General features: G+C 58.0%; 92 protein-coding genes, 1 pseudogene and 1 riboswitch (2 of these 94 cut by a window edge). Of the genes and pseudogenes, 27 read left to right on the top strand and 66 right to left on the bottom strand.

The window, feature by feature from the left end:
* The 7 genes from H1B31_RS04280 to H1B31_RS04250 form a co-directional block, all read left to right on the top strand.
* Positions 1-756, top strand: the 3' portion of a protein-coding gene (locus H1B31_RS04280; protein WP_185981026.1) for an asparaginase. It extends 174 nt beyond the left edge of the window; 756 of the gene's 930 nt are visible here — the last part of the coding sequence; the start codon falls outside the window, past its left edge; the stop codon is at positions 754-756.
* An 11-nt stretch (positions 757-767) separates the two neighbouring features.
* A complete protein-coding gene (tsaA, locus tag H1B31_RS04275) occupies positions 768-1172 on the top strand; it encodes a tRNA (N6-threonylcarbamoyladenosine(37)-N6)-methyltransferase TrmO (RefSeq protein WP_185981025.1) in 405 nt (134 codons plus the stop codon).
* Positions 1173-1510: 338 nt separating this feature from the next.
* Complete coding sequence (locus H1B31_RS04270) at positions 1511-2443, top strand: NAD(P)/FAD-dependent oxidoreductase (RefSeq protein WP_185981024.1); 933 nt, start codon at positions 1511-1513, stop codon at positions 2441-2443.
* Positions 2444-2623: 180 nt separating this feature from the next.
* Positions 2624-2854 (top strand): glutaredoxin family protein, encoded by a 231-nt coding sequence (locus H1B31_RS04265; RefSeq protein ID WP_009440967.1) that lies wholly within the window; start codon positions 2624-2626, stop codon positions 2852-2854.
* A 12-nt stretch (positions 2855-2866) separates the two neighbouring features.
* On the top strand, positions 2867-3103 hold the full coding sequence (locus H1B31_RS04260; RefSeq protein WP_185981023.1) for a glutaredoxin domain-containing protein: 237 nt from the start codon (positions 2867-2869) through the stop codon (positions 3101-3103).
* 147 nt (positions 3104-3250) lie between these two features.
* Positions 3251-4642: a GntP family permease gene (locus tag H1B31_RS04255; RefSeq protein ID WP_185981022.1), complete on the top strand. Its 1392-nt coding sequence runs from the start codon at positions 3251-3253 to the stop codon at positions 4640-4642.
* A 251-nt stretch (positions 4643-4893) separates the two neighbouring features.
* Positions 4894-5463 carry a lipid-binding SYLF domain-containing protein gene (locus H1B31_RS04250; RefSeq protein ID WP_185981021.1) on the top strand — a complete coding sequence of 190 codons (570 nt, stop codon included), beginning with the start codon at positions 4894-4896 and terminating at the stop codon, positions 5461-5463.
* 42 nt (positions 5464-5505) lie between these two features.
* Here H1B31_RS04250 and H1B31_RS04245 read toward each other — a convergent pair whose 3' ends face one another.
* A complete protein-coding gene (locus tag H1B31_RS04245; RefSeq protein WP_185981020.1) occupies positions 5506-6765 on the bottom strand; it encodes a diaminopimelate decarboxylase family protein in 1260 nt (419 codons plus the stop codon).
* 154 nt (positions 6766-6919) lie between these two features.
* Between H1B31_RS04245 and H1B31_RS04240 the strand changes: the two genes are divergently transcribed.
* The 6 genes from H1B31_RS04240 to H1B31_RS04215 all read left to right on the top strand — a co-directional run bounded on the left by H1B31_RS04240 (position 6920) and on the right by H1B31_RS04215 (position 12281).
* Complete coding sequence (locus H1B31_RS04240) at positions 6920-8092, top strand: ABC transporter substrate-binding protein (RefSeq protein WP_185981019.1); 1173 nt, start codon at positions 6920-6922, stop codon at positions 8090-8092.
* 71 nt (positions 8093-8163) lie between these two features.
* Complete coding sequence (locus tag H1B31_RS04235; RefSeq protein ID WP_185981018.1) at positions 8164-9048, top strand: branched-chain amino acid ABC transporter permease; 885 nt, start codon at positions 8164-8166, stop codon at positions 9046-9048.
* A gap of 12 nt (positions 9049-9060) precedes the next feature.
* Positions 9061-10011 carry a branched-chain amino acid ABC transporter permease gene (locus tag H1B31_RS04230; RefSeq protein ID WP_185981017.1) on the top strand — a complete coding sequence of 317 codons (951 nt, stop codon included), beginning with the start codon at positions 9061-9063 and terminating at the stop codon, positions 10009-10011.
* Positions 10011-10781 carry an ABC transporter ATP-binding protein gene (locus H1B31_RS04225; protein WP_185981016.1) on the top strand — a complete coding sequence of 257 codons (771 nt, stop codon included), beginning with the start codon at positions 10011-10013 and terminating at the stop codon, positions 10779-10781. Before H1B31_RS04230 ends, H1B31_RS04225 begins: the two co-directional genes overlap by 1 nt.
* Before the next feature lies 1 nt (position 10782).
* The gene (locus H1B31_RS04220) at positions 10783-11520 is read left to right on the top strand and encodes an ABC transporter ATP-binding protein (protein ID WP_185981015.1); all 738 of its coding nucleotides are present in this window, start codon (positions 10783-10785) and stop codon (positions 11518-11520) included.
* A 116-nt stretch (positions 11521-11636) separates the two neighbouring features.
* Positions 11637-12281, top strand: a complete 645-nt coding sequence (locus H1B31_RS04215) for a CBS domain-containing protein (protein ID WP_009440956.1) — start codon at positions 11637-11639, stop codon at positions 12279-12281.
* Between the two features lie 69 nt (positions 12282-12350).
* On the opposite strand, the gene H1B31_RS04210 is transcribed toward H1B31_RS04215, so the two are convergent.
* Positions 12351-13391 (bottom strand): FAD:protein FMN transferase, encoded by a 1041-nt coding sequence (locus tag H1B31_RS04210; protein ID WP_185981014.1) that lies wholly within the window; start codon positions 13389-13391, stop codon positions 12351-12353.
* Positions 13392-13423: 32 nt separating this feature from the next.
* On the opposite strand from H1B31_RS04210, the gene H1B31_RS04205 reads away from it, so the two are divergent.
* From H1B31_RS04205 to H1B31_RS04180, 6 genes are all read left to right on the top strand, one after another.
* Entirely contained in the window at positions 13424-13810 is a 387-nt protein-coding gene (locus H1B31_RS04205) for a GtrA family protein (protein ID WP_185981013.1), read from the top strand.
* A 184-nt stretch (positions 13811-13994) separates the two neighbouring features.
* The gene (locus H1B31_RS04200; protein ID WP_185981012.1) at positions 13995-15842 is read left to right on the top strand and encodes an FAD-binding protein; all 1848 of its coding nucleotides are present in this window, start codon (positions 13995-13997) and stop codon (positions 15840-15842) included.
* 1 nt (position 15843) lies between these two features.
* Positions 15844-16800 carry a succinate dehydrogenase/fumarate reductase iron-sulfur subunit gene (locus tag H1B31_RS04195; protein WP_185981011.1) on the top strand — a complete coding sequence of 319 codons (957 nt, stop codon included), beginning with the start codon at positions 15844-15846 and terminating at the stop codon, positions 16798-16800.
* A 3-nt stretch (positions 16801-16803) separates the two neighbouring features.
* A complete protein-coding gene (locus tag H1B31_RS04190; protein WP_185981010.1) occupies positions 16804-17673 on the top strand; it encodes a CoB--CoM heterodisulfide reductase iron-sulfur subunit B family protein in 870 nt (289 codons plus the stop codon).
* A 333-nt stretch (positions 17674-18006) separates the two neighbouring features.
* Complete coding sequence (locus H1B31_RS04185) at positions 18007-18774, top strand: DeoR/GlpR family DNA-binding transcription regulator (protein ID WP_037366422.1); 768 nt, start codon at positions 18007-18009, stop codon at positions 18772-18774.
* A gap of 81 nt (positions 18775-18855) precedes the next feature.
* Positions 18856-19743: a radical SAM protein gene (locus H1B31_RS04180; RefSeq protein WP_185981009.1), complete on the top strand. Its 888-nt coding sequence runs from the start codon at positions 18856-18858 to the stop codon at positions 19741-19743.
* A gap of 203 nt (positions 19744-19946) precedes the next feature.
* On the opposite strand, the gene H1B31_RS04175 is transcribed toward H1B31_RS04180, so the two are convergent.
* From H1B31_RS04175 to H1B31_RS04025, 31 genes are all read right to left on the bottom strand, one after another.
* Positions 19947-22637 carry a cation-translocating P-type ATPase gene (locus H1B31_RS04175; RefSeq protein ID WP_185981008.1) on the bottom strand — a complete coding sequence of 897 codons (2691 nt, stop codon included), beginning with the start codon at positions 22635-22637 and terminating at the stop codon, positions 19947-19949.
* A gap of 28 nt (positions 22638-22665) precedes the next feature.
* A complete protein-coding gene (locus H1B31_RS04170; protein WP_185981007.1) occupies positions 22666-23955 on the bottom strand; it encodes a PepSY-associated TM helix domain-containing protein in 1290 nt (429 codons plus the stop codon).
* A 116-nt stretch (positions 23956-24071) separates the two neighbouring features.
* On the bottom strand, positions 24072-24617 hold the full coding sequence (gene hpf / locus H1B31_RS04165; protein WP_185981006.1) for a ribosome hibernation-promoting factor, HPF/YfiA family: 546 nt from the start codon (positions 24615-24617) through the stop codon (positions 24072-24074).
* 197 nt (positions 24618-24814) lie between these two features.
* Positions 24815-25015, bottom strand: a complete 201-nt coding sequence (locus H1B31_RS04160) for a cold shock domain-containing protein (protein WP_009656948.1) — start codon at positions 25013-25015, stop codon at positions 24815-24817.
* Between the two features lie 273 nt (positions 25016-25288).
* On the bottom strand, positions 25289-28036 hold the full coding sequence (locus H1B31_RS04155; protein ID WP_185981005.1) for a glycosyltransferase: 2748 nt from the start codon (positions 28034-28036) through the stop codon (positions 25289-25291).
* A gap of 17 nt (positions 28037-28053) precedes the next feature.
* A complete protein-coding gene (locus H1B31_RS04150) occupies positions 28054-29694 on the bottom strand; it encodes a glycosyltransferase family 2 protein (protein WP_185981004.1) in 1641 nt (546 codons plus the stop codon).
* 44 nt (positions 29695-29738) lie between these two features.
* Entirely contained in the window at positions 29739-30617 is an 879-nt protein-coding gene (locus tag H1B31_RS04145) for a tetratricopeptide repeat protein (RefSeq protein WP_185981003.1), read from the bottom strand.
* Positions 30604-32070, bottom strand: a complete 1467-nt coding sequence (locus H1B31_RS04140) for an O-linked N-acetylglucosamine transferase, SPINDLY family protein (RefSeq protein ID WP_185981225.1) — start codon at positions 32068-32070, stop codon at positions 30604-30606. The genes H1B31_RS04145 and H1B31_RS04140 overlap by 14 nt, the downstream gene beginning before the upstream one ends.
* On the bottom strand, positions 32054-34774 hold the full coding sequence (locus H1B31_RS04135) for an O-linked N-acetylglucosamine transferase, SPINDLY family protein (protein WP_185981002.1): 2721 nt from the start codon (positions 34772-34774) through the stop codon (positions 32054-32056). Before H1B31_RS04135 ends, H1B31_RS04140 begins: the two co-directional genes overlap by 17 nt.
* Positions 34771-38010 carry an O-linked N-acetylglucosamine transferase, SPINDLY family protein gene (locus H1B31_RS04130; protein WP_185981001.1) on the bottom strand — a complete coding sequence of 1080 codons (3240 nt, stop codon included), beginning with the start codon at positions 38008-38010 and terminating at the stop codon, positions 34771-34773. Before H1B31_RS04130 ends, H1B31_RS04135 begins: the two co-directional genes overlap by 4 nt.
* Entirely contained in the window at positions 38007-39485 is a 1479-nt protein-coding gene (locus tag H1B31_RS04125; RefSeq protein ID WP_185981000.1) for a tetratricopeptide repeat-containing glycosyltransferase family 2 protein, read from the bottom strand. Before H1B31_RS04125 ends, H1B31_RS04130 begins: the two co-directional genes overlap by 4 nt.
* Complete coding sequence (locus tag H1B31_RS04120; RefSeq protein ID WP_185980999.1) at positions 39482-43414, bottom strand: glycosyltransferase; 3933 nt, start codon at positions 43412-43414, stop codon at positions 39482-39484. Before H1B31_RS04120 ends, H1B31_RS04125 begins: the two co-directional genes overlap by 4 nt.
* Before the next feature lie 125 nt (positions 43415-43539).
* A complete protein-coding gene (locus H1B31_RS04115) occupies positions 43540-44868 on the bottom strand; it encodes a flagellin N-terminal helical domain-containing protein (protein WP_185980998.1) in 1329 nt (442 codons plus the stop codon).
* A gap of 266 nt (positions 44869-45134) precedes the next feature.
* Positions 45135-45479 carry a flagellar protein FliT gene (locus H1B31_RS04110; protein ID WP_185980997.1) on the bottom strand — a complete coding sequence of 115 codons (345 nt, stop codon included), beginning with the start codon at positions 45477-45479 and terminating at the stop codon, positions 45135-45137.
* Positions 45469-45885, bottom strand: coding sequence for a flagellar export chaperone FliS (gene fliS, locus H1B31_RS04105; protein WP_185980996.1), 417 nt, complete (start codon positions 45883-45885; stop codon positions 45469-45471). The genes H1B31_RS04110 and fliS overlap by 11 nt, the downstream gene beginning before the upstream one ends.
* Before the next feature lie 18 nt (positions 45886-45903).
* Positions 45904-47541, bottom strand: a complete 1638-nt coding sequence (gene fliD / locus H1B31_RS04100; protein WP_185980995.1) for a flagellar filament capping protein FliD — start codon at positions 47539-47541, stop codon at positions 45904-45906.
* A gap of 21 nt (positions 47542-47562) precedes the next feature.
* The gene (locus H1B31_RS04095) at positions 47563-47991 is read right to left on the bottom strand and encodes a flagellar protein FlaG (protein WP_185980994.1); all 429 of its coding nucleotides are present in this window, start codon (positions 47989-47991) and stop codon (positions 47563-47565) included.
* 71 nt (positions 47992-48062) lie between these two features.
* A complete protein-coding gene (gene csrA, locus H1B31_RS04090; RefSeq protein ID WP_185980993.1) occupies positions 48063-48284 on the bottom strand; it encodes a carbon storage regulator CsrA in 222 nt (73 codons plus the stop codon).
* The gene (fliW, locus tag H1B31_RS04085) at positions 48284-48730 is read right to left on the bottom strand and encodes a flagellar assembly protein FliW (RefSeq protein WP_009440930.1); all 447 of its coding nucleotides are present in this window, start codon (positions 48728-48730) and stop codon (positions 48284-48286) included. Before fliW ends, csrA begins: the two co-directional genes overlap by 1 nt.
* Positions 48731-48742: 12 nt before the next feature.
* Positions 48743-49327 (bottom strand): DUF6470 family protein, encoded by a 585-nt coding sequence (locus H1B31_RS04080; protein WP_185980992.1) that lies wholly within the window; start codon positions 49325-49327, stop codon positions 48743-48745.
* A 64-nt stretch (positions 49328-49391) separates the two neighbouring features.
* Positions 49392-50741 carry a flagellin N-terminal helical domain-containing protein gene (locus H1B31_RS04075; protein ID WP_185980991.1) on the bottom strand — a complete coding sequence of 450 codons (1350 nt, stop codon included), beginning with the start codon at positions 50739-50741 and terminating at the stop codon, positions 49392-49394.
* A 10-nt stretch (positions 50742-50751) separates the two neighbouring features.
* On the bottom strand, positions 50752-52488 hold the full coding sequence (gene flgK / locus H1B31_RS04070; RefSeq protein WP_185980990.1) for a flagellar hook-associated protein FlgK: 1737 nt from the start codon (positions 52486-52488) through the stop codon (positions 50752-50754).
* A gap of 39 nt (positions 52489-52527) precedes the next feature.
* On the bottom strand, positions 52528-53019 hold the full coding sequence (locus tag H1B31_RS04065) for a hypothetical protein (RefSeq protein WP_009440926.1): 492 nt from the start codon (positions 53017-53019) through the stop codon (positions 52528-52530).
* A gap of 6 nt (positions 53020-53025) precedes the next feature.
* Positions 53026-53514 (bottom strand): flagellar protein FlgN, encoded by a 489-nt coding sequence (locus tag H1B31_RS04060; RefSeq protein WP_185980989.1) that lies wholly within the window; start codon positions 53512-53514, stop codon positions 53026-53028.
* A 14-nt stretch (positions 53515-53528) separates the two neighbouring features.
* Positions 53529-53798 (bottom strand): flagellar biosynthesis anti-sigma factor FlgM, encoded by a 270-nt coding sequence (locus H1B31_RS04055; RefSeq protein WP_009440924.1) that lies wholly within the window; start codon positions 53796-53798, stop codon positions 53529-53531.
* Positions 53799-53925: 127 nt separating this feature from the next.
* Positions 53926-54345, bottom strand: a complete 420-nt coding sequence (locus tag H1B31_RS04050; protein ID WP_009440923.1) for a flagellar protein — start codon at positions 54343-54345, stop codon at positions 53926-53928.
* A gap of 134 nt (positions 54346-54479) precedes the next feature.
* A complete protein-coding gene (locus H1B31_RS04045; RefSeq protein WP_185980988.1) occupies positions 54480-56594 on the bottom strand; it encodes a heavy metal translocating P-type ATPase in 2115 nt (704 codons plus the stop codon).
* Positions 56591-57349, bottom strand: coding sequence for an HMA2 domain-containing protein (locus H1B31_RS04040; protein WP_185980987.1), 759 nt, complete (start codon positions 57347-57349; stop codon positions 56591-56593). The genes H1B31_RS04045 and H1B31_RS04040 overlap by 4 nt, the downstream gene beginning before the upstream one ends.
* The gene (locus H1B31_RS04035) at positions 57346-57657 is read right to left on the bottom strand and encodes an HMA2 domain-containing protein (RefSeq protein ID WP_185980986.1); all 312 of its coding nucleotides are present in this window, start codon (positions 57655-57657) and stop codon (positions 57346-57348) included. The genes H1B31_RS04040 and H1B31_RS04035 overlap by 4 nt, the downstream gene beginning before the upstream one ends.
* A 79-nt stretch (positions 57658-57736) precedes the next feature.
* Complete coding sequence (locus tag H1B31_RS04030; protein WP_006304978.1) at positions 57737-57937, bottom strand: hypothetical protein; 201 nt, start codon at positions 57935-57937, stop codon at positions 57737-57739.
* Positions 57938-58021: 84 nt separating this feature from the next.
* The gene (locus tag H1B31_RS04025; RefSeq protein ID WP_157049425.1) at positions 58022-58180 is read right to left on the bottom strand and encodes a hypothetical protein; all 159 of its coding nucleotides are present in this window, start codon (positions 58178-58180) and stop codon (positions 58022-58024) included.
* An 81-nt stretch (positions 58181-58261) separates the two neighbouring features.
* On the opposite strand from H1B31_RS04025, the gene H1B31_RS04020 reads away from it, so the two are divergent.
* Positions 58262-59380 carry a YibE/F family protein gene (locus H1B31_RS04020; protein ID WP_185980985.1) on the top strand — a complete coding sequence of 373 codons (1119 nt, stop codon included), beginning with the start codon at positions 58262-58264 and terminating at the stop codon, positions 59378-59380.
* A gap of 145 nt (positions 59381-59525) precedes the next feature.
* On the opposite strand, the pseudogene H1B31_RS11585 reads toward H1B31_RS04020, so the two are convergent.
* The 14 genes and pseudogenes from H1B31_RS11585 to H1B31_RS03950 all read right to left on the bottom strand — a co-directional run bounded on the left by H1B31_RS11585 (position 59526) and on the right by H1B31_RS03950 (position 76939).
* A pseudogene (locus H1B31_RS11585) lies at positions 59526-60708 on the bottom strand (transposase).
* 111 nt (positions 60709-60819) lie between these two features.
* Complete coding sequence (gene rfbH, locus H1B31_RS04010) at positions 60820-62148, bottom strand: lipopolysaccharide biosynthesis protein RfbH (RefSeq protein ID WP_185980984.1); 1329 nt, start codon at positions 62146-62148, stop codon at positions 60820-60822.
* Positions 62149-62183: 35 nt separating this feature from the next.
* Positions 62184-63239, bottom strand: coding sequence for a CDP-glucose 4,6-dehydratase (gene rfbG, locus H1B31_RS04005; protein WP_185981224.1), 1056 nt, complete (start codon positions 63237-63239; stop codon positions 62184-62186).
* Positions 63240-63279: 40 nt separating this feature from the next.
* Positions 63280-64131 carry a MurR/RpiR family transcriptional regulator gene (locus tag H1B31_RS04000; protein ID WP_185980983.1) on the bottom strand — a complete coding sequence of 284 codons (852 nt, stop codon included), beginning with the start codon at positions 64129-64131 and terminating at the stop codon, positions 63280-63282.
* A gap of 100 nt (positions 64132-64231) precedes the next feature.
* Positions 64232-65125 (bottom strand): dihydrodipicolinate synthase family protein, encoded by an 894-nt coding sequence (locus tag H1B31_RS03995; protein ID WP_185980982.1) that lies wholly within the window; start codon positions 65123-65125, stop codon positions 64232-64234.
* 20 nt (positions 65126-65145) lie between these two features.
* Positions 65146-67128: a YjhG/YagF family D-xylonate dehydratase gene (locus H1B31_RS03990; RefSeq protein WP_185980981.1), complete on the bottom strand. Its 1983-nt coding sequence runs from the start codon at positions 67126-67128 to the stop codon at positions 65146-65148.
* 84 nt (positions 67129-67212) lie between these two features.
* Positions 67213-68310, bottom strand: a complete 1098-nt coding sequence (locus H1B31_RS03985) for a zinc-dependent dehydrogenase (RefSeq protein WP_185980980.1) — start codon at positions 68308-68310, stop codon at positions 67213-67215.
* A 15-nt stretch (positions 68311-68325) separates the two neighbouring features.
* Entirely contained in the window at positions 68326-69390 is a 1065-nt protein-coding gene (locus H1B31_RS03980; protein ID WP_066846068.1) for a 2-hydroxyacid dehydrogenase, read from the bottom strand.
* Between the two features lie 11 nt (positions 69391-69401).
* Positions 69402-69758: a PTS glucitol/sorbitol transporter subunit IIA gene (locus H1B31_RS03975; protein ID WP_185980979.1), complete on the bottom strand. Its 357-nt coding sequence runs from the start codon at positions 69756-69758 to the stop codon at positions 69402-69404.
* An 18-nt stretch (positions 69759-69776) separates the two neighbouring features.
* Positions 69777-71291, bottom strand: coding sequence for an FGGY-family carbohydrate kinase (locus H1B31_RS03970; RefSeq protein ID WP_185980978.1), 1515 nt, complete (start codon positions 71289-71291; stop codon positions 69777-69779).
* A gap of 27 nt (positions 71292-71318) precedes the next feature.
* Entirely contained in the window at positions 71319-72638 is a 1320-nt protein-coding gene (locus tag H1B31_RS03965) for a gluconate:H+ symporter (RefSeq protein ID WP_009440899.1), read from the bottom strand.
* Positions 72639-72858: 220 nt separating this feature from the next.
* Positions 72859-74283: an NADP-dependent phosphogluconate dehydrogenase gene (gene gndA / locus H1B31_RS03960; protein WP_185980977.1), complete on the bottom strand. Its 1425-nt coding sequence runs from the start codon at positions 74281-74283 to the stop codon at positions 72859-72861.
* A gap of 15 nt (positions 74284-74298) precedes the next feature.
* Positions 74299-75846: a gluconokinase gene (locus tag H1B31_RS03955; protein ID WP_185980976.1), complete on the bottom strand. Its 1548-nt coding sequence runs from the start codon at positions 75844-75846 to the stop codon at positions 74299-74301.
* A gap of 157 nt (positions 75847-76003) precedes the next feature.
* Positions 76004-76939 (bottom strand): YitT family protein, encoded by a 936-nt coding sequence (locus H1B31_RS03950; protein WP_226372148.1) that lies wholly within the window; start codon positions 76937-76939, stop codon positions 76004-76006.
* 161 nt (positions 76940-77100) lie between these two features.
* Here H1B31_RS03950 and pfkB point away from each other — a divergent pair, with 161 nt between their 5' ends.
* Positions 77101-78009, top strand: a complete 909-nt coding sequence (gene pfkB / locus H1B31_RS03945) for a 1-phosphofructokinase (RefSeq protein WP_185980975.1) — start codon at positions 77101-77103, stop codon at positions 78007-78009.
* A gap of 279 nt (positions 78010-78288) precedes the next feature.
* Positions 78289-80190, top strand: a complete 1902-nt coding sequence (locus H1B31_RS03940; RefSeq protein ID WP_185980974.1) for a PTS fructose transporter subunit IIABC — start codon at positions 78289-78291, stop codon at positions 80188-80190.
* Between the two features lie 110 nt (positions 80191-80300).
* On the opposite strand, the gene pfkA is transcribed toward H1B31_RS03940, so the two are convergent.
* From pfkA to rsmI, 13 genes are all read right to left on the bottom strand, one after another.
* On the bottom strand, positions 80301-81266 hold the full coding sequence (gene pfkA / locus H1B31_RS03935) for a 6-phosphofructokinase (protein WP_037346322.1): 966 nt from the start codon (positions 81264-81266) through the stop codon (positions 80301-80303).
* Positions 81267-81382: 116 nt separating this feature from the next.
* Positions 81383-82327 (bottom strand): Dyp-type peroxidase, encoded by a 945-nt coding sequence (locus tag H1B31_RS03930; RefSeq protein ID WP_009440891.1) that lies wholly within the window; start codon positions 82325-82327, stop codon positions 81383-81385.
* A 99-nt stretch (positions 82328-82426) separates the two neighbouring features.
* Positions 82427-83629, bottom strand: coding sequence for a type IV pili methyl-accepting chemotaxis transducer N-terminal domain-containing protein (locus H1B31_RS03925; RefSeq protein WP_185980973.1), 1203 nt, complete (start codon positions 83627-83629; stop codon positions 82427-82429).
* 130 nt (positions 83630-83759) lie between these two features.
* A complete protein-coding gene (locus tag H1B31_RS03920) occupies positions 83760-85424 on the bottom strand; it encodes a methyl-accepting chemotaxis protein (protein ID WP_037346319.1) in 1665 nt (554 codons plus the stop codon).
* Positions 85425-85635: 211 nt separating this feature from the next.
* Complete coding sequence (locus H1B31_RS03915; RefSeq protein WP_185980972.1) at positions 85636-86193, bottom strand: peptide-methionine (S)-S-oxide reductase; 558 nt, start codon at positions 86191-86193, stop codon at positions 85636-85638.
* A gap of 12 nt (positions 86194-86205) precedes the next feature.
* On the bottom strand, positions 86206-87384 hold the full coding sequence (gene meaB, locus H1B31_RS03910; protein ID WP_185980971.1) for a methylmalonyl Co-A mutase-associated GTPase MeaB: 1179 nt from the start codon (positions 87382-87384) through the stop codon (positions 86206-86208).
* A gap of 65 nt (positions 87385-87449) precedes the next feature.
* The gene (scpA, locus tag H1B31_RS03905; RefSeq protein WP_185980970.1) at positions 87450-89648 is read right to left on the bottom strand and encodes a methylmalonyl-CoA mutase; all 2199 of its coding nucleotides are present in this window, start codon (positions 89646-89648) and stop codon (positions 87450-87452) included.
* The gene (locus H1B31_RS03900) at positions 89648-91834 is read right to left on the bottom strand and encodes a methylmalonyl-CoA mutase family protein (RefSeq protein ID WP_185980969.1); all 2187 of its coding nucleotides are present in this window, start codon (positions 91832-91834) and stop codon (positions 89648-89650) included. Before H1B31_RS03900 ends, scpA begins: the two co-directional genes overlap by 1 nt.
* A gap of 652 nt (positions 91835-92486) precedes the next feature.
* A riboswitch (cobalamin riboswitch) is annotated at positions 92487-92702 on the bottom strand.
* 107 nt (positions 92703-92809) lie between these two features.
* Positions 92810-93619 (bottom strand): G5 and 3D domain-containing protein, encoded by an 810-nt coding sequence (locus tag H1B31_RS03895; RefSeq protein ID WP_185980968.1) that lies wholly within the window; start codon positions 93617-93619, stop codon positions 92810-92812.
* 189 nt (positions 93620-93808) lie between these two features.
* On the bottom strand, positions 93809-94591 hold the full coding sequence (locus H1B31_RS03890; RefSeq protein WP_185980967.1) for a TatD family hydrolase: 783 nt from the start codon (positions 94589-94591) through the stop codon (positions 93809-93811).
* Positions 94588-96129 (bottom strand): methionine--tRNA ligase, encoded by a 1542-nt coding sequence (gene metG, locus H1B31_RS03885; RefSeq protein WP_185980966.1) that lies wholly within the window; start codon positions 96127-96129, stop codon positions 94588-94590. The genes H1B31_RS03890 and metG overlap by 4 nt, the downstream gene beginning before the upstream one ends.
* 89 nt (positions 96130-96218) lie before the next feature.
* Positions 96219-97643, bottom strand: a complete 1425-nt coding sequence (locus H1B31_RS03880; protein WP_185980965.1) for an ATP-binding protein — start codon at positions 97641-97643, stop codon at positions 96219-96221.
* A 79-nt stretch (positions 97644-97722) separates the two neighbouring features.
* Positions 97723-98574, bottom strand: coding sequence for a 16S rRNA (cytidine(1402)-2'-O)-methyltransferase (rsmI, locus tag H1B31_RS03875; protein ID WP_185980964.1), 852 nt, complete (start codon positions 98572-98574; stop codon positions 97723-97725).
* 177 nt (positions 98575-98751) lie between these two features.
* Here rsmI and H1B31_RS03870 point away from each other — a divergent pair, with 177 nt between their 5' ends.
* The 4 genes from H1B31_RS03870 to sstT all read left to right on the top strand — a co-directional run bounded on the left by H1B31_RS03870 (position 98752) and on the right by sstT (position 103247).
* A complete protein-coding gene (locus H1B31_RS03870) occupies positions 98752-99438 on the top strand; it encodes a response regulator transcription factor (protein ID WP_037346312.1) in 687 nt (228 codons plus the stop codon).
* Positions 99422-100861 (top strand): sensor histidine kinase, encoded by a 1440-nt coding sequence (locus H1B31_RS03865; RefSeq protein ID WP_009440875.1) that lies wholly within the window; start codon positions 99422-99424, stop codon positions 100859-100861. The genes H1B31_RS03870 and H1B31_RS03865 overlap by 17 nt, the downstream gene beginning before the upstream one ends.
* 126 nt (positions 100862-100987) lie before the next feature.
* Positions 100988-101842, top strand: a complete 855-nt coding sequence (gene rfbD, locus H1B31_RS03860; RefSeq protein ID WP_009440873.1) for a dTDP-4-dehydrorhamnose reductase — start codon at positions 100988-100990, stop codon at positions 101840-101842.
* A 157-nt stretch (positions 101843-101999) separates the two neighbouring features.
* On the top strand, positions 102000-103247 hold the full coding sequence (gene sstT, locus H1B31_RS03855) for a serine/threonine transporter SstT (protein ID WP_037346309.1): 1248 nt from the start codon (positions 102000-102002) through the stop codon (positions 103245-103247).
* Between the two features lie 235 nt (positions 103248-103482).
* On the opposite strand, the gene H1B31_RS03850 is transcribed toward sstT, so the two are convergent.
* From H1B31_RS03850 to H1B31_RS03825, 6 genes are all read right to left on the bottom strand, one after another.
* Positions 103483-104037, bottom strand: coding sequence for a biotin transporter BioY (locus H1B31_RS03850; RefSeq protein WP_185980963.1), 555 nt, complete (start codon positions 104035-104037; stop codon positions 103483-103485).
* Between the two features lie 413 nt (positions 104038-104450).
* Positions 104451-108452, bottom strand: coding sequence for a DNA-directed RNA polymerase subunit beta' (gene rpoC / locus H1B31_RS03845; protein WP_185981222.1), 4002 nt, complete (start codon positions 108450-108452; stop codon positions 104451-104453).
* Between the two features lie 50 nt (positions 108453-108502).
* Positions 108503-112252, bottom strand: a complete 3750-nt coding sequence (gene rpoB / locus H1B31_RS03840; protein WP_185980962.1) for a DNA-directed RNA polymerase subunit beta — start codon at positions 112250-112252, stop codon at positions 108503-108505.
* Positions 112253-112490: 238 nt separating this feature from the next.
* Positions 112491-113507 (bottom strand): YecA family protein, encoded by a 1017-nt coding sequence (locus H1B31_RS11410; protein ID WP_185980961.1) that lies wholly within the window; start codon positions 113505-113507, stop codon positions 112491-112493.
* Between the two features lie 102 nt (positions 113508-113609).
* The gene (locus H1B31_RS03830; protein WP_185980960.1) at positions 113610-114455 is read right to left on the bottom strand and encodes an Rpn family recombination-promoting nuclease/putative transposase; all 846 of its coding nucleotides are present in this window, start codon (positions 114453-114455) and stop codon (positions 113610-113612) included.
* 194 nt (positions 114456-114649) lie between these two features.
* On the bottom strand, positions 114650-115033 hold the full coding sequence (locus tag H1B31_RS03825; RefSeq protein ID WP_185980959.1) for a hypothetical protein: 384 nt from the start codon (positions 115031-115033) through the stop codon (positions 114650-114652).
* Positions 115034-115183: 150 nt separating this feature from the next.
* On the opposite strand from H1B31_RS03825, the gene H1B31_RS03820 reads away from it, so the two are divergent.
* On the top strand, positions 115184-115343 hold the 5' portion of the coding sequence (locus H1B31_RS03820) for a hypothetical protein (protein ID WP_185980958.1). 602 nt of this gene lie beyond the right edge of the window; 160 of the gene's 762 nt are visible here — the first part of the coding sequence; the start codon lies at positions 115184-115186; the stop codon falls past the right edge of the window.

Raw genomic sequence — 115343 nt, 5'->3', positions numbered from 1 at the left:
TGGCAGATCATTGCGCGCAGGATCGCGGAGTGCCGCACGACATATGACGGCTTCATTGTCACCCACGGAACAGATACGATGGCATATACCGCCGCCGCACTCTACTATATGCTCGAGGGGATAGACCGCCCCGTCATGCTCACGGGCTCACAGCGCCCGCTCGGACTTGCAGGTTCGGATGCAGAGAGCAATCTCCGTCTCGCATACGAGGCAGCGTGTAGCGGCTTTGCGGGTGTTGCCGTCGCCTTTGGCGGGCGGCTCATCCACGGCAACGCGGCGAAGAAGATGTACTCCCTCGCAGACGACGCATTCCGCAGCATCGGACGCCCTGAGATCGACCTCGCCGCGCCATCTGCACCAACAGCCCTCTTCCACCTGCGCGATGCACTCGATGAACGCGTCGCTGTCATCCGTCTCTACCCTGGCATGAAGCCCGTCACAATTGATGCACACATCGCGTCGGGCTATCGCGGCATCATCCTCGAGGGCTACGGGCTCGGCAGTGTCCCGGGCGACGATGCGGAGGAGAGCTTCCTCCCCTCGCTTGACCGCGCAAAGACGCGCGCCTGCACCATCGCCCTCACGACCCAGTGCATTTACGACGGCGCCGACATCACACACTATGAGGTAGGTGTCCGCGCAGCAGAGCTCGGCGCACTCTCGGGCGGCACACTCCCCATTGAGGCGCTCTACGCCCGCCTCATGATTCTCCTCGCAGAGACACCCGAGGGAGAGACTGTGAAAGCGCTCTGCTAGAAAGGAACATCATGCAGCTGCAAGAAATCGGCATCGTCCGGAACGCATACAAGAACCTCACGGATATCCCGCGTCAGGGGCACATGAGCGAGGAGGTCTCCGAGATCGAGATTCACCCCGACTTTGCGGACGGACTCCTAAAGATCGAACAGAACAAGCACCTCATCGTCCTCTACTGGGCGCATCTCGCGAAGCGCGACATCCTAAAGACCATCCCGCCCGCCGCGAAGGAGCTGCACGGTGTCTTTGCCAGCCGCTCTCCCGGCCGTCCAAATCCGCTCTCGCTCTGCATCGTCGAGCTGATCGAGTGCAACGGCAGCGTCCTCCGCGTGAAGGGACTCGACGCCCTCGACGGCAGCAGTGTGGTCGACATCAAGCCATATACGCAGATGGATGCGATTACTGAGATATCGTAATTTCCGCTGAAAATTTTTCTCATAGACCTATTGATTTTCTTTCTCATGTGTGCTATATTCTATACAGGCTTTCGTTAGGGAACGTCCTCGGACGTTTCCAAAGCTCTCCTAAAATATAATACACAGCAAAGATAGTCCACAGTGGAGTGTGGGCTATTTTTGTGCGCTCTTGTCTGTCACGAAGCAACTAATAAAGAATAATTTCTTTTTGGTAGATACTATCCAAGTATTGACAGCTGTGTTATAATAAATCAAAAGGTCAATATAACTGCAAAAAGTTCAGGCAGATGTATATACGCCCGTTCCCTCTATAGCGGGCAGTCAAAGGAGATGAATCCATGGCAAAGGAACGTATTCAAAAGGATGTCGTCATCATCGGCGCAGGCATGGCGGGGCTAACCGCCGCGCTCTACGCAGGTCGCATGAACCTGCGCACACTTGTGCTTGAGAACTCGCTCGTCGGCGGGCAGATCGCGACAGCGGCGGACATTGAGAACTATCCGGGCTTCGAGCGCGTGAGCGGGATGGAGTTGATCGGCACGCTCGAAAAACAGGCGACGAATTTCGGCGCGGAGATTGACGAGTTCGACCGCATCGAGCGCGTTGACCTCAAGAGCACGCCGAAGATCGTGGAGACGGAGACGTATATCTATGAGACGCCCGTTATCATCATCGCCTCGGGTATGAACCGCCGCAAGCTGCCGCTGCCGCAGGAGCCGCACTATTTCAATCGCGGCGTGCACTACTGCGAGCTGTGCGACGGACACACGTATCAGAACAAGGTGATCTCGGTGATGGGCGGCGGCAACGCGGCAGTGGATGCGGCGAACTTCCTCACGAAGTACGCTTCGCATCTCTATCTCATTCACCGCTCGCAGCTGCGCGCAGACAAGTCCTCGCAGGATGCGCTCTATCGGAATCCAAAGGTGACGGTGATGCTCGAGACGGAGATCACGCATCTAAACGGCGAGGATCGGCTTACGTCGGTTGACCTCCTACACAAAGATACGGGCAAGACCGAGACGCTACCTGTGGACAGCATCTTCGTCAACATCGGTGTTCTCCCGAATACCGATCTCTTTGTAGGGCAGCTGAAGCTTACGGAAACGGGCTACATCGCGGCGGATGAGAACTGCCGCACGGAGATCCCGGGGGTCTTTGTCGCGGGCGACATTCGCGTCAAGGAGATCCACCAGCTGACAACCGCCGCCGCCGACGGTACGACTGCTGCGCTCCATGCGGAGAAGTATCTCGCAAGTTTGAAGAAGTGATGAGGGGCGCCCCTTCCACCATGCTGCGCATGGTTCCCTCCCCCGCTGTGGCAGGGGAGGCTTTCGAAAACGGCATATTAGCTTCCCCCGTCGCTACGGGGAAGTGGCGAACGCAGTGAGCCGATAGGGGCGTCCAGAAGTAACGAACTATTCGATACAAACGATAAGGAGGGCATTTCCATGATTCAGGTTTTTTCATTCGACGCGTGCCCGTGGTGCACGAAGGCAAAGAAGTATCTCGACAAGAAGGGCGTCGCGTACACCGTCCGCGATATCGAGAAGGAGCCTGCCGCCTACGATGATCTCATCAAGCTCACGGGCGAGGGCGCATGCCCCGTCATCCTCGCGGATAGCGGCGAGTATGTGCGCGGCTTCGATCAGCCCGCCATCGACCGCCTCATCGGCGCGTGAGGAGGGATGGCTATGGTAAAGGTCTACTCCATCACGGTCTGCCCGTGGTGCGTCAAGGTGAAGAAATACCTCAAATACCGCGGCATCCCCTACGAGGAATTCAACATCGAGAAGGATGAGGCGGCGCGCGAGGAGTGTCGCCGCCTCTCGGGCGACACGATTGTCCCCGTCACAACGGCGGACGGCAAAGACTTCGCCCTCAGCTACGACCGCGAGAAGCTGGACAAGATTCTCGGGATTACGGCATAAATTCATATGAGCGGACGCATTTACTGTGTCCGTTTTTTATGTTTCTGCTTGCCAAAATTTTTGAATGGGATTAAAATAGCAGTGCAGGGACGTTTCATTTGAATGGGCACAGCGAATCATTGTGCCCCAATGCAAGGAGGTTTTGATATGACCGGATTACCGCTTATCCTCGCCTTTTGGGTCGCGATTGTCATTATGATCGTCATGATCTCAAAGCTGCGCATTCATCCGTTCATCTCGATCATGTTGGTCTCGCTCGCACTCGGACTCGTCGCGGGCATCCCCCTCGTGGATCATAGGCTCGCGGACGGCACGGTGCAGCACGGTCTTGCAACTGTTGTCGGGCAAGGGTTCTCGGGGACATTTACAAGCATCGGTATCGTTATCATCCTCGGTGCGATGATCGGCATGGTGCTGGAAAAGACGGGCGGCGCGCTGAAACTCGCGGACATGATGATCCGCCTCGTCGGCAAGGACAACCCCGTCATCGCCGTTCAGCTCATGGGCTGGGTGGTGTCGATCCCCGTCTTCTGCGACTCGGGCTTCGTCATTCTCGACCCGATCCGCAAGGCGCTTGTGCGCCGCACGGCGGTCTCTGCAGTCTCGATGACCTTTGCCCTGAGCTCCGGTCTCTTCATCTCGCATGTCTTCATCCCGCCGACACCGGGGCCGATCGCGGCGGCGAGCACGCTCGGCATTGGCGACTACCTGCTGCAGGTCATCGGGCTGGGTCTTCTCTGCTCCATTTTCCCGCTGATTGCAGGCTATTTCTTCGCACGCTGGATCGGCACACGCGTGCAGTCCAAGGACGAGGTCGATCCTGAGGAGGTCGCAAAGGTCTACAACGATCTCATTGCCTCCTATGGCAAGCTGCCCTCGGCGTTCAGCACACTCGCTCCGATCATGGTTCCAATCTCGCTGATGGCGCTGTCCTCCGTGGTCGCAATGCTGGGACTGACGGGATTTGTCCCCGAGCTCATCCGCTTCCTCGGCACGCCGATCATCGCACTCGCTGCCGGCATGGCGCTCGCAACGCTGCAGCTCTTCTCCGTGGGACGCTCGGAGGAGTTCTATGCGATCTGCAACAACAGCCTCATGACGGTCGGCCCGATCCTCTTTATCACGGCGGCGGGCGGCGTGCTTGGCAAGGTGATTGCAGTCTCGGATATGGTCAAGTACATCTCGGCGCACGCGGACGTGTTCGGCGGCATGGGCATTTTCTTCCCGTTCCTGCTCGCTGCGGTGCTCAAGACAGCACAGGGCTCGTCCACGGTCGCAATGATTACCACGGCGGGCATCATTGCACCGCTGCTCACCGTGCTCGGCTTTGATACGCCGATTCAGGCGACGCTCGTCTGTATGGCGATCGGTGCGGGCGCAATGACGGTCTCGCACGCAAACGACTCCTACTTCTGGGTCGTCTCCGAGTTCAGCGGACTGACCCCCGATCAGGGCTACCGCGTCCAGACGATGGGTACGCTCGTCCTCGGACTCGCTGCCATGCTCGAGATCACGCTGCTGAGTTTCGTGCTGCGCTGATATTTACAAAAGTATTTACAAAAGCAAAAGGAGCATTGCCTCATGCAATGCTCCTTTACTATGCAGATTTTATATGGATCTCCTGCTGTCCGCAACGTATTCCAATCTATCTTTTTCTTGCCAGTGACAGCAAAAGACCGTAGAATAAAATATAGGAAGCACTGATGAATTCTGTCGCGCCAATCTGACGCCTTCATTTTATCAGGGTTTTCTATCGTTCATTTCTATTACCATACGGCAAGGAGGTCACCATGAAATTCCCAACACGGCTTATCATCCTCACACTCACACTGCTCCTCGCATTTTCAGTCACGGTACTCGCCAAAAGTGCAAATCAGCAGCGCACCGAAATCCAAGGGCTCCACACGCAAGCACTCACGAACCTCTATGAGCTCTCTCCCGATGCGCGCGATGTCATCAACAATGCCTATGGATACGCAACAATCAGTGCTACGGGCTCGCAGGTGGGGCTGCTCGGCGGCGCACACGGACGAGGTCTTGCCAAGAACAACCGCACCGGTGAACAGCTCTACATGAAGATGGAGGCGTATCAGGTCGGCATCGGGCTTGGCGTGAAGGAATACGATCTCATCTTTGTCTTTGGCACAAAACACGCATGGGATTCCTTTATCTCAGGCAAGTTCAAAGTCGGCGGCGCAGCGGAAGCCTCCGCAACGGACGGCTATTCGGGTGGTGCGATTGAGGGCGCGGACATCGTCGCAAAGGACACATGGGTCTATCAGGTCACGACGAAGGGTCTCGCCGTTGGAGCGATGCTCAAGGGGCTCAGCATCTATCCAAACCGAAAACTCAATTCATAATGCCCACGAAAAAGAGGATTGCAGCGGCGCAATCCTCTTTTTCTATTGCATCAGCGATCCATCGTATTTCAATGTCGCAAAGTAATCATCAATCGTCTGGGCGCGGCGGATGAGCTCAATACTGCCGTCTGTGCGGCGGAGGAGTTCGGCGCACCAGAGTTTGCCGTTGTAGTTGAAGCCCATCGCGCTGCCGTGTGCGCCCGTGTCGTGGATGATGACGATGTCGCCGACTGCAATCTCGGGCAGAGTACGGTCGATGGCGAATTTGTCATTGTTCTCGCAGAGCGAGCCTGTGATGTCATAGATGTGGTCGGCGGGCGCGTGCTCCTTGCCGAGTACGGTGATGTGATGATACGCGCCATAAAGTGCGGGACGCATGAGGTTCGCCATGCAGGAGTCGAGTCCAACGTAATGCTTGTACGTGTCCTTCTTGTGAAGAACGGTGGAGACGAGCCAGCCCGCGTCGCCCGTAATGGCGCGCCCGCTCTCCGTGCGGATGCCGACATCATCCAGTCCTGCGGGGCGCATGATCTCGTTATAGAGGCGCTCCACGCCCGCGCCGACAGCGGCGTAGTCAACGGGGCTCTCCTCGGGGCGGTACGGGATGCCAAACCCACCGCCGAGGTTGATGAACTCGACATGAATGCCGATGTTCGCCTTGAGTTCTGCCGCCAGCTCGAACATGATGCGCGCGGTGAGGAGAAACGCCTCGGTGCGCAGCTCGGACGAGATCACCATCGTGTGCAGTCCAAAGCGCTTCACGCCCATCTCGCGTGCACGCTGATAGCCCTCAAAGAGCTGCGGACGCGTAAGGCCATACTTTGCTTCCATTGGCTTCCCGATGATATCGTTGCCCTCGATAAGGTCGCCGGGGTTGTAGCGGAACGAGAGCACCTCGGGCAGCCCCGCGTGCTCCGCCATATAGTCGAGATGGGTGATGTCGTCGAGGTTGATGACGGCACCGAGCTCGATTGCCTTTTGAAACTCGTCGTAGGGTGTGTCGTTCGAGGTGAGCATGATCTCCTCTCCCGTAACACCCGCCGCCTCGGAGATGATGAGCTCGGCGATGCTGCTGCAATCCGTGCCCGCCCCCTCCTCGTGGAGGAGCTGCACAATGCGCGGATTCGGCAGCGCCTTCACGGCGAAGTGTTCGCGGAAGCTCGGCGCCCATGCGAATGCATCGCGCAGGCGGCGGAAGTTCGCACGGATCTTCGCCTCGTCGTAGATGTGGAACGGTGTCGGGTATCGCTCAATCAGCCGCAGGGTCTCCTCCTGCGTGAGCGAAAATGTCTTTTCGTTCATATTGTCCTCCCTCTGGTAAGTTTCCCCATTATAGCAACGAAAAAACACGTCTGTCAATCAGACTTCATATTGTATACCTTGACGAAATGCGCGCGCTCCCCTATAATGAGTGCTATCTTTTTCTATATGGGGAACTGATTAAGGGGGTATATTCATGATATTTGGCAGAAAGGCTCTGAGTCTCGCAGCCGCGCTCGTCGGCACCGCACTCCTCGGCTCCGCGCTTGCGGGCTGCGGCGGCGATGCGGCGAAGTCGGATGAGATCCGCATCGGCGCAAACTTCGAGATGACGGGCAACACGGCGAACTACGGTACGTCGACGCTGGAGGGTCTGAAGCTCGCGATCAAGGAAGCGAACGACGCAGGCGGTATCAACGGCAAGAAGATCGTCCTCGTCGAGGCAGACAACAAGTCCGAGGCGGCGGAGTCGATCAACGCAGCGACAAAGCTGATCTCCGACGACCATGTCCGCGCAATCGTCGGACCCGCGACGACGGGCAACGTCATTGCGGAGTCGCAGGTGGCAACGGACAACAAGGTTCCCGTCATTGCACCGGATGCGACGGCAGTCGATGTCACGGTAGAGAACGGCATCGTGAAGCCGTGGATCTTCCGCAGCTGTTTCATCGATCCGCAGCAGGGCGATGTCATGGCAAAGTTCGCACTGGACACGCTCAAGGCAAAGACGGCGGTCATCTACATCGACAACTCGACCGACTACTCCAAGAGCCTCGCTGCCGTGTTCGAGAAGGTCTTTACGGCGGGCGGCGGTCAGGTACTCATGACCGAGGGCTTCCTCGCAAAGGATCAGGACTTCAAGGCGACGCTCACGCGTCTGCGCGCGGCAAATGCGGATGTCATCTTCGTCCCCGCCTACTATGAAGAGGTCGGCAAGATCGTCAAGCAGGCACGCGAGATCGGCATCACCGCGCCCATCATCGGCACGGACGGCTGGGACGATCCGAAGGTCGCCGAGCTGGCGGGCGCAGCGGCACTGAACAACACGTACTTCAGCACGCACTACTCCGACAAGGACGAGTCCGTACGCCCCTTCATCGAGGCGTTCCAGAAGGAATACAACCATGCGCCGAACGTCTTCGCGGCACTCGGCTACGATGCGGGCAAGCTGCTCGTGGATGCGCTCAAGCGCGCGGGTTCGGATGATCCCGAGGCACTCCGCAAGGCGATCGAGGAGACGAAGAATCTCGTCGTCGGCACGGGTACGATCACGATGGATGCGCAGCACAACCCGATCAAGCAGGCGGTCATTCTCGAGAACAAGGACGGCGACCGCGTTGTCGTCGCAAAGATTATGCCGAGTATGTAATCCATTCGGCTAAGAGTGCACAAAGAGCCGCAAACTGCGGCTCTTTTTTATCACATGGAGGTGGTTATTCTATGGAGTTTATGCACCAGATACTCCAACAGCTGATCAACGGCATCTCACTCGGCAGCATCTACGCGCTGATCGCGCTCGGCTACACGATGATCTACGGCATCATCAAGCTCATCAACTTTGCGCACGGCGACATTTACATGGTCGGCGCGTACCTCGGCTTCTACGCCATCACGCTCGGCATCCCCGTTGTGCCTGCGATTCTCATTGCGATGGCGGTCACGTCACTGCTCGGCGTTCTCGTCGAGCGGTTCGCCTACCGTCCGCTGCGCCACGCGCCGCGCATCTCCGTGCTCATCACGGCAATCGGCGTGTCGTTCCTCCTCGAATACGTCATGATGGCGGTCGTCTCCCCCACGCCGCGCACCTTCCCCGCAACGATCAGCGACGTATCCTTTGACGTAGCGGGGCTCATCATCAGCGGGCAGCAGCTCCTCATCATGGGCGTGACCTTTGTGCTTATGCTCATCCTCACCTACATTGTCCGCTCGACCAAAATCGGCAAGGCGATGCGCGCCGCATCGTACGACACGGAGGCGGCGCAGCTCATGGGCATCAACGCGAACCGCATCATCTCGGTCACGTTCGCCATCGGCTCGGCACTTGCGGCGGTCGCAGGCGTGCTCATCGGCATCTACTACAACTCCATCGATCCGCTGATGGGACTGATGCCCGGCATCAAGGCATTCGTCGCGGCGGTGTTCGGCGGCATCGGTATCCTGCCCGGCGCGGTGGTCGGCGGGCTCGTCCTCGGCATCGTCGAGGCATTTATCTCAGGGTTCGGCTTCTCGATGTTCCGCGATGCGGCCGCATTCGCCATCCTGATTCTCGTGCTGCTCCTCAAGCCCGCAGGAATTTTCGGGAAAAATGTCAAGGAAAAGGTCTAAGGAGGTGCGCAGATGAATTTATTGCAGAAAAATGATCTCAAAATGCTCGTCTTCGCCCTCGTCATCTACGGCATTATCATGGGGCTGACGAGTGCAGGGATGCTGAGCGCGTTCTGGCAGCTCAACCTCATCTTTGCGGGGATCAACATCATCCTTGCGGCAAGTCTCAACCTCATCAACGGGTATACGGGACAGTTCTCGCTCGGACACGCCGGATTTATGGCGGTCGGCGCGTACGTCGGCGTCGTGCTCACGACGAATTTTCAGATGGCATTCCCCGTCGCCATTCTCGCGGGCGGTGTCACGGCAGGACTCCTCGGTGCACTCATCGGTCTGCCGACACTGCGCCTGCGCGGCGACTACCTCGCCATCGCAACGCTCGGTCTCGGCGAGATCGTCCGCATCGTCATCATCAACGTCCCCTATGTCGGCGGCGCGGCGGGCTTCAAGGGCATCCCCCACCACACGGATTTTACCTGGGTCTTCTGCCTGATGCTCGTCACCCTCTTTATCATCAAGAATTTCGTAAACTCGCGCCACGGCCGTGCTTGCCTCGCGATTCGTGAGAACGAGATTGCAGCGGAGTCGATGGGCGTGAACACGACGCGCTACAAAGTGCTCGCATTTACCATTGGCGCGTTCTTCGCGGGTGTTGCAGGCGTGCTCTTCGGACACAATATGTACATCCTCAGCCCCGCCTCGTTCACGTTTATGCAGTCGTTCAACATCCTCATCATGGTCGTCATGGGCGGCCTCGGCTCGATGACCGGCTCCATCGCGGGCGCACTCGTCGTGACATTCCTCTCGGCGGCACTCGCGAGCTTCCCGAATGCGCGCATGATTATCTACGCACTCGCGCTCATCCTGCTCATGTTCTACCGCCCGCAGGGGCTCTTCGGCTATGTCGAGGTGACGGCGATGCAGCCGCTCCGCCGCTTCTTTAAGAAGGGAGGCGAGGCATAATGGCAAAGGAACTCTTAACAGCGACCGATGTCTCGATGGTCTTTGGCGGACTGAAGGCAATTGTCGACTTTAACGTCCACATCAAAACGGGCGAACTGCTCGGACTCATCGGGCCGAACGGCGCGGGCAAGACGACAGCGTTCAACCTCTTTACGGGGGTCTATCAGCCGACCACGGGCGAAATTCTGTTCAAGGACAAGAGCATCGTCGGGCTGAAGCCGAACCAGATCACGGAGCGCGGCATTGCGCGTACGTTCCAGAACATCCGCCTGTTCGGCGAGCTCTCCGTGCTCGACAATGTCAAGATCGCCTACCACTGCCACATGAACTATGGTCTCCTCGAATCGGTGCTCCGTCTCGGACGATACTGGGAAGAGGAGCGGAAACTGGAGGAGGAGGCGTACCGTCTGCTCAAGATCTTCCACCTCGCAGACGCAGCGCAGGAAAAGGCGAAGAACCTCCCCTACGGTGCACAGCGGCGGCTTGAGATTGCGCGTGCGCTCGCCGCGCAGCCAAGCCTTTTGCTCCTCGACGAACCGGCGGCGGGCATGAACCCGCAGGAGACCCTTGAACTCATGGACATGATCCGCTGGGTTAAGAAGGACTTCGGCATCACGATTCTCCTCATCGAGCACGACATGTCGCTCGTCATGGGCATCTGCGAGCGCATCTACGTCCTCGAGTACGGCGCAATCATCGCGAACGGCACCCCCGAGGAGATTCGCTCGAACCCCGAGGTCATCCGTGCATATCTCGGAGCGGAGGAGTAAGATGGCAAACGAAACGAATATGAAAAACACCCCCATGCTCCGCATCTCGGATCTGGAGGTCTACTACGGCGCAATTCACGCGCTGAAGGGGCTGTCGCTTGAGGTTCATGCGGGCGAGATTGTCACCCTCATCGGCGCGAACGGCGCGGGAAAGTCCACGACGCTCCGTACCATCTCGGGGCTGATCGCCCCACGCGGCGGCAGCATCGAATTTGAAGGCAAAAATATCGCAGGAACGGGCGCACATGAGATTGTTCGTGCGGGGATTTCCCAAGTGCCCGAGGGACGGCGCATCTTCGCCGAGATGAGCGTGCTCGAGAACCTTGAGCTCGGCGCATTCACGCGCAGCGACAAGGACGGCATCGCCGCCGACATGGAGATGGTCTTTACGCGCTTCCCGCGCCTGAAAGAGCGCATCGCCCAGCAGGCGGGCACACTCTCAGGCGGCGAGCAGCAGATGCTTGCGATGGGGCGCGCGCTCATGAGCCGTCCGCGTCTCCTGCTCCTCGACGAGCCGTCGATGGGGCTTGCACCGCTCCTCATCAAAGAGATCTTCTCGATCATCGTCGACATCAACAAGACAGGCACGACCATTCTGCTCGTCGAGCAGAATGCGAACATGGCACTCTCGATTGCCAACCGCGCCTACGTCCTCGAGACTGGCCGCATCACCCTCGCGGGCGATGCAAAGGAGCTTGCGGAGAGTGAGGATGTTAGGAAGGCATACCTCGGAGGATGATACAAGCCTCCCCCATATACAACACATACTTTCCCCATAAAAGCAGGAAAAATCAACGCAAAACGCGAATATCATAGAATATATCGCGCGTTACCATTGGCAAGGAGGAAGCATTTATGTTTGTTGCCAACTGTATGACCAAGAACCCTGTCACCATCGGTCCCGATGCAGGCATAGATGAAGCATCGAAGCTCATGGACAAGGGGCATTTTCGCCGGCTGCCCGTCGTGGAGCACGGCAAGCTCGTCGGCTTTTTCACGAATCGCGATCTCCTGCGTGCCTCGCCCTCGTCGGCGACCACGCTCGATCGCTTCGAAGTGCGCACCCTGCTCTCAAAGATCAAGGTCGCCGATGTCATGCAGAAGAACGTCATCACCGTCACGGACACGATGACGATTGAGGAGGCCGCGCTCATCATGGCGCGCGAGAAAATCGGCGGCGTCCCCGTCCTCTCCGAGGTCGGCAAGCTCGTCGGCATCATCTCCTCGACGGACATCTTCCGCGCCTTTATCGCCGTCATGGGACTGGACAGCGGCAAGACGCGCCTCACGATCGATGTCGCCGACCGTACAGGCGTCCTACGCGACATCTCGACCGTTCTTGCCGACCTCGACATCAGCATCGACAGCATGGTCACGCTCCCGCAGCCAAGCGGTACCTATCAGATCATCATCCGCGCCGACATCGACGACGTGGATACGGTCAAGGATCGCCTCTGGTCAAAGGGATTCAAAGTCAGCCACGTCATCCAGATCGGCTGAACACACCTTTCCTTCATCCATACAAAAACTCTGCCGCAGCCAAAGCGGCAGAGTTTTTGTATGCGTTTTTCACTCCCCAATGAGTCTCCCATCCGTCCCGATGAGAATGACGAGAGCAGACGGAACGTCCGCAAGCAGCTTCCGCCCCTCCTCTGCACCGAGCACAAAGACCGCCGTCGACAGCATATCCGAGAGCAGCCCCATATGCCCCTGCCATGCGGGTAAATCATCTGCGCTCATCGGCAGTGTCACCACCACCGAAGCAAGCCCTGTGTCCGCAGGATAGCCTGTGCGCGGGTCGATCAGGTGATGATACCGCCGCCCCTCATAGAGAAAGAAACGCTCATCATCCCCCGATGCCGAGAGGACTTCATCGGAAAGAGGAAGAACGGCGAGCGCATCCCCCGCTCTCTCGCCGCGCGGATTGCGGATCCCGATCTGCCACGGCTCTCCCGCCTCATTCACCCCCATGCCGAGAATCGAACTCGTACCGAGATCGGCGAGCGCGTTTTTGATGTCTGCGTTTTGCCATGTGCTGCGGATGCCGTCGAGTGCCAGCCCCTTGATGAGTGCGCCACGGTCAATCTTCATCCCTGTGCGAAGGAGACGCGCTTGATATCTTTTTTTCCCGTTTTCTTCCACCGTATTCAGTTCCAGGAACTCATACCCGACACACGCATGCGCCTCAGCAACCTCCTCGGGAGACGGCGGCAGTTTCTCCGTGCGTGCCCGCTCCCAAAGTTCCGTCAACGCACCCGCTGTCACATCGAACGCGCCATTCGAGCGGTGTGCGAGCTCCTGCGCGAGAGTCAGCGTCTCATAGAGTGCGGGCGATATCTCCCGCCATTCGCCCGTCCCCGCCGCAGCCTCAAGGTCGGCAATCGCCGCCCCGTCCGCGTCGCGTTCCACCTGTGTGAGTGCGGCGAACCCATCGCGCAGCCCTGCCTGCGACGTGATCTCATCCGCACGCACCGTCAGCCGTGCCACAGTCCCCATCACAATCTTTGTGTCTTCTGCCGTCACATTCCCTCCGCAGCCACCAAGAAGGAGAGAGCCGCAGAAAATGACGATGGCAGGATTTTTACATAACGCGAAGAATCTTTGTATCATATGTATTCCTTTCGATTTATGTGAGGTGCTCTATGCCGCGTTCCAGACTCTACGAAATCGCCCGCTTCGTCCTCGTCGGCGGCGCGTGCTTCCTCCTCGACTACGGACTGCTCTACATCCTCACCGAGTACGGCGGACTCCACTACCTCCTCTCGGCAGGCATCTCCTTCACCGTCTCCGTCTTCGTCAACTACTGGCTCTGCCTCGTCTGTGTCTTTCGCGGGGCAAACGCGCAGACACGGCGCGCGAAGATGCTTTTTTTCGGCTCAAGCATCGCGGGACTCGGGCTCAACCAGCTGCTCATGTGGGTACTCGTCGACATCGCTGGCATTTACTACATGATTGCCAAGCTCATCGCCGCCGGCATCGTCATGGTGTGGAACTACATCCTCAAACGCCGCGCCGTCCTCGGCAGATGAATCCATTCTAACAACTTCACACATGGACTTCAAGTCTCCCATAGCGAATGGGAGGTTTTTTCAAGTGCAGTTTTCTCCCCATACAATGCAGGATTTTCCACCCATAACAGAGAAATAGCATCGTGATAGATTTTATCAATCGTTGAGATAAATTCTACGTATCATCGAAGGGGAGACGAAAGCTATGGCAATGGAAATCTCACGCCGCACCTTTATCAAGGGTACAGCGGCAGCGGGCGTTGTGCTCATGTCCGGCGCCTACCTCGGCTGCGGGAACCAAAACATTCCCGCGCAGGTCAGGCGCGGCGACGTGACCTACGATGTGCTCATCATCGGCAGCGGGGGAGCCGGTATGCGCGCGGCGCTTGCAGCGGCAAAGGACAAGAATCTGAAGGTCGCCGTCATGTCGAAGCTCATGCCCACACGTTCGGCATCGACAATGGCACAGGGCGGCATGAACGGTGTCACAGGAGTCACGGACGACAAGGACAGCGTCGAGTCGCACACGTTTGACACGATCAAAGGCGGGGACTACCTCTGCGATCAGGATGCCGTCGAATACTTTGCGGAGAACGCAGGTAAGACCATCTATGAGATGGACTACATCGGCTATCCCTACAACCGCCAAAAGGACGGACATTTCCATCAGCGCAAGATGGGCGGATCCTCCCACGCACGCGCATCCTACTTCGAGGATCGTGCGGGGCACGCGATGGTGCACGCGCTCTTCGAGCAGTGCCTTGCGCATGACGTAGACTTCATCTCCGAGTGCCAGATGCTCGAGATCGCAATGACCGATGCGAGCAAGCTTGCGGGCGTCGTTGCAATGGATATGCGTTCGGGCGACCTCATCGGAATCCCCGCAAAGACTGTACTCATCGCAACGGGAGGCTACGGTCGTGCCTACTGGGTGCGTACCTCCAACCCGTACAGTTCGACGGGCGACGGCATCGTCGCAGGCATGAACGCAGGCATCCCGTTCAAGGATCCCGAGATGGTGCAGTTCCACCCGACGGGACTCTCCGTCAACGGCGTGCTCCTCTCCGAGTCCAGCCGCTCCGAGGGGGCGCTTCTCGTCAACAAGAACGGCGAGCGCTTTATGGCGCGCTATGCCCCCGAGAAAATGGAACTTGCAACACGCGACATTGTGGCGCGTGCAATCGCAACCGAGATTGAGGAGGGGCGCGGTATCGGCGAGGGGCTGACCGCAGGTGTCTACCTCGACTTCACAAAGATTCCCGCCGAGCGCATCCGCGAACGTCTCGGACAGGTCGCCGATCTCTCTCTCCGCTTCGCAGGCGTCGATATCACAAAGGCACCTGTCCTCATCAGCCCAACCTGCCACTACTCGATGGGCGGGCTTGAGATGGCGGACTTCCATACGGGCGCGACGCGTGTGCCTGGCATCTTCACGGCGGGTGAGGCGAGCTGCGTCTCCGTGCACGGCGCGAACCGTCTCGGCGCAAACAGCCTATCCGAGGTGCTCGTCTTCGGCAAGACCGCCGGAGAGGGGGCTGCCGCCTATGCAAAGGAGCACCGCTACGAAGGCAGTCAGGATGCTCTTACGGCGAGCTGCACGAAGTGGAAGGATACGTTCGACAAGGTGACATCGCGCCCACATATGGGCAACCGCACCGTTCCTGAGATCCGCGACGCGATGGTCGATACCATGTGGTTCAAGGCGGGCGTTTTCCGCAACGGCACACAACTGGAGGAGGCTGCAAAGGAGCTGCGTGCCCTTGAGGAGGACTACAGGAACTGCTACGTCGGCGACAGCTCCCATGTCTACAACACGGCATTCGCACAGTACGTCGAGCTCGGCAATCTGCTCCAGATCTCCCATGCCATCGTACATGGCGCGATGGCACGCAAGGAGAGCCGCGGTGGTCACTCACGCCGTGACTTCCCGAAGCGCGACGATGTGAATTTTCTCAAGCACACGCTGATCTTCAAGAAGCCGGACGGCAGCTATGCGGCAGAGTATCAGGATGTTGTCATCACGAAGTACCCGCCGAAGGAAAGGAAGTATTGACATGGACGTGCAGCTCAAAATCCATCGCTTCGTCGAGGGGAAAAAGTGGGTGGACACCTACAATGTCCCCGTCACCACGGGACTGACCGTCCTCAATGCGCTGACCTATATCAAGGAGAAGCTCGATCCGACACTCTCCTTCACGAGCGCCTGCCGCTCGAGTATCTGCGGCGCGTGTGCCGTCCGCGTGAACGGCAACGCCGAACTCTCCTGTGAGGTGCTCGTTGAGAATCTCCTCGCACGTTATCAGACAGAGGAGCTAACCATCGAACCGCTCGGCAACTTCACCGTCATCCGCGATCTCGTCGTCGACTGGGATCCGAAGTACGCACGCATCAAGAAGGTAAAGCCCTCACTGCACCCGAAGGACGATTTCACATCCGAGACCGGCTGCCTGCAGTCGCCGGAGGACTTCAACAAGTACAAGAAATATGCGGGCTGCATCCTCTGCGGCTCCTGTGTCTCTGAGTGCAACAAAAACACGCTGAATACAGATGACTTCCTCGATCCGTTCGCCTTTGTCAAGGCAGAAAAACTCGTCGCCGACTCGCGCTCAAAGAGTCCTGCCGAGCATTTGAAGGCGGTCATCGATGCCGGACTCTGGCGCTGCTTCAACTGTCAGGAGTGCACGGCAAAGTGTCCGAAGGGACTCGATCCTGCGGGTGCGATTGAAAAGCTCAAGGAAGAGACGTTCAAGCATCATCTCGACGACAACGTCGGCGCACGTCATGCGAAGGCGATCTATGACGACATCTCCGAGTCCGGGACACTTGATGAGTCGAAGCTCAACATCAAATCCGAAGGCTATATCATGTCCGCAATGCGTCTGCCGATGGCACTGCGCCTCATGAATACGGGCAAGATGGACCCGCTCGCAAGCCATCCGGTCAACCCCGAGATCAAGACCATCGCGGCGATTGTAAAGGCTGCAGAAAAAGCTGACAAGGAGGAGGCATAAGGCATGAAGTACGCATTATTTCCCGGCTGTGTCCTCGATGGAGCAGCAGCCGAAGCATATACCTCGCTCAAGAAAGTCTGTGAAAGGCTGGGCATTGAAATCGAGGAGATTCCGAACTGGACGTGCTGCGGCGCCTCGCACGCACAGGGCGTGAACGATCTCGCCGCGCTCGCCGTCAACGCACGCAACATCTCCATCGCCGAGCACATGGGGCTGCCCATCCTGACCGTCTGCAACACCTGCACGCTCCAGCTGCGCACAGCGAAGCACCGCCTCGATCAAGATGCGGCGCTCAAGGAGAAGGTCAATGCCATTCTCAAGGAGGCGGGACATCCATACGAGTATCAGGGAGCGAGTGAGATCACTCATTTCCTCTGGGTGCTCGACGAACATCCGGAAGTCTTGGACGGCAAGGTCACGAATGCGCTGAAGGGCACACAGGTTGCCTGCTACTACGGCTGCCACATCCTGCGCCCCGCCCCCGTCATGAATTACGAGAGCGGCGACTATCCCGAATCGTTCGAGCGCCTCGTACGCCGCCTCGGAGCAGAGCCGGTCTGGTTCGACGCGGGGCGCAAATGCTGCGGCTTCCACGCCCAGTTCACAGCAGAGCGCGATGTGCTGACCGTTACGGGGCAGATTGCTGCGAGCGCGGACCGCGCCGGAGCAAACCTCATCGCGACCCCCTGCCCGCTCTGCCAGATGCAGCTCGACATGTACGGTCCCGAGGGACGCGAGGCGGTGCACTCGCAGACCGAGATGCCCGTCCTCCACCTGCAGCAGCTCGTCGGACTCGCGCTCGGTATGACAAAGGACGATGTTGGATTTAACCGTCACGTTTCCGCGCGTGAAAAATTGAAAATCGGCGGCTGAGCCGCTTTTTAGGGAACTGCCCGCAGAAGCCCCCAACGCATATGGGTCGGGTACTGCCACAAACGGCATATGATCCGACGCATAATACGGGAGAATGCGGGCAGTTTCTCATTTTATTTACCTATAATTGCAATTTAACGAAAGCATATAGAGGAAATTGTCTATTATAATAGAATATATGCAATGAATTCACTCTTATAAATTTGCTTCAATAGATAAAATAGTCTTGCTATTTTCGTAATTTTGCGTTACACTGAAAAAAAGAATGGACGGCTCATTGACAGCAGATATGTGAGCGCTGCCAAATTCATCTGCGTAAAGGGAGTGAATATCATGTTTCTGGAGGAGCGCCAAGAGCTCATCGTCCGCATGGTGGAGCGTGACGGTAAGGTAAAGGTCAAAGAGCTCAGCGCCAAATTCAAGGTCACCGAGGATTGCATCCGCAAGGATCTGGGATCACTCGAGCGGCAGGGGCGGCTGAAACGCACCTATGGCGGCGCCGTGAAACTGACGCAGAGTGTGCACATGATCGAGGTCAGCCGTCATCGTCACATGGATGTCGAAGCGAAGCGCCGTATTGCGCAGGCAGCCGTATCCCTCATTCAGGAGAAGGATATGGTCTTCCTCGATGTCTCCACGAGCAATCTCGCGATTGCAGAGCTCCTGATGAAGAGCGACCGTGATTTGACGGTTGTGACGAACATGGTCGACGTGCTCGGCGTGCTCGCACGCAACCCGCGCATCGAGTTGATCTTTGCGGGCGGGCAGATCAATCGCGGGCGCGATGGATTCTGGGGCGGCATGACGCAGGACTTCATCGGCAGGCTCAAGCCCGACATCGCCTTTGTGGGCGCGGTCGGCGTGGATGTCAAGGGCAACAGTGTCTCCACCTACGACATCGACGACGGGCTGAACAAGGCGCGCATCATCGCGCGCAGCAAGCGTGCCTATGTTCTCGCAGAGGCACGCAAGCTCTCGACGGACGGCAACTATGACTATGCGCCGCTCAATGCGCTTGCAGGGCTCGTGACGGATACGGAGCCGCCCTCGGACATTCGCGCGGCGGCGGCAGAGCTCGGTGTGGACATCGTGCTGCCGTAAAGTTTATAGTATCGTAACAAAAACCGGGACGGTCTTGCCGTTCCGGTTTTCTTGTGCGAAAATATGGAAAGGAGGAATGGTATGGAGAATCTGCTCGATCATTGTACGCTCTGCCCGCGCCGCTGCGGGGTGAATCGGAATGCAGGTGCGCGCGGCTTCTGCAGCGCGGGGGCGACTGTGTGCGTGGCGCGCACGATGCTGCACCGTTGGGAGGAGCCGTGTCTTGTGGGCGCGCATGGCGCGGGCGCGGTATTCTTCGCCCACTGCACGCTGCGCTGTGTCTACTGCCAAAATCATGAAATCAGCCATGATGGCAAAGGCACGGAGATGGACGAGGAAGAGCTTGCCACGTGCTTTCTCGCACTCGAGCGTAAGGGGGCGGCAACGCTCGATCTCGTGACGCCGACGCACTACACGCCGCAGATTCTCTCTGCGCTCACGCTCGCACGGGCACGTGGGCTGAATCTCCCCGTCGTCTGGAATACGAGCGGCTATGAGACGGTGGAGAATATTGCGCGCCTTGCGGGTGCGGTGGACATCTACCTCCCCGATCTGAAGTACGATACGGAGGAGAGCGGACGGCTCTACTCCGCTGCACCGAACTATACCGCAGCGGCGTGGTGTGCCCTTGCGGCAATGGTCGCACAGGTCGGCGCTGTGCGCTTTGGCCGCGACGGCCAGCTGCTGTGCGGCGTGCTTGTGCGTCACCTCGTGCTGCCCGGGCACCGCCGCGAGAGCATCGCGCTCGTCAAGCGGCTGTGGGCGGAGTTCGGCGATGCAATTCAGCTGAGCCTCATGCGGCAGTATACGCCGCTCTATCGCGCGGCTGAGTTCCCGCCGCTCCACCGCCGCCTCACGACGTTCGAGTATGAGTCCATAGTGGATGCGGCGCGCGAGATTGGCATGACGAGGGTCTATGTGCAGGGGGCGGAGGCAGTGGGAGAAGAGTATGTGCCGGAGTTTACATAAAAGATTTGCATTGATTGATACAGCGGAGCAAGTCCCACGCAAACGCTTAGTTACGCAAGCGGTCGGACACTTATCCACCTAAATACCTGCGGACTTCTTAAACGCGCTTCGCTTGAACGAAAGAAATCCGCAGGGGGCAGAACGTGTCCTTTGCTCCGCTTGCTCCACTAGGGTTTGCTTAGGGACACCGCTCCGCTTCCTTCTCACGCCTTTTCTCCGCTTGCGTCTCCTTCCCATACCCTCATGATCCCCCTCCACACCGCTTTCCTCATCAGATCGACAGGAATCATGGTGGCGGCGAGGAGTGTGACAAGCGCCCAGCCGCCCGCATGGATGGGCGTCGTGCTGAACATGCCGCCGATCCATGCGCCGACGGCGTGCGGGATGTAGGGCGCGTTGATGATTGCCGCCATGATGAGCACAATGCCTGCCCAGACCTTGAGGAACCCGACGTTTTCCGACAGATCCCGAAAGATCCCGAAGCCCGTGGAGCGCACGTTGAAGCCGTTCATGAGCGCGGCGATAACGAAGAGGAGGAAGTATGCCGTATAGTGCTCCGCCTTTCCGTCGAAGACGGCAGCGATGCCCGCATCCGTGAGGAAGAAGAAGCTCAGGACGACGAGCCACGCACCCATGCAGACGATCTGCACGGTCATTGCGGGGCTGATGAGCCCCGCGTCGCGGCGGCGCGGCTTCTCGTGCATATAGCTCTCGTGTGCGGGCTCGTTGCCGAGCATGATTGCGCCGAGGCTGTCCATGACAAGGTTGATAAAGAGGAGATGCGTCACGCGCAGCGGCTCAATGATGCCAAAGAAGGGCGCAACGGCGCTGACGACAACCGCCGCAATGTTAATGACGAGCTGGAAGCGGCAGAATTTCAGGATGTTGTTGTAGATTGTACGCCCGTAGAGGATCGCGTCCTTGATCGAGCGGAAATTGTCGTCGAGGATGACGATGTCCCCCGCGTCGCGCGCCGCCTCCGTGCCGCTGCCCATCGCAAAGCCAACATCCGCGCGCCTGAGCGCGGGCGAGTCATTGACCCCGTCCCCCGTCATGCCGACAACGAGGTTCATCTGCTGCGAGAGGCGCACAATGCGCGACTTGTCCGTCGGCAGTGCGCGCGCAATGACACGCAGCTGCGGCAGGACGCGCTGCACCTCCTCGTCACTCATCAGGGCGAGGTCGCTGCTCGTCAGGACGAGATCGCCATCCGCGCGCAGGAGCCCCGCGTCGCGTGCAATCGCGACGGCGGTCTCGCGGCGGTCGCCTGTCACCATGACAACCTGCACGCCCGCCGCCTGTACCTCCGTGATTGCCTCGCGCGCCTCGGGGCGCACATCGTCTCGAATTGCAGCAAGCCCGATGAGCACGACATCGTTGTTGATTTCGTTTTTGCGGAAGGGCTGCGTCGAGTATCCGAACGCCAGCACGCGCATCGCACGCGCGGCATAGGCGTTTATTTTTTCGTTCAGCTGCGCCGCATCAAACGGAACGACTGCCCCGTCCGCCGTGAGCGCGTATTTCGCCCGCGCGAGGAGCGCCTCGGGCGCGCCCTTGTAGACGACTGTGCCGCGCGCAGGCAGCTCTGCATGACTGAATTTGTTCGTCGAGTTGAACGTCTGCCTCTGACCGACGCGATATCCGTCATTTGCCTGCAAGGCACGGTAGGTCTCTGCCCCGAGGAAGCGCATGACTGCCTGATCGGTCGGATTGCCGCCGACAACCGCGCCACTCTCGTCATACATGGCGGCGGAGTTCATGCCAATCGCGAGTTTCAGCTTTTCATGGAGCACTGCATGCGCCTCGATATCCGTGATCACACATCCACCGGCAGTGAAAAACTCCACCACCTCGAGCTGTCCGCCCGTGATCGTGCCCGTCTTGTCGCTGAAGAGGATGTTCAGCGAACCCGCCGTCTCGATGCCGACTGCACGGCGCACGAGGACGCCGCGCGCGAGCATGCGGCTTGTGTTCTGCATGAGCACGAGTGAGATCATGAGCGGCAGCCCCTCGGGCACGGCACAGACGATGATGAGGATCGCGAGCGAGACGGCCTGAATCAGATCCACGAGGATCTGACTCCAGCCAAGCATGACATACGCCTCCAGCCCACCCGCACGCAGGGCAAAGAACATCATGTAGAGCGAGATGATGACGAGCCCCGAGACGTAGCCGAACGCCGAGATCTGGTCGGCGAGCTTCGAGAGTTTCACCTGCAGGGGCGAGTCCGGCTCACGCGCCTGCATCTCCGCCGCCATCTGCCCCATCATCGTGCCCGTGCCGACGCGGCAGACCTCCATCACGCCCTCGCCGTCAAAGACGACGCTGCCGCGAAAGAGGGTCGATGTATCGACGAAGCTGTCGCCTGTAATCTCCTCGGGAAAACGATAGTCCGTGTCTGCGGGCAGTTTCGGACACTCCTCCGTCTCCCCGTTCAGCGCGGTATTGTTGACGCGGAGTTCCCCCGCAATCAGCATGCCGTCTGCAGGAATCTTGTTGCCGCCCTGCAATATCACGTGGTCGCCGACAACAATGTCGTCCACGGGCATGACGACAAGCCCGTCGTCGCGGCAGACCTTTGCCGTATCCTTTGCCGTTCGCGCGCGCAGGGCGCGGTACTCTGTATCGCTCGCGACATTCGTCCGCGCGGTCACCGTCGCCACAATGATGACGGTCACAATCGTGCCGACCGGTTCGTAGATCTCCGCGTGCCCCGCGAAATACATCGCAATCATGAGCGCGACCATGACGAGCAGGATGCGGATCATCGGATCGCGGAACGTCTCCATGAACGCCTGTCCGAACGTCATCCACTGCGGCTCGGGGATGACATTCGCCCCGTGCGCGCGGCGCGACGCCTCCGCCTCAGCCGACGTAAGTCCCGTGAATTTCAAGACCGCTCCCCTTCCCTATACCACAGCATCATCTGCGCATGGCGTGTACAAAGTAGTAGACGAGATAGGCGCTGAGTGCAAGCGCCAGCCCCTCCCCGACACCGCCGTACATCGGCGCAATCATGACGATCAGCGTCAGCACAGCAACGCGCGCGGGCTCCTCCCACGCCGCATTTGTCCGCCTCTGTGCGGCATCGGCGGCGGCAGAGACCACGTTGCGCCAGCGCGTCAGCCAGAGCACGATCCCCGTGACAATCATCGCCGCCGTCATGAAGATGAGCAGCGCCCAGAATATTTTTTCCCCGAGCAGCTCATGATTGTGGATGTGCATATTCAAAAAGAACGGCGCCATCGTCAGCCATGCGGGCACGGGGACAAAGAGCGGCGCGCCATCCCCCGCTGCCGGCAGGTACGCCTGTTCACCCAACGCAAAGTCCGTTGCGCGCACAGTCGGCGCTGCAATCTGGAAGATATAGTAGGCGCTGTCCGCCGTGGGCAGCCGCATGGAGATGACATCCTTCTGCGGGAACTCCGCCGCAATCCGCGCATACGCCTCCTCCTCCGAGATCTGCGGCGCATTCGTCTGCGCGGCAAAATGCTCCGCCGCAAGCGCGTGCGCCGTGCGGTGATAGTCGCGGATGCCCACGGAATAGAGCACGATGAAGATGCCGCTCACGCACATGAGAACCGCCCACGTGCCTGCAAAGATCGAGGCGATCTTGTGCCAGTCCGACCAGAAGAGGCGGCTGCTCCTGCGTCTGCGGATACCGAAGGCAAGGTTTTTCATCATCGGCAGATAGAGGTAGATGCCCGTCACAATAGAAAGAACGGAGAGCACGCACATCGCGGCGAGGAAGTCGCGGCCGCCCTCCTCCATCCCCATGCGGACGTGCAGGACGTGCATTGTGTGCATGAACTCCTGCACCGCCTCTGAGCGGTAGACGCGATCCTTGCGGTCAAAGAGCGCCCCCGTCCGCACATCGTACATGATCTGCTCACCCCCCATGCGCATATGCGCACGCGATGCCTTTCCGCCGCGATCCTTGACGAGGAAGTAGAGCATCCCGTCCGAGGCATCCGGCGTAACCGCGAGAATCTCTTTCGTGGGAAACGCCTGTGTAAGGGCATCCGTCCCCTCCGGCAGTGCCGCCCAGATCTCGGAGAGCGGGAGCGCACCGCCGCGTGCGGGCAGATTCACCGTATTCCACGCGTTGATCTCCCCGCGAAAGAGCAGCGGCAACCCCGTCAATGTCAGCAGCAAAAGAAAAAGTGCGCAGACGAGGCTCACCCACTGATGAATAACGTATATTTTCCGCATAAAAAGTCCCCATTTCAAGAAATACGTTTCTTATCATATCATAAAATCAGGAAAAAGGGGACGAAAAAAAGAGGACGGCTGCGCTCCGCGGCGCAACCGTCCCCCATTCTCTCCAATCAGCCCTCTTCGACTTCGATCAGGGCGTACTTTCCATCATTGCGGCTGTAAACCACATTGACCTCCTCCGTCTCCGCGTTGCGGAATACGAAGAAGTGGTGATTCAGCAGATTCATCTGCATGATCGCCTCCTGCACGTCCATTGGCTGCAGGGCAAAGCGCTTTGTCTTGACGACCGGGAATACATCGTCCTCCTCGGGCACGGGCTGGACAAAGGTCTCGACCGCCTCAGCCTTGAACCCGCCGTGGCGGAAACGGCGCTCGAGCTTCGTCTTCTGCTTGCGAATCTGGCGCTCCAACTTCTCGATGACGAGATCAATGGAGCTGTACATATCCTCCGAACGCTCCTCACCGCGCAGCAGCACGCCGCGCACGATGGGAGCCGTTACCTCTACCTTGTGATGCTTGCCCTCCACAGAGAGCAGCACCGAGATATCGCCGACATTCTCGAAGTACTTCGTGATCTTGCCGACCCGCTTCTCCACATAGTCCCGCAGCGCCGGTGTAACCTCGACATTCTTTCCCCGAATCGTGAATGCAGCCATGAAACACAGCCCCTTTCTATCCACGGGAGCGCTCTTCTCACCGCTCTCCCTTATATCTATGTATTTCGACATGGTGCGAAAAAAACCTGCAAAAGAATTGTACTTTCCCTAAATTCTGATTTTTTAATGATTGTGCTTTTATTTCCGCGCAAATGAAAAAGCCCGCTGTGTAAGCCGGGCTTTTCAAACCTTTGTTTTTATTCCTTTTTGACCACGTTGTCCGCCTGGGGACCGCGCGCGCCTTCGACGATCTCGAACTCAACTTCCTGACCTTCGCTGAGGGTCTTGTATCCCTCGCCCTGGATCGAGGAAAAGTGTACGAACACATCGTCGCCGTCCTCGCGGGAGATGAATCCATATCCCTTGTCCGCGCTGAACCATTTCACTTTGCCCGTCATGTCGGCTCTCCTTTCACTGATAGAGAAATCTGCCTGCATACAGTATTTCTCCAGTCTCGCACGTATGCTTCTTCTTATTATAAGAGCCGTATGTATTACTGTCAATGGGATAACATGAAACGATGAGAAAAACAAGTATTCATGCTCTTTGACATTTGTCACAATCATGTTGATTCTGTCGCCGGTATGAGAAAATCCATCTAAATCTACGTCAAATAAAGAACAATGCGGATGATTCAACCTTCATAACAAGGCTATCTCATCCGCAATTTTTTATAAATTCGGGAAAAATTCTTCCACGCGCCGACGGCGCTCCTGCTCGAACTCCTCGCGCCGTGTGAACATCTCCCGATAGGCAGCAATGTACTCGTCCAGATGTTGGTCGAGCAGGCGATGTTTCGCAACATAGCGGTAAGCATTTTCCGCGAGCGTGCGCCTGAGATCCGCACGCTGTATGAGGAGATCGAGCTTCTCGGCAAACTCCTTGGGACTGTGATAGATCAGCCCCGTCTCTCCATCGCGTACCGTCCCCGCATAGACCGTCGGGGAGGCAAGCGCGACAGCGCCGTGTCCTGCCGACTCGATGAACTTCAAATCGGACTTGGCACGGTTGAACTCCGTATCGCGGAGTGGCAGGAGCGCAATGTCCGAAGCGTGCAGAGCTGCTGTATAGCGCTCATAGGGAGCTACGATAGAGGCGTCTCGCATACCACCCGCAAACTCCTTCGCCTCCGTCCGAAGTTCCTCATAGAAGCCATGATCAGAGATCACGCGGAAATACAGCCGATCTCCATAGCGCCGGATCGCTTCATTGATCGCCGGCATCAGTAGCTCCCAATCCGGACGACGGTTCAGCGCACCGAAGAAGATGGTTACACGCTTCTGCTGTGCGTCATACGTGCGTCGCTCGGGCAGCGATTCCAGCTGATTCTCAAATAGATAGACATAGGGATTAAACTGACGCAGAAAATCCGCCAGGTATTGCGTCGACGTCTGCACAGCGGAGACCGCACGGAACGTGAAGTAGTCATCCTGCACAATTTTCTTCGAGATACCAGGATGATCGTCAAACTCCTGCAAGAGGATATTTCCCCGTTCTGCAAGGGCTAAAAGCATCTGCTTTCGATCCGATCGGCGTTCAATCCTAGAGCGCTCCAAAAGCAGGATACTATCATGCTGATTCCCAACATCCCGAAGATCAATCTCTACATCGCCCACATTCACACACCCGCCCAAAGTTATAAGGCTACGAGCTTCCAGCTGCTTCAGAGGTGCATCCAATCGAATTGACGCGCATCCCTCAATGCGATTCATCAACATGATATGAATATCGGGCAATGTGGCCTCATATTCCTGACGCAATGCGGCGGACACGCAAGGGAGCAGTGCTGCGATCTCCTCGCGATCTTCCTCTAACTTTCTCAGCGCATATCGATAATCTTCTTCGTCCGTCAAAAACACACGCTGCCGCCAGTAGTCCTCAATGAGACGTCTCCATTCGACACGGCTAAGGACAATCGCATGCGGCTGTTGACCTTCCTGCCCGCCATGCTGACGAAACAGGCTGAGCGGTCTGCCAAAGATGACTGCATCTCCCTTTTCGAGGAGCTCCAACCACATAGCGCAATCCGATATTGTTTCATACCCCCGCGATTCCGCACGCCAATAATGGTGTGTCAGATCACGCCGCCGAAAGAGAACCGCAGATGGTTCCCCCAAGAAATTGGCACAATCCATCAGGGTCGCATGTCCGACAGCCTCCCCCCGAAAACATTCATAGGTTCCATGAATGGGCGGTGCATCCTGCCACAGGCCTAAGAAGGCACATTCTCCATCAATGACGCCGCGCACAGATGTGACAAGGGTCGCAGTCGGTTCACACAAGAAAGCGTCGATCATCTGCGTGATCTTATCCGGCAGGAGAATGTCGTCATCCATGCACCACTGTAAAAATTCTCCCTGTGCCAGATGCTCAAACGGCATAAAGTTCTCCGCCTTCGTCTTTGCCGCTTTGTTCCGAATATAACGCACACGCACATCATTCTGATATTCCAGCATCAGCATTTCCGTGCGGTCATCCGTAGAATTGTCGCAGACGATCACCTCGATGTTCGGATAGGTCTGAGACAAGGCACTCTCCAAGGTCTCACGAAAGTATTCCGGACGGTTGTACGTCGGGATCATGATGCTGACAAGCGGAGCAGACAGAAGCGCACTGCGGCACGTCGCCCGAATCAGCGCCGCCCCCTGCTGCCAGTCAATCGCCATCAGCGCATCCGTCCACAGCTTTTCGGGAACACCGACATCAAGCCCCCAGCGTTCTAAAAGAAGCGGACGTGACGATGTGCGCTCCACAGCAAGCAGATCATAGAGCTGCGCACCTGCATGTGGCAAATAGACGGGCACACGCAGCAAATGATAGCCCGCACATTTTAAACGGAACGAGAGATCAATGTCCTCTCCGCCAGTCCCTTGGAAATCCACAGAAAACTTCCCAATCCGCTCAAAAACACTGCGCCGCATAAGCAGCATAAAGTTCTCAAGGAAGATGCTGTCCGTCGGGCCTATGATACGTCTGCGCAGCCACGCCGAAGGAGATTCCTCCCCCTCCTGCATATGTGCAGCATTCAGATCCTGCCATGAATAGATTGTACGGTTCGTAAATGGCGCAACTGCAGCAATAGATTCGTCGAGTACAAGCGCGTTGAGCAACGCTTGTAAGGCATCCTTTTCCAAAAGGATGCCTTCGCGCAAGAAGAGAAGAAGCTCTCCCCCTGCTGTCCCCGCTCCGGAGTTATAAAGCGAGCCAAGGGAATCGGTGTCTCTCAGCACAATCTGTATCTCAGACCAAGCAGAAAGAGCCTCTTGCACAACGGATGCCTTTGACGCAGGAGCAACAATGGTAATGCTGCACTTCATGCCGCCAACACGGCACGCACCGACAGCAGCCTCTGCTGACGCAGCTAAATAACGGCCATCCTCAGTTGCTGCCAGAATGATATGGAGATACTGCGACTGCATATATGAACACCGCTTCCTTATTTCAGCACAGACCTATAGCAATTCAAAAATGCTTGACGCAAGGAAGGGTCTACCATTTGTGAAACGGGTTCAAGGCGTGAACACATCTCCTTTATTCCTTGCTCACACATATGATATCCTTCCTCTGTCAAGAAAACGCTGCCCCTATATTCATCCATCAAGCTCTTCCACTCAATGACGCCCGAAATGTAATTCTCCGGTTTTTGCCCCTCCTGATGTGTATGACGTCTCAGAAGGCCTAATGCACGGGCGAATATCACACAATCTCCTTGAAGAAGAAAATGAAGCCACATGGCAACATCTGCAAGAGCATCATAGCCACATGCTACAACTGTTTCCACAATAGGGACATGATCTTCATTTTTGTAGAGGACAATAGATGGCTCTCCAATAAAATTAGAATGCTCAATCAACAGTTTTTTTCCAATATCCGCGCCGTGGAACACTTCATAAGCGCCATACAGCGGCATCGGAGCATTCCATTGTCCCATAAACTTCCCTTCTGCATCAATCACTCCCCGCTGTGATGTAACAAGGGTCACATTGGGATATCGCAAAAAAGCATCCACCATCAAGGTGAGCCGATCCGGGAGAAGGATATCATCATCCATCAACCATTGTATAAAATCTCCTTGTGCAAGCGGGTGAAACATCTTATGATGTTCTTTTCTCGGCGATACAGGAGCACGCACATAGCGTATGCGATGATCTGCCAAGTACTCCTGTACCAGCTGCTGCGTACGATCGTCTGTCCCAAAATCGCCGACAATGATCTCAATATTGGGGTAGGTTTGTGCCAGCGCACTTTCGAGAGCCTCACGAAAGTATTCCGGACGATTATAGGTCATGATGAATATGCTGACGAGAGGTGCACGCAGGAGGACACTGCGGCAGGTTGCATGAATGAGTGCCGGATTCTGCTGCCAGTCGATCGCCATCAGAGCTTTATGCCAAAGAGATTCCGGCAGACCGATATCAAGCCCCCATTTGTTCAGTAAAATAGGGCGGGCATATGCGCGCCGCATATCATAAATACGGTAAAGGTCTGCAGCGATGTGTCGAAGATAAACAGGGACACGCATGAGCCTATATCCCATACACTTCAGGCGAAAGGAGAGGTCAATATCCTCTCCCCCAGACTCCGGGAAATCCGCACAAAATCCGCCAACACGGTCGAATGCCTCCGTCCGTACAAGAAGCGCAAAGTTTTCTAAGAACAGGCTATCCGTCGGTTCCGGCGCGGACTGCGCTAGCTCTGTAGAGGGCGTGATTCCGTCTGCTTCGAGGCGCTCGGCATTGATATACTGCCATTCAAAAACCGTCCGATTGCTGAAGGAACCAACTGCACCAATGTCAGCACTCCGATCAATCATGTCCAGCAACATACGCAGTCCTTCTGCATGGAGAAGAATGCCCTCCCGCACAAAGAGGACACGGCTACCCGAAGCAAATGCACGCCCGTAATTATTGAGCTGCGCAAGGCTGTTGGTCTCAACAGGACATATCTGAATATCATCTATATGCCGCAGCGCTTCCTCTGCCTTTGAGAGATATGCTGTCGGAGTCACAACAATCAGCTCTGCATCCTCGCCGCAGTCCATATAGGCAGAGATCACAGCCTCTGCCGAAGCACGCAAATAGTCCGCGCCCTCTGTAATCGCTAGGATAATACTGGTCGTAATCATGACTTTAAAGAATGCAGGAGCATAAAGTCCGTCTGACGCATCTTTGCCGCAACTTGAAGTGCTTTCTCCTGTTCTCCCATATCGTGGAGAAGCAACGCCATATTTCGGAGCGTCACATCACAGCCCGAGTCGAGATGCAGCGCCGCCATAAGGAAGTTCTTTGCACTCGCATAGTCATCCGCGACATATGCGGCACCCGCAAAGGCGTTGAGTGCCTCCACCTTTTCCACGGGGCGGATTTCCTTCGCAAGGATCTCCTCTGCCTTTTTCTCAGCATCCACGGTCGGGGATGCTGCTTGTGCAGGCTGTACTGCGGCGGGTGCAGAAGGAGTCATTGCCCTGACAGGAGCCTCACCGAGTCCCAAGAGGGCGGCCAGATGCGGATATTCCGTACGTATCTTCTCCAGAGCAAGGCGCGCATCCAGCCCCGCAAGCCGTTTGATCTCGTCACGCTGCTCATTGGAAAGAGCATTTCCATGTATACGCAGGATAGCATCATAGAGCTTTAGCGCATCATCGGGGCGTTTCTCACGCTGGCAAATACGGCCCAAGAGAATACGCACTTCTACATTACTTGCATCCTTCGAGAGCGTCGTGGTCACCCAGCTCGCCGCGCGTGTATAGTCACCGAGTTCGAAGTAGGCGCGCGCCACATCCCCAAAGCACTCCTCTGGCGGATTTCCCTGCTCCAACATGTCCGCAAAGGCGTTGATTACCCCCGCATACTCCTTTTTCTCCATATGTTTACGAATCTGCTCGACCGTTGCTATTTTCTTCTCTGCCATCGTCATCGTCCCTTTCGCATTACGTTTTTCTTCCCGCCGCGCACGCTTTCTGCGCGTGCGCTCTGCACGGCTTTGCTTACGCTTCTTCATTGAGGTATCGCTCCCATATCATCTCATATGTCGCCTCCACAGCACGGACATAACGTGCACCATCCATCAGGGGGGACGCCCGCATCATTCTGGGAATCGCCGTGTGCAGAGCCGCAAGCAGCTCCGCGTCATTTGCCAGCCCGACGGCACGCTCCACATACGCCACGGAGCTCTCTGCTACAAGTTCGCCCAATCCCACATTTTTCAGCAGGCTCACGGCAAAGCGCGCCCCATGACGCGTCCCCGCCATTGTCACGACAGGAAGTCCCATGAAGAGCGCCTCGCAGGTTGTCCCTCCCCCCTGATAGGGATAGGTGTCGAGGATGATGTCCACGTCCAGATAATCGCGGAGATAATCCTTCGAACCGGGGCGCAGTTCCAAACGCGCAAGATCGATCCCCGCATATTCTGCACGCTGCCGCATGCGATTCAGTGTCTCCTCGCGCGGATGGACATTCTTTAAGAGAAGCCGCGCCGTCGGCACCGCGCGCAAGATCTCGGCCCAGAGAGCAAGCATCTCGTCCGTGATCTTCGCAAAATTGTTAAAGCTTCCAAATACAGGCGGATCATGCGGCATGCGGTGTAGGTTCTCGTATGCGCGAAAGCGCTCGGAGGGGGTAAAGCACAGATGCGTCTCGGGCAGCCGCAGAATCCGCTCCGTGAACAGCGCGTCCATCTCCGGCGGATCAACAATTGCATCACCGAGAAAGTAGTCCATCGCAGAGAGCCCCGTCGTATTGAAGTAGCCGATTCCAGAGATCTGCACAGGCGCAGGCTTATATGCCGCAATCTGCAGTGTTGCCCCGCCTGCCGAATGCCCGGCAAGATCAAAGAGAATATCCACCTGATCGGCATAGATATGCTCAACCGATTTTTGGGGGCTGAATTTCGAGAGGTCGACATAGCGATCCGCCATCCCTGCGACCCAGTCTGTCACCTCACTCTGCAGATCTCCTATGTCGTAGAGATAAACCTCGAAACGATCTCGATCATAGTCTGCAAAGAGCTGGATTGCAAAGTTCAGCACAATGTGATCTGTGAGATTTGGCGAGAGGTAACCGACCCTGATGCGTTTTCGCCGTCTCTTCCCATGTGAAAACTGAGTCAGCGTCCCCATCATTTCTGCATATGAGGAATGTGCTGCCCGCATTTCCTCATTCGTCACACCTTCGATATAGTGAAGGTACATGAGATAGTTGCTGAGTGCCGCCAGACGTGCACCATGATCTGTGCGCGGCAGTTCCCACGCAAGCTTCAGATGCGGGAGTGCAGCCTTCAAATCGGCAAACAAGAAGAGTATCTGCCCCATAAGCTCATGCAGTTCCCAGCGTCGCTCCATAGGGAATAAATCTTCTTGCTCCATTTTCTGCAAACGATGCAGTGCTGCCTCCATTCGCCCTGCCTTTGCATCCCGCTTCACACACTCAAATTCGCGTTCAAATGGATTCTGCATGCGCTTGCCACTGTGCCCAGATTGCACGATAACATCCCTCCATCTCACGAATATAGCCCTCCTGGTCCATGACAGGCGATGCCTTCATACGAGGGCGCAGCTCCCTGTGCAGGGCATCTAAAAGATCCAGATTGCCTGCAAGAGCCACTGCTGTTTCGATATAGTCTTCCATACGTTCAGAGGCAAGTTCGGCAAGCCCCATATTGGCAAGGATACTATAGCTAAAACGCGTGCTGTGGCGCTCCGTATAATAAGAAATAACAGGAACGCCCATATAGAGCGCATCGCAGGTCGTCCCGCCACCGGGCCAAGGAAATGTGTCAAGCGCAATATCCACATCGAGATAGCGCATCATATAGTCCTTTGTCCCAGGCTCGAAGGTTACACGACTCATATCGAAGCCCATTTCCTTTAGCCGCTTATATGCCGTCATTGCAACGCCGGGCTGCTGGTAGGCAGAATTTTTCAGCAGCAGGCGGGAATTCGGTATACGTTCCATGATCTGACGCCACGCCACAAGCATATCATCTCGTATTTTGCGGTACTGATTGAATGAGGCAAACAGAATATACTCCCGATGACGTGCGGGTGCCCCATCTGAGGCGGGCAGATGCGTATAACCATTATAGCAGAATTGACTTGTCAGGCGCAGTAATTTTTCAACATAGACCTGCTCGCTGCCCCCCCCTTCCGGATCACAGTAATGATCGGTCACAAAATAATCCACGGCAGGCAGCCCCGTCGTCGCCATATAGCCAAGCCCTGACAGCTGGATGGGCGCGGGCTTCCACGCAAGCGCAGCGAGCCCCGACTCTGCCGTATGCCCCGCAAGATCAAAGAGGATATCGATCTCATCCCGATAGATCTTTCCCGCAATTTTCGCCATATCCATATTGCAGTCCGAGAGATCACGCCAGCATGTCACAAGCGTCTGAAAGAATTGCGAAAATTGATCCGGCTCCCCCAAACTATAGACATAGACCTCAAAAGAGTCCTGATCAAAGCCCGCAAGAAATGGCCAGACAAAGTACTGCATAACATGATATCGAAAATCCCCAGAGATATATCCAATTCGGATCTTTTCCTTTTTACGTCGCCCCATGTGAGAATACGGCTGCACATCGGAAAAGAGTTCCCCATAATGAAGGCTTCTTTGGTAGACCTCTGCAGCAGGTAGATCCACTGCGTTCAAATGAAAGAGACTGGCACCATAATAAAAGCGGTGCATTTCTGTCTTCTCAGCTTGCATCGCGTAAAGCCTCGTGTACGTCGAAGCAGCTTCTCCCCCCTGCACAAGCCCCGCATAGATCATGCAGGCCTTTAAAAGTGCAGCCCGAATCTCCGGCACAGCGGGAAGCCCCTCCTCAATGAGCCGCAGCCCATAACGTGCGCGTTCATAGATCTCCTGCCCTGTCCCAGGCGGGCTCTTGCTGATGACGGACAGATAGAGCCGTGCCGCTTCACGATCCCGCGCAAGTCCGGTTGCTGCCAGAGCCCACCGTCCGGCATGGCTTCCCTGCCCTAGAAAATAATATGCCCACGCAAGACTCATGCGCAGCTCCGCTTCCAGCTGATTCATGCCGTCCAGTGCATGAGCCGCAAAGAGAACCGTCTCCCAGTCCTCGCGGGAGGCAGCATCCAAGAGAGTCTTTGTAATCTCAGCGCCCTGCTCCTGATTCATCTGTGCAAAAACACGAGAATAGGCACGCTCCACGGAAAACATGACAGCGCCTCCGTCAAAGAGATCCAAAAGCCGCCAATGCAGGCATTCGTGGAACTCTGAGAGGCGTGACTGATCGGACAGAAGTCTGCCAATTTCTGCAACAAGCTCCGCCCCATTGTATGCAGGTATGAGCTCCAGCTTCTCCAGCAACATCCGAGCACGATGACCACATACAGAAGCTTCTGTTGTTAGAAGGGGGACTCCATGGTCAGCCGCTCGACAAACATCGACGAGATCAACATCCACACCGACTACAAGATCGAGTACTTCGTAGGACAGTTCATCCACGAGCTCGAGCACAGCATCCTCTGAACCTGCCTCTGCAATCCGAGCAAAATCCTCCTCCGATAAGCCCTCTGCAACGCGTGCAGGCAAGATCAGGCGAACGACATGCTCACCTTGTAAGAGCTTTACGACAAGCGACACAAACCGTTCCGCCTCATCCCGCTTCAGCTCACCGACAACACCAATGCTCGGAACTCCCGTATCAAGCAGGGGTGGGCGGTAGGTATAGTGCTGCACCCGCTCAAACGGTGTATAACAATGGGAGAAGATTTTCTCCCCCTCGACAGATGGAAGTCTTTCTGCAAGCTCCTTGGGGCAGTCTGCAGCAAGTGAAACAATATATGGAGCGGGACGTAGCTGCATGATCGAACGGATGTGATCATCGGGCATGCGCAGCGAGAGATCGACGAGCAGATCGATTTTATCCCGTTGGATTTCCTCTGCCGCCTCCTGCGGGCTATGATGGCCAATCTCCCGCAGTGCCGCATTCTTGGCGAAGGATGCTGTATCCCCTTCCACACCCGTATGATAGGCATAAATGTCAAAGCGCGCGCGATCATACCAGAAAAAAAATGCGGGAAGGAGATCGCGCGTGCGCCCCGTACCAAAGTCCGAGGAGAGATAGCCGAGTCGGATCTTGTGCGAAGACTGAGGCACCCCTGTCGTACGTGCTTGCTTTTTCTTCTTTTTCTTCATGACCTCTCCCCTTCGTGCCAATCCTTCAGCGCGTTCACATACGCGCGCTCCAATGCGCGCATATAGCCTTCTTGATCCATAATTGCAGAGCCTTCCATGTGCGCACGCAAGCCAACATGCAGCTGATCCAATCTGTCGAGATCCCCCGCAAGAGTGACGGCGCACGCCACATAGTCCGCAGAGGACTGCACCGCCAGCACCTCCAGCCCCACATGCGTCAGCAGCGCATAGGAGAAGCGGGTACTGCGTCGCTCCCCGTACAGCGTCACAACGGGCACGCCCATGTAGAGTGCATCACAGGTCGTGCCGCCGCCCGGCCATGGGTACGTATCAAGTGCAATGTCCACATCGAGATAGCGCTCCATATAGTCCGTCGTTGCAGGCTCCAGAATCACGCGCGTGAGGTCGAATCCGAGCCGCTCCAATCGCATGCGTGCCGCCTCCACCATTGCAGGCGCAAAGAAGATCTGAGATTTCAGCAGCAGCTCCGACGTCGGCATACGCTCCATGATCTCGTGCCAGAGAAGCAGCATCTCATCCGTAAATTTGCGGTACTGGTTGAATACGCCAAAGAGGATATGCCCCCGCTGTCTTGCAGGCGTTCCCGTTGGAGCAGGAAGCCCTGCACGCGGCACGTAGACGAACTGGCTCGGCAGACGGATGAGCTTCTCCGTAAAGTAGCGCTCGCTTACACCGCCAACGGGATCGCAAAATCCATCTGTCAGGAAATAGTCAACGGTCTCAAGCCCGGAGGTCGCTGTATAGCCAAGCCCCATCATCTGCACAGGCGCAGGCCGACGCGCGAGCACGGGAAGCGCTCCGCCCGACGCATGACCCGCCAAGTCAACGAGTACATCAATCTCATCCGCATGAATCCGCGCGGCAATTTTCTCAGGCGAATCCTCTGCCAGATCACGCCACACAGTGACATGGGGACGCAGTGCCGCCGTCACCTCATCCGGGTTCTCTGCCGTACTGTACACATAGACCTCGAAGTGCGCGTGGTCATACGCCGTCAGCAGCGACTGCACGAAATGCTGCAGGACATTGCGGCGAAAATCAGGTGAGATATAGCCAACACGAATCTTCGCATGGCGATAGGGGGTATCATATGTATAACGCGGCGTTTCTTTGAAAAGCACACCATAGGAACAATGCGCGCGGAAGAGTTCGTCCGCGTCCACATCCTGCGCATTCTGTGCGAGCAGGAACGAGCTGTAGAGCCCCATATCGGACGGCTCCTCATCATAGGCACATTTGTAGTATTCCGCTGCCCGCACATCGCCCACGCGATAGGCAACGGCGGCGCGCAGCCGCATGAACTCATGACGGAGATCCGTGCGCCCCGTCGCCAGATACTCCTCTGCAAGTTTCATCGCACGCGGCAGATCGCCCTGTCGCTCTATCGCATACGCATGAAGATAGGAGAGCATGTCATCCTGTATGCCTGCAGCAAAAGCATGCCCTGTACACGCCTGTGCCTCGGCGTAGCGCTCTCCCTCAAGGGCTCTAAAAATACGGTTCTTCAGCGCCTTGACATCCATACTCATACTATCGTCACGAATGGAGGAGGACTTTAACAGCGACGCACGCTCTGCATACGCTGCCCAAACCTGCTCATACGCCGCTCCTACGGCACTACCGTAGGCTGCCGCATCCATGACAGGAGAGGTCTCCATCATCCCGCGCAGCCCTGCGTGCAGTGCGTCGAGCAGCTCCGTATCGCGTGCCAAAGAAACAGCGCGGTCAATATACTCCTCTGTTGTCTGCGCGATCAGTGCCCCCGCGCCAATATTCTCGACAAGGGATGCACCAAAGCGGCTGCCGAGGCTCTCCCCCCTCATCGTCACCACAGGCACACCCATGTAGAGCGCATCACAGGTCGTTCCGCCGCCCGGATAGGGGAAGGGATCCAGCGCAATATCCACGCGATTGTAGGCTGCGAGATAATCCCGTGACGCCCCTTCCGTATCGACGCATGCGAGCGGAATGCCTGACGTCTCAATGCGCTGGAATGCCTCCGTGCGTGCATCGGCATAGGAAAAGACATCCGCCTTGAGGAGCAGACGGCTCCCCTCCACACGGCGCAGAATCTCCGCCCAGACGCGCAGCACCGCATCATTCAGCTTCGTGAAGTTGTTGAAGCTGCCGAAAATGATGCTGCGTCCCGCCGCAGGTGCATGCATGGACATAGGTGGCGTGTGCAGCGGCTGCCAGCAGAAATGCGTTTGAGGAAGGACGAGCAGTTCCTCCACGAAGCCCTTTTCTGCATCCCCCGCCGCAAGAGTCGGATCGGCAAGGAAATAATCCACAGTCGAGAGTCCTGTTGAGGCAAAATATCCAATGCCCGAAATCTGCACGGGCGCAGGACGATATGCGAGAATCGGCAGTGTCCTGCCCGCCGTATGACCCGCGAGATCGACGAGGATGTCGATCTTATCGCGGCAGATGACCTGCGCCGCCTCCTCTGCCGAATGGCGCGCGAGATTGCGGAAGTGTTCAACAGATGCCTTTACCTTTTCCGTATAGGCATCCTCCGCATTCAGCGCATAGACGGTCACCTCGAAACGCGCGGGATCGAGTGCCGTCATCAGCGCATACGAAAAGGAGAGCACAACGTGCTCCCTCACATCAGGGGAAAGATAGCCAATCCGTAGCCGCGTGCCTCGCCTATGTGCCGTGTGGTCGAATTGCCGCACCGTCGCAAAGAGTGCGCCGTATTCCGACGCTGCCCCCCTGTCCTCTTCCAGTGTCGCAGGAAGATAGTGCCTGTTAAAGAGCACATTGCTCGCATTGAGCGCCTTGAGCGCAAGGTCGGAGGCGGCATCGCGCGCCCGCTCATAACAGCTCACCGCCTCCGCGGCGCGGCCAAGGAAGCGCGCACACTGCCCCGCGAGATTATATACCTTCTCCGCGATCTCCGCAGACATGGACGCATCGATCAGCGGCTCGAGCACCTCCAGCGACGCGCATCGTGCGCCCTCCAAGAGATATATGCGCGCGCGCAGAAAGTCCGTATAGGGATCATGGGGTGCATGTTTTGCGCGCTCATGCCACGCCGCAAGAGCCGCGTCAGCACGCCCCGCCTCAATGTGAAGTGCCGTGAGAAGTCCGGCTGCCTCTGCAGGGGCGTGCCGCTGCAATTTCTTGATGCCCTTCCGCGCCGCCCGCTCATCTCCGTATGCAAGCGCTGCATAGATGCGCTCGCGCAGAGCCTCGAGTTGATCCATTGTCATTTCATCCCTCTTGCAAGCCGACCGATACGCCGCAGCATGCGCGCGGCCTCGGGTGCTGCAGAATTTTCCCTACAGGAGTCCGGCAGGAGAAGTGTAAGCGCGCCCTGCTGCTGAGTCGAAAATCCTGCCCCACAGGCCGCAGCTACCGCTGCCGTGCGCTCCATATCCTCCACAAGCATTGCCGCTGCAGAGCCCACATCCCCCGCGAGCAAAAAACGCCGTCGTTCGGAGAAGTGGACATTTGCACGGTGGTCATAGTAAAGAGCCGCGAGACGAAACGAGGTTCCTCCCAATACGGCAGCGAGGAGCTGAGCATCGACATTCTTATCATAGATCCCGTTCAGTACCTCAATCACCGTCGCATCATCCGCCCCTGTACGCTCGAGCAAGCGGATGAATGTGCCAAGCAGCGGCGCGAAGTGAGGATTCATACGCACGGCTCGTTCATGCAGCAGCAACGCCTCCTCCATATGACCACGCAGAGCAGCGGCCTCGCCGAGCCGCACATATGCGGTCGGTGCAAGAACGCCGGAAAAATCCCCTTCGCGATAGAAGTCCTCATGCAGGCGGATTCCCTCTGCATATGCCGCACAGGCCGTTGTAAAATATGCCTGATCCCACGCATAGGTTCCGTAGATCAGAGGGAAATCTGCCTTTTCAGGCAGGGCTTCCCTTGCAACATCATAGGCTGCCGTGATCTCCGCATCTGCCGCTTTCATCAGAATCAGCGACTGAAGAAGGACAGCGTGCGGGCGATCCTCCGAGCCCACGGGGCGATGTTCACTATCCAGTGCTAGCCGTGCGTAGTGCGCGGCCTGCGGATAATCCTCCAACGTATAATAGCAGTCCATCAGATGATATTCATCGAGCTTTTTATGCGCACCGCGCGCGCGCCGTGCGAGCAGCAGCCCCAAATCGCGTTTGGATTTCTGCTTGATGATACGCGGCGAATATCCCGTATGATAGAGCGTCAGCCCCGGCGCCATCATCATCTCGCGCCCCATATCGCCGCTGAGATTCTCCACATGTTCGTGAATGCTCCCCACAAAGCGGATATGCGGTGCACGACGAAAGATACGCTGAACCTCGGCGGATGTCCCCATGAGAGCACCCGTATCCATATCAATATTGACAAGATGTACGATGAATCCGTCCATCGTATCTTTTTTATCGTATTCCTCAATCAGCGGCCGCACGCGCGGTCCACTTTCTTCGGTAAAATACTCATCCGCATCGGTAAAGACCACCCAGTCCCCCGTCGCCTGATCGAGCGCAAAATTCTTCGCTGCAGCGAAGTCATTGATCCAGTCAAAACGAAAGACCTGAGCCCCACCCATGCGTGCAATCTCCACCGTTGCATCCGTCGATCCCGTATCGACCACGATCATCTCATCGGCAAAGACACGCATGGATCTGAGCCAGCGCGGCAGATTCTCCGCCTCGTTCTTCGTGATGACACACGCCGAGATCTTCATTGTATCAGCTCCATCAATTCCTTCGATTGCCGGTGCATGGGATCGAGCACAAGTACACGTGCCAGATGCTTTTCCGCCTCTGCGCGCAGACCGAGCTGCAGCGAGGCAAAAGCCATCCCATAGATGCTGTCCGCTGTTTCTCCCTCCTGCGCAGTAAGAAGCGCCCATCCTATGAGCGCCCCCTCCCAGCGCTCTGCTCTGACGAAGCCTTCCGCGGCGGAGCGCAGACACGCTACGTCATAGTCTGCAGATATGCGCAGGAAACGCTCACTCTGCACAGAATCTGCATGGTGGATAAATGCCTCCCTCACGAGGTCATAGCCCTCCCTGCTTTCAGGTAGCGCCACCGCATCCGGTTCATCGTAATGCCGCCAAAATGTCCGCATGGACTGAGGCAGGAGCTCACGCAGGCGATGATAGAGCTGCGGACCCTCCGCATTCCGATCACGCTCCAAGCGCAGCAAGATCTCTGGCATTTCACGCACATATTCAGCCAACGAACCGACAACCTGGTTGCCCAGCTCCTCCGGCGCAAGGGTGCGTGCCGTTTCATAGACTGCGGGACTGAGGGCAGTGCGCCCCGTCCTGCGGGAGAATTCCGCACGCGCCGCCGCCGCAAGCGCAAGCCAGCCGTAGCTGTCCGCAAAGCGCATGAGATAGGCGCACGTTTCCTGATCTTCGCCGAGCATTTCGTGCAGAGAGCCCAGAAGTTTCGCCGCATCCTCAGAGGCGTGCAACTCCACATAGACATCCAGAGCCTCTTCACGCGCCGTATCAAACGCAAGCGCACGCGATACTCCCTCCTCTGCCGCAGCATTATCCCCCATCTCCATCAGGAGGCGCGCACGCGCAGCAGATACGGCACCCGCCCATGCAGGAAATTCAGAAGCCTCCCCGCTCTCATCCGCAGGACGTTCATATCGTTCGAGTGCACGTGTCAGCTCAGGCAGCGCAGCCCCATCCCCGCGCGCCGCAAGTAGAAGACCCAAGCGCCCATAAAAATCGGGCAGCTGTGGGAATGTGCGGCATGCCTCCCTTGCCGTCTCAATCTGTTCCGCAAGCGGAACATGTTCCTTTTCCATTGCATCCAAGAGGAGATGATGGAGATGACTCTGTGCGCCGATGGAGGTCACATCCTCCTCCAGGGCGGCACGCGCGTATATGAGCGCCGCCGCATACTGTCCAAGTCCGTAATAGGTATCGGCAAGATAGCGGCAGTCACCGGGCTGAAGCCCCGCCTCTGCAATCCTCCACTCCATCAGAGCAAGGTTCCGCTCGTGCTTGGCACGGATTCGTCCCGACGAGTATCCCACATGGCGGATGGAGAGCGCCACGGGTTCATGATAGAGTGCCGGCTTCCCACCTTCTTTTCGCAGTACTTCATGTACGCGCCCTTCATAGAAGAGCCCGCGCCCCATGCGCAGGAGGCGGACATGCGGCGCACGCCCCGTTACGCGCTCATTCGCATCCTCATCCACATGCACGATCGGCAGGAGCACGGCATCCACATGGGGCAGAATAACATCCACCATTGCAAGATAGGCACGCAATTCCGATGGGTCAAAGAAGGACTCATCCGCATCCAATACGGCTGCCCAATCTCCGCTCACCGCATTGATAGCAGCATTCCGCGCAGCTGCAAAATCATCCTGCCACGCAAAATCAATGACCTTCGCTCCTGCCTTTTCAGCAAGCGCGCGCGTCCCATCCTGCGATCCCGTATCGATGACAATGCGTTCATCCGCATAGACAGCCGTATTTGCAAGCCATGTTTCCATATCTCGTGCATCGTCGCGCACAAATACTGCAACCGAAATACGCAGCACCTTTGCTCTTGCTGCAATATGATGCCAGATGCCAACCCGTCGCCGTAGCTCCGCACACATCTCCGCCGTAAAGAGCGAACGATCCGTCCCTGTCTCTGGTGGATTTGCTGCAAGAGCAGTCTCCGCCGCCACGAACGCCTCCTCGTAGCGGTGAAATGCCGCCAGAGCCTCGGCATATTCCGCGTGCATCTCGGGAAGTTCCGGGAACTCTTTGGCGCCCCGCTCCGCAACGGCAAGATATTTTTCTCTACGCGCGGGCTGCCCCCCATAGATCCGCAGAAGAATGCGCCAACAGCTGCTCGCATAGACGACAGAGCGGCGCCCGAGTGCGATATCGCGAAGAGCATAGCGCTCCGCCATCCGTTCATCATCCAGATTGTCATACGTCTCTGCAAGATAGCGCCAGCAGCGCTCCGGATGCTCTGTATGCTTCACTTCTTGGAGGAGGAGTCGCAGATTGCGCTCCCCCTTTTCACGTGTCAAGACGGCAGAATAGCCTGTGTGCACAAGTGTCAGCATCTCCGACGGAATGATACGGGAAGGCGGAGCTGTCCCGTCCGCATCCCGCAGTTCCTCATGAACCCTCCCGACATAGTGCCGCCCCTCTCGACTGTGAAAGATGCGCGGCGCATAGGAGTCAAGCAGGACTTCCCCTGTCGCTTCATCAATATTATGCCATGGTACAAGAAGAACCTCTCCATCTTCAGCATGAGCCTGTTCTATCAAGGCGCGCAAATGTGTGCGAGTCTCTGCGGAGAAGTATTCATCCGCATCGATAAAGACAATCCAATCTCCCGTGGCATGGGAAAGTGCCGCATTGCGCGCAGCCGCAAAGTCATCTGCCCACGGGATATGATATACAGTCGCGCCAAAAGACTCTGCTACATGCATAGAATCATCAGAGGAGCCCGTATCAACGACGATCAGCTCATCGACTTCATCACATAGACTCTCAATGGACTTTGTCAGATGAACAGCATCATTGCGCACAATATAGCATGCCGTAATGCGAAGCTTCTGCTTCTCCTCGCCAACTGCAGCCACTTCCATATACGACTTCTCCTTCTCCAACCAAACACTCACCTTTTCCGGCTCTTCCAAATGCTTATAAATCTGCGCAATTCGATCTGCCACATGGGCTGCAGCAGCCTGATTAAAGAATGATGAATCATGGATTGCGGAAAAATCATGGTCGTAATGCTGCAAGGCTTTCTCAAAACTATCTGCAGCGTCCTCATAGCGCGCAAGCCCGCATAGAATCATCCCTCGCTGCGCATAAAAATCCGGCAGATTGGGAAACTTTGCAAGAGCCTCCTCTGCCAGTATTAGCATCTCCTCATCCGAGTAATGCAGAGCCCGCATGGACTCAATCATCTGATGATAGACCTTGCTCTCTTCCCCAATGAAGACGACATCTTCCTGCAGAGCCGCCTTGGAAAACTCCAGGGTTTTCGCATAGTCTTTCAGACCGAAGTAACAATCCGCCAAGTAAAAGGCATGCATTGCCTTCCATCCATGAAGCGCAGCATCCCGTTCAAGCATGGCAATATTGCGGCGAATCTTCTCCTCTCCCCGCTCCGTAAGATAGCCTGTATGTCCGGCAGCAAGGCGCTCATCTCCATAGACAAGTATGCGCTCCGCCCCATCATTGCGTATGACTTGCTCGTGAATCATCCCCTCGTAGTGCAACCCCGGCATACGCAGGATCCGCGGGCTCCACAGATACATGGCATCTGCGAAAGAGTTCTCTGTCATGAAATTACAGAGTGATATCATAATGATATCAAAGGTCGGATTCTCACGTACGGCAGCTTCAATTCCATCGCGCAAGTCTTCCGGATGGAAGAAATATTCATCGGCATCCAAAAAGCTGACCAAATCCCCCGTACATTGTTCGAGTGCATAATTGCGTACCAGAGCAAAGTCATTCTGCCAGGGGAAATCATAGATGCGTGCACAAAATTCATCAGCAGCATGCACAACCGCCAAGTTCCCACATGTCGAAACAACAATAATTTCATCAGCCGCCTGTCGAACAGAGGCAAGGGAACGGCGCAGTTCATCTGCTTCGTCCTTTACAATATAGCAGGCGGAGATCTTCATAGCGCACATCCTTTCATCTCTGTTCAAAGAATTATTATACGCGATATAAGTAAAATTAGCAAAGAAAAAGAACCCCTCCCCGAAGGGAGAGGTTCCTGTCATCCGTAAGTATGCGCCGAAGCGAATTACTGGAGGAGCGAGAGGACAGCCGAGCTGTTCTGGTTGGCCTGTGCGAGCATGGACTGCGCAGCCTGGAGCAGCACGTTGTTCTTCGTGTAGTTCGTCATCTCCTTCGCCATATCCGCATCGCGAATCGTGGATTCGGAGTTCTGAACGTTCTCGGACGCCGTCGTGAGGTTCGAGCTCGTGTAGTTGAGGCGGGTCTGGACAGCGCCGATGTTCGCCTGCTCATCAAGAGCCTTCTGGAGAGCCGTCTCGAGCGTGTTGATCGCAGCATTTGCCTTGTCCTGCGTCTGAACACTGAGAACAGAACCGTCCGTGCCCTTGAGGCCGAGTGCGAGCGAACGCATATCCGTCATGCTGACCTTGATCGCCTGGTTCGCCTTCGTGCCCGTCTGGAGAACGAGAGCATTGTCCTCGGACTTGTTCTCTGCACGAACGCGCTCGTTGAACGCATCGAGAGCGGTGTTCGCCGTCTTGCGGATTGCGCCCGTGTTGTCCGTGATCGAGATCGTGAACGAGGAGATCTGGAAGGTCGTACCCGTGCCCTTTGCCTCAATCGAGAGAGCGGACTTGTTGTCAGCCGTGTAGACGCTGTTGTTTGCCTTGTCGTAGCCAATCAGCGCTTCCTCACGCGTCGTGCCCATGAGATCCGTGCCAGCGAACGACTCCGTTCCGTTGTAAGCACTCTTCCCAAGAACATCAGAAAGCTTGGTGCCGGAGCCAACCGAGAAAGTCGTTGTGTAGGTGCGACCCTGACGGACATAGGAAACCGTGACGTTATCCGTCGACTGGATGTTGAGGCTCTCGTTCGTGCGGCTCTCAAGAGACGTCAGCGCAGAGCTCCACTTCGAAGCCGTGCTCAGCGCACCGTTCGAAAGAATCGTGCAGGTCGCCGCGCCCTTGCTGTTACGGGAGCCATCGACGAGATACTTGCCATTGTACGTTGCAAGCGCGTTGTCGTCGATCTGATCAACCATCTGGTTGATCTCCTTCTGGATCGTGCGGCGATCCTCATCCGTGTTCGTGTCGTTCGCTGCGTTGATCGCCTTTTCCTTCAGGGTCTTGAGAATCTCGACCGTGCTGGAAACAGCGCCCTCAGCGGTACGCATCATGCTGTTGCCGTTCTGTGCGTTCTGGTTGTCCTGATCGAGCGAACGGATCTGGACGCGCATACGCTCGGAGATGGCATAGCCGGAAGCGTCATCGCCAGCGGTGTTGATCTTCATGCCCGAGGAGACCTTCTGAAGGCTCTTCGCGAGTGCCGACTGATTCTTGTTCAGGATGTTGAGCGTGTTGACCGCCGACATGTTGTTCTTAACTACCATTGCCATGTGTAAATTCCTCCCTGGTGTTTCCGGACGTGCCGGAATGTTGAATGTATGTGCGGACATCCGTGCCCGCTGTATAATAGGCAAGTGACGCGTCTATCCTGTGTGGCTGCTAGCTAGCCATCCATGGCAGCCGCCCCGCTTGCTTATTATCGCCTTACATAAAGTATATCGTCGCAATGAGGACATACTTAAGTATCTGACTGGAAATATTTTACTTTTTTTTCATCTCTTTGTCAAGGGCGGTACGCCTCTTTTTTAGAAAAGAATTAGTACCGCCGATTGAGATTTCCGCCCAAGGGACTTGCCCCTGTGAGATCGTAGCTGTGGACGGCTGCGTTCTGACGGCGTGAACGGTTCAGCCATGCGCGCGCCTTGTACTGAATCTGCATCTCGAGCGGACGAACCTCCGCGTCATATGCCGCCCATTCCATACCCGTGCGGTAGGAATCCGACGGGAGCTCCTTGAGCAGATTGACAAGGTGTTCACGCTGCTCGACGAGTGCAATAAAGGTATCAATCTCGTCTTCATCCACGAATTTCAGAAGTTCATGCGTGAGTACACGGTACTTCTCCCAGAGGGAGCGCGCCGTCTCATAGGATTCATCCGGCATAGACGCCGCTCCCTTCCATGCCCTGTGCACCTTTCTCCTCACGCGCCTTCTTCATCGCCTGCGCCCATGCATCGCGAAGCTCGGTCATGATGTCCGTCGCCTCCGCAATGATCTCGGGATCACTCTTCATATTGCCCTCAACGAGGCGATCATAGGCGTAATTGTAGAGTGGCAGAAGCTGATGGGAGATCTCATAGTCCATGTTGAGCGTAACGCGGAACTCGGAGATGATATTCTGCGCTTTTTGAAGTGAAATATTGGCTCCCTCATAGTTCTTCTCCGCAATTGCCTCGACGCCCTCCTTGATGAACTTGAGACAGCCGTTGTAGAGCATGAGTGTCAGTGCCTCGGGCGTCGCCGTCATCACCTGCTGCTTCTTATATGCTTCCGCAGCACTATTTATCATATGGGAAGCCCCCTTGCATCACTGTGCATTAAAGAAGTTGAACTGTGTCGAGAGACGGGAGATTGCAACCTCCATCGCATTGTACTTCTCGTAGAGCTTGCTTTCAAAGGAAGACATGATGCGCTTGAAGTCGCTCATCTGCTTCTCGTAGTTCTGGATGAGCTTGCCCAGCTCGCTGAGATCCGTCTTATCCGCCGCAACGCCGGAGTGACGCTCCATCTCCTTCATGCGTCCGCTCATCTTGTTGTAGATGCGCGAGGCCACGCCGTTGTTGCCGAAGTCGTCGTTCTCATCATCGTAGGAGATGAGACGGTTCACCGCATCCGGCTCAGCAACGATCGCCGCCTTGAGCTTCGTCTCATCGAGCTGCAAATGCCCCGTCTGGTTCTTCGCCGTAATACCGATCGACGAGAGTGTGCTGTAGCGCCCAGGCACCGACTCCACGCGGTTGATGACCGCATCGCGCAGATCGCCGATAATGGAGCGCAGATAGCTGTCGCGGTAGAGGAGCCCCTCCTTCGCCTTTGCGTTCCACTTCTCGACCTGATCCTTCGTCATGCCGTCTTCCTGCGACTTCGTGAGCACACCGTAGTCCTTGTGTCCCTTGTCACCATACTGTTTGACGAGGTCATCGAGCAGGGCGTTGTACTCCTCAACGAATTTCTTGACGTTCTCCACGAGCTTGTCCTGATCCTGCGCGACATTGATTGTCGCGGCGCCCGCCGTCGGCTTCTTAAATGTATAGGTGACGCCGTTGACCGTCAGATTGTTCTCCTGCAGATTATTGTACGTGCGCCCGTCGATCTTGACATTCGCATTCGTGCCCGCAACCTCGAGGGAGCTCGTCGAACCGCTCGTTGTAAACGCCACAGGTGCGCTGATCGCACCGTTGCTGACAGAGCCGAGCTTCAGATTGCTCAGAAGCGTCGTCGTATGCCCCGCCGAGCTCGACGTCGTATCCACTGAGAGATTGATCTTGTTCGAGTCGCCCGTCTTCGTGTTGAAGAGGGAGAAACCGTCGGACACGGAGTCGTAGCCCGCGCGGATGTCCAGCGCAGTCTTCTTGCCGCTCGAATCCGTATAGCGCGCATTGTTGATGCGGTTCGCGAGGTCATTCAGCGTGAGGTTCTTCGTGAAGACTTCCTCTGCAGTGAACGTCACCTCTGCCGAGCCCGTTCCGTTCGAGACCTTAAATTTAAGCGCCGTGTCCCCCGCTGCCATGCCCGCCGGCATTGTGCCGCCTGCAAACGCAACGTCTTTGAGCATAACGCTCGAAGATGCACCGGTATTGGCACGATCCACATGCTGCCCCGTCGCCGTCATAAAATAGGCATTCGACGCCGCCTGCGTGACCTCGACGGTGTGGGACATAACACCCGCGCTCGCATTCGCCGTTGCCGTGACAGCATCCGCGAGCGAACTCGTCGTCGTCATCGGCTTCGTCGAGGAACTCAGGCGATAGTCCGACATACGGCTGCGGAACGTATTGACCTTGTCATAGACGTTCGCATAGGCCTCCTTGCGCCACTCCGTTTCGACTTCCTTCTTATAAATGCGATCGTATTTCTTCTGCTGCGAGATCATTCCGACCTTGACCAGAGACTCAACGTCGAGTCCCGAGCCGGAGAGCCCATAGATACCTCTTGCTCCTGCCATAATATCCTCCTTCAACCTCGCCTATGCCGTCTTGTCCAAGAAGGCGCCGATCCAGTCGTGCACCTTGATCATATGCTCTACCATCGCCTCGGGTGGAACCTCACGCAGAACCTCGCCCGTTTTCTTGTCGAGCATGCGCACGGACATGAAGTTCACCTCTTTGTGATACTGGAACTGCAGGTCAACATTGATGTTGCGCATGATTTCATTGAGCTGTTCCGTGATATATGCCGTCTGCTCCTCAGAGAGCGGCTCGTGCTGCTCCTTCTGCTCCGCAGCCGCCTCATCCTGAGCCTTTGCATCCTCTGCGGCAAACGTATCGACGGGCTGCGCCTGACTTACCTCCTGCGCAGGCGCTTCGGACGCATTCGCATGGGGCGTATCCGCACCCTTCATACCGCTGACAGCAACCGCCGCCAGCATGACATCCTGAACATTCTTTACGGTCATAAGGCACCCCTCCGTGTGTCATAGGGAACGCATCCGGCGTTCCCACTCTGTTCTTCCTTGAGCTATAATAATTACTTCTTGGGCAACGCACTGAGATCAAAGTTTGCAGGCGCTGCCGCAGCCTTTTGATTCTCTTCCTGAATCGCCCGGTATATCTCACCGCGATAGATCTTGACGCTGCGCGGCGCATCAATTGCAATGCGCACGTTGTCGCCCTGCACCTCCACGATGTTGACGATGACATTGTCGCCGATCATGATCTGCTGTCTGGGTTTGCGTGTGAGTACGAGCATTACCGAGCCTCCTTCTCAGAGGGAAAGAGACGGTGCTTCGTTGTGTAGGGGCTCCGGTCGAGCACGATCTGCTTTGCCTGACGCGTCGCCGCATTGATGACAATGGGCGCCATGAGGTTCGCCGTCAGATCGCGGATCTCCTTGCCCGCAAGCGTGAGGATCGCATAGATCAGCACCTCCTCAGGCGAGGTCAGACCGAGCTCCGCTTCGACCTCATCATCGATCGTGAACTCATAGTCCGGGAAAAACGCGAGCGGCATCGTCATGAGAAAGGCAAGTTCCGGTGTCTTTGCAGACTGCAGAAAGACGTACGGACTATCCTCCTCATAGGGGATGATGATGAACTCCCGCTCCTCCTCGAAGGCGGGAATGCCCGCTGCAAAATGGATAATAGACTCTTCTGCCGCCTCAATCTCGCCGAAGCGGCTCGTCATAATCTTCTTCATCAATGACTCCTGTCATGCATAGATATCGTATTTTCCCTCGCTGACCCACCTGTGTATATCGCCTTTTTGCTGCAGATAGGTCTCGATGCTGCCGCGGTTGAATTGGACGCGCGCCTGCCCCTCTGTGTTCCAGTGGGGCGTTGTCCGCCCGATGGTCGGCTCACCGACCACCTGCCCCACATCGAAGTGGATCTCGGGGTCGGGAATTGCCGCCGCCACAAGCTGCCGCTGCCGTGTCACGCGATTCTCCATATCGCGCTTTGCGAACTCAATGCCAACCTGACGTCCCTGCTTGGGACCATCCTCGGCAAGCGCCCACGCCATCTGCGTATGCTTCGAGGTGCCCTTCTGCACCTCGCTCATGCCGCGCTCGTAATTCTCGCGGGCAAAGTCCGTATTGTTCGTATAGCCGTAGCTGTGACGGCTCGGGTAGGTGTTGATCGTCAGTTTCGGCTGCGTCACCCCGCGATTCGAGCGCGCTGTCTGCGTCTCCTGTTCATAGCGCGGCTGATTGATACTGCTGTCCAGTGTATTACGCTGCACGCGCATGCCGATCATCGGAAGCGTGTGCCGCACGTTGAGATAGAGCATGGGCATAAAGGGCATCCTTTCCCGTTATTTTCCCGTTATTTTCCCGTTATGAAAGACAAATCAAACGATGTTACCGCAGATAATCCACGAGTGAGAGCGGCAGAATGCGCGCCCCCATTGAGAGTGACATGCTCATAATCGTCTGCTGCTGCATCATCTTCGTTGCGAGCTCTGCAACGTCCGTGCCCGAGACATTCGTAATATCACGCGTGATGTTCTCCTGATGATTCGTGAGAATATCCTTCATATCCGTATAGAGACCGCTGCGCGCGCCCGTCTCCGTATGTGCCTGCAGGGTCACCTGATTCGCAACATCGGCGAGCGTTACGCCGTCCGAGCTCAGCCAGTGGGCGTCGCACGCCTTTGTCTTGGCGTAGACGGTCAGCATATTGTTGACCATCGCCGTGCCCGAGGGATCGTTTCCGGAGTTCTTGTCATCAAAGAGGTCACGTCCGAAGATATCCATCCCCGTCTTGTTGACCGTATCTGCCGACGGCTCCGTCGAGCCGTTCTGCTTGACCATCGAGATGTAGCGCATGTCGCCGCTGTAGGTGACGATCTGCTGACGCACGGTGGAGAATCGAACCGTCGTGCCGTTCACCGCAGCCGACCATCCGGAGCCTGCCGTCGTGACCTCGCCCGTATTCTTAAAATTATCCTTGATGAATGTCGATCCCTTGATCGCAGCAGGCACATTTCCCACGAAGGTCGTCTCACCGGCGGCATTCGCTTCTGCCTCGGTCTTATATCCCTTCGCAATCATGTCCTTATAGCCCTCCTGCACGAATTCCTTCGTATAGACCTTGCCCGTCAGGGTGTTAAGGTAGTAGGTATTGCCGTCGTCGCCGTTGAGGGAAAGCATCTGATGCAGGAAGTCCGCGCTGTCCTTATCGCTCGCATTGCTGAAGAATGCCGACTGACGGTCGTCGAGCGTCTTCGATACGCCGCGCTGCTTGAGATCCGCCTCGCTCGACATTGCAAACGGCTGGCGCAAATCCGCCTGTCCCGAGAAGATGTAGCGATCGCCAAGCTGCGTATTGCCGAGAGAGATAATCTGCTCGATCCCGGCCTTCATCTCGCGTGCAATCGCAGGCCAGTCGCCGCCCTTCTCATCCTTGTCGTCGTTCGCACCCTGAATCGTCTTCGCCTTGAACGTCTTCTGGATGTCCTCCATGCCCGAGAGCGCCGTCTGTGTCGAAGCCATCCACGAGATGCCCGCCTTGACACTCTCCTGATAGCGGTTGTTCTCTCCCTCGTTGACATCGTAGCGCAGGTAGCGCGAGTAGTCCACCGAGTTGTCGGAGGGGCGGTGCAGTTTGCTGCCGTCGCCCTGCTCCATGAGCTTCGTCTTCGTGTAGTCGAGCGCGTTCAGATCTTTCTGATAGCGCTGCACCATATAGTTGCTGCTAATGCGTACCATATCTCACCTCTTACCTTCCGACGACACCGGTGCTGTTGATCAGCCGATCCAGCATCTCATCCATCGACGTGAGCACGCGCGAACATGCGCCGTAACCTGTCTGGAACTTGAGCATATTCGTCAGCTCCTCGTTCCAGTCGACCCCCGACGTGGACTGACGCCACTGCTCGATCTGCGTCATGAGATCATCCTGCTGCTTGAGCGTCTTGTCGACATTCTCGGCATCTGCACCAAGCTGGCTCATCATGCCGTTGTAGTACTGGTTGATGGATATATCGCTGATCGCGCGCGTCGTACCGCGTGGATTCATCGCACCTGCCAGATCGATGTTGAAGAGCTTGCTCAGCTCGACCGCCATCGTACCGTCGCCCGTACCGTTGATCTCAGAGACCTTGTATTTGTAAGTCGCGCCCGTGCCGCTCAGCGCTGTCGGCACAACCTTCGTCCCGTTTGCATCCGCAATCTGGCGCGCGGCAACAAGGTTCTGCCCGCCCTGCGCCGTCAGCTCGTCACTGATCTTGAGCGCATTGATGATCTGCATGGACTTGAGCTTGTCCGGTCCGCCTGTGACCGTCGCTGTTACGGTAACCTCAGGGGGAGGTCCTGCCGCAGCCGTCCGCGTGATTGTAGATCCTGCCGCCTCCATCCAGCGCTCGCCCGTCGTCGTATTGACATGCCATGTGTACTGCATCTGATCGTAGGTTGTACCTGTTGGGGATGTGAACTTGTTCTGTCCGAAGAAGTTCAGCCACGTCGTCGGGCCTGTGGTCGGATCGTTGTCGATGCCCGCCCCGAGCTTGTGCACGTCGTTGAACGTCGTGAGCAGTGCAGCGGAGATGTCCGCAAGCTGGTCGATATGCCCCTTGTCCTGCACGATCGTATCCGAGAGCGCCTTTAAAATGCCGCTCTGCGGGACATAGCCGATGCCGCCCGCCTCCTTGATGCGCAGGGTGTAGTCCGAGAGGCCGTACTGCTGGTTGTAGATGGGTTCACTCATCTCGACGGTCAACGTATTCTCGCGCTGGACGAGCGACATGCCGTTCGAGACGACGGTATACTGGCCATTTGCCTCTTCATAGACATTGACATTTGTGATCTCAGAGAGCTTGTCGACGAGGAGGTCGCGCTGGTCGCGCAGATCGTTCGCCTTGCCGCCGTTCGTCTCGGCGAGCATGATATTCTTGTTGAGGCGCGCAATCTCCTTCGTGATCCCGTTGAGCTTCCCGACCTGAATGCGCGTCTCTTCGTACTGTGCATTGATCTGTGCCTGCAGCTGCTTTGCACTCGTCTTGATGCGGTCAACGAGGTTGTTGCCCTTCGTGATCACCGCCGTACGCGACGCCGCGTCGCTTGCATAGTCGGACAGATTGACCCAAGAGGAGTAGAACTGCTGCATCGCGTTCAGGATACCCGTCTTCTTGGAGTCATTGAAGATCGTCTCCACCTTGTCATAGTTCGTCTTGTAGGTCTGATAGAGATTTTGCGCCGAGTTCTCCGACCAGAACTGCTTATCCGCGTAGATATTGCGCGCGCGGTTCAGCGCCACGACATCCACGCCGCCGCCGACATAGACCCCGCCATAGAGGGACGGGCGCTCCTGATAGTTCGTCGCCGCCGAGTCGACGCGCTGACGCGAGTACCCTTCCGTCGAGGCATTCGTGATGTTGTGTCCGGTGGTATCGAGCGAGAGCTGATTGTTCTGTATGCCCCGCACCATCGTATTGAGTCCGGCAAATGTTGACCGCATATGATCCCTCACTCTTTCCCTACTCTTATCTCTGACTCTTTATACATCCGCATCAAACATCGCAACCGCACGGTTCACACCCGGTGCAGGGCCCGCAACGGGCTGCGATCTGCCGTAGGTATCCTCGGCAACGGTGCCGGAGATGACGTTGAGCTGATAGTTCACAAACGCAGCGCTGTTCTGCAGCAGCTCCGCGCAGATCTGTATGCGCTCCCGCAGCTCTGCCTGACGCGCTGCAACGGCACGCAGGACACGCTCGACGGCGAGGCGTTCACGTAGATTCGGCTCACGCGAAACGATAACAGAAAGGCTTTCTGCGCCAGTATTTGCAAGGAAGTCCGACTGTCGGCGTGCGAGTGACCGCACCTCAGTCAGGCTGTGCTCCGCTGCCGCCGTCGGCTCCGCAACGCCGCCCCCCGATGCACTCTGACAGAGGGCATCGCTGAGTGCGGCGAAGCGATGTGCCGCCTCCTCGCAGGCAGCGAGCTGTGCCTTCAGGAGCACAAGCGCCTCACGGGTTTCATTCGTCATCGCCGTTCACGCCTTATAGTCCAGATTCTTCTTCAGATGCCGCACCTGCTCGCCGCCCGTGTTTCCATAGACGGGATCGACAACAGCGCCACCGATTTTGCCAAGCTGGCGGTTTACCGCGATGAGCGCCCCCTCGATCAGGAGGGAATTCGCCTCGCTGCGCTCCGCCGTCTCCTTGACGATGCGGCTGAGATTTCGGCTCGCGGCGAGCACGGAGCGGTGAGCCGCATCCGTCGGCGCGAGGAGTGCCAGCTCCTCCATATTCGTCTCGGCACTGACACCGGGCGTCACCTGTGCGATCTGTGCAAGCTGCGTCAGGCGCTGCTTTTCGAGCTGTTGCACGGCCTTTGCAAGAAAATCCTCTTCGGCGGTCAGCTTCTCGAGTGCTGCCATATCGAGCGCAACAAGAACGCCGCGCTTCTTCTCCTGCAGAGCACGGATCTTCTCATACTGACGATATAATTCCTCAAGGGTTGTCGTAAATACATTCCACATGAGTGCGCCCCATATCAGTAGCGCATTGCGAGCATCTTCGCTGCAATATCCGAGGATGCAGGCTCCTGTGTGCGTGCCGCGAGCGCCTCCACGCGCTCCGTGCGGACGTCGTCCATGCCCCGCAGTTTTTGCAGGATATCGCCAAAGCTCTGCACCTCGCCTGAGAGTTCGAGTGCATCGGGACGCTGTACGGCGCTGACTGCATCCACACGGCGCGTTCCTGTCGACTGGCTGCCCGCATAGAGACGGCTCACAGCCGCAACTGCATGATTGCTGATCAACATATTCTTCACCACCTATGTATTGCTCCGATATACCCTCCGAAAAAGGGTCGGAGTCCTTTCACATTCTTTATCGAAAAAAAAAGACGCGTACTTAAGAAATTTTTCCTAAGCACGCGTTCTTGAGTTTTTATTTATCACCGAGCGTCACATAGCCGCGCCGTCCGCCGGAGCCGTCCGAAGTCGTGCGCATGCCCGAGGCGGACTTCTTTGCAACAGCCGCCGTCAGCTCCTCGCGCATCTCCTTCTGACACTTGTCGCAGTACTGCCCCTTCTGGATCGGCGAGCCGCATTTGTCACACGGATAGAAGAGCTGGACATCGGAGGAGATAAAGCGCCCCTCGCGAATCATGCGGCGGATCACCGGCTCCTGGACCCCCGTCGCCTCGACGATCTCGGGGATCTGGCTCTTCGGATGATCACGCACATACTCTACGATCTGCTTCTCCCACTGCTCTTCCTTCTCGCGGCAATCCACGCAGATACGAGCATTGTTGATCGAAACAAATACCTTCCCGCAGCTTGAGCAGTTCTTCATCTTTCCTGCCATTGACAAAACTCTCCTCCCAAATAGCGGATCGGTAGATGCGTGATCCGAAACTATCTTTTCATTTCATTCCCTCGTATTCTACAACAGGATACAGGAAAAATCAATACTTTAAGGTAGGAGAACAGTTCACCCCGTCATGGCCGTGTGCGCCGTGCGAAAATGCCGCCCTCGGGTGTCAGGATGCGACAGCTGTTCAGCACGACGCCGAGTGTCGCCGTGTTGTGGATCGCCGCTGCCGCGAGCGGACTGATCGAGCCGAGTGCGCCGAGCAGCATCGCCGACGAGTTGATGAGCAGCGTTGCCTTGAAATTCTGGTGCACAAGGTGCATCGTCCGCTGTCCGAGACGCAGCGCCTCCACGAGGCGCGTGGGATCCTCCGCGTGGATCGTCACCGCCGAGGACTCCGCTGCAATGTCCGTCTGACGTCCGCCGAGCGAGACGCCCACATCCGCAAACGCGAGCGCAGGTGCATCGTTGATCCCGTCGCCGACCATCATCACCGTGCCGCGCTGGCGCAGTTCATTGACATAGCGCGACTTGTCCTCGGGCAGGATCTCCGCGTGATAGGAGTCCACATCCATCTCGCGCGCGACATCTGCCGCGACCGCCTTCGCATCACCCGTCAGCATGACGATCTCATCCACGCCGCAGCGGCGCAGCTGATTCAGCGTCTTCTTCATCTTCGGCCGAATGGGATCCTCGATGCCGATGATGCCGATGAGCTGCGCATCACGCGCCACGTAGAGGAGATTCTTGCCGACGACCTGGGCACCAAGCTCCTCCTCGTCCGTGATTCCATTCTCTTGGAGGAAGCGGCGGCTGCCGACGCGCACCGTTCCGCCCGTATACCCCTCGAAATCGGGCACCTCGGCAAGCATGCCGCGCGCCACAATGGTCTTTGAGGAGCGATGCTGCGGCGTTACCCACTCCTTCTCCTCTACATATTTCTGGATTGCCACCGCGAGCGGATGCACTGAGTGCTCCTCCGCCGACGCCGCGAGGAGAATGACCTCCTTCTCCGTCACACCTGCTGCCGTGCGGATGAACGTGATCTCCGGCACGCCGACCGTCAGCGTTCCCGTCTTGTCGAGCACAACCGTATCCGTGCGTGCAAGCGCCTCGATGTAGTTGCCGCCCTTGACGAGAATGCCGCGCTTTGCAGCCGCAGCGATCGACGCCGACATAGCCGTCGCCGTGGAGAGTTTCAGACCGCAGGAAAAGTCGATAAAGAGCAGATTCAGCACCCGCCCCCAGTCGCGCGTTGCCCCGTAGACAATCGCCGCGCCGAGGAAGGACACGGGCACGAGATAGTTCGCCATCTGGTCGGCAAAATTCTGCACGGGCGCACGGCGCATCTGCGCCTCCTCGACGAGGTGAACGATATGCGCGAGCGACGTATCGCCGCCCACCTTCTCCACCTTGACGACGAGCTCACCCGCCTCGACCACGCTGCCCGCGTAGACTGGCGCGCCCTCGTGCTTCATCGCGGGCGCGGATTCGCCCGTAATCGACGCCTGCGTCACCGCCGCATCGCCGCGCAGCACACGCCCGTCGATCACAATCTTCTCACCCGCGTGCACGGCGATCGTATCGCCGGGGCGCACCTCCTCCACAGGCACCTTCCGCTCAACCTCGCCGTCCGCCGTCTCTTCAACCAGCCAGACATCGCGCTGTCCGAGCGAGAGCAGCCCCGAGATATGCGTGCGCGCTTTCTCCGCCGCATAGCTCGTCAGCATTTCCGCGCCGTTGCTGAGCGCGAGCAGCATGAGACTCGACTCGGGCTTGCCCGCAAGTACGGAGGCGATGACCGCCGTCGTGGTCAGCGTATCCGCATTCGGCTGGCGGTCTTTGAGCAGACCTCCAATGCCGGTCTTGATGAAATTGCGCGAAATACCGAGCACGAGCAGAGACCGCAGAACCTTGAGCGAGGCAAAGAGCTCGGGTGCGCCGCGCCGCAGCAGCTCCATCGCCGCAAAACTCGCAAGCGAGATCACGGCATCGCGGCGAAACTCCGCCATCTGCTCCGTCGGTGTCACCGTCTTCTCTGCCGCCTCACGCACGGCACGCTCCGCGACGCCAAGAATGCGCGCAGCGGGAATCTGTCCCTCGTGCCAGAGTTCTACCGCGCCGTCGCGTACCGATGCCGCCGTCACGGCAGGGAAGCGGCGCAGCCGCGCCGCAAGCTGGAGGGCGTCTGCGCGCGGCAGCTCCCCACGCAGACGGATGCGCGTATGTACGAGCTTCGTCATACCCGCCACCCTCTCATCAGCGTCAGCGCCCACCAGAGCATCTGCGAGCCCGACGGCGTATTATTCGACAACACGAGCTGGCGAATGCCGCGCAGAACGAACACGCCCGCAACCACCGAGCTGAGATCGAGTGCCCCGCCCGTATGCCTCTGAATCCATCCGCTAAAATCATGTACCGAACGGCGCACACTCTGCGCAAGCGTCGCGGGCGGCGGAGCCGTACGCCCCTCGGAGAAGATCTCCTCCAGCCCCTCTGCGAGCACGAGGATATGTGCCTCATCCTCGGGCATATAGGTGAGCAATATACTTCCTGCAACCGCATTTGCGCGCACCCGCGTCACGAACGGGAGACGCACGAGGCACTCCTCGAGCACCTGTGCAAACTCCGGCGTCAGATACGGCGTCCGATAGCGGCGACGTCCAGGCGATGCATGCACGCAGATGAAGGGCAGCTCCGAGGAAGTCCGACCCTGATGCGCAGCGGCAGCAGAGGATTCAGCTGTCCCCGCAGACGGCAGAAGCCCCGCAAGACCGCCCGTCCGCCCGGAGCCCCCAAAGAGCCCCGTCAGCGCGGAAGCACTGCCCGCAAGACTTCCCGTCATCGAGGGAAAGGCGGCGGACTGTCCGCCCGGCATCATGCGCCCGCGCCCGCCGCGCATGCCCTGCATCGCATTCATATCGCCCGTACCGCTGAGTGTCTGCCGCAGCATATTCGCAATAGATGCGCCAAGCATCAATCCCGAAACATAGTTCATGATGCCCTCCTCTTCGCATGCGTGCGCATATAGTTCTCGACGCGCCGAAGCTCCGCATTTGCACGCAGACGCTCTGGCTCATATGTGATGAGGATCGAGCCCGTCGCAATATTCGTCTCCACGCGCTCAATCTCCGCGAGCGCGCTGAGATGCGCCTGCACCTGCGCCTCGAGTGCAGCGTTGTTCACGAGCTGCTTGCTGTAGAGACGCACACGCCCCGGCATATAGGATGCAATATCCGTCGTACGCACGAAGACATCCATCGCCGACTGCGGAATCGCGTTCTTGATCGTATCGAAAATATTCATGGGAAGATTGCTTCCTCTCTTTCTTTTAGAAAAAAAGGCTGCGCGCAAATGCGCGGCAGCCCCGTGACCTATGGAACTCTTACTGCTCCGATGCAGACTGCGCCGCAATCAGATCCTCAAGCTCCTCCTTCTGACGCTGAAGCTCTGCCAGCGAGAGATCCGCCTGTCCTGCCTCGAGTGCCGCAAGCTGCTGCGTACGCTCCTGCATAAAACGGTAGCCAAAGATACCCGCCACCGCACCGACTGCAAGGCCAATCCAGAAATCTGTCTTCGAGAACATGATAACTCCTCCTTATGTATAGCGCCCCATTGGGGCATAATCGAACGCGGCGCCTTGCCTCAGAACTGAGTGAACGATGCAACGTTACAGAACATCCGCATCGTTGACAATTCCTGCGCCGCAGAGCCTTGGCAGCATGCGTGCCCGCTCCGTCTCCGGAATCATCTTGTTGTTCTCAGTATATGTGAGAATACCAGTGTTGTCAATACTTCCGACGTAATCAGGAATAAGTATTGCCTTCATGCTAATATAAATATCATTATCAGCATGTATGATAATCTCAGTCGTCTCAATCATCTCAATATTCCATGAAGAGGTGCCCTTATGAAAATCCATCCGCAGCGCTTCGCGCGTTTCCTCGCTGTCTGCATAGCCATCCTCGTACTTCTCTATGCCCTCTTCCACCTGCCGGGCGGAGAGGACGGCGACCCGCCCACCTACAAGGCGGAGGTGCTCAGCGTCACAGAGACGGAAAACGAGATCAAGGAGTTCGCCCCCGGCAGCCTGCAGTACGAGGTGCAGCTCCGCATCGACTCTGGCTCTGCCGAGGGGACAGAGGCGACGATCACACATCGCACACTGAACAATCCGGCCTTCGACATCCACCCACAGGAGGGCGATAACATCATCGTCCGCGATGAGAACGACACCTACGCCATCGTCGACTATGACCGCCTGCCTGCCATGCTTTTCCTCCTCCTCGGCTTTGCTGCACTCCTCATCCTCTTCGGCGGAATGACGGGACTCAAGGCGCTCCTTGTCCTCCTCTTTGCCGTTCTCCTCATTGCAAAGGGACTCATTGCGTTCATCCTCTTTGCACCGTCACATATCCTGCTCTGGACAATCCTCATCGGTGCCGTCATCACGCTTGCAACCCAGCTCATCGTGAACGGGCGCAACGTGAAGTCCGCAGGCGCCATCATCGGTACCATCGGCGGCATCCTCGTTGCAGGACTCCTCGCCGTCCTCGCCATCCACTTTACCTATCTCACGGGTGTCTCCGAGGAACAGGCGGGCATGCTCAAGGCACTCTATCTGAAGGACGTGGACTTCCGCGAACTACTCTTCTCGGGCATCGTCCTCGGCGCGCTCGGCGCTGTCATGGATGTCGCCGTCTCCATCGCCTCTGCGCAGTACGAGATGAAGCTGCTCGCCCCCAAAACGAAGTTTCAGACACTCGTCTCCTCAGGGCTGAACGTCGGACGCGATGTCATGGGCACGATGGCGAACACTCTCGTCCTCGCGTACATCGGCGGCGCACTCCCCCTCATCCTCCTCATCTCCGCACAGCCCGACATCTCTCTCCTGCACATCATGAACCTCAACATGATCGCTACCGAGGTTGTCCGCTCCCTCATCGGCAGCATCGGCCTCCTCTGCGCCATCCCCATCACCGCCTATGCCACCGCCTTCCTCATCACCATTCGACCACGGAGGAAATAACAACACGAATTTTCGTATAGGGGCAGATCGGCGAAACAACGGTGATGAAAACTTGCACCTCTACAGAAATAGGGCACACGAATAAGGACGATTGCAATGCTCGCCCTTATTCGTGTGCCCTTATTGGTTTCTTTCCGACGTCTTCTTATGCAGCTTCTCTCAATGATACCAGATGCCGCTCCAACGTGCCGCTCTGTATCTTTTGATGCAGTTTGAAGACGTTGTGTGCCAGTGCCAGCAGAATCGTCTCACCCAAGACATTCGCACGCCCTCTCGTAAGAAAACGGCGAAATCCAAAGGCTCCCTTGATCTGTGCAAAGACACCCTCTGCCTGGATGCTGCGGTTCATCCGCAGGACGATTCCTTCCGTGCTCTTGATCCGTGCAAGGTTCTTTGCACGCTCTCGTTGAAAGACCTTGGCAACCTCCAATCTCTTGGTTCGTTCCTCCATTGGTATCTTGCTGTGGTTGCCATGGATGCACTGCTTCTTTCTTTCGCAGCCATTGCAGTCGGTACACGTGTAGATGGTCTTTTCGCTCACATACCCGCTCGCACTCTTTGTCCTGCGCGTCCCCGTCACAACGAGTCGCCGCCCCTCGGCGCACTGGTAGACATCCTCCGCCGCAAGGTACTTCATGTTCTCCCGCCGCCCGATGTCCTGCTTCCATTTGCGCTTCTTGCTCACTTCGTAGTTGTTCGGCTTGATGTAGGAGGTCTGTCCCTTTTCCCTCAAATACAGGTAGTTCTCCTCACTCTCATATCCTGCATCGGCGACGAGTTTCTGGCTCCTTTTTCCGATGTGTGCATGAAAATCCTCCAAAAACGGGATAAGTGTCCGTGTATCTGTCGGGTTCGGGTAAACACCTGCCCATACGATAAAGGATGCCTCCACGCCATATTGCAAATGAGATGGCTCCAACGGATGCGAGAAATTGTGCCATTTGTGCCAGAATCTCCTTGGCGCAGGGGGCAAAGTGATCCCTGCGAAAACGGGCAATGGTTGCGTGATCCGGTGCGGGGTGCCCTTCGAGCAGATACATGAAGTGGATGTCCCTTAGGCATACCTCCTCAATGCGGCGGGAACTGTAGATTTGATTCATGTATGCGTAGATGAGGATGGCAAGCAGCTGATGCGGTGATACGAGATTCCGCTCGGCACGCCTAAAGTTCCTGTACAGGGGCGTAAGATCCATTTGATGGATGCAGTGGAGCAGGAGGCGAACGGGATCGTCCTTCTTGATTTGAAATTCAAAGTTGAGGGGGAGACTGGGTTGAAATGTGCCTCCGTAGGATGTATAATCCTTATGTAAAATTTGTTGCATACTCATATTTTACGCCAGAAGCCGGTGTTTGAAAACACCGGCTTCTGTGTTTTTTTCACAAAATTTGAGGCTGCTGCACGTTGGTTTCGTGCAACAGCCCCTTTTTCATGCAACCTCTCACCCGCGCACAGCGTCCTTCACGACCTGCGCCATATAGTCGATCTTCTCATCCGTCAGCCCGGGGTAGACGCCGAGCCAGAATGTGTCGTTCATAATGCGGTCAGTCACATCGAGCCGCCCCGCGATGCGATAGCCCTCGCCCGTGCGACGCATCTCGTCAAAGCAAGGATGCTTCGTCAGATCCCCCGCGAAGAGCATGCGCGTCTGAATGCTGTGCTCCTCGATATAGCGCACAATCTTTGTGCGTTCGAGCCCTTCTCGGCAAGTCAGCAAAAAGCCGAACCAGCTTGGATCTGCGTGCGCCGTCGCCTCCGGCAGGACGAAGAACTCCTCCAAATCCGCGAGTGCGACGCGCAGCCGCGCGAAATTGTGCCGCCTACGCTCCACGAATGCGGGCAGCTTCTTCAGCTGCGCGACACCGACCGCCGCCTGCATATCCGTCACCTTCAGATTGTAGCCGAAATGTGAATAGACATATTTGTGATCATACCCGCGCGGCAGTTCCCCGTCCTGACGGTCGAAGCGATGCCCGCAGAGATTGTCCTGCCCTGATGCGCAGATGCAGTCGCGCCCCCAGTCGCGCAGGGAGCGCACAATGCGGTGCAGCAGGGCGTTGTTCGTATAGACCGCGCCGCCCTCGCCCATCGTCATATGATGCGGTGGGTAGAAGCTCGACGTGCCGATGTCGCCGATTGTGCCCGTATAGCATTCTTTTCCGTTCAGTGTATACTGCGAGCCAAGTGCATCGCAGTTGTCTTCGACGAGCCAGAGATTGTGCCTATCACAGAACGCCTTGACTGCCGCGAGGTCGAACGGATTGCCAAGCGTGTGTGCGATCATGACCGCCTTCGTCCGATCGGAGAGCGCCCCCTCGAGAAGAGTGGTATCCACATTGTACGTCGGCAGACTTACATCGACGAACACGGGCACAGCCCCATACTGAATGATCGGCGCAACTGTCGTCGGGAACCCCGCCGCCACCGTGACGACCTCATCCCCCCGACCAACGGCGCGCTCGCCGAGAAGCGGTGAGGTGAGCGCCATAAAGGCGAGCAAGTTCGCAGACGAGCCGGAATTGACGAGAGAGCAGTGCTTTACACCGAGATATGCAGCAAACCCGCGCTCGAACTCGTCCGTATAATGCCCCGCTGTCAACCAGAACTCGAGTGCACTCGAAACGAGGTTCTCCATCTCCTCGTGATCGTAGACGCGCGCCGCATAGGGCAGTCGATCTCCAGGCGTGAACCCCTCCTTCGGCGCATGATATTTGTCACAGTACTCCCGTACCAGCGCAAGAATCTCCCCGCGCATCTTCTGCTCGCTCACTCTTTACTCTCCCTCATATCACACAGAATTCCATCCTACGCAAAGAACACATCGATCTGCTGCTCTGTCACGGCGCGCATATTCGCACCAGCCTCCCATGCCTTTGCCCACGCCACTGTTTTCTCCACAGCTTCCTCGATATGCCAGCGTGGCTGCCAGCCGAGCTGCGCCTTAAGCTTCGAGCAATCCAGCTTTAGGAAATGAGCCTCGTGCGGGCCGCCGTCCGCCTGAGTCTGCCAACGCACACCATCGCCCCACGCGCGGCAGAAGATGTCCGCAAGCGTTCCTGTCGTCACGCAGTCCGCATCGTCGGGGCCAACGTTCCACGCGCCGACAAGACGGGGATTCTCCGTCTGCTGCGCTGCAATCGTGAGATAGACCGAAAGGGGCTCCAAAACATGCTGATAGGGGCGTGTCGAGTGCGGATTGCGGATATCGATAACCGCGCCGCGCACTGCAGCGCGGATACAGTCGGGGATGATGCGGTCGGGCGCAAAGTCTCCGCCACCGATCACATTGCCCGCGCGCGCCGTCGAAAGGCGCACACCGAGGTCCGCGAAGAAACTCTGCCGATAGCTGTAGACCGCAAGCTCTGCACAGCTCTTACTCGCCGAATACGGATCGTAACCCATGAGCGGCTCGTTCTCGCGATATCCCCACGCCCACTCTTTATTTTCATAGACCTTGTCCGTCGTCACCACGAGCGCGGACTGCACCGTGTCCGACATGCGAACACATTCGAGCAGGTTGACCGTACCCATCACATTCGCCGCAAAGGTGTCCACGGGCTGACGGTAGCTCTCGCGCACAATCGGCTGTGCCGCGAGATGAAAAACGACCTCGGGGCACGCTTCGTGAAATGCACGGGAGAGCGCAGTAAGATCGCGCACATCGCCGCGCACATCCCGTATTTCTTTCAATATGCCGAGGCGGTGCAGTGCCTCATGCCCGCCCTCAGTCGGCGCGTCGAGGGAGAAGCCTGTCACCTCCGCCCCTACCCGTTGGAGCAGGAGCGCGAGCCACATCCCCTTAAACCCCGTATGTCCTGTGAGGAATACGCGCTTCCCCCTGTAAAAGCTCAGATCGTCCATCGCACTCTCCATTTCTTCCCTATCCACACGCCCTGCGTTCCTACGTCCGCTTCTTCGCAATCACCGCGCGCATCTTCTGCAGGTTGCGGCGATACTCCCTCGGGCTCTGCATGGCGATAACAGTGTAGAGGGCATCGGTGATCGCCATATGAATGAGGCGTGAGGAGACGGCCTCGGAGCTGTAATGCACTTCGCGACCCATGCCGTGCAGAATGATATCGCCGAGTTTGGCAAGCGGCGAATGTGCGTGACTTGTGATGACGATGACGGCAGCCCCCGCCGCGCGCGCCGTGCGGACGGTATCGAGCAGCTCGAGGGTCGCACCCGTATGCGAGACAGCGATGACAGCGTCCCTTGCCGTGAGGAGGGACGCCGACGTCGCCTGCTGGTGTGCGTCGCTGTATGCCTGCACGACCATGCCGAAGCGCAGGAAACGCGTCTCGATGTCGCGGCAGACGGTCGCGGAGTTGCCGAATCCATAGACGGCAATGCGCCGCGCCCCGCGTATGATCTCGACGGCGCGCTCAATCGCCGCATAGTCGAGCAGCTTCAGGGTATCCTGCAAGCCGTCCATGATGTTGCGAAAGACCTTCTGCACGACCTTCTCGCTCGTATCTGCGGCATCGATGTCCTGATAGACCGTTTCCGCCTGCGTGTAGAGCTCTGCCGCGAGGGCGATCTTAAAGCTCTGCAGGCCGCTGAACCCGAGCTTTTTGCAAAAGCGCGAGATCGTGATCTCAGAACTGCCGACCGCCGCCGCAAGCTCCGAGATGGTCTGATCCATCACCTCGCCCACATGTGTGGACACATAGTCCGCAATGCGCTTCTCCGTGCGCGTCATATGCGCGTAACTGCCGCGCATCACGGGCAGCGGTAAGTTCTCCGCCGTCATCCTGCCACTCTCCTTCGATGTTACTTTTATGTCATTATAGCAAAGTTTGAGGCAAAAAGACACCTCCTGCAAAAATCCATTGCAGGAGGTGTTGTGCATTTTACGATACAGTGCGATCGGCGAGGATGGCACGAATCTCCCGATCCTCCGCCTCCGTCAGCACCGTTCCCGGCGCACGCGTGTATGTGGAGATGGGCAGACCTGCCGCACGCACCGCCGCCTTCATACCCGTGATGAAGAGCGGCGTCACGGCGTAGATCCGCATGAGCCCAGCAATCTGCTCGGCACATTTCACCGCCGCAGCGATGTCGCCGTTCTCGTACGCACTGTGCATCTTGACGAAGAGCTCGGGCACGACATTCGTGAGCCCACAGAGAACGCCGTCACCGCCCGAGATGCGGTTCACGATGTAGTATTCGTCAAAGCCCGAGAGAACGGAGAAGTCCGGGCGCACGGGCTTGACCGCCTGACAGATGCGCCGTGTATGGCTGATGTTGTCCACCGTGTCCTTGATCCCCGTGATCGTGGGGCAGCGCTGTGCAATCTCACGTACGATCTCGGGGCTGAGGTCACTGCCCGTACGGTCGGGGAAGTTGTAGAGCATGATGGGGAGCTCCACCGCGTTTGCAATACGCTCGAAATAGTCCACCGCTGCTGCCGCAGGCAGTCCGAAATAATAAGGCGAGACGATATTGAGCGCATCCGCCCCCGCCTCTGCGGCATACGCGGCGAGACGAACGACCTCATCCTCTGCTGTATTACCCACGCCGATCACAACCTGTGTGCGCCCCGCAATAGTCTTGACGGCACAGTCGATCAGCGCCCGCCGCTCTGCGTCGCTGAATGCGTAGAACTCGCCGAGACTCCCGAGAAAGAGCAGCCCGTTCAGCCCCGCTTCCACGAGATGATTCATATGCTGCTCCATATTTGCATAGTCGATTGTTCCGTCATCCTTCAAAATTGTGATGACCGGTGAGTTGACGCCCTTGAACATAATATCCTCCGCTTTCCGTATCAGCTGCCTGATTTATCACGCAGCGCCGCCTTGCCCGCCTCGAGCACGGCGAGAATTCGCTCCACATCGTAGACATTGCCGCGCCATGTACCGCCGCTGACTTCCTGCAGCGCCGCCCAGAGGCGCGTATCATCGGGGAGATCGGCATCGGGGCCGACGCCGTCCTGCATGCTGCGCGCTGCGAGCACACGCGCGCCCTCCTCATAGCTCAGAGGCTCCTCCTCGGTGCCGATGAAGTTCAGACTGCCCTCGAGTTTCTCCGTATCGACAATGATCTCGACGACATCGCCGTCGCGCAGCTTTCCGATGGGTCCCCCTGCCAGCGCCTCAGGCCCCACATGTCCGAAGCAGGCACCCGTCGAAACTCCCGAGAACCGCGCGTCCGTGATGAGGGAGACATGCTTGCCGAACGGCAGATGCTTGAGTGCCGAGGTGAGCTGGTAAGTCTCCTCCATGCCCGTCCCCTTCGGACCGCCGCCCATGACAATCATGATGTCGCCCGCCACAATGCGTCCATGCTCCTTGAGTGCCGCAATCGCCGCCTTTTCCGAGGTAAAGGTCTTGACCTTGCCCGTGTGGCGGAACACCTTGTCCGCGTCGATCACGGAGGGGTCAATCGCCGTGGATTTCACGACAGAGCCCTCGGGCGCGATATTGCCCGTGGGGAAGGTCACGGTCGAGCCGATGCCGCGCCGACGCGCCTCATCCGGCGTAAAGATGACCTCATCGGGCGAGAGCCCGTCGACCTCCTCGAGCCGCTTGCGCAATATCGCGCGACGCTCGGAGTGCTCCCACCAGTCAAGGTTCTCGCCGAGCGTCGCCCCCGTGACGGTGAGCGCATCCTCGTGCAGGAGTCCGAGGCGGCGCAGATACAGCATGACCTCGGGCACGCCGCCCGCCATGAACGCGAACACCGTCGGATAGTTGACAGGACCGATCGGCAGGACGCTCACGAGGCGCGGCACCTCCTTGTTGATGCGCGACCAGTCGCGCACGTCGGGCATATGACAGCCCGCTGCGTGTGCAATCGCAGGGAGGTGAAGGAGGAGATTCGTGGAGCCGCCGAACGCCGCGTGAATGACCATCGCATTCTCGATCGCCTTGTCGGTCAGGATGTCGCGTGCCGTAATCCCCCGTGCAGCAAGCGCCATAACTGCACGCGCCGAAGCGCGCCCGATCTCTCGCCAGATCTCCTCGCCCGAGGGCGCAAGCGCCGCATGCGTCAGTGTGAGTCCCAGCCCCTCGGCAACCACCTGCGAGGTACCCGCCGTCCCGAGGAACTGGCAACCGCCGCCCGGCGATGCACAGGAGCTGCATCCTGTGCGTGCGGCATAGTCGAGCGTGATTTCATCATTTGCATAGCGCACGCCGAGGGTCTGCACCGTGCCCAGATCCTCGCTGTTCGTCGGCGAGAGGGTCGCGCCGCCCGGGATGAGGATGACGGGGCGATCATGCATCCCCGCGAGCGCCATCATCATAGCGGGCAGGCCCTTGTCACATGCAGCGACGCCGATGATCGCCCGACGTGTCGGCAGGGAGCGCATGAGGCGGCGCATGACGATCGCCGCGTCGTTGCGGTAGGGCAGTGAGTCGAACATCCCCGTCGTCCCCTGACTGCGGCCGTCACACGGGTCAGTGACAAAGGCTGCATGCGGGACAAGCCCTGCTCCCTTGATTTCATCTGCGGCGGCACGCATGAGGTCGCCGAGCTCAAAGTGCCCGTTGTGCAGCCCAACCGCCGCCGTCGTCCCGTCATCGCGGCGAATGCCGCCCTGCGTGCTGATGATAAGCACATCGCCGCCGGCGAGGTCATCGGGATTCCAGCCCATGCCCGCATTGATCGTCATACCGAAGATATTGCCGCTCGGCGCCGTCCGCAGCATCTCATCCGTCAGCGGCAGTCGCCCCTTTGGGCCCTCTTTTCGCGTGTGGACATCGTACAGCCCCCGTGGGGCGCTTCCATAAAGCTCCTCCATAGACATCGCAGCTCCACCTCTCAATACATATACACAGACAGAAACGGGGCCGCCGCACGAACGTGAACGTGCAGCAGCCCCACCTAAAGTTTAGCCTTTTGAAATCATAAGATCCGGATGACGTGCAATATCTGCGGCAAGCTCTTCCATATGGGGGACGACCGCAACGCGCATGCCCGCCCGATGCTCTACGAGGTCGAAGCCGTGCACGATGTCTTCCAACGCAACGGCGTGGGTGAGGATGCGGTCGGCATTGATCTTCCCGCTGCGGATCAGCTCCACGGCGAGCGCATTATGGCGCGGCGCGGAGGAGAATGTGCCGTACAGCGTGATCTGCCGATAGTGGACGAAGTTCACATCGAACGAGAGCTCCGGCGTATCCTTCGGCAGACCTGCAAAGAGGCAGACCTTGCCCATCTTGCCTGTCATGGCGATGCCCGCACGCTGTGCGGCGGCGCTGCCCGCCGTGACAATGACGACATTTGCGCCCAGACCGTCCGTCGCGTCCAGCACCGCCTGCACGCCGCCGTCCTCGCCCGTCTCGATGTAGGCGTCATAGTTCAGATCCTGCGCCGCATCCAGACGGTTGCGGCTGCGGTTCAGGAGGAAGATCTTCCCCGCCCCGCGCGCGCGTGCCAGCTCCGCGTGCATGATGCCGATAGGCCCCGCGCCGATGACAGCGACAGTATCGCCGAGCTGGATGTCCATCGCCTCCTGCCCGTTGATGACACAGGCGAGAGGCTCCGAGAGTGAAGCGGCAAGGTAGTCGACCTCATCGGGGATGAAGTTCACATTGCCTGCGCGTACCGCGCTCGCAGGAATCCGCACGTACTCGGCGAAGCCGCCGTCATAGCCGTGCGCAATGGTCTCACGCGTGTAGCAGAGGTGCTGACGCCCAGAGAGGCAGTAGGAGCACGCGCCGCAGCCGATACCCGGCGCTACGATAACGCGGTCACCCACATGATAGCGCTCGACGCCCGCGCCGACCTCCTCGATCACACCTGCAATCTCGTGCCCGAGGATGATGGGCGGATGAATCGCCTTGTGCCCATGGCGGAATGTCCGAAGGTCACCGCCGCAGATGGCGCACGCCTTGACCTTGACGAGGAGTTCTCCCGCGCCGATTGTCGGCTTTGCGACATCCTCCACGCGCACATCCGCCGTGCCGTGATACATTGCTGCTTTCATATGCTCCTCCTCCCCTTATTTGAGTCCGGAAAAATCAGTCGAAACGGCGTCCGCATTGACCACCCAGCGCGGCGCACCGCCGCCGATTGTGCTCTTGACCTCCTCGAGCAGGAGATAGGGCGTGCGGTTGAATGCGTCGCGCGTCGAGCCCGCGAGATGCGGCGTGATTGTGACATTCTCGAGCGTCATGAACGGGTGATCCGCCGGCGGCGGCTCCGTCCAGAACACGTCAATCGCAGCGCCGCCAATCCGCTTGTCATGCAGGGCGGAGATGAGCGCCTGCTCGTCGATGAGCCCCGCACGCGCCGTGTTGATGACGTATGCCGTCGGCTTCATACGCGCGAACTCCTTTTCACCGAGAAGCCCCTGCGTCGCCTCGGAGAGACGCGCGTGCATGCTGATGAAGTCCGCCTCCGCACACAGCTCCTCGAGCGATACAAGGCGTGCGCCCGCCGCCTCCACATCCTCCGCCTTTGCATACGGATCGTAGACGAGGATCTCCACGTCGAAGCCCTTCAGCTTCTTCGCTACGAGATGACCTATGTAACCGAATCCGACGAGACCAATTTTTTTCTCGAGCATATCGCCGACAAAGGCAGCATTCGAATACTGTTTCTTCCAATGTCCCTGCTTCAGCTCTGCGTGAGCGCGGCCGATGTTGCGCATCTCTGCGAGCATGAGGCCGATCGTGTAGTCCGAAACCGCGTGTGCATTGCGCCCCATCGTGTGGAACACGGCAATGCCCTGCTTCGATGCCGCAGCCACATCCACGTTCTCAACGCCCGCACGGCACGCGCCGATGATGCGGCACTTCTTCGCCGCAGCAACGATCTCGGCGTTGATCGGCGTGTGATGCGTGATGATGATGTCGACATCGCTGACGTGGTCGAAGATCTCCTGCGGCGGTCTGCCCGCCGACGGCCCCTTCTTCTCTACCTCGCTGCGCAGAAACCAGAACTCCTCATCGCTCGCGGGCTTCCAGTCGACACGCGCAACGTCCACATCGCCCAGAATCTTTTTGACAGCGGCTTCCAAACGCTCCGACGAGAGCAGCGGATCACCAATAACCAGAACTTTCATCGCTGTCCTCCTCACTCAAAGCGAATGATATCGCCAACCATGAAGCGCGGCACGCCGTCGCCCTTCACCATGATCTGCCCCGGCTGCTCCGCCGCATCCTTGCCCGTAAACACAATCGTGCAGTGCCCGTGCTCGCGCAGGGTCTTCATCGCCTCATCGCCGACCGCCGTCACCGTATAGCTGCGGTCTGCGAGATGGAGCGTGTCCCCGACGACGATGTCCGCCTTCACCTCTGCCTTCGTATGCGCGACAACCATGTTCTCGTACTCGTATGGTACATCCTTATCAAAGATGATGACCGACTCGCGCGTCCGCATGAAGGGCAGTACGAAATCCCCAATGCCCGTAACCGTTACCTCATATTTCATCGCATATCTCCTCCGCTTCTATTTTTCTTCGTTGGTTCCCTGTGCGCGCGTGACCGCAGCGTTGAACTCCCGCAGAGCGGGATAGAGCGCGCGGTTCAACGTCTCATACAGCTCCATATACTGTGCGTGGTGCGCTGCATTGGGCGTATATTGCCGCTCTGCAAACTGCACACGCGCCGCAGCATCCTCGGGGCTTATATAGACACCCGCACCAAGTCCCGCGAGCATCGCCGCCCCAAGCGCCGCTGCCTCGGGAACATCCTTGCTGCGTACGGGGATGCCTGTGACATCCGCCTTCATCTGCATCCAAAACGCACTCTTTGCTGCGCCGCCGATGGCGTAGATCGACTCGACGCTCTGCCCCGAGAGCTCCTGCATCGCCTGCACAATGCTGTGCATCTCGTAGCAGAGCCCCTCGAGAATCGCGCGGACAAAGGTGCCGCGCGTCGTTGCACGCGTGAGTCCCACAAATGCGCCGCGCGCCGCAGGATCGCTGCCCATCGTGTGCCGTCCCGAGAAATACGGCAGCATCATACAGCCGCGTGCGCCGATCGGCTCACGTGCCGCCTCATCGACCAGCAGATCGAAGGACTCACACGCAAACGTGTTCTTGAACCATTCAAAGATACCGCCCGACGCCACGATCATACCCATGATATAGTAAGCGTCATTCACCACGTAGGCGACGGATGTGAAATTCTTCTCCATGCTGGCGCTGCTGATCTCGGGTGCGTCGAGAATCGCAAGCAGCTGCTCACTCGTCCCCGTGGAGTCCAGCATCTGCCCCGGACGGATAATGCCCGTTGCAAAGGTGCCGCAGGCATAGTCCACGCCGCCCGCAAAGACGGGCGTTCCCTTCTTGAGCCCCGTTGCCGCCGCAGCAGCTGCGGTCAGAGCACCAATCTGCTCTCCGGGGCGGATCGGCTCTGCGAGCAGAGAACGCTCTATGCCCGCCTCCGCGAGGATCTCCTCCGACCAGTCGCGGCGATTCAGATCGAACGCCATTGAGCGGCAGGCGTTCGTCCACGGCGCACGCGCCGTGCCCGTCAGTTTCAGACTGATGAAGCCCGCGATCGGAATCCAGAGGCGCGCCCGCGCCCATGCCTCGGGCACATAGCGCTTGATCCACTGCATCTTGGTGATGCTCGCGACGGGGTTCGGGTTGATGCCCGTGATCCGATAGATCCGCTCACGCCCGAACGGCTCCCACGCCGAGGCAATCGCCTCTGTACGCGTGTCGAACCACCGAATTGCAGGATACACCGATTGTGCCGCGCCGTCAAGCAGTACATCCTCGCCCGAGCTTGCGACGGCAATGCCGTCACAGCTCTCACCGGGCAGCTGCGCCGCGACCTCTGCAATACACGCAGCAGCACCCTCCCAGATCAGCTCGGGCGAAGTCTCCGCCCAGCCGTTTTCATGATATTTCGTATTTGCCGGCCGCCGCGCGGAGGCGAGAAATCTCCCCGCCGCATCACACGCGATTGCCTTATAGTTCGTAGAGCCTGCATCAATGCCCAAAAGATAGCCCATGACAGCCACGCTCCTTTGGTACGCTCATCAGCCGATGAACATATTGAGGATCAGAACGCCCGCAAGGCCGAGCACGGAGATGATCGTCTCCATCGTGCACCACGTGCGCACCGTCTCCTTGACCGTGAGACCGAAGAACTCCTTGAAGAGCCAGAAGCCTGGGTCGTTCGGCGGCGAGATGATGAGACTGCCCGCGCCCGTTGCGAGCACCATAAGCTCGGGGCTGACGCCCGTGAGCGCAACCACGGGAGCCGCAATGCCGCCTGCTGTGAGCGCTGCAACCGTCGCGCTGCCGCAGGCGATGCGGATGACCGCCGCAATCGACCATGCGAGGACGAGCGGCGAGAGGTCAGAGCCCATGAGGAGGTCGCCGATGTAGCGGCCAACACCGCTGTCGATGAGGATCTGCTTGAGCGCGCCGCCGCCGCCCACGATGAGGAGGATCATGGCGATCGCGAGAATCGCGGACTCGGAGATCTTCATGATCTCCTGGATGCTCTTGCCGCGTGAAATACCGAACGTGTAGAACGCGATAAAGATGGAGATCGTGAGCGCCATATCAGGCGAGCCGAGGAAGACCATGATCGCGAGTGCATGCGAGTCTGCGGGCAGCGTCATCTTTGCAATCGCAGAGCCCGCCATCAGGACGACGGGAACGAGTGCGGTGAAGACGCTGATGCCGAAGCTCGGCATTTCCTCATCCGTGAACACCTTCGGATTGTAGAGTCCCTCGGGAATCGCGGGGTTGAGATCCTTGACGAAGTTGTAGAAGATCGGGCCTGCGATGACCGCGATCGGCGCCGCGAGCAGCGCACCGTAGACGAGGGTCAGACCGATGTCCGCATTGTAGATGACCGAGATTGCCGTGGGACCCGGATGCGGCGGCAGGAAGCCGTGCGTAACCGAGAGCGCCGCAGCCATCGGGATACCGACCTCGAGGAGGCGGATCTGCGCCGATGCCGCAATCGTGAAGACGAGCGGGATGAGCAGGACGAAGCCGATTTCATAGAAGAGCGCGATGCCGACGATGAAGCCCGTAAGGCAGACCGCCCACTTGACCTTTTCCTTGCCGAACATGTTGATGAGCGTCATGGCAATGCGCTGTGCACCGCCGCTCTCCGCCATCAGCTTGCCGAGGATCGCACCGAACGAGACGACAATGGCAAGTCCGCCGAGCGTCCCCCCGAGGCCCTTCTGGATGACGGGAATGATCTGCGTGACGGGCAGCCCCTCGGCGTAGCCGACGAGACCCGCGACGATGAGCAGCGAGATGAAACTGTTCAGCTTCACGCGAACGATGAGGAAGAACAGCAGCAGGATGCCCACAGCTAGAATAATCAGCGGCATAGGATTCCTCTCCTTTCATGATGGGGGATCGCCCCCCCGCAGCGCGCTGCCCTCAACTACTGGCAGCAAGATCTATAACAATTCCTGATGTAATTATAGTCGATGGCCTTTCATTTGTAAATAGCATTTCATTTATTTAATTATATTTTGTTTACTAAATATCATTTTAGGGTGCAAAAAAGCTGCTACATGAATCCACGCAGCAGCCGATCCGTACTATTTACTTTTCGTAATGCTCCTGCCACACATGGTGGAACGAGCCCTCCTTGTCGACGCGCTCAAAGGTATGCGCGCCGAAGTAATCGCGCTGCGCCTGAATGAGGTTCGCGCCGAGCTGTGGGCTGCGGAAGGCATCGATGTATTGCATGGCAGCGGAGAATGCGGGAATGGGCACGCCGCGCTCCACGGCGAGGCAGACCGTGCGGCGCAGGCTCGGCGCATTGCCGTTGATGGAGGAGAGGAAGAAATCGTCAAACATGAGATTCTTCAGATTCGGCTCCTTCTCGTAGGCATCTGTGATGCGCTGGAGGAATTCCGCCTGAATGATGCAGCCCGCGCGGAAGATCGAGGCGATCTTGCCGAAGTCGAGCGACCAGCCGAACTCCTCCTTTGCCGCGCGATAGAGTGAGAAGCCCTGTGCGTAGGCGACAATTTTCGCCGTATAGAGGCTGCAGCGCACCGCCTCAATGAAGTCTGCATCCACGGTCACCGCAGCCCCCTCGGGTGCCGTCATGACCGCGCCCGCGTGTGCGCGCTCCTCCGTGAGGTTCGAGAGTACGCGCGCATTGCATGCGGCAGAGATCATGGAGAGATCGACACCGCGCGCGAGTGCCTCGAGGCTCGTCCAACGGCCTGTCCCCTTCTGCCCCGCGCGGTCGACAATGATGTCGACGAGCGCCGCCCCCGTCTCCTCATCCACCTCCGCAAAGATGTCCGCCGTAATGCCGATGAGATAGCTCCGAAGCTCGCCGCTGTTCCACGCATGGAAGATCTCGCCGATGCGCGCATTGGAGAGGCCGCCGACATGTTTCAGGATGAGATAGGTCTCCGCGATGAGCTGCATATCTGCGTACTCGATGCCGTTATGCACCATCTTGACATAGTGCCCCGCACCGTCCTCACCGATATAAGTGCAGCACGGCTCCTCTCCCGCACGCGCGGCAATGCCCTCGAGAATCGGACGCACGGATTCGTAGGCGGCACGGTCGCCGCCCGGCATGATGGCAGGGCCGAGACGCGCGCCCTTCTCGCCGCCCGAGACACCCACGCCGAAATAGCAGATATTTTTTTCTTTCAGCGCATCATGACGGCGACGCGTATCCTCATAGAACGAGTTCCCGCCGTCGAGAATGATATCCCCCGCCTCGAGCAGTGGCGCAATCTCCCCGATTGCCCAGTCCACGGGATCGCCCGCTGCGATCATGAGGAAGACGCGGCGCGGCTTTTTCAGCGATCCGATGAACTCCTTCAGATCGTAGAACGGATGAAAGTTCGCGGGCGGGTTGCGCTTTGCAGCGTCCTCCGTCATATCCGGCGTACGGTTCCACCCCGCCACCTGAAAGCCGTGATCCGCCATGTTGAACGCGAGATTGCTCCCCATGACGCCCATGCCGACGACGCCAATATCCATCATGCCATTACTCATCTCGATCTTCCTCCCTCAATGTCCCGCCTGATACGCCGCGATCTCCGCGAATTCTCTCTGCAAATTGTGATAGAGCCGCCCGCTGATGTCTACGAGCTGCGCGTAGGTCTTCGTATTGTCCGCATCCGGCGTGTAGATCTTCTTTGCGTGCACGAGATCCGCCGTATCCGCGATTCCTGCCATCTCGCCTGCGGAGATGAAGCCGAGCACCGCCGCGCCGTACGCCGCGCCCTCGCTGTTGTCGGGCAGGACGAGCGGCTCGCCGAGCACGTCCGCAAGGATCTGCATCCAGAGGGGCGACTTCGTAAAGCTGCCGCTCGCACGGATGTCCCGCACCTCGCCGAACTCACGCAGCGCATCGAAGACGGCGTGCATACCGTAGCAGATGCCCTCCATGACGGCGCGGATCATATGGGAGCGGCTGTGGTTCAGCGAGAGGCCGAAGAAGAGGCCGCGCAGGTCGGAGTTCCAATACGGGGCGCGCTCGCCCGTGAAGAATGGCAGGAGGATCAGTCCGTCGGAGCCCGCCGCCACCTTTGACGCCTTCATCGTCATGAGGTCGTAGGCATCCACATCGAGACCTTCCATCTGTGCCTCGCTGAAATGGCAGATGTTGTCGCGCATCCAGCGCAGAATCATGCCGCCGTTGTTGATTGCGCCGCCCGCAACCCAGAGGCCGTCGACCAGATTATAACACCATGTACGCATTGCGTCATCCGTGCGCGGTTCACCGACGAGCATGCGCACGGCGCCACTCGTGCCGATGGTCGCACTCAGCTGTCCCGCCGAGACCGCGCCGATGCCGACGTTGACGAGTACGCCGTCCGTCGCACCGATCACCACGGGCAGCCCTGCCGTGAGATGCATACGCTCCGCCGCATCCGCTGCGAGCGGCCGCGCCTCGGTCGTCGAAATCACGGGTGGCAGCATCTCCTCCGTGATGCCGATGAAGTTCAGAATCTCCGCATCCCACGCGAGTGCACGCGCATTGTAGAGCGCAGTGGTGCTCGCTGTCGAGCGGTCGATGAGGAATTCGCCCGTAAAGGCGTGGAAGAGATGATCCTTGATCGAGCCGATGTACTTTGTACGCGCAAAGAGCTCAGGACGATTCCGCTTCAGCCAGATGATCTTTGCCAGCGGATAGCACGCGTGCATGGGGCAGCCCGTCCGCTCGTAGAACGCGCGGCAGAGTTCAGGCTCATTTTCCTTCAGCTCTCGCACAATGCCCGCGCTGCGGCTATCCGCCCACGTCTGCATATCCGTGAGCGGCTGCTTCTCCGCATCGAGCGGAATGAGGCTGTGCATAACCGTACTGAGGGCAATGCCCGACGGCATCCGCCCCTGATAGCGCAGCGCATCCGCCGCCTCGCGCACGACCTGCTCCGTCGCCGCAAGAATTTCAGATGGACGCTCCTCCGCCCAGTCCGGATGCGGCGTGCGCAGCGGGTAGAACGCCTCCGCCGACGCCAGGCTCACGCCCGACGCCTCGTATGCAATTGCGCGCACGCCCGTCGTCCCCACATCCACACCAATCCAAATGCCTTTCACATGGTTTGCCATCATGCCGCCGCCTTTCCGTGAAAACGAGATGAATTTCCTATATTGTACCATGCTTTCTTTTGTTAAGCAACTAGTTTATCATATATTATTTCTTAAAATGATATTTTTATATCACTCTATTTGAAAAAAAGAGCAGTGCCATCGCAGCGCTGCTCATCGGTCAATGTATCGCTTTTTTCTTAAACCGCCCGCCCACGATGTCATGTACAGCATTGATTGTGACGAAGGCCCGCTCGTCCTTGTCGAGGACGATTTCCTTCAGCTTGTCGAGTTCGAGGCGCGTGACGACGCAGTAGAGTATCTCCTTCGGCTCGCCCGTGTAGCCACCCGCGCCGTGCAGCAGGGTCACACCGCGCCCGAGGCGCTCATTGAGCGCAATGGTCATCTCCTCGTGCTCGCTCGTGACGATCATAACGGCATAGGACTCATCGAGACCCTTGAGCACCACGTCGATCATCTTCGCGATGACGAAGTAGGCAAAGAGCGAGTACATCGCCTTGTCCCAGCCGTAGAGCAGTCCCGCCGAAGAGAGGATGAAGAGGTTGATGAACATGACGACCTCACCGACGGAGAACTGCGTTCGTGCGTCCATGATGATGGCGACAATCTCCGTGCCGTCGAAGCAGCCGCCCGTGCGCATGACGATGCCGACCCCGAGCCCCGTCACCACGCCGCCGAAGATCGCGGCAAGAAAGGGGTCGGTCGTGACCTGCGGCACGTGGTGAAGGACACCCGACCAGATTGAGAGCATGATGATGGCAAACACAGTCGAGAGCGCAAAGCTCTTGCCGATCTGCTTATAGCCCATGTAGACGAACGGGATATTAAAGAGGACAAGGAACACACCGAGCCCCATGCCCGTAATCGTCTGCGCCATGATCGAGAGACCGACCACGCCGCCGTCAATGACGTTGTTCGGAATCAGAAAGAGTTCGAGTCCTGCGGCGGTGATGAGTGCACCGAGAATCAGCCACAGCCCTTTTTTGATATAAAAAGCCGCGCCCTTGGGGGCTGACTTCTTCGGCTTTGCCGTCGCTGCCGGTGGCACGCCTCCTGTCTGACCATCCGTTTTCATCATACCCATTTCTGCAGTCATAATACTCCCCTGTTCCAATGTAATGTCTGCTCCTATTATAGAGGAAAGAAAATGCGCTGACAAGACTTCTGATGAGAGTGGTTTTCTTGACTTTCCCTGCTGTGCCGTTTATGATGTTTTTAAGGGGTTACATTGTAGGATACTTTAAGGGAGGGATATGGATGATCTACACCGTCACCTTCAATCCGTCGATTGACTATATCGTACGGTTGGAGAACTTCACTGCGGGCGAGATCAACCGCGTGAACTACGAGCAGATCCTGCCGGGGGGCAAGGGCATCAACGTCTCCATTGTGCTGAAAAATCTCGGGCACGACTCGACGGCACTCGGCTTCCTCGCGGGCTTCACAGGAATAGCCATGCAGCAGATGCTGCACTCGTTCGGCGTCGCGGATGATTTCGTGCGCCTCGACGACGGCTTCTCGCGCATCAATGTCAAGATCAAGGCGGAAAGCGAGACCGAGATCAACGGGCAGGGTCCCATCATTACGGAGGAGGCGCAGCGCGCACTCTTTGCAAAGCTCGACCGTCTCCAGAGCGGCGATACGCTCGTACTCGCGGGCTCGATTCCGAACACGCTGCCCGACGACATCTATGAGCGCATCATGGAGCGTCTCGAGGGGCGCGGCATCCGCATCGTCGTCGACGCCACAAAGAATCTCCTGCGCCGCGTGCTGAAGTACCGCCCGTTTCTCATCAAGCCGAACAATCACGAACTCGGAGAGATGTTCGGTGTCGAACTCAAAACGGATGACGACATCATCTTCCACGCAAAGAAGCTGCAGGAGGAGGGCGCGACGAACGTCCTTATCTCGATGGCGGGCGACGGCGCAATCCTCCTCACGGCAGAGGGTGTATTCTACCGCTCCGCCGCACCGAAGGGCACCCTCGTCAACTCCGTGGGCGCGGGCGACTCGATGGTTGCAGGCTTCCTCGCGGGCTTCATGGAGTCGGACGGCAGCTATAAGCGCGCCTTCTACATGGGCGTTGCAACCGGCTCCGCCTCCGCATTCTCGCCGAACCTAGCGACGCGTGAGGAGGCACTTGCGCTGCTGAAAACCATCGTATGATATAAACGCATCGCAGCTGTGCAATACTATGTGGCGTGAGTCCCACGCAGAACCCTCGTTACGCAAGCGGTCGTGTGCTCGTCCGCCTAAATACCTGCGGATTCCAAACGCGCTGCGCTTGAACGAATAAAATCCGCAGGGGGCGGGTCGCACACTCTGCGCCGCTCGCTCCACTAGGGTTTGCTAAGGGACTTCACGCCACTCCAAACAATGCGAATATTTGCGAGGAGTATGCACAGTGAATAAAACACAGCACAATGAAAAAGGAGGGATTTCCCCTTGCATATCAACGATCTTCTGAACCCTGAGAGCATCGCCCTCGGCGTTTCCGCCCCCACCTCGAAGGAAGCGGCAATCCGCCTGCTCGCGGACTACATGGAGAAGGGCGGCAATCTCAGCGATAAGGAGCAGTACGTCAAGGACGTGCTCATCCGGGAGGAAAGCGGCACCACGGGGCTCGGCGACGGCATCGCAACGCCGCACGCCAAGAGCGACGGGGTTAAAGCCGCAGGGCTTGCCGCAATGACCATCCCCGACGGCATGGACTTTGCCGCCATGGACGGCAACCCGAGCCGCCTTTTCTTCATGATCGCCGCACCGAACGGCGCGAACGACGAACACCTCGCCATCCTCTCGAAGCTCGCAACCATGATTATGGACCCCGACTTCAAGGAAGCACTCATTGCCGCCAAGACCGTCGAGGAGTTCCGTCAGCTCATCGACGATAAGGAGAACGATCGCTTCGTCGCACCGAGCACAGACACGTCTGAAGAAGCAGCAACGCCCACCGCCGACCATATCCAGATCCTCGCCGTCACCGCCTGTCCCACGGGCATTGCACATACTTTTATGGCGGCGGAGAGCATCGAGCAGCACGCGAAGAAGCGCGGTCTCACGGTCAAGGTCGAGACGAACGGCTCCGCGGGCATCAAGAACGCACTCACCCCCGAGGAGATCGCCGCCGCCGACGGCATCATTGTCGCAGCGGACAAGAACGTCGCCATGTCCCGCTTTGACGGCCACCGTGTCGTCATCACGAAGGTCGCGGACGGCATCAACAAGGCAGATGAACTGATCGACCGTGCACTCTCCGGCAGTGCCCCCGTCTACCGTGCGAGCGGCGCGGACGAAGCAGAAAGCGCAGACGGCGGCACGGACGAAAGCCTTGCCCGCCAGATCTACAAACACCTCATGAACGGTGTCTCGCACATGCTCCCGTTCGTTGTGGGCGGCGGTATCCTCATCGCCCTTGCATTCCTCTTCGACGACTACACCATCGATCCGTCAAAGTTCGGCTCGAACACCCCGCTTGCCAAGTTCTTCATGCAGGTCGGCGGTGCCTCGTTCGGCTTCATGCTCCCCGTCCTCGCGGGCTTCATCGGCATGTCGATTGCCGACCGGCCGGGACTCGCCGTCGGCTTCGTCGGTGGTTCTCTTGCCGGTGCGACAGGCACGGGCTTCCTCGGCGCACTGCTCGCGGGCTTCGTCGGCGGCTACGCCGTCAACGGCCTCAAGAAGGTGTTCGCAGGGCTCCCCGCCTCCCTTGACGGCATCAAGCCGATTCTGCTTTACCCGTTCTTCGGCATCCTCATCATGGGGCTGATCTCGCTCTACATCATCGCGCCGCCCGTCTCCGCCATCAACAACTGGATGATCGAGACCCTCGGCGGTATGGATCCCTCGGCGCGCATCCTCATGGGGCTGATCGTCGGCGGCATGATGGCAGTCGATATGGGTGGTCCCATCAACAAGGCGGCATACGTCACGGGCACAGGTCTCCTCGCTTCGGGCGAGTATCACGTCATGGCGGCGGTCATGGCGGGCGGCATGGTGCCCCCGCTGGCGATTGCCCTTGCGACCACACTCTTTAAGAACCGTTTCACCGAGAGCCAGCGAAAGGCAGGCATCACGAACTACGTCATGGGTCTCTCCTTCATCACCGAGGGCGCGATCCCGTTCGCGGCGGCCGACCCCGTCCGCGTCATCCCCTCGATGGTCGTCGGCTCCGCACTCGCGGGTGCACTCACGATGGTCTTTGACTGCACGCTGCGCGCACCGCACGGCGGCATCTTCGTCGTCCCGACCATCGGCAACCCACTCATGTACCTCGTGAGCATCTTCGTCGGTGCCGTCGTCGGCGCCGTCATCCTCTCGCTCCTCAAAAAACCGATCAAGGAATAACCCTAATAATGCAGCATCCCTCGGGCAAATGTCCGAGGGATTTTTCGTTTGCGCACGTAAAAACAGCCCATCCATATGGATGAGCTGCCGTTGATCTGATGAAACGCGCTCTATGCGAGGACGCGCGAAAGTCGTACGAGCTCCGGGTCGAGCGTCTTCGTATTGTTGACCGCCTCAAAGAGGTTGACCCCGACCACCTGTCCCTCGTTGAAGCTGTATACTACGTCGCTCACACCCGAGATGATCGCAAGTGCCGCCTTCTCTCCGAGCATGGACGCCTTGATGCGATCCTCGACCGTCGGCGAGCCGCCGCGCTGGATGTGCCCGAGTACCGAGACGCGCGTATCGATCTCCGTCTTCTCTCCGATGATCTTGCCGATCTCCACGCCCGAGCCCGCGCCCTCGGCGACCACGATGATGCTGTAGCGCTTTCCGCGCTCGTACATCTCCTTCAGCTCGAGGCTGATTTCCTCGAGATCAAACGCCACCTCCGGCACGAGGATGTACTCTGCGCCGCCTGCGATGCCAGACATCATCGCGAGCCAGCCCGAATGGCGCCCCATGACCTCAACGATGATGATGCGGCGGTGTGCCGACGCTGTATCACGCAGCTTGTTGATTGCATCCACGATTGTATTGCACGCCGTATCGCAGCCAATCGTATAGTCCATGCCCCAGACATCGTTGTCGATCGTGCCCGGCAAGCCCACGATTGGCATGCCCGTCTCCTTGCTCAGAAGCGAGCCGCCCGTGAGCGAGCCGTCGCCGCCGATGATAACGAGTCCCTCGATGCCGCGCTTGCGCAGATTCTCGAACGCCGTCTTTCGCCCCTCAGGCGTCATGAACGACTTGCTGCGTGCCGTTCCGAGGAAGGTGCCGCCGCGCTGGATCAGATCGCTGACACTGCGCGTCGTGAGCTGCACAATATCGTCATGCACCATGCCGCTGTAGCCGTTGTGCACACCGTAGACCTCGACGCCCTCGTAGATCGCCGTGCGCACGACCGCGCGCGCCGCCGCATTCATCCCCGGGCTGTCTCCGCCCGAAGTCACAACCGCGATTGCTTTTTTCAGCATAAAAATATCCCCCATTCCCTATGCCACGCTTACGCGAATGGATTGCTAATCTCTATTGTACGAAAGCGCAGGGGAAAAGTAAAGCATTTCACAGAAAAAACCGAAACGCAGCGCTGTCAGAACAGTTCGCCCTCGGCAATGCACCCGAGCAGCTCCTTCGACGGGATGAAGAAGAGCTGCCCCTTCTCCGCCGTCGAGTACTCGAGCAGGCGGTCATCCTGCGTGAACATATTCGTGACCATCTGGCGTGTCACGTCCCAGTGGCGCGCGTATCCGATGAAGTATGTGCCGCGCACGCCCTCGCCGGGATTCGCAAAGACGACGTTCATGCGCACGATCTTGTGCTCCTCACCGTCGCGGTTGTCCTGCGAGATGATGTTGTGCGCACGCGGATCCTTCTCCTCGTCGGAGAGCTCGAGGTCGCTGTACTTTCTGCGGCCGATGTACTTCTCCTGCACCTCGGTCGGCAGCGCACGCCACGCGTCGAGATCGTGGACGTACTTCTGCGCAAAGGCATAGGAGCCGTTGATAAAGTCGGGATCCTCCGCGCCGATGATCGCCCACTCCTGCGCCTCCGCGCCGACAGGGTTCTCCGTGCCGTCGATGAAGTCGATGATCGCACGCCCCTCGTGGTAGTGGAAGCCGTGCGTCTCATCCACCACGTCCACAATGGGACGCAGGAATCCCATGATCTGATCGACGACGAGATAGCTCGTCGCTGCCTGTGCCGCACGTACGTGCAGGAAGAGATCGGCAGGCGTTGCAGGTGCTGTGTGGTGCTCTCCATTCACGCCCGCAAAGTCCTCAAGCTCCTTCGGCTTCTTCGCGCCCGGAAAGAGATATTCCCACGCACGATTGCTGAATCCGAGCGTCATCTTGACCGTCTCTGGCGCCACGCGAATATTCATCGAGCGCTGGATCGCAGCGATGCGATCCGCCATGTCCGCGATAATCTCACGTTCCTTTTCAATGTCCTCGCGTTTCAGCGAAAGCATGAGGAAGATGACACTCTCCCCCGCATCCTTGAACACATCCTGTGCCAGATTTGCATTGACCTCCATTGTACTCCCCTTTCATTACATACACAGTATTCTACACCGAACGATGCATCAACGAAAGAAAACCGCCGAAAGATATCCGGCGGCTCCCATCCATGTACATCATACCTTGAAGCGCCCGACGAGCACATCCAGCTCCGAGGCGAGCCCCTTGAGATGCTCGGCAGTCGCGGCAAACGCCTCGAGGGAGGCGGTCTCCTGCTCGATGGCAGCTGCCGAGTCCGTTGCGTGCGCCGTGATCTCCCGAGATGCCTTCGCAACCTCCTCTAATGCCGACGCTGCAAGCTGTGCACAGGCGCGCACTGCTTCAATGGAGGTGAGGAGCTCCGTGCCGTTCACATTCCCCGTCTGCGCGAGTGCCTGCATCTCCTCCAAGTGCGCTGAAATACCGTGCACGCTCGTATCGAGCATCTGAATGTTCTCGTCTTGTTCGCTTGCGTGTGCGGCAACATTCGTGATGGCAATAGCGTTGCATTCGACCGCCTTGCTGTTCTCAACGCTTGCCCGCCACATCGTATCCGACAGCCCCGAGACCTCGGTCGCACAGGCCTGTGCACGCTGCATGATCTGGCGCAAATCACGGACAAAGGTATTGAACGACTGCACAATGCGTCCGATCTCATCACTGCGTTTGGCCGTGAGCTGCTGCGTGAGATCCGCCTCCTTGCCTGCCACCTCGCGGAACGAGGCAGTCAGTGCCGCAATCGGCCGCAGCACCTCGATGATGATGCAGTAGGAGGAGATGGCAAAGATAAGGAACGCAAGGACAGTCACGCCCACCGCAATGTCTTTGGAAATAGCGACCTTTGCCTGACTTGCATGATTATACGCCGTAACGAGTTTGTCCACCTCAGCCACATAGCCGACGACCTCGGCCGCGACGACGGCATTTGCCTCGGATTTTTCCTCTTCTCCCACAGCTCCCGCGACGGCAAACACATGCGTGCGGTACTCCTCCCAGAGAGGCTGCAGCGTGCGGAGCTGTTCCTTGACCGCCTCGTCTGACACCGGCCGGAGATTCAGCTCTGCATCCCCGCGGCGAAGCCCCGCAAGGATGCGGTCGCACGTCTCAATCTGCGCCAACATCGTCCGCCGGAGTTCCGCCGCCGTGTCCGCATCAGCAGGAACAAGACGTGCCGAAAGCCAGGCAAGCTGATAGGCACGCATCCGCAGCGAGCCGGAGGCATTGACGGCGAGGGAGTCCCCATCCAGCTGTGCAAAGGTGGCGAAGTTCAGTCCGACCAGCCCAATGATGAAGACAAAGAGGGCAACGAGTGTGATTCGTAGTTTGTTGTGGATTGTCATGTTTCCCTCTCGTTTCAATAGAAAATTCTCTCTATTATTATATCGCAGAAAGAACGCTGTGCAATACTCCTATCCGATAAATCCGCGTGAAATGCAATGTATTATACGCGGATAGAACGAGACGCTGCACTCAGACCTTAAATTTGCCGACAAGGCCGTCCAGCTTCGTCGACAGACTGGACAGGTGCTCTGCGGTAGCGACGACCTGCTCCATAGTCGCGCTCTGCTCCTCGATGGCCGCAGCCGAGTCCTCGGAGAGCCCCGCAATCTGTTTCGCCGCTGCCGCAACATTCCCCGATGTGCCTGCGACGTTCTGCGCACCTGCCGACGCCGTCTGATTCAGCTGCACGATCTCGGCAGCCGCTCGGCGGCTCTCCTCGGAGCTCTCTGCGATGGCGTTCAGCGAGGAACGCACCGCAGCAACCGCCTCCGTGATCTTCTCGAGCTCGCTGACGAGTTCCTGATTTGCACTGCGCGTCTCGTGCACCTGCTGACGAATACCGGTCATCTTCTCCGTGACATCGTCCGCCGCGAGACTCGAACTCTCCGCAAGCTTGCGCACTTCCTCCGCGACGACAGCAAAGCCGCGTCCGCTCTCCCCCGCACGTGCTGCCTCGATGGCGGCGTTGAGTGCGAGCAGGTTGGTCTGTCCCGAGATGCCCTTGATGAGATCGATGATCTGATTGATGTCCTCCGCATACTGCGTGAGGGTCTGTACCTTCCGATCCATCGTCATGACGATGTCGCGCAGGACATCGGTCTGCGCGGCGACACGTGCCGCTCCGTCCCGTCCATCCGCCGCCTTGTCCTCGGAGTCCGACGAGAGTACGGCAGAGCGTTCGGCAGAGGCGAGCATCTGCGCCATATGTGCCGCAATCTGCGACACATTATCCGCGAGTTCCTGCATATCGCTGTTCTGCGCGTTCGCCTGCCCTGCAACATCGGTGACGGAACCGGCGACCATCTCGACCGCCTTGCTGCTCTCACCGCTTGCCTGCGAGAGTGCGCCGGAGAGCTGTGCGACCTCTGCCGCGCTCTCCTGTGCCCCGCGCATGATGGTACGCAGTTTCCCGATAAAGGTGTTGAAATGAAGGACAATGCGCCCGATTTCATCATCGCGTTCCGCATGGAGCTGCTGCGTCAGATCGCCCTCGCCCTCGGCAATGCCACGAAATGAGTCCGTCAGAGCCGCCAGCGGACGCAGAATCTGCGTAAGGATCAGCCAGAGTGCGCCGCCCACCACGAATATGGCGAGGAGAATCACACCGAGCTGGATGTTCTTGGAAGTTTCGATCTTTGTCTGGCTTGCGGCATCGTAGGCGACGACCAGCTTGTTGACCTCCGCCACAAAGGGCGCAACCTCTTTCGCCACCTTTGCCTCTGCCGCGCGGCGCATCTCCTCGTCCGAGCCCTCGGCAACGGCACGCACATCGCTGCGGTACGACTCCCACAGCGGCTGCACGACACCGAGCTGCCGCTGCACCGCCTCATCCGTGGGAGCAGTCAGTCCCATCGCCGCATCGCCCTGCTCCAGTCCTTTCAGAATACGATCGTAGTCCTCCAGATCCTTCTGCATCGCAGTGCGCAGTGTCTGTGCATCTCCCTCATCTGCCGACACGAGTCGTGCCGCCCCCCATGAGAGCTGATAGGCGCGCATCCGCAGCGACCCGGAGGCGTTGACCGCAGGCGAATCCCCCTTGAGTTCATTGAATGTAAAGAAGTTCAGCCCGACCAATCCCACGATGAAGACAAACAGCAGAATCAGAATCGACTGTAGTTTTGTGCGTATGCTCATACCCAGCTCCCCTTTGGTTTCCCCATCCACTCCGCACACTGCCGCAAGATCCGGCACACATGCGTATGAAACGATACGATAGAATATTTTTCATTCTGTTGATTATAGCATAAAATAATTTTGTATAAAAATGAAAATCGTCTATGATGCCGAAAAAAAAAGGGACTGTTGCACGAAGCTAGAAAACTTCGTGCAACAGCCCCTTTTCACTTCAAAACTTCACAAGTTCGCGCAGTCGTGCGAGATCGATGTAGGTCTCTGTCTCGGGATGCTGCTTCAAATACCCTTGATGCTCGTCCGCTGCCGTCTGAAATGAGGTGAGACGTTCCATCGTCGCATGCAGGACGCGCCGTGCCGCCGCGCTGCTGTTCGGGTCATTGAGCGTCAGGTGCTCCCCCGTCGCGGGACAGCGTCCCTTCCCCGCGAGGAAGGTGAGATAGAGTTGGATCTGCGGCTCATCCTCCGCACTCTCGTAGAAGACACCTGCACGGTACATACTGCCGCGCACATACCCCTGTCCGTCGATGCTGTACGGGGTCACAACAGCAAAGTGCAGGTCGAGCAGCTGCGAGATGTCGATCTTCTTCGGATCGTAGCAGATCTCGATCCCCATGCGCCCGCCTGCCGCACCTGTCGCCACATCCTCATGGCGGGCATTGGGCGCGGCGTTGATGTAGCCCGTACGAACACTCGCGATGCCGCGCCGCCCTGTAAAGACCTCCTCAAGCTCGTACATATCCGCGCCCGAGAGGCAGATGCGTTTCGTCATGGATACACCTCCTCAATTCGTAAAGAGGTCGACCTGCCGCCCTGCTGCACGGTGGACGTCGAATACGCTGAGCAGCTCCGCGACCGCCTGCGTCGGCGAGATACCACCCGAGAGGATCGCCTCCTTCACCTCGGGCATCCGCCCGCGCACGACGGCATCGTCGAAGAACAGGTTGTGCAGATGCTCGTCGATCATGCTGTTCATCCAGTCGAGCAGCTGACCGTCGCGCCGTTTCTTCCAGATGCCCGTCTCGGTCGTCTTGTCGCGGAAAATGCGAATGACCTCCCAGAGTTCGGCAAGTCCCGTCTTCTCGATGGCGGAGGCGAGGTAGGCGTGTGTCTCCCACCCCAGCGTCGCGGGACGGATGAATTCGATCATGCGCTCGTACTGCCCTCGTGCAACCTTTGCCTTCAGCAGGTTGTCGCCGTCCGCCTTGTTGATGACGATCGCATCCGCAAGCTCCATGATGCCCTTCTTGATGCCCTGCAGCTCATCGCCCGCACCCGTCAGCACGACGAGCAGGAAGAAGTCGACCATCGAGCGCACGGTCGTCTCGGACTGTCCAACACCGACCGTCTCAATGATGATGACATCATAGCCCGCCGCCTCGCAGAGCAGCATGGTCTCGCGACTCTTGCGCGCGACACCGCCGAGCGTCCCGCCCGCAGGCGAGGGACGGATGAACGCCTCGGGGCGGCGCGAGAGTGTGCCCATGCGCGTCTTGTCGCCGAGGATCGAGCCCTTCGTCACGGAGCTGGTCGGGTCAACGGTGAGGACGGCGACACGATGCCCCGCGTCGCAGAGCATATTGCCGAACGCCTCGATCATCGTGGACTTGCCCGCACCGGGGACACCTGTGATGCCGATGCGCAGCGCGTTGCCCGTCTTCGGCAGAAGCCGCTGCAATACCCGCTGGGCGAGCTTGAAATGACGGCTGCTGTTGCTCTCGATGAGTGTGATGGCACGAGAGAGTGTCATGCGGTCGCCGCGCTCGACGCCTGCCACATAGTCATCCTCGGAGAGGACGAGCTTGCGGCGCGGCATGCCCTGCCCGTTCAAGAGTTTCGGATTGATATTGCCGACGGTCAGATCCTTGATGCCCTCGATGCCGCCCATGACGCTTGTCGTGAACTTGCAGTCCGCATCCTCGGGTACCCAGTCCGGCCGTTCGACCGAATATTTTTCGCTCATAAAGCCTCCTTTCACGATATGGCAAAACGCCGCCCTCTTGTTTGAGGGCGGCGCCATTGTATACCTTAACCTGCGGCTTCTTCCTTCGCGCGTGCGATGAGAAGGGTCAGTAGCTTGATGCCCGCCTCGGGGATGTTCGTGCCCGGTGCGAAGATCGCGACCGCGCCGTGCTCGTAGAGGTTGTCATAGTCCTGCACGGGGATAACGCCGCCGATGCAGACCATAATGTCGTCACGTCCGAGCTTCTTCAGCTCATCGACGAGCTGCGGCAGGAGCGTATTGTGTCCCGCTGCGAGCGAGCTGAATCCGACCATGTGCACGTCGTTGTCGACCGCATCCTGCGCCGTCTCGGCAGGGGTCTGGAAGAGAGGACCCACGTCGACGTCCCAGCCCATGTCGGCGAAGGAGGACGCGATGACCTTCTGTCCGCGATCGTGTCCGTCCTGTCCCATCTTCGCGACGAAGATACGCGGACGGCGACCCGTGAGTTCCTCGAACTCGTCCGCCATCTCGCGGGCGCGGTCGAGCTCGGTCTTGTCCGTGAACTCGGAGGAGTAGACACCGGAAATGGTATGGATCACCGCCTGGAAACGGCCGGAGACCTTCTCCACCGCATCGGAGATCTCGCCGAGCGAGGCGCGGGCGCGTGCCGCATCGACCGCCGCTTCGAGCAGGTTGCCGTTGTCGCGCGTCTCTGCTGCCTTTGTGATGCCCTCGAGGCAGCGACGTACATCGTCCGCATTGCGTTCTGCGCGCAGCTTCTCGAGACGCTCGACCTGTGCCTGACGCACGGCCGTGTTGTCAATGGCAAGGATCTGCAGCGGATCTTCCTTTTCGAGGCGGTACTTGTTCACACCGACGATGCTCTCGATACCGGAGTCGATCTGTGCCTGACGGCGTGCTGCCGCCTCCTCGATACGCATCTTCGGGAGGCCCGTCGAGATCGCCTTTGCCATGCCGCCGAGTGCCTCGACCTCCTGGATATGCGCCCAAGCGCGGCGGATGATCTCGTTCGTGAGAGCCTCGACATAGTACGAGCCGCCCCACGGATCGATGATCTTGCAGACGCTCGTCTCGTCCTGGATGTAGAGCTGCGTGTTACGCGCAATACGCGCCGAGAAGTCCGTCGGCAGTGCGATCGCCTCGTCGAGTGCGTTCGTATGGAGGGACTGCGTGTGGCCGAGTGCCGCGCCCATCGCCTCCATCGCCGTGCGGGCGATGTTGTTGAACGGATCCTGCGCCGTCAGCGACCAACCGGACGTCTGGCTGTGCGTACGCAGCGCCATCGACTTGTCGTTCTTCGCGTCGAACGACTTGACGATCTTCGCCCAGAGGACACGCGCCGCGCGCATCTTTGCAATCTCCATGAAGTAGTTCTTGCCGATTGCCCAGAAGAACGAGAGACGCTTTGCAAAGTCGTCGACGGCGAGCCCCGCCTTGATGCCCGTGCGGATGTACTCAAGGCCGTCCGCGAGCGTGTAGCCGAGCTCAATGTCCGCAGGTGCACCCGCCTCCTGCATATGGTAGCCGGAGATGGAGATGCTGTTGAACTTCGGCATGTACTTCGTCGTGTACTCGAAGATGTCGCCGATGATGCGCATGGACATCTCAGGCGGATAGATGTAGGTGTTGCGAACCATGAACTCTTTCAGAATATCGTTCTGGATCGTACCTGCCATGATCTTTTTATCAACGCCCTGCTCCTCGCCCGAGACGATGAAGAACGCAAGGATCGGCAGAACCGCGCCGTTCATGGTCATAGAGACGGACATCTGGTCGAGCGGAATGCCCGAGAACAGGATGTTCATATCCAGCATGGAGCAGACCGAAACGCCTGCCTTGCCCACGTCACCGACCACGCGCGGGTTGTCAGCGTCATAGCCACGATGGGTCGGGAGGTCGAACGCGATGGAAAGGCCCTTCTGACCTGCGGCAAGGTTGCGGCGGTAGAACGCATTCGACTCCTCTGCCGTCGAGAAACCTGCGTACTGGCGCACCGTCCACGGACGGAACACGTACATCGTGGAGTACGGTCCGCGCAGGCACGGCGGGATACCGCTCGCAAAGTCGAGGTGGGTCATACGCTCGTATACGTCGTGATCGTAGAAGGGGCTCACGGGTACACGCTCCATCGTCTTGTGCGTGAGTGCCTCAAACGTCCGCCCCGTCGTCCCCTCGAAGAGGGCGCGCCACTCCTTGGAGTCTGCGGACGGGCTTTCGCCGAGGCTCATCCCGGTGAAATCCGGGTTCGTAAAGCCTGCCATTACGCAATCATCCCTTTCTTTTTCTGAAGGCGCTCAAGCACCTCGTAGCAGTTCGCCTTGACGGAGATGTATTCATCAATGCCCGCATTGTTATAGGTCTCAAGGAGATCCTTCGGTGCCGCGCCCGCGAGGAATACGCGCGCATTCGGCAGAACCTCGTGGAGCTTCGGTGCAAGTGCGGGTACGATCTCGGGATAGGTCGCGTCCGTGGAGCAGATGACCACCGCATCCGCGCCGCTCTTGCCCGCTGCCTCGGCGGCCTCCTCGACGGTCTTGAACCCGTCGTTGCCGAGCACCTCGAACGCGCCAACCTGCAGGAAGCCCGTGGTAAAGTCCGCACGCGCCTTGTGCTGCGGGATGGGACCCATGTTCGCGAGGAAGATCTTGACGTTGTCGTTCTTCTCCGCCTTGTAGTCCTCCGTGCGCTTCCTGAGTGCCTCGAAACGCTCGCTCCAGCGGTGCGGTGCGATCGCCGTGACCGTCTCCGCCGCGCCCTTGCCATCCGTGACCGCCGCCATCAGCTCCGCGATCGTCGCGCCTGCAAACGCCGCCTCGATGCCCTGATCCACGGAGCCATCCGCCTTGAATGCCGCAAGAGCCTCGTCACGGTGCTTTGTGTCGATGTCGGAGAGATATGCCTCGATATCCTTCGTGCGCTGTGCCTTGAGTGCCGCCGTATCCTCCGCACGCGTTTCGAGCAGAACCTCTGTCATGTTCGGGTACATATTGTTGCCGACGATGCGGTCTTTGCGGATGTCCGCCTTCTTGAAGCGGTCTGCGAGAATCGCTGCAATCCCCTCCTGCACAGATCCGCTGCGCAGTGCCGCAACGATGCCACCCTGCTTTTCGATGCTCTGGAACTCCGCCCAGATCTTTTCCTTCATCTGGCGCGTCAGCGTCTCAACTGCCCACGAGCCGCCCGCAGGATCGATCGGCTGGAGCATACCGAACTCCTCCTGGAGCATGATCTGGATGTTGCGTGCAATGCGGCGTGAGAACTCGTCGCCCTTGCGGATGGGCTCGTCGAACGGCGCACTCTCGAACGAGTCGATGCCGCCCACAACGCCCGAAAAGATCTCCGTCGTGTTGCGGAGCATGTTGACGTACGGATCGTAGATGGTCTTGAAGAAGAGCGCAGGACGCGCGTGAATGCGCATCTTCTGCGACTCGGCGTTGCCGCCGAACGCCTTGACGATCTGTGCCCAGATGGGGCGCACGGCACGCAGCTTTGCGATCTGCAGGAAGAAGTTCGCGCCCATCGAGAAGCCGAACGCGATCTGCCCCGCCGCCTCGTCAATCGTCAGCCCGCGCTCGCACAGCGCACGCAGATACGCCGCTGCGGTCGCGAGACACGCTGCGACCTCCTGCACATCGTTTGCACCGCCGCTGCTGTAGACATCGCTGCGCACAAACACCGTGCGCAGATGCGGCGCATGTGTCGTCGCCCAACGTGCCGCCGCAGCGAGGCTGTCATAGTGTGCGTCGAGCGATGCGGGAAGCTTGCCGTCGGTCACGAGTGCGCCGATCGGGTCTGCCCCAACGATGCCCTGTACCTTCGTCATATCCTCTCCCGCCGCACGGCGTGCCGCTGCGACGAGCGAGAGGAGCGGGAGAGCATTCGCACCCGCATAGACATAGAGCGGGAACTTCGCGAGATCCAGTCCCTCCAAGAGCGTGTGCATATCGTCGACCGTCGTCACGCTCGTGCCGATGTCGCCGACCTTCTCCGCCTGACGTGCATCCACACCCGCACGCGAAGCGGTGTCGAGCACGATGTGGTAGATCGTCGAGCCCTTGTCATTCTCATGTCGCAGGAGCTCGTTGTTCTCTGCGGGCAGCGTCTCATCGCACGCCTGCGCGATGCCCCATGGCTTCCCGATGTAGCCGGCGGGATCCACGCCGCGCAGATAGTCTCCCATGCCGGGCATGACACTCTTGGGCAGGATGTCCTCCGTGTGTTTCTTCGTATACATGGGGTCGAAGGTGATGCCCTCGTAGGTCTTCGTGAACATGACCTTCTCGAACGGCGCCCCCTTGAGCAGTGCCTCGCAGGCCGCCTTCCACTCCTCGTCCGTCGGCGGAGTGAATTCGTCGAGCGAGACCTCGGGGAAGTCCTCAACATCCGCCGATTTCTTCAGAAGCTTCTGAAGTTCCTCGTCACTCGACCGTTCTTTTTCTTCCGGCATAGTACGTCCTCCTTTAATTTATTGCGGGAAGGCTCTGCTAGTTCTATGAACTAACACAAAAGTAAAGCAATTCTGTCCAGGAAGGAGATGTGTTCGTGGCAATCTGTGCGATGCTCCAAAGCAAACCCTAGTGGAGCAAGCGGAAGCGAGGACACGTTCTGCCCCCTGCGGATTTCTTTCGTTCAAGCGCGCAGCGCGCGTTTAAGAAGTCCGCAGGTATTTAGGCAGATAAGTGTCCGACCGCTTGCGTAACGAGGCGTTTGCGTGGAGTTCGCACGGATGGCTATTTGACATCATACACGGAATTGCATTCCTTGAAAAAAAATCGCTCTGAGCTTCCACCCTCAGAGCGCGCCCTAATAAAAGGGCAAAACGAGAACTGAAAAGATGAGCAATGTTTCCCCAAGGAGCGCATACTCCTTCATCCCGGGGAAATCTCTGGGCATGGGATTTGTTTCACATGCACACAGATCTCCTCAGGATCGTTCATGCACCCGTGTATATGGATAAGAAAAAGCCCATTCCACGGTGCGCAGAACGGGCTTTTTCGGTATCGTTACTCAGTTCCCGATATGGTTTGATCTCATAGGTCAAACTCTTTCTCGAGGCGAACGAATCCGCAAAATCTCCATCCCCATCACTCGCAGGTCAATCGGTGATTGTTAATCAAGCAGGTCTCCTGGCTTCAGTTCATCGTTCTTCCGCATCTTCCCAGAGATCTCTCCCCAGTGACTGCCGACGGGAGGTCGGCGCGCGGAATCACTCCCTGTTACAGTGGCGTGACCGCTCCGGCATTGAACCGGATTCCCTATGAAGCAATTGAGGCTCTGCATGGCAAAACCTCTGCACTTGATCCAATACATATTTAGTTTTTATGGTACGATAGAATAGTACCACCGAAAACGCGTCTTGTCAACAAAAAAAGAATCACTGCGTGAATTATCTCACAGTGATTCCTCATTTGCATAATTTTCATCAATCGATGACATAAACCTCGACGTTGCGGCGGCCAAATTGGATCGCCTCGTCATAGCTCTCCATGCAGAGATCAATCGTGTTGCCGACGATTGCGCCGCCCGTATCGGCGGCGATTGCCTCGCCGTAGCCAGGGATGTAGAGGCGCGAGCCGAGCGGGATCACGTTCGGATCGACTGCAACGACACCGTGGCGTGCGACCATGCCGGTCGCCGTGATACCGCTGCCGCCCCCATCGCTCGGGAGGTAGGCCGATGCGTGCATCGTATAGGCTGCGCGGTAACGCGGGATGCCCCGGCTGACGCGGTCTGCCTCGCGCTCACGTGCGCGGCGCTGCTCGGCAGCCTGCTCGTTCTCCGTGAGCTGGATGTGGAGGTCTGCCGTGACCGGCGTATCCGCAGACGGAGATACATCGACCTCATTCGGGTTATAGCCGTACTCTGCCATGACATCGCCGACCGTACGCCCACTCGTCATGACCGCCTGCGTATCGTCCCAGAACGTAATGCTCACGGGAACGGCACGTCGTACGGAAATCTCTGTATGGCGCTCGTCCTCGCTGTGGAACACCTCGTAGCTGTCCTTTGCACCGAGTTTTACGCCCAATTTCTCAAAAATATCATTGGGTCTCGTCTGCACCGTCATATCGGTGATGGTCTGACCGTCAACGTGCACGCTCACGCGCTGCAGGTTCTTCGGCAGGCCGTTCATCGTGAATCCGCTGGAGAGCAACATCATACCTGCCAGCGTGGCACAGAACATCGTGTTCTTCTTTGTCTGAATCAGCTGTCCAAGCTTCTTCCACTGCATAGAATTCCCCCTTTGCTGACGGCATTTTCCCACTTCAAGCTGAATTTTTCATGAAAAATGGGATTTGGTCTAAAATTGAGAGCTGTTTTCTCATTTTATTCACCACTTTAGGGAAAATTGTCCCATGTAAAAACCCTGCGCACGGAGGATTCCTCCATGCACAGGGCGATGCTTTACGAAAGAACAGAATCAAACAAGTTTCGGATAGAGTCGCCGCGCGTTCTCCGTCGTATAGGCGGCGACCTCCTCCACGGATTCGCCGCGGATCTCCGCGATCTTCGCCGCGACGTGCACGACGTAGGCGGGTTCGTTGCGCTTGCCGCGCTTCGGCACGGGTGCAAGATAGGGGCTATCCGTCTCGATGAGCAGCAGCTCACGCGGCGCTTCGCGCACGATGTCGGGGAGCTTCGCCGCGTTCTTGAACGTGAGCGGCCCGTCGATGCCGATATAGTATCCCATCTTCCAGAGTTCGCGCGCCGTCTCGAGGCTCCCCGAAAAGCAGTGGAGCACGCCCGTGAGGTCACGTCCCGCCTCCTGCAGAATGGCAAGCGTGTCTCCGTGCGCGTCGCGGTCGTGGATGCAGACGGGCAGATGCGCCGCGCGCGCCACATCGAGCTGTGCGCGGAAAAGTTCGCGCTGCACGGCACGCTGCGCGGAATCCTTCTCCCAGTAGTAGTCAAGGCCGATCTCGCCGATGGCAACGACCTTCGGATGCTCTGCCCATGCGAGGAGCTGTGAGCGATCCGCATCTGTGAGCGGTGCGGCACTCTCGGGATGGATGCCGACGGCAGCGTAGAGTGCGGGATACACCTCCGCATCCGCGACCACCTGCGCGGACGCCGCCATCGTATCCCCCATGCTGATGATCTGCGCGACACCCGCTTCCTCCGCACGCGCAATCATCTCCGCACGATCTTCGTCATAGCGCTCGTCGTAGAGGTGGGCGTGCGTATCAATATATCTCGTCATCATGCGATCTCGATGCGTGGGAAGAGCTGCTCCGCCGTGCCGACTGTATGTCCGTTAGGCGTTCCGCCCCATGCGGCGTCCGCAAGCTGCACCGTATCGAAGTCCGAGGTAAAGCCCAGCTGCTCGTGAATACGTCGCGCAGTCACAGGCAGGAACGGCGAGATGAGAATGCTCGTGATACGCAGGGATTCGACGAGATGGTAGAGTACAGAGTCGAGCTCTGCCGCCTTCGCCTCGTCCTTGGCGAGCGTCCACGGTGCGGTCTCGTCGATGTACTTGTTCGTGCGCGAGATGAGTGCCCATGCGGTCTTGATTGCGGCGGACAACTCCATCTGCTCCATCTGCTCCGTATAGTCTGCGAGCGTCGCCGCCGCCATGTCCTCGAGCGCCGTGTCAAACTCCGTGTGTCCCGCGCCCTTCGTGATGACGCCCTTCCGATACTTCTTTGCCATCGAAAGGGTTCTGTGCAGCAGGTTGCCGAGATCGTTCGCAAGATCCGAGTTGATACGCCCGATGAGTGTGTCGCGCGAGATATTGCCGTCCTGCCCGAGCGTGATCTCGCGCAGCAGGAAGTAGCGCACGGCATCCGCGCCGAACTCCTCGATGAGCGCGATCGGATCGACCACGTTGCCGACGGATTTCGACATCTTTGCCCCGTCCACGATGAGCCAACCGTGCCCATAGACCTTTTTGGGCAGGTCAATGCCGAGTGCCATCAGCATACAACCCCATATAATGGTATGGAAGCGCACGATCTCCTTCCCGACGAGATGCACGTCCGCCGGCCAGTAGTGGTTGAATTTTTCCTTGTCGTGCATATAACCGATCGGTGTGAGGTAGTTCGTGAGCGCATCGAACCAGACATAGACGACGTGCTTCGGGTCGAACGGCACGGGGATGCCCCAGTCGAACGAGGTGCGCGAGACGCACAGATCCTCGAGGCCCTGCTCGATGAACGCAATCATCTCGTTGCGGCGCGAGACGGGCTGGATGAAATCGGGGTGCTCGTTGATGTACGCAAGCAGACGATCCGCGTACTTGCTCATGCGGAAGAAGTACGCTTCCTCTGCGACCTCCTGCACGGGACGGTGGCAGTCGGGGCAGCAGCCGTTCTCGTCGAGCTGCAGCTTCGTCCAGTAGCTCTCGCAAGGCGTACAGTAGAGCCCCTTGTACGCGCCCTTGTAGATATCGCCCTGATCGTAGATCTTTTGGAAAATATGCTGTACGAGTTCGTGGTGACGCTCCTCCGACGTGCGGATGAAGTCGTCGTAGGAGATGCCGAGCAGCCGCCACAGCTCCTGAAAGCCCGCGACAATGCGGTCGACGTACTGAAGGGGCGTCACGCCCTCCTTCTCCGCCGCCTGCTGGATCTTCTGCCCATGCTCATCCGAGCCCGTCAGAAAGAACACATCGTAGCCCGCGAGCCGCTTGAACCGCGCAATTGTATCCGCGACCGTCGTGCAGTAGGCGTGCCCGATGTGCAGCTTCGCGCTCGGATAGTAGATCGGTGTAGTGATGTAAAATGGTGTCTTTTCGCTCATAATAACGCCTCGTTTCAATCAGTTTCACTTTATAGTAGCACAGTGACGCCGCGCTTTCAATATCGTGCCTTAAAGCGTATCCATAACATCTACAAGTCCGCCCCGGACACGAGCCGCACATTCTCCCGTGCAGCAGCATCGCGCAGTCGCTCGGTAAAGCCATAGAAGGAAAAGATCATATAGTGATAGTTTCCATGATATTTCTTTTGCGGAAATTTGTCCTGCAACTGTCGGAGTACGTCAAGATCGGCGGAAGCACGGCGAAATTTGCATTCCGCGAGCAAAAAATTCCGCTCCGCGCGATCTGCGGCGACAATGTCGATTTCCTCCGATACGGTGCGTCTTTTCCCATCTGCGATATGCGTGACCTTCTCCCACCATCGCCCGATCTTGATGAAGTGAAAGGGCAGCGTCCCCGCCTGATTGCACGAACGCAGATACTCCATGCAGATCTTCTCATAGGTGCGCGAAACAAATTCATGAAGCTGCGGCACAATGAGATGCTGCCACACGCCCGCCACATCGCCCGCCTCAAGCTCCGAGTGGCTGCCGTAGAGAAAGGCGTACCAAAATTGGAAATACGCATCGGTCAGCTGATACAGTCCCCGTCCGCTGCCCGCACGCTCCTTTACAGTGGAAAGCACAGAAAACTCGCGCTCGATAATGCCGATCTCCATGAGGTTCTTCAGATAGACGCTGATCTTCGTTTTCTCAATCTGTGTCTTGCTGTGGATGAGTGCCAGTGTGTTGTTGCCAAGTGCCACCGCCTCAATGATGGCATTGTAGACACTCGTCTCGCGCAGCTCCTGTCGAAGCAGGAACTCCACCTCGCTGTAGAGCACACAGCCCTTTTGCAGGATGTTCGTGCGGATATTTTCTTCGAGGGATTTCTCGGATTGAAACTGAATCAAATAGTAGGGAATGCCGCCGAGAATCGCATAGGCTGCGACCTGATCCTCCACACTGTACTGCGGAAAAAACTGCCGTACGCTTACAAAGGGCAGCGGCAGCAGTTTGTAGATCCCCGTCGCCCGTCCATACAGCGGATTCCGCTCGGCGAGCAGCTCGTTCTCGATAAAGCTCATCGCACTGCCGCAGAGAATGAGCATGACGTTTGCACGCGAGAGCTCATGATCCCAAAGATTTTGCAGGATGGACGGCAGTTCGGGACGGCTTGCGCACATATAGGGGAACTCGTCGATGATGAGAAGCTTCTTCCCCTCGGATGGAACATCCTGTATGCTCCTGAGTGCCGTCTCCCAATCCGAAAACGAGGTCAGAAACCGCGCCGCAGGGAGACCTGTCTGCAAGATGCGCTTTGAAAAGCGGGCAAGCTGCTCCTGATCGGTACACTCCGTGCAGGCGTAGAATACGGCAGCCTTATCCCGTGCAAACTGCTGCAGGAGCTCTGTTTTTCCAATGCGCCGCCGTCCATAGAGCACGACGAGCTCGGCGCGTTCCGAGTCATAGCGCTCCTGTAAAAAATCCAGCTCACGTGCACGACCAATAAACACAGCATCACCATCTTTCTAATCACGATTATAATAATCGTGATTAGAAAATTATACAACAACGACAAAAAAATCGCAAGGCTCAAACGTCCCCCGCCAGTACCGCCTGATACACATCTCGCCGTGAGATACCAAGCTCCTGCGCGGTGCGGCGCATGGCTTCCTTCTTGTCCAAACCTTTGGCGATGTGTGCGGCATAACGCTCCGTGAGAGACAGCTCCTCCTCCGCATCCGCAGTACTCACGACATTCTCGTCCGCGCCCGCAACGATGAGCACGAACTCGCCGCGTGGCTCGTGCTCCCGATAGTGTGCGAGAAGGTCGCCGAGTGTCGTGCGGCGGAACTCCTCGAACTTCTTCGTCAGTTCGCGTGCGGCGCACACACGCCGCTGTGCGCCGAGTGCCGCTGCGAGAGCGGCAAGTGTCTCCTTGAGACGATGCGGCGCCTCGTAGAAGATGAGCGTCTCGGGATAGTCCGCAACGCGCGCCAGAACCTCGCGCCGCTTCTTCTCCTTGCGCGGGAGAAAGCCGACGAAAGTGAATCCCTCCAACGGCAGTCCCGCGCAGATGAGCGCAGAGAGTGCGGCGTTCGCGCCCGGCAGGGGCGTGACGGGGATGCCCTCCGCAATTGCACGCCGCGCGAGGTCGCCGCCGGGGTCGGCGATGCCTGGCAGTCCCGCGTCGCTGACACAGACAACCGTTTCCCCCGCCCGCATCCGTGCGATGAGCTCTGCGCCCTTTTCCTCCTTGTTGTGCTCGTGATAGCTCGTCATAGGCGTATGGATGTCATAGTGTGCAAGGAGTCCGCGCGTGTGCCGCGTGTCCTCGGCCGCAATCACATCCGCCGCGCGCAGCATTTCTACGGCACGATAGGTGATGTCACCAAGATTGCCGATGGGTGTCGCACAGAGATAGAGCTTTCCTGTCACTGTCATTCCTCCGCTGTATTTTCTTCTTTTGTTTATACGGCACGGACGCTGCATTGTCAAGTTAGGGTTATGAAAACACCCCCACTCTTAAAATTTCGATTATATTTCTCATTTTTGACTTTTCATTTTCCCTGCATTCATATATAGTAGGGACAGAAACAAGGAATGACGAGGTGGATAGATATGGAAGAAAAATCACGTGTCCTCATTGTCGAGGATGAGGTACGCATTGCGCGGTTCCTGCAGATGGAGCTCGAGCACGAGGGGTTCGAGGCGGAGACCGAGGGCAACGGCACACGCGCCTATGAACGCATCATTCAGGAGAATTTCGATATTATCCTGCTTGATGTCATGCTGCCTGGCATGGACGGCATTGAGATCTGCCGCCGTGTCCGCACGGTCTCGAACGTGCCCATCATCATGCTGACGGCACGCGATGCCGTGGAGGATCGCGTGGAGGGGCTGGACATCGGTGCGGACGACTACATCACGAAGCCGTTTGCCGTACCCGAGCTGCTCGCACGTCTGCGCAACGCTCTGCGCCGTCGTGACATCTCGACCGAGGATGCGTCCGACCGCCTCACGGTAAAGAATCTCATCATGTTCCTCTCGCGCTACGAGGTGCAGGTGGACGGCGAGACCGTCGCCCTCACAAAACGCGAATACGATCTGCTCGAGTACCTGCTGCGCAACAAGCGCACGGTGCTGACGCGCGATCAGATCCTCCAGGAGGTATGGGGCTTCGACTATACGGGCGAGACCAATGTGGTCGACGTCTACATCCGATACCTGCGCGCCAAGCTGGATGACCGCTTCAACAAGAAGTACATCTACACGGTGCGGGGCGTCGGGTATGTTGTCCGCGACTAATTCGCGCCTCGCCCGCTGGATCGACCGCTATTTCTACATCCGCATTTCTACAAAGATCACCCTGCTGTACGCGGCAATCCTCTTTTTCGTACTCATTCTCTCGACGGCGATTCTGGGGATTGGCGCGTACATCTATTTTTATCGGCAGGCGGAGGTCGATCTCGACCGCAGTATACGCCACGTGATGAGCAATATCGAAAGCGGCAATGCGGCAGAGGCAAAATTCTGGTTCGAAGGGCCCGTCATACCGGGTGTCATCGTACGTATTACAGATCGTTCGGGGCGTGTTGTGCTCGATACGGATGCGCATTTCCCCTCGATTGAAACGGTCGAGAGCGGCCGAATCTCGACGCCGATCTGGGCAAATCCCGATATGGAGGTCTCCGAGTTCAAGGGCGGTGCCGTCTATCATGCGCGGCGCAACATTGAGTACGACGGTATTCCCTATCAAATCCATTTCTTCCGCACGATCACAACGGAAACGGACTTTTTCAATTCCCTGCAGCGACTGCTCTTCTACACGGTTGCCGGATGCTTTGTGCTCGCACTCCTTGCAGGTCATTTCATCAGCAGACGTATCCTGAAACCCATCCGCGAGATCACCTGGACGGCGCGCAGCATCGAGGTGGAACGTCTCGGACGGCGTCTGGATGTGCCACGTGCTCGCGATGAGCTGTCGGAGCTCGCGCGTACGTTCAACCGCATGCTTGATCGCCTGCAGGAAGGCTTCCAACAGGAGCAGCGTTTCGTCTCCGACGCATCGCACGAGCTGCGCACACCGCTCACGGTCATCCTTGGATACTCCGACATGCTCTCGCGCTGGGGGCGCGAGGACAAGAACATCCTCGACGAGGGCATCACCTCCATCCGTTCGGAGGCGGAGAATATGCAGCAGCTCATCGAAAAGCTGCTCTTCCTCGCGCGTGCCGACCAGAAGCGGCAGGCAGTCAACAAGGAGGATGTTGATCTCGCGGAGCTCCTCGCCGATACGATGGAGAAGATGCAGACGGTCACAACCTCTCACGAGGTCACGCTCGGACGAAATGATCCTGTGACTGTGAGCGCGGATCCCGTGCTCCTGCGCCAACTGCTGCGCATCTTCCTCGAGAACAGTCTGAAGTATACGCCCCCCGGCGGTCACATCCACGCCTACTCGATCCGCACACCGGACAATTCGGCGGTCACGGTGACACTCACCGACGACGGCATTGGCATTGCACCCGAACATCAGGCGCGCATCTTCGACCGATTCTACCGCGTTGACTCCTCGCGCGCGAAGGAGACAGGCGGCTCGGGACTCGGGCTCTCCATTGCGCGTTGGATTGCCGAGCGCCACGACATCAAGATCGTACTCAAGAGCGCTGTCGACGAAGGTACGACGATCACGCTCACGATCCCGATCGTTCATGACGAAACTGCATAAAATATATGAAAAGACGCTGCCTATGTACTACACGGGCGGCGTCTTTTATGATACAATGAATTTGTATTTTATGTATGTTGTGATATTGTATGCGATGATGTATTGATACAGAAAGGATGGATTGCTATGAAGATCCTCATCACAGGCGCAACGGGACAGCTGGGTCACGACTGCGTGGAGGAGTGCAGGGCGCGCGGGCACGAGGTACACGGCGTCTCCTCGGAGCTCTTCCCTCTCTCCGACGAGAACGTCATGCGCGCCGTCCTCGAAGCGGTCGAACCCGATGCCATCCTGCATGCGGCGGCATACACTGCCGTGGATCAGGCGGAGGACGAGCCCTCGCTCTGCCGCAAAATCAATGCGGCAGGCACGGAGATTCTCGCGCGCCTCGCACGCGAACGCGATGTGAAGCTCCTCTACATCAGCACGGACTACGTCTTCCCCGGCACAGGCGACACGCCCCACGAGACGAACGCGCTCACATCCCCGCACAACGTCTACGGCGCGTCGAAGCTCGCGGGCGAGGAGGCTGTGCAGCAGGATCTCGACAAATACTTTATCGTGCGCACCTCGTGGGTCTTTGGTCTGCATGGCAAGAACTTCGTCAAGAGCATGCTGCAGCTTGCCAAAACCAATAAAATTCTCTCCATCGTCAACGATCAGATCGGCTCGCCCACCTATACGCGTGACCTCGCGCCGCTGCTTGCGGACATACTTGAGTCCGAAAAGTACGGCATCTACCACGCGACGAACGAGGGGTTCTGCTCGTGGGCGCAATTCGCGCGCGAGATCTTCCGTCAGGCGGGCATCAATGTCAACGTCACGAACGTCCCCTCGCATATGTACCCAACGAAGGCAACGCGCCCGAAGAACTCGCGCCTCAGCAAGAAGTCGCTTGACGACGCGGGCTTCCACCGCCTCCCTCCGTGGGAGGATGCCGTTGGGCGGTTTTTGAAGGAGCTGAAAGAGACGGCGGAATAGCCGCTGCTGCACTGTGAGGCGGCTGTGTGTTCGCGTGGGACTCGCACCTCTGTACAAGACTCCCCTCAGATATGTATACCCTGACAAAAGAGTGACAAATATGCCCCATTCTGTTATAATGGGGCATATTTTTATCCAACCAAAAGGAGGAATCCATTTGCTCAGCAACATCAGCCGCAAGTACCGCGAGACAGCCCTCATCAAGCTCATCGCGGTCGGACTCATCATCGGTATCCTCATCGCGCTCTACGCGCCCGCGCTCATTCCCATCGTCGCCGTGCTCGGCGATGTCTTCGTCCGCGCACTGAAGGGCGTTGCACCGATCCTCGTCTTCGTCCTCGTCATGAATGCAATGGCGCAGCGCACGGTTGGTTCGGGTGCAGCGCTGCGCCCCATCGTGCGTCTCTACATCATTGCGACTTTCCTCGCATCTGTTGTAGCAGTCGCCTTCTCCTTTGCCTTCCCGTCCACGCTGCATCTCGTCGTGGCGGACGCGACCGTTGCGCCGCCGAGCGGCATCGTCGAGGTCGTTCACAACCTCATTCTCAAGGTCGTCGACAACCCGATCAATGCGATTGCGAGCGCGAACTACATCGGCATCCTCGCGTGGAGCGTCCTCGCAGGAATCGCCCTGCAGAAGGCAAGCCCGACGACCAAGAACACCGTGCGCGACTTCGCCGTCGTCATGACGCAGATCGTTCTCTGGGTCATCCGCTTTGCCCCGTTCGGCATCATGGGACTTGTCGCTGACGCAGTTGGTACGAGCGGCGTGGATGCCCTCATCAGCTACCTCCAGCTCCTTGCTGTCCTGCTCGGCGCATTCTTCTCCGTCGCCCTCATCATGAATCCCATCATCGTCTGGATGCACATCCGCCGCAATCCGTTCCCGCTCGTCTTTACGACGCTACGTGAGAGCGGCATCTACGCCTTCTTCACGCGCAGCTCGGCGGCGAATATCCCCGTCAACCTCCAGCTCTGCAAGCGGCTTGGGCTCAATCCCGAGGTTTACTCCATTTCCATCCCGCTCGGTGCGACCATCAACATGAGCGGCGCGGCGATCACGATCGCCATCCTCTCGCTCGCAGCGGCAAACACGCTCGGCATCCACGTCGACCTGCCGACGGCGCTCCTCCTCTGCCTCATCGCCACGATCGGCGCATGCGGCGCTTCGGGCGTTGCGGGCGGCTCGCTACTCCTCATCCCCGTCGCCTGCTCCTCGTTCGGCATCGGCAACGACATCGCGATGCAGGTCGTCGGTGTCGGCTTCATCATCGGTGTGCTGCAGGACTCCTGCGAGACCGCGCTCAACAGCTCCACCGACGTCCTCTTCACTGCGACGGCGGAGTTCGCCGACCGCGCCAAGGCGGGCACGCTCACGGCGGAGGATATGACACCAAAGAGCTAAGGAATCGCTGATAAAATGAAGTCCGTCAGATTGGCGTAGATTTTTCTGTCCGATTGAGGAGGCAAACCGGACGCATAGCCAAAGCTATGTGGAGGATTTGCCGACAAAAAGCGGGCAAAAAAGATACGCTAAGATGGCGTGGCTGAATTTATCAGTGCTTCCCTAAGTTCCACGGAATAGCAAAGCGGCTTCCACGCATCTGTGTGGAAGCCGCTTTTGTGTATCAAGCAAAACTTCAGAGATACCGCAGCCGTCTGTTGAGCGTCACTCCGAGCGCAGCAGCGGCGACTGCCTTGATGAGGTCGCCCGGGATGTACTGCACGAGCGCCATAAAGGCGGCGACGATGCCGGCGAACTTATCCCCGAAGAGGATTGTCAGCCAGAGCGTTGCGACGAGGTAGGTGACGGGTACGCTCACGAGTGTTCCGACGAGGGCATAACGTGCGAAGGACGGCTCGCGTCCCTTCAGCATACTCATGAGCGTGTACGCAAGCAGAAAGCCGATAAAGAAGCCGCCGCGCGGGCCGAAGATGATGCCGAGTCCGCCGACGCCGCCCGCAAAGACGGGCAGACCGATCGCACCGAGCACGGTGTAGCCGACGAGGACGACCGCCGTCTGGCGCGGTGTGAGAACAAGCGCGGCAAGACACATGACAAAGGTCTGCATCGTCAGCGGCGCCATGAACGGCACGGGGATTGCAATGTACGCGCTCACACAGATCAGCGCGATACAGAGAGCCATACGCGTGGTATTGCGTACGGAAAAGAATTTATCATCGCGTGTTGTCATTAGAATCTCTCCTTTTCGTTGGTATTTTACAGCGAATGGAGAGATTCGTCAACTTGTTTTATAGAATCGGTAGACATCACTCGACGAGGAAGTTCTTAATGACAAAACAGATGTTTCTACGCTATACTCTAGAGGTTGCTTCCCCCATACTGGCAACAGAAAGGGGGTCGTCCACATGGAGATATTCATGTCATTCCTAGTCTCTGTCGCGGCAAGTGTTGTATCCTACTTCATTTGCAAATGGTTGGACAGAGATCCTAAGTAGGAGCAACCAACCTAAGGTCTAAGCCACCTTAAAAACGGAATAGAAAAACCGGCAGTCGCACCTGCCGGTTTTTTGTGTCGCCCTGGAAAATATTCATGTCATTTTTCCTAGGCACAGTATAGCACTTTCACAATCAGATTGCAACCACTCAATTTGTCAGCTGCTCCAAGCGCGAGAGATCAACCTCTTCGTGTACCTCTTCGACGATCTCTTCCTCCTCGGCTTCCTCCACAACCTGCGGTGCAAAGTCGACGATGTCGAGGTTGCGGTAGCGGGTCATGCCCGTGCCTGCGGGGATGAGCTTGCCGATGATGACGTTCTCCTTGAGTCCGACGAGCGGGTCGATCTTCCCCTTGATCGCGGCGTCTGTGAGGACGCGCGTGGTCTCCTGGAAGGATGCCGCCGAGAGGAAGGAGTCCGTCGCGAGCGACGCCTTTGTGATACCGAGCAGAATCGGTTTTGCCACAGCGGGCTCGCCGTCTTCCTCGATTGCCTTTGTATTCGCCGCCTCGAACGCATTGATCTCAATGTACTCGCCGGGCAGGAACTCCGTCGTGCCTGACTCCTCGATCTTGACCTTGTGCAGCATCTGCCGCACCATGACCTCAATGTGCTTATCGTTGATCTCAACGCCCTGCGACTTGTAGACCTTCTGCACCTCGTAGACGAGGTAGCGCTGGGTCGCCTGCAGACCGCAGACACGCAGGATGTCATGGGGATTGATCGAACCCTCGGTGATCTTGTCACCGGGCTTCAACACGACACCGTCGCGCACCGCCATGCGTGCGCCGAACGGCACGGCATACTCACGCGGTGTACCACCCTCGGGCGTGATCGTGACCGTGCGCATCCCCTTTCCCGTATCCTCGATCGAGACAACACCCTCGTTCTCCGCGATGATCGCGTTGTGCTTGGGCTTGCGTGCCTCGAAGAGCTCCTCGACGCGCGGCAGACCCTGGGTGATATCATCACCTGCGACACCGCCCGAGTGGAACGTACGCATCGTGAGCTGTGTGCCCGGCTCGCCGATCGACTGCGCGGCAATGATGCCGACCGCCTCGCCGATCTCGACCTCTGCCTGATTGGCGAGGTCGCGGCCATAGCATTTCATGCAAACACCGAACTGTGACTTACAGGTCAGCACGCTGCGGATGGAAACGCGCTTGCGCACGCCCTCGATCCGCTTTGCGAGAGCCTCGTCCACGGGGTCGTTGATATGTGCGATCGTCTCACCCGTTGCCTCGTCCACAATGTCCTCCGCGAGCACGCGGCCGACAATGCGGTCAGCAAGCGATTCAATGACGCCCGTGCCCTCGGTGATCGCCTCGACCTCAATACCGCGCACGTTGTTGTTGCGGATATGGAGCTCATGCAGCTCCGAGTCGATGATGGCTTCGACCGACTTGTCCGTGAGGAACTCACTCGCGGCGGCGAGCACAGTGCCGTCATCAAGAACGGCCTCGCGCACAACCTCCTTGCCGCTGAGTTCGCGAACAATCGCCGCACGCGCTTTCTTGCGCTTCTTCGCATCCGGCTCACCAAGTGTGATGCTCTCCGTCACCATTGCGTTACTGACGGCGCCCTCCACATTCACGGAAGAGCCGCGCACCATGAGCTCGCGCACATCACGCTCACCGATGGTCTCGAGCACCTCGTCGTCGAGGACGGTATCCTGCGGGTAGAGCACTTCCTTCGTCTCGGGATCATAGATCGCCGCCGCCAGGAGTCTGCCCATCAGGCTGTCAACCAGAAGCTCAAGCGCGTCAAACGCAGACTCCGCGAGCCGCGCGCGCACCTGCAGGAGGTTGATCGCGGAAACATCGCAATCCTCCTCGCGAACGATGACATCCTGTGCCACGTCGACGAGACGGCGCGTGAGATAGCCCGAGTCCGCCGTACGGAGCGCCGTATCGGCAAGACCCTTGCGTGCGCCGTGCGAGGAGATGAAGTAATCGGAAACGGTGAGTCCCTCGCGGAAATTCGCCGTGATCGGTAGGTCGATGATCTTACCCGACGGGTCAGCCATCAGACCGCGCATACCCGCGAGCTGACGCATCTGCTGCTTATTGCCGCGTGCGCCTGAGTCCGCCATCATAAAGATGGGGTTGAACGGATCCATGTTTTCCATCATCGCATCCGCAACGTCGTCCGTCGCCTTTGTCCAGAGCTGGACAACCTTCTTGTAGCGCTCGTCCTCTGTAATCAGACCGCGGCCGAACTGGCGCTCGACCTTGTTGACGAGTGCCTGTGTGTCCGCGATGATATCCTTCTTCTTCGGCGGCACGATGACATCAGAGACAGCGACCGTCATGCCCGCGATGCAGGCATAGTGGTAGCCGAGATTTTTCACATTGTCGATGACCTCAGCGGTCTTGGTCGCGCCAAAGTGATCGTAGCAGTTTGCAACGAGCTTGCCGAGCTCCTTCTTGTTCATGAGAACGCCAAGGCTCCACTCACCCGTCTCCGCATCCTGACGATAGTGACGAAGCTCATCGGGCAGGATCTCGCTGAAGATGAGACGACCGAGAGAGCTGCGGACGAGTCCGTAGCCCGCGACCTGCACGCGGATCTCCGCCTGCAGATCGAGCACCTTCTCCTGGTAGGCGAGGAGTGCCTCTGCAATGCCCGTAAAGACCTTGCCCTCGCCCTTTGCACCCGGGCGCACCTTCGTGAGGTAGTACGAGCCGAGCACCATGTCCTGCGAGGGAACGATGATGGGCTTGCCGTCCTTCGGCGCGAGGATGTGGTTCGCCGCGAGCATGAGCACGCGCGCCTCCGTCTGCGCCTCTGCCGAGAGCGGCAGATGGATTGCCATCTGGTCTCCGTCAAAGTCCGCGTTGTACGCCGTACACGCGAGCGGGTGCAGCTTCAGCGCGCGCCCTTCGGTCAGGACAGGCTCAAATGCCTGAATGCCGAGGCGGTGCAGCGTCGGTGCGCGGTTGAGAAGCACGGGGTGCTCCTTGATGACATCCTCGAGCACGTCCCAGACCTCGGGACGCGCGCGCTCAACCATGCGCTTTGCCGACTTGATGTTGTGCGCCGCGCCGTCTGCCTGCAGCTTCTTCATGACGAACGGCTTGAAGAGCTCGAGCGCCATCTCCTTCGGCAGACCGCACTGGTGCAGTTTCAGCTCAGGCCCGACGACGATAACAGAGCGCCCCGAGTAGTCGACGCGCTTGCCGAGCAGGTTCTGACGGAAGCGCCCCTGCTTGCCCTTGAGCATATCCGAGAGCGACTTCAGCGCACGGTTGCCGGGTCCCGTGACGGGTCGGCCGCGGCGGCCGTTGTCGATCAGCGCATCCACCGCCTCCTGCAGCATACGCTTCTCGTTGCGTACGATGATGTCGGGCGCACCGAGGTCGAGCAGACGGCGCAGACGGTTGTTGCGGTTGATGACGCGGCGGTAGAGGTCGTTGAGGTCAGATGTCGCAAAACGCCCGCCGTCGAGCTGCACCATCGGGCGCAGATCGGGCGGAATCACAGGAACAACGTCCATAATCATCCACGAGGGCTTATTGCCCGACTTGCGGAACGCCTCCACCACCTCGAGGCGGCGGATCGCACGCACCTTTTTCTGACCGGAGGTCGTGCGCACGTCACTCCTGAGCTGCTCGCTCATCTGCTCGAGATCGAGTTCCTCGAGCAGCTCCTTGATTGCCTCTGCGCCCATGCCGACGCGGAAGGTATTGCCATACTTCTCAAGCGCGTCATGGTACTCGCGCTCGGAGAGCAGTTCCTTTTTCTTGAGATCCGTCTCGCCCGCATCAATGACGATGTAGTAGGCGAAATAAAGCACCTTCTCGAGGGAGCGCGGGGACACATCGAGGATGAGTCCCATGCGGCTCGGGATGCCCTTGAAATACCAGATATGCGAGACGGGCGCAGCCAGCTCGATATGTCCCATGCGCTCACGGCGCACCTTTGCACGCGTCACCTCGACGCCGCAGCGATCGCAGACAACGCCCTTGTAGCGGATGCGCTTGTACTTTCCGCAGTGGCACTCCCAGTCGCGCGTCGGTCCGAAGATGCGCTCACAGAAGAGGCCGTCGCGCTCGGGCTTGAGCGTGCGGTAGTTGATGGTCTCGGGCTTCTTTACCTCGCCGTGCGACCACTCACGAATTTTATCGGGGGAAGCGAGTCCAATCCGCATTGAGTCAAAATTGTTTACATCCAGCAACAGATGCCACTCCCTTCCTAGAATCAGACGTCCAGATCATCCTCGTTCGACGCATCGAGCTCATCGAGTCCGCCGTGCAGAATCGTATCCATATCGTCCGAAATTTGTTCGTCTGTATCAATGTGTGCGATGAGATCCTCGTCCGAGCCCCCCTCATCAGCGCCGTCCTCCTCATCGTAGGAGTCCTCCGCAGGGGGTGGAGCTGCGCCGGTCTCATCGACGCCCTCGACATCGAGCTCGAGCGAGCGTGCCTTCTCCCCGATGTCCTCGTCCTCCTCGTCGCGAATCGCAATTTCCTTCGCGTCCTCGTTGAGCACCTTGATGTCGAGGCCGATCGCCTGCAGTTCCTTGATGAGCACCTTAAAGGACTCCGGAACCCCCGGCTCGGGGATGTTGTCGCCCTTGACAATCGACTCATATGCCTTGACACGCCCGACCACGTCGTCGGACTTCACCGTCAGGATCTCCTGCAGGGTGTACGCCGCGCCGTATGCCTCGAGCGCCCAGACCTCCATCTCGCCGAAGCGCTGTCCGCCGAACTGCGCCTTGCCGCCGAGCGGCTGCTGCGTGACGAGCGAGTACGGACCCGTGGAGCGCGCGTGAATCTTGTCGTCAACGAGATGGTGCAGCTTCAGCATATAGACGCAGCCGACCGTGACGCGGTTCTCGAACGGCTCACCCGTGCGCCCGTCATAGAGCACCGTCTTGCCGTCATCGGGCAGACCCGCCGCGCGAATCGTGCCGAACACATCGTCATCGCTCGCGCCGTCAAAGACAGGGGTTGCAATGTGAATGCCCGCCACGTCGGGGATGGGCATCCCATTTGCATCGAAATTATAGCCCGCCGCGCGGAGATCTCCCTCCACCGTCGGATCGCCCGCCTTGATGCGCTGACCGAGCACGCGGCACGCCATGCCGAGATGGGTCTCGAGCACCTGACCGATATTCATACGCGACGGCACGCCGAGCGGATTCAGCACGATGTCGACGGGCGTACCATCCGGCAGGAAGGGCATATCCTCCTGACGCATGATGCGCGAGACGACGCCCTTGTTGCCGTGGCGACCGGACATCTTGTCGCCGACCGAGATTTTGCGCTTCTGCGCGATGTAGACGCGCACGAGGCGGTTCACGCCGGGCGGCAGTTCGTCGTTGTTCTCGCGCGTGAAGATCTTCACGTCGATGATCTTGCCCGCCTCACCGTGCGGCACGCGCAGCGAGGTGTCGCGCACCTCACGCGCCTTCTCGCCGAAGATCGCGCGCAGGAGGCGCTCCTCTGCCGTCAGCTCCGTCTCGCCCTTCGGCGTGACCTTGCCGACAAGGATGTCACCGGGGCGCACATCGGCACCAATCGAGACAATGCCGTCCTCATCGAGATCCTTGAGCGCGTCCTCCGCGACGTTCGGGATATCGCGCGTGATCTCCTCGGGGCCGAGCTTTGTATCGCGCGCGTCGCACTCGTACTCCTCAATGTGAATCGAGGTGTAGAGGTCGCGCTTCACGAGGTTCTCGCTGAGCAGAATTGCGTCCTCGTAGTTGTAGCCCTCCCACGGCATATAGGCAACGATTATGTTGTAGCCAAGGGCAAGCTCGCCGTTGTCCGTCGAGGGACCGTCGGCGATGGGCTGCCCCTCTGCCACGCGGTCGCCCACATAGACCAGCGGCCTCTGATTGATACAGGTCGCCTGGTTCGAGCGGACAAATTTCTGCAATTTATAGTTGTCAAATGCGCCCTCATCCGTGCGGATGGTGATCGCATTCGCCGTAACTTCCGTAACCTCGCCGCTGTGCTTCGCGAGCACCATGACACCCGAGTCGCACGCGGCCTTGTACTCCATGCCCGTGCCGACGAGCGGCGCCTGTGTCTTGAGCAGAGGCACAGCCTGACGCTGCATGTTCGCGCCCATGAGCGCGCGGTTCGCATCGTCGTTCTCAAGGAACGGGATCATTGCCGTTGCAATCGAGAAGACCTGACGCGGCGACACGTCCATGTAGTCCACATGGTCGCGGCGATGCAGACCCGTCTCCTCGTGGAAACGCGCCGTCACGCGCTCGTTGACGAAGAACTCATTCTCATCGAGCGGCTCGTTTGCCTGCGCAATGATGAGCTCGTCCTCCTCGTCCGCCGTCAGATAGCGGACATCCTCCGTCACGCGGCGGTTCTCCTTGTCCACGCGGCGGTACGGTGTCTCCATAAAGCCGAACTGGTTCACGCGCGCATAGTTCGCGAGCGAGCCGATGAGTCCGATATTCGGACCTTCGGGCGACTCAACGGGGCACATACGCCCGTAATGCGAGTTATGAACATCGCGCACTTCAAATCCCGCGCGCTCGCGCGAGAGACCGCCGGGTCCGAGCGCCGAGAGGCGGCGCTTATGCGTCAGCTCCGAGAGCGGATTGTGCTGATCCATAAACTGCGAGAGCTGCGAGGAGCCAAAGAACTCCTTTACCGCCGCCACCACGGGGCGAATATTGATCAGCCCCTGCGGCGTAATGCTCTCCGTCTCCTGAATCGACATGCGCTCGCGCACAACGCGCTCCATGCGCGAGAGGCCGATGCGGAACTGGTTCTGCAGCAGCTCTCCGACCGCACGCACGCGGCGGTTGCCGAGGTGGTCGATGTCGTCCGTATAGCCAAATCCATCCATGAGACCCAGCAGATAGCTGATCGCCGCCATGACATCCTCTCGCGTGATTGTGCGGAACTGATAGTCACGCGTCGGCGCGCAGAGCATGCGGTAGATCTCGCCGTCCGCCTTCTGCACGTCAAAGGCGACGATCTCGCCCTCGCCAAAGAGTTCGATTTCGCGCTCGGGGCTGACGGCATCCACCATCTCCGCCGTGATGCGCTCGCCCTTCGGGAAGACAATCTCACCCGACTCCTTGTCAACGACAGGATTTGCAAGCACCTTGCCGAGGAGGCGGCGGCGCCAGCCGAGCTTCTTTGTCAGTTTATAGCGTCCGACCGTTGCCAGATCGTAGCGGCGCGGGTCGAAGAACAGCGTCTCGAGCAGCTGACGCGCATTGTCCTCGTTCGCGGGCTCGCCCGGACGGAGGCGGCGGTAGATCTCGATGACCGCCTTGCTGCGCGTCTTCACCTCGTCCGTGTCACGCTCAATCGTCGCGAGCATGCGCGGATCGTCGCCGAAGAGCTCACGGATCTCAGCGTCGCTCTCGTAGCCAAGCGCGCGGATGAGATAGGTCACAGGCATCTTGCGTGTGCGGTCAATGCGCACGGACACAATGTCGTTTGCATCCGTCTCGAGCTCGATCCATGCACCGCGGTTCGGAATCATCGTCGCGTTGAAGAGCTCCTTGCCCGTCGTGTCAATCTCGACGCCGTAATAGGTGCCGGGCGAGCGGACGAGCTGGCTGACGATGACGCGCTCCGCGCCGTTGATGATGAACGTGCCCGTGTCCGTCATGAGCGGGAAATCCCCCATGAAGACCTCCTGCTCCTTGATCTCGCCCGTCTCGCGGTTCACGAGACGTACGTTCACGCGCAGGGGTGCGGCATAGGTCACGTCGCGTTCCTTGCACTCGTCGAGATCGTACTTCGGCTCACCGAGCGCAAACGATTCAAAGGAAAGGATGAGATTCCCCGAGAAATCCTGAATAGGCGAGATATCGCGGAAGATCTCCGCGAGTCCCACCTCAAGAAACCACTGATAGCTCGTACGCTGGATATCGAGGAGATGCGGCATCTCCATGACTTCCTTAATGCGCGCATAGCTATACCGGGTGCGACGGCCGACCGACACAGGATTGAACATGAACGCTGTCACCCTTTCGCTGGATTATCGTTGATGGAGTTCGTGCACCGACGTAATTGCAAAGACACAAAAAGAACAAGGCAACCATCTGAATACCTTGCTCATTTGTCCTTTCTAACACGAGCCGCGAAGGCTGACCCTCCCCGAAAAAGGCGCACAAATCCCCATTCTCATTCAATAGGTCATTGTATTGTACTGCACTTTAATTCTCGTGTCAAGGGATATTTTCAAAAACTGCTTATTTCCCGCAACATTTCTTATACTTCTTCCCGCTGCCGCAGGGGCAGGGATCGTTGCGTCCGACCTTCGCGCTCTTTTTCTGTGCAGCAATCTCCGCCGCGACCGCATCCAGCTCTTCCAGAAACGCCTTGCGCACATTTTCATGCGGAAGATCCACCGTCATGAACTCCTCGCGCAGCTCCTCCACCGTCATGTCACCACGCGCCAGTGCCGCGCGCATACGAGGTCCGATCGACGCCGTCTGCGGCTTCTCGTAGCGATGCGGATTCATTGCAGAGAGTTCATTCGGCGTGTGACCGCGATTGGCAAAGATGCGGGCATTGTTCATATAACGTATCCAGCGCTCAGCAAACTGCTCGATATCGCTCGCGTCCGTGAACTCAATTCCCATCTCATCCAACAGACTGATGAGTGCGTTCAAATCCACATCCACGCGCAGCAGATCAAAAATCTCATCCAGCACAACTTCGCATTCGTATCTCATCCAGTCGACGGGCATATGCGCCTCGATGAAGTCGACAAGCGCCGCATATTCCGCCGTCTTTTCCACATAGAAAGGCTCCGCATACGCAAGCAGAGACGCCTTGTCAGTCGGAATATAGAGTGGTTTTTCCATCTGCTGATGCACTGTTTTGGCGTAGAGATCCTCCTCCGCCTCTAACAGTGCCGTGCAGATGACCTCGCGATCCAGCACATCACGCGCTGCCACATCGATATAAAGTTCGCTGCGCCCCAGAACCCAGTAGCCTTCGCACTCATGCCGCGCGATCTCGGCAAACGCAAGGAACTCCTCGTCCGTCACAGTGCGCGGGCTGAATCGGCGAATCACCGCGAGCGCGTCACGCAGCGAGATCACCCCGTAGAGATTCGCCATCGCGTTGAAATACTTGCGCAGAAGACGTGATGTATTGTCCTTGAGCGGGATTTCACGGTACAGCGCATTGAGTTCCCGCCGGTCATACATCTCAGGAAACGGCACCGGCTTCTGCCCTTCGCCAATATTCTCTGTCATCATTCTCACATATACCATTAGGGATGTACTGATAAATTCAGCGATTCCCCAGAAGCACCACAAAGCACCTCACCAGCTCGTGCGTCAGCCCCCTTTTTTTCTGCATTATGAAGCAGGAATCCCATCCTCCTCGGCGATTCTCCGAATTGCCTCCTCGGGCATCTCCGCCATCTGAGCAACCGCAGGAATCGTCATCCCTGCACGCAGGAGTTTCTTCGCCATCTGGGCAATTCCAAGTTCCCGCCCCTGTGCGATTCCCTCCTCCACACCTGCACGGCGCTGTTTCTGATATTCCATATAGAGCGTCATGAATTCCCGCCTCGTTTCATCCTGCCGCTTGACACGCGCAACCTCGCGTGCCATTTCCTGCGCGAACGTTCTCCGCGCCTCCTTGCCGTCAACATAGTGCAAAAAATCCGCCAGCTCTTCATCGACACTGCCGCGCAGTCCCTTTGCATTCAGGAAGATCTTCGTCGTGCCGTCTCCAAGCTCCAAATCCCCCTGTTCCATACATCGGCTGCGGAATGTATAGATGCGTTCATCCAGACCAAAGAGGTCAAAGGTGCAAATGAAGATGATATACGTTTGCCGTAGGTCATCGTAGTATACCCCTTTGCCGAGCAGATCCATATCGATCATCGCCTGATAGTAGCGTGCTCGCTTCGGGAGTTCCCCATCACGTCCCTTTGTGGTCTGCATCTCTATGTTATAAACCGCGCCCGCCTCGTCTGCAACGTAGACATCGAGACGCACCGCCTTGCTGTCAAGGCGTACGTCAATCGTCTTTTCTGTGTCTGGATAGCGAATCTCTCGAATCTGAATTCTCAAAATGCGTTCTAAAAGCCATTTGCAGAGTTTCACATTCTGCATAACGCGCTGAAAGATGAAGTTGTCCTGAATGGACAGGCGCTCCCACTCCTCCAACGCACGCTTTTCCCATTCTTTCTCCATACCCGACCTCCGTTGTTAAGGCGCCGCTGATGTTATCAGTGTTTTCTTATATTATAAAGGTTTCCTGCCCCTCGGTCAACGAAAACGAAGCCCCCGTGAAGAATCTCCTGTTCTTCGCGGGGGCTTCGTCGTTTTGTGCTGCAATGTCAGCTCGTGTTTGCCTGTTCACAGTATAGCACAGTGACAATCAGGTTTCAATCTGCGTATTTATTCTTCTTGTTCTCGCCTTGGAGCTCTGAGAGGAGTTGCGCCTGTATGGTCATGATGCGGTTCTGGATGGATGTGATGATCGGCTGCTTCTGCTCGTCGCTCATCGCGGACTTCTTCACCTCGGCAAGCTGCTTACGCAGATTCGCCAGTTCCTGATCGAGCGGGTTGTCATGGCGGCGTGCACTCTTGTCGCTCTCCTCCGTCTCCTCGACTCTCACCCAGCGTCCGTCAGAGAGCTGAATGATGTGCACGGGCTTGCGCTGACGATGTACGGTGCTGAGGAACTCAATTTCGTCCGCACTGTCCGCAAGCGCACGATTCATCTCGCTCTGCGTATAGCGCATCGCACCAGTGTCACCGCCGCGCATGGAGCGCCGCACTTGCGTATATTTTTATAGATAGGTTGCCATTCTATAAAAAAATATTTGATTTAAGCAGGATATTAATTGATATTAGTAGAATTATTTTATAATGTTTTACAAAGAATACCTATCTTTTCAACTAAGGAGTGATTTCAAATGAGAAAAATAATCCTCGTAGGTTGTTTCACATTTTGTATAACATTTTCCGTGCTAACGATCCTGATTCTTTTCGCAGCATTCAACACAAACAATTCACAGACACCACAAGTATCGCAAACATCAGAAGAGTCAAAAAAGGCAACAGAACAAACAGAAT

The organism is Selenomonas timonae (genome assembly GCF_014250475.1).
Lineage (GTDB): Bacteria > Bacillota > Negativicutes > Selenomonadales > Selenomonadaceae > Centipeda > Centipeda timonae.
Note: the sequence above shows the minus strand (reverse complement) of the source record. Positions and strands in the feature narration are given on the sequence as shown.

Coding starts and splice junctions, on each gene's coding strand:
- fliS (WP_185980996.1), bottom strand. CDS start 45,885: ATGATAAATAGTGCTGCGGAAGCATATAAGAAGCAGCAGGTGATGACG.
- H1B31_RS03850 (WP_185980963.1), bottom strand. CDS start 104,037: ATGACAACACGCGATGATAAATTCTTTTCCGTACGCAATACCACGCGT.
- pfkA (WP_037346322.1), bottom strand. CDS start 81,266: ATGCTGAAAAAAGCAATCGCGGTTGTGACTTCGGGCGGAGACAGCCCG.
- H1B31_RS03990 (WP_185980981.1), bottom strand. CDS start 67,128: ATGTCTATGGAGGAGCTTTATGGAAGCGCCCCACGGGGGCTGTACGAT.
- H1B31_RS03955 (WP_185980976.1), bottom strand. CDS start 75,846: ATGATGGCAAACCATGTGAAAGGCATTTGGATTGGTGTGGATGTGGGG.
- metG (WP_185980966.1), bottom strand. CDS start 96,129: ATGAGCGAAAAGACACCATTTTACATCACTACACCGATCTACTATCCG.
- meaB (WP_185980971.1), bottom strand. CDS start 87,384: ATGAGCGAAAAATATTCGGTCGAACGGCCGGACTGGGTACCCGAGGAT.
- H1B31_RS04125 (WP_185981000.1), bottom strand. CDS start 39,485: ATGAAGATCTCGGCGTGTGTCATCACGAAGAACGAGGCGGAGAATCTG.
- H1B31_RS04055 (WP_009440924.1), bottom strand. CDS start 53,798: ATGTTGATCAGCAATCATGCAGTTGCGGCTGTGAGCCGTCTCTATGCG.
- H1B31_RS04235 (WP_185981018.1), top strand. CDS start 8,164: ATGGAGTTTATGCACCAGATACTCCAACAGCTGATCAACGGCATCTCA.
- rpoB (WP_185980962.1), bottom strand. CDS start 112,252: ATGTTCAATCCTGTGTCGGTCGGCCGTCGCACCCGGTATAGCTATGCG.
- fliW (WP_009440930.1), bottom strand. CDS start 48,730: ATGAAGAAGATTATGACGAGCCGCTTCGGCGAGATTGAGGCGGCAGAA.
- H1B31_RS04270 (WP_185981024.1), top strand. CDS start 1,511: ATGGCAAAGGAACGTATTCAAAAGGATGTCGTCATCATCGGCGCAGGC.
- hpf (WP_185981006.1), bottom strand. CDS start 24,617: ATGGCTGCATTCACGATTCGGGGAAAGAATGTCGAGGTTACACCGGCG.
- H1B31_RS04075 (WP_185980991.1), bottom strand. CDS start 50,741: ATGGTACGCATTAGCAGCAACTATATGGTGCAGCGCTATCAGAAAGAT.
- H1B31_RS04095 (WP_185980994.1), bottom strand. CDS start 47,991: ATGACCGTAAAGAATGTTCAGGATGTCATGCTGGCGGCGGTTGCTGTC.
- H1B31_RS04240 (WP_185981019.1), top strand. CDS start 6,920: ATGATATTTGGCAGAAAGGCTCTGAGTCTCGCAGCCGCGCTCGTCGGC.
- H1B31_RS03900 (WP_185980969.1), bottom strand. CDS start 91,834: ATGCCGGAAGAAAAAGAACGGTCGAGTGACGAGGAACTTCAGAAGCTT.
- H1B31_RS04210 (WP_185981014.1), bottom strand. CDS start 13,391: ATGATACAAAGATTCTTCGCGTTATGTAAAAATCCTGCCATCGTCATT.
- H1B31_RS04225 (WP_185981016.1), top strand. CDS start 10,011: ATGGCAAAGGAACTCTTAACAGCGACCGATGTCTCGATGGTCTTTGGC.
- H1B31_RS04155 (WP_185981005.1), bottom strand. CDS start 28,036: ATGCAGTCGCAGTATCTCCATATCATTCTGGCAGCAACTGAGGATGGC.
- H1B31_RS04025 (WP_157049425.1), bottom strand. CDS start 58,180: ATGAAGGCAATACTTATTCCTGATTACGTCGGAAGTATTGACAACACT.
- rsmI (WP_185980964.1), bottom strand. CDS start 98,574: ATGACAGTGACAGGAAAGCTCTATCTCTGTGCGACACCCATCGGCAAT.
- H1B31_RS04230 (WP_185981017.1), top strand. CDS start 9,061: ATGAATTTATTGCAGAAAAATGATCTCAAAATGCTCGTCTTCGCCCTC.
- H1B31_RS04180 (WP_185981009.1), top strand. CDS start 18,856: ATGGAGAATCTGCTCGATCATTGTACGCTCTGCCCGCGCCGCTGCGGG.
- H1B31_RS04200 (WP_185981012.1), top strand. CDS start 13,995: ATGGCAATGGAAATCTCACGCCGCACCTTTATCAAGGGTACAGCGGCA.
- H1B31_RS03980 (WP_066846068.1), bottom strand. CDS start 69,390: ATGAAAGTTCTGGTTATTGGTGATCCGCTGCTCTCGTCGGAGCGTTTG.
- H1B31_RS11410 (WP_185980961.1), bottom strand. CDS start 113,507: ATGATGACAGAGAATATTGGCGAAGGGCAGAAGCCGGTGCCGTTTCCT.
- H1B31_RS04190 (WP_185981010.1), top strand. CDS start 16,804: ATGAAGTACGCATTATTTCCCGGCTGTGTCCTCGATGGAGCAGCAGCC.
- H1B31_RS04060 (WP_185980989.1), bottom strand. CDS start 53,514: ATGTGGAATGTATTTACGACAACCCTTGAGGAATTATATCGTCAGTAT.
- H1B31_RS04170 (WP_185981007.1), bottom strand. CDS start 23,955: ATGCGGAAAATATACGTTATTCATCAGTGGGTGAGCCTCGTCTGCGCA.
- tsaA (WP_185981025.1), top strand. CDS start 768: ATGCAGCTGCAAGAAATCGGCATCGTCCGGAACGCATACAAGAACCTC.
- H1B31_RS04195 (WP_185981011.1), top strand. CDS start 15,844: ATGGACGTGCAGCTCAAAATCCATCGCTTCGTCGAGGGGAAAAAGTGG.
- rfbD (WP_009440873.1), top strand. CDS start 100,988: ATGAAGATCCTCATCACAGGCGCAACGGGACAGCTGGGTCACGACTGC.
- H1B31_RS04065 (WP_009440926.1), bottom strand. CDS start 53,019: ATGACGAATGAAACCCGTGAGGCGCTTGTGCTCCTGAAGGCACAGCTC.
- H1B31_RS04160 (WP_009656948.1), bottom strand. CDS start 25,015: ATGACGGGCAAAGTGAAATGGTTCAGCGCGGACAAGGGATATGGATTC.
- H1B31_RS03825 (WP_185980959.1), bottom strand. CDS start 115,033: ATGCGCGGCGGTGACACTGGTGCGATGCGCTATACGCAGAGCGAGATG.
- H1B31_RS04110 (WP_185980997.1), bottom strand. CDS start 45,479: ATGCCGGATGAATCCTATGAGACGGCGCGCTCCCTCTGGGAGAAGTAC.
- gndA (WP_185980977.1), bottom strand. CDS start 74,283: ATGAGTAATGGCATGATGGATATTGGCGTCGTCGGCATGGGCGTCATG.
- H1B31_RS03975 (WP_185980979.1), bottom strand. CDS start 69,758: ATGAAATATGAGGTAACGGTTACGGGCATTGGGGATTTCGTACTGCCC.
- H1B31_RS03925 (WP_185980973.1), bottom strand. CDS start 83,629: ATGACAATCCACAACAAACTACGAATCACACTCGTTGCCCTCTTTGTC.
- H1B31_RS03950 (WP_226372148.1), bottom strand. CDS start 76,939: ATGACTGCAGAAATGGGTATGATGAAAACGGATGGTCAGACAGGAGGC.
- H1B31_RS04030 (WP_006304978.1), bottom strand. CDS start 57,937: ATGTTCTCGAAGACAGATTTCTGGATTGGCCTTGCAGTCGGTGCGGTG.
- rfbG (WP_185981224.1), bottom strand. CDS start 63,239: ATGGACGATCTGAGCTTTTACAGGGGGAAGCGCGTATTCCTCACAGGA.
- H1B31_RS03965 (WP_009440899.1), bottom strand. CDS start 72,638: ATGCCGCTGATTATTCTAGCTGTGGGCATCCTGCTGCTGTTCTTCCTC.
- H1B31_RS03985 (WP_185980980.1), bottom strand. CDS start 68,310: ATGAAAGCAGCAATGTATCACGGCACGGCGGATGTGCGCGTGGAGGAT.
- flgK (WP_185980990.1), bottom strand. CDS start 52,488: ATGCGGTCAACATTTGCCGGACTCAATACGATGGTGCGGGGCATACAG.
- H1B31_RS03890 (WP_185980967.1), bottom strand. CDS start 94,591: ATGATGACGAGATATATTGATACGCACGCCCACCTCTACGACGAGCGC.
- H1B31_RS04215 (WP_009440956.1), top strand. CDS start 11,637: ATGTTTGTTGCCAACTGTATGACCAAGAACCCTGTCACCATCGGTCCC.
- pfkB (WP_185980975.1), top strand. CDS start 77,101: ATGATCTACACCGTCACCTTCAATCCGTCGATTGACTATATCGTACGG.
- fliD (WP_185980995.1), bottom strand. CDS start 47,541: ATGGCAGGAGCAAGAGGTATCTATGGGCTCTCCGGCTCGGGACTCGAC.
- H1B31_RS04130 (WP_185981001.1), bottom strand. CDS start 38,010: ATGACAATGGATCAACTCGAGGCTCTGCGCGAGCGCATCTATGCAGCG.
- rpoC (WP_185981222.1), bottom strand. CDS start 108,452: ATGCGGATTGGACTCGCTTCCCCCGATAAAATTCGTGAGTGGTCGCAC.
- H1B31_RS04120 (WP_185980999.1), bottom strand. CDS start 43,414: ATGAAGATCTCCGCCTGCTATATTGTAAAGGACGAAGCAGATGAACTG.
- H1B31_RS04250 (WP_185981021.1), top strand. CDS start 4,894: ATGAAATTCCCAACACGGCTTATCATCCTCACACTCACACTGCTCCTC.
- H1B31_RS04265 (WP_009440967.1), top strand. CDS start 2,624: ATGATTCAGGTTTTTTCATTCGACGCGTGCCCGTGGTGCACGAAGGCA.
- H1B31_RS04135 (WP_185981002.1), bottom strand. CDS start 34,774: ATGAAGAAAAAGAAGAAAAAGCAAGCACGTACGACAGGGGTGCCTCAG.
- H1B31_RS03865 (WP_009440875.1), top strand. CDS start 99,422: ATGTTGTCCGCGACTAATTCGCGCCTCGCCCGCTGGATCGACCGCTAT.
- H1B31_RS04045 (WP_185980988.1), bottom strand. CDS start 56,594: ATGACGAAGCTCGTACATACGCGCATCCGTCTGCGTGGGGAGCTGCCG.
- H1B31_RS03830 (WP_185980960.1), bottom strand. CDS start 114,455: ATGGAGAAAGAATGGGAAAAGCGTGCGTTGGAGGAGTGGGAGCGCCTG.
- H1B31_RS04140 (WP_185981225.1), bottom strand. CDS start 32,070: ATGCAGAATCCATTTGAACGCGAATTTGAGTGTGTGAAGCGGGATGCA.
- H1B31_RS03995 (WP_185980982.1), bottom strand. CDS start 65,125: ATGTTCAAGGGCGTCAACTCACCGGTCATCACAATTTTGAAGGATGAC.
- H1B31_RS04035 (WP_185980986.1), bottom strand. CDS start 57,657: ATGAATATTTTCGATACGATCAAGAACGCGATTCCGCAGTCGGCGATG.
- H1B31_RS03895 (WP_185980968.1), bottom strand. CDS start 93,619: ATGCAGTGGAAGAAGCTTGGACAGCTGATTCAGACAAAGAAGAACACG.
- H1B31_RS03915 (WP_185980972.1), bottom strand. CDS start 86,193: ATGACGAAACGCATCTGCCTCTCGGGCGCGGATATGTACGAGCTTGAG.
- csrA (WP_185980993.1), bottom strand. CDS start 48,284: ATGCTCGTACTCACACGCAAACCCAGACAGCAGATCATGATCGGCGAC.
- H1B31_RS04000 (WP_185980983.1), bottom strand. CDS start 64,131: ATGACGGCGGAGAACTTACCGCTGCCCGTGATGCGCGGCAGTTACGCG.
- scpA (WP_185980970.1), bottom strand. CDS start 89,648: ATGGCAGGCTTTACGAACCCGGATTTCACCGGGATGAGCCTCGGCGAA.
- H1B31_RS03930 (WP_009440891.1), bottom strand. CDS start 82,327: ATGGAGGTCAATGCAAATCTGGCACAGGATGTGTTCAAGGATGCGGGG.
- H1B31_RS03970 (WP_185980978.1), bottom strand. CDS start 71,291: ATGGGCTATCTTTTGGGCATTGATGCAGGCTCTACGAACTATAAGGCA.
- H1B31_RS04245 (WP_185981020.1), bottom strand. CDS start 6,765: ATGAACGAAAAGACATTTTCGCTCACGCAGGAGGAGACCCTGCGGCTG.
- H1B31_RS04115 (WP_185980998.1), bottom strand. CDS start 44,868: ATGGCAATGGTAGTTAAGAACAACATGTCGGCGGTCAACACGCTCAAC.
- H1B31_RS04040 (WP_185980987.1), bottom strand. CDS start 57,349: ATGAACTATGTTTCGGGATTGATGCTTGGCGCATCTATTGCGAATATG.
- H1B31_RS04185 (WP_037366422.1), top strand. CDS start 18,007: ATGTTTCTGGAGGAGCGCCAAGAGCTCATCGTCCGCATGGTGGAGCGT.
- H1B31_RS04220 (WP_185981015.1), top strand. CDS start 10,783: ATGGCAAACGAAACGAATATGAAAAACACCCCCATGCTCCGCATCTCG.
- H1B31_RS04255 (WP_185981022.1), top strand. CDS start 3,251: ATGACCGGATTACCGCTTATCCTCGCCTTTTGGGTCGCGATTGTCATT.
- H1B31_RS03870 (WP_037346312.1), top strand. CDS start 98,752: ATGGAAGAAAAATCACGTGTCCTCATTGTCGAGGATGAGGTACGCATT.
- H1B31_RS04205 (WP_185981013.1), top strand. CDS start 13,424: ATGCCGCGTTCCAGACTCTACGAAATCGCCCGCTTCGTCCTCGTCGGC.
- H1B31_RS03920 (WP_037346319.1), bottom strand. CDS start 85,424: ATGAGCATACGCACAAAACTACAGTCGATTCTGATTCTGCTGTTTGTC.
- H1B31_RS04020 (WP_185980985.1), top strand. CDS start 58,262: ATGAAAATCCATCCGCAGCGCTTCGCGCGTTTCCTCGCTGTCTGCATA.
- H1B31_RS04080 (WP_185980992.1), bottom strand. CDS start 49,327: ATGCCCATGCTCTATCTCAACGTGCGGCACACGCTTCCGATGATCGGC.
- H1B31_RS04050 (WP_009440923.1), bottom strand. CDS start 54,345: ATGGCAGGAAAGATGAAGAACTGCTCAAGCTGCGGGAAGGTATTTGTT.
- H1B31_RS04260 (WP_185981023.1), top strand. CDS start 2,867: ATGGTAAAGGTCTACTCCATCACGGTCTGCCCGTGGTGCGTCAAGGTG.
- H1B31_RS04145 (WP_185981003.1), bottom strand. CDS start 30,617: ATGAAGAAGCGTAAGCAAAGCCGTGCAGAGCGCACGCGCAGAAAGCGT.